We start from the raw sequence: 115343 nt of genomic DNA, 5'->3' as shown, positions 1-115343 counted from the left end.
GCGACTATTCCGGGCTTGGACGTCGATCTGAAGGCCGTTCAGAGCAACATCGTCAACGTCGATGTCAAGGCGCTCGGTATCGATGCCGCGACGTTCGCGATGCACTTGCGCGAGCAGGACGTGCGCGGTCTGCCCGGAATGGGGTCGGTCGTGCGCTTCGTCACGTATCGCGGCATTACGCGTCCGGATATCGAGCGCGCGATCGAGGCGGTGCGGTTGACTGTCGCCGCGCGGCCATGGGCCGCGGCGGCGGAGTAGGTCTTCCGTCACCCCGGCATCGGCGTCAGATCTCGACACCCGTCAGGACCACCCGTGACACGGAGATTTCGAACAGCTGCGCGCCGGGCGGGACGGGCATGCCCCGGACGGCTCGCGTCGTGATTCTGATCTTCCCGCTCGCTCCGGTATCTTCGGACAGCTTCGACGCGATGTTGACCGGGTCGCCCGCGATCCCGCTCGGGCCGCGGGGGTTGGAGAAGAAGAGCACGGGCCCCCGGTCGATCCCGATCTTCACCGCGACGCCGTTCTCCGCGAACTGAGCGCGGACCGCCTGTGCAAATTCCAGCGCCTCGGCGGGCGTGTCGAACGTCAGAATCGCCAGTCCGCCGCCGAGGCCGGCGACGTGGTCTTCGGCCCGCATGGCCACTTTGATGATCGTGTCCACGAGCGCGTTGTTCACGAACTCGTCGAGCATCTCCGGGAGGTTGTGCGACGAGTGCGGCTCGTGCGCCTTCGAGACGAACACAACGACCCGCTCGCGAAGGTACGCGTCGTAGATGCGCTTCCGGATCTGGCCGGCGTCGGCTGCCTGCCCGAGCCCGCTCAGCAGCGAGAAGAATTCCTCGGGATAGGGGTGGGGGTACTGCGTGTCGTCGGCGCGCAGCTCGGCCATGCGTCCCGGCCGCACCAGGGCGTACACGCCGGCCGCATACACCGCGCTCAGTTCCGGACGCCGAGCAAACGGCGATTCGGTGGCCTCGCCGAGCCGATCCGTCACCGCGCGTGTGAGCAGGATTTCGCCCGGCCCGGCACAGGCTTCTGCCAGATGCTCGACGGTTTCGGCGTCGCCGCCGTACAAACCGCCGCCGACTTCGTAAAACTCGCCGCTGTGCACGCACATGCCGATTCCGACGGCCGCCTTCGAGGCGATGCGCACCTGCGCTTCGGCCATCGCGCCGACGATCAAGGCTGGGTCGACCGGCGACGGGTAGTACATCTCCGTGTTGTCGGCGACCCACACGCCGATGGCCCGGCCGCCGATCGCCGCGCCGAGCCCATGAAGAATGCGCTTCGGCTCCGACACGATCGCGAGCACGTCGAGCAGATCGCGCTCTTCGGTCAATCGGCTCAAGCCGGAGGTGTCGGAGGCGACCACCGTGCCCTCAATCCGGTACACGTCCAGCAGGCGTTCGGCGTCGGCAGCGCTCTGGCCGCCCGCCGCCCAGGTCTGCAGTAATTCGACCGGGAGCGGGCCGGCGATATCCTGTGTGAGATCTGCAAGGGCGGGAATGATTCTCGGCAGGGCCACAGCGATACTATGCCAGAATCGCCGGGTAGTCGGTAGGGATCGCCGCCGAGCCCGATCGGTTGCGATGATTCCAGCGGAGCATGTCGAGGAAGCGAGGATCTGGGATGCGTATCTACCTGGCGTGTACCGTTCGAGGAGATCGCGGAGCCGTGGCAGCGGCGCGGCACATCAACGACAAGCTGGTGCATCTCGGGCACGAGGTCCTGACGTCGCACCTGCTCAGGGATGACGTCGACGAGTTAGAGAGCCACGTCACCGCGGCGCACGTGTTCGCGCGGGACGTCGAGTGGCTCGAGAGCGCCGACGTCCTGGTGGCGGAGGCGTCTGGCTCGAGCTTCGGCGTGGGATTCGAAGTTGGTTACATCCTCGGCCGCGCCGCGCAATCGGGGCAGCGCGCCTACGTGCTCTATCACGCCAACCGGCAGGGCGCGATCTCGCGCATGATCAGCGGACTGTCCCACCAGCACGCGAACTCGCTCGCTTACAACACGCTCGCTGACATTGACGCGTTCCTCGACGCGCACCTCGCGCCGACGCGGAAGTAGCGGGGGATTCTGGTTTGGGTCGTCCACTCGGTGTCTGATCCGGCAGAATCCCTTTGAGTGCCCCCCGGGGAGAGGTCCAGATGCGAATCACCGGCACCCTTGCACCGCTCACCGTGGCCGCTTTGTGCATAACGATTCTTACGCTTGGTGCCTCTCAGGCACCGGCGCCTGTCGCGGCCGCGGCCGCGGCGGCAGGCAACACACGGACGACTTCCCAAAGCAGCGAGCCGCGCAGCGGGCCCGGCTGCATGCCGGCGGGGGATGCCGTCACCGATCCGGCTGTTCTTCCCCCGGTCTCGAAGACCCCGCCGATGTCGATGGCGAGCCCTCTTGGCGTCGGCTTCGAGCGGCTGCCCGACTACGTTCCGCCGCACAACTCGCGAGTGCGTATGCGCGTCAGGGTCAGCGAAGCGGGTGTGGTCACCTCGGCGTGTGCGGTTGACCCGATCGACGACCGTCTCGCAGAGCGGATCGTGAAAGCGATGGCCGACTTCTGGCGTTACGCCCCGGCGACGCTTCGCGGTCGCCCGGTCCCTACCGTGCAGGACGCTCAGGTCGATCTCACCGTCGCGATGCCTCTCGAGGACGTGCTGGCGGCGCGCCGCCCCGCCGGCGCGTTCGCTGCGGAGCGCGCGATCTACGAGTCGACCGACGTCGCCTGGCTCGAACGCCTCGCGGCGTCGGAGCAGGCCGCGGTCGAAGAAAGCCGCAAGAGCCGCGGGCGGATGCCAAAGGCGTTGCGCACGACCGCGCTGGCGCGTCTCGGCGAGATCGGAAGTCCGGCCAGTCTGGCCGCCTATGACCGGATCACAGGAGCCGCAAGCGCCATCTACCCTGCGCGAGACCAGTTCCTGGCGACCGTCTGGCCGCATCCAGCCTGGCACTTCGGCGACGCGTCGTTCGTCCCGCTTGCCGGAACCTCCGCGCCCGACGGCATCTCTTACGTCGTCGCCTCGGCCGACTTGTATGGGCGGCTCGATCTGTTTCTCCTGTCCTCCAAGACGCCCAAGGATCGTTCATCGTGGACGCGGCCCCGCCTGATGCCGATCGATTTCTTTCGCGGTGCCCGCAACGGCACGCTCCAGTGGCACGACGGCGTGCTCGAGCTGGCCTACGATCAGCAGGAAGCGCCAACGCCCGGCGTGATGGAGTTTCGACCCGAGGGCGATATGCTCGCGCCGCTGACCGGTCATCAGACACGCCGCATCAATGTGGCTGAAGTCTGGCAGGACTCGGACGGCGACGGACTGACCGACATCGAAGAACTGCGACTCGGCCTCGATCCGAAGAACAATGACTCGGACGGCGACGGTATCCCAGACGGCCAGGATGTGTGCCCGAACTATGCGCCACCTGCGGGAAGCGAGTCCAGTGAGTCACAGCAGATTCTCCAAGCTGCCTTCTTCGCGACGTTCGGGCTGACCGGATCGCGCGCGATGCTGATGCCCGATCAGGCGTCGGAACGAGTGCAGTTTGTCGGCTACGCGGGTCCCGTGATCTATGGGCGACCCGGGCCCGGCAGTCGGCCCGGCGGGCCGTTTGCAGGCTTCGGCGGCGTGTTCGTCAGCTGGGATATCGTCAATCGCACGACTGGCGAGGCGACGGTGCTTGCCAGCGATTACGAGGGGCCGCTGGCCGCCGGCGGCCAGAATGTCTATCTCAGAAAGCTGCGCGGGCGGTGGTACGTGGTGGCGCAGACAACCACCTGGGTCAGCTAGCCGCCGGCCGAGGGATCGAGCGGTCGGGTCAGTCTCGCGTCGACCAGAAAATAGCGCGGGCGACAGCGTTGCTGCCTCGTCGACCTCTTCACGTCCAATCCAAGGCGAGACTAGATGGCGATCCGTCCTTCGGCCATGCGGGGGAAGGGGTACACCTCGTGGATGTCTTTGAGCCCCAGAATCGCATATGTCAGGCGCTCCACCCCAAAACCCGCGCCGGCACACGCAATCCTTCCCCCGCCGCCATCGAGGGATGCGAACAAATCGAAGAAGGGCGCGAAATAGGCCATGGGGTAATCGAGATCGATCATCCGGCGCTCGAGATCCTCGATCGACCGCGTCCGTTCGGCGCCCGACAGACATTCGATGGGATGTGGATTCTCGCCCGCGGGCGGCAGGACCACGTCGTAATTGAGAAAGCGCCCCTGCTCGGGCTCGAAGCAGTCGTAGGCCTCCCGCCTCAGGTTCGAGAGAATGAAGGGCTGGCCCTGCGCCCGCGACGACGCCCAGCGCTCAACGGCGTCATCGTCTTCCAGGTTCTCCCGCTGCTTGACGTCCTGGACGTCAATGACGGCAAGCGGGTCCGTCAACGCGGGCAGGGCTGAACCGCGAAAACGCTGAATGATGTCGCCGTGGGTGTCGGCAAGGCGCCGATAGAGACCCCGCATCAGATCGGAGATGAGCGCGAGCATTTCCTCGTAGGTTCCGTCACGTTTCTCGAAGTCCACCTGCATGAACTCGGAAGTGTACTTGTACTCCTTCCGCCCGATGCGCATCTCCATGCGGATGTTCGGAGAAGCCCAGAAGACCTGCCGGGCGTTGGAGAGCATGACGATGAGGATCTTCTGGAGGATGAGCGACTGGGTGACCGATACCTCCTCGCCGTAGTAGTTGACCCTGGCGGGGTAGGTCCAGTGGTTCAAGGGATCCGTGCAGCCCGCCAGCATGTAGACCGGCGGGTGCACGTACCCACGACCGACCAGTTCGCCGCAGAGATAGTGCTGGATGGTGGTCCGCACCGCGAGAATCTCCTGGAGCCTGGGGTTGGACATCGCCCTCCGGGCCTGTTCAAGGGATCCGAGGACCATCGGATCCCGCAGGTCCACCGGCTCGATCCGCTGAATGCCGAGGGCGAGGGATGAATCTCTTCGAGGTGCCGCCACGACGTCCTCCTTGAATTCCCGAGTCGTGCCCGCCAAGCGTGACGGGCGGGCCTTGGCCGCCTGAGCGTAGCCGCTGAATGATAGCGAATAACGCAAATGCCTACCAGCACATCCACAGTAATCGTCACAGACGTGATAAATTGATACTATTAGTGGTAATATTATGAAGATTCGTTTCCTACGACTGAGGGGGGACTCGTGAAACACGCCATCGATGATCTGGACCGTTCCATCCTGCGCACCCTGGTCAAGGATGCCCGCAGACCATTCCTCGAGATCGCGCGCGCATTGGGCGTCTCTGGCGGCGCCATTCACCAGCGTGTCGGCGGACTTCGGGAGGCTGGCGTCATCAAGGGTTCGAGAGCGGTGTTGGATTATGCGGGGTTGGGATTCGGCGTTTCGGCCTTCGTTGGCATCACGCTGACCAAAGCGGGCCTGAGCGCGCAGACCCAGGAACGGCTCAAGGCGATTCCAGAAATCGTCGAGGTGCACTACACGACGGGCACCTACAGTCTCCTGGCCAAGGTCGTGATCCGGGGAATCCCTGAACTCTATGCGTTTCTCTCGGAGCGTCTGCAGCGCATCAAAGAGATCCAGTCCACGGAGACCTTCGTCATCCTGCAGACCTCGGTCGAGCGGGATCCGGTGATCTGAGGCCCGCGCTCAGCGTGAGCGACGCCGAGATGAGGATCCGGCGGGCAGATGATCCCGGTGGCAATACGTCGCGACATCATCAACGATCATCGCCGCTGGGGCACTCGGGCAGACAGGCATGGCCGGCCCTGGCCATCGGGCGGGGATCGGTACTTCCGCCGGTTCATAGAATCCCAGTACATTGAACTTCAATGTGTGGTCCGGCAGTCGGGCGAAGGTCCGCGCCACGTGCGCCACGTCGTCGGCGCCCAGAAAATCCAGCAGGAACGCTAACGCGCCGGGATCGCGGCGCAACGGCCGCGACTCGATGCGGGTCAAGTTCAGTCCTTCGTCGGCAAAGACGCGGAGTACGTCGAGCAACGATCCGGATCGATGCGCCGCCGTGAAGACCAGAGAGCACTTGCGTCCGCTCCGACCTCCGGTTCGTGAGAGGACAAGGAATCGCGTCGTATTGGCGGCGTGATCCTCGATGCCTTCCTTGACCACTTCGAGGCCGTAGAGATCGGCAGCCAGGGCGCCGGCCACGACTGCCGCCGCCCGCGGCCGCTCGGCTGCAAGCCATCGCGCCGCGCCGGCTGTGTCGTAGAAGGGACGGGGTTCGAGACCGTGCCGGGCGACGAAGGATCGGCATTGTCCCAGCGCCTGCGGGTGGGAGTAGACGGACTTGATCTCGCTGTGTTCGGTGCCGGGCAGCGCGAGGAGGCAGTGGTGAATCGGCACCTGGACCTCCGCGATCAGCCGAAGATCCGTCTCCGCCAGCAGGTCGTTCACTTCGCCGACGGGGCCCTCGATCGAATTCTCGACCGGCACAACTCCCAGGTCCATGGCCCCGCTGTCCACGGCCAGGAAGACGTCGCGGAACTCCCGACAGGGCATCGCCACGAGGCTCGAGTCGTGGTGCCGCACCGCCAGTTCGCTCCAGGCGCCGAGTTCTCCCTGGAACCCCGCGAGGCGGAACCTCCGCTCCTGCAGCGCCCGCGACTCGTCCAGAATTCCCCGAAACAGGGGCCTCAGGAATGATGGGTCGAGCAGGCCGTAGCGCCGGGCGCCGATCCGGGCGAGAGGACGGCGTCTTCACGCACGGGATCGCCCACCACGTCCTTCAGGCGGCCGGCCCGCACGGCCAACTGCATGCGCTCGTCGAGCAGTCGCAGCAGCTTCAGATCCGCATCGTCGATGAGTGCACGGAGCGTCGCGAGATCCACGAGGCCGGCCTCCTGTTCAGCTGGTGTGTCTGCGGCGTGTGCCGGACCGTCGCCGGGCACAGCCGCCGGTGTCCGTGTGGTCGGGCCTAGGTCCACCGAGTCTTCGTCGTTTGTCGTGGCCACTGCTTCATCACCTTTCTCAAAGAAGTCCAGAAACACGAGAGGCCATCACCCGACTCGCGGGTGATGGCCTCTCGTGGTACCCGGCGTTCTCGTCTCAAACCGTGGCTACATCACCGGTCGCTCCCACCCAGCACGACCGTGCTGGTAAACGTAAAGACGGCCGGATTGCCGTAACCGGCAAGACGGAGCGCGAGCGCGTTGTGCCGCGCGGCGCACGGGGCGGGGCGCGATCCAGCCTTCTCAGTCTTCAACATCGAGTGTCCGGCGGGTGAAGATCCACTTGCAACGTGAGAACAGTACGCAATATCGCCGGGCGGGTCAACCGGAGGCCCGGTGGAACAAGGGGTCAGTGCGGGTGTGACGGATCTCGATGAGCCCTGCGCCGATGGTCAGTACACGAGGCCGCCGCTGAGGAAGCTGCTCGTTCGCGGGTCGGACGGCGAATCGAACACCGTGGCGGTCTGGCCCACCTCGATCATGCGTCCGTCCAGCAGGACCAGTGTGCGCGACGCCAGGCGACGGGCTTCGTGCGTGTTGTGCGTGACGAGCACCAGTGTCGTGCCCAGCCCCTGCAGTTCCTTGATCATCGTTTCGACGATCGCGACGTTTCGGGGGTCGAGGTTCGCCGCCGGTTCGTCGAGCAGCAGGACGTCGGCGCAGGTCGCCATGGCGCGGGCGAGCGCCACGCGTTGCATCTCGCCGCCCGAGAGCGACCTCGCCGGCGCGCTGACCAAGTGCTTCAGCGCCAAGCGCCCCAGCAGGGCGTCGACATCGGCGAGTTCCCGGCGGCCGCGGAGACGGCGCCCGAAGGCGACATTGGCGCGGACTGATCGGTCCAGCATGAGCGACCGCTGGAACACCGTGGTGACGGTCCGGCTGATCTCGATCGGCATCGGATAAGCAACTGGCGCTCCGGCATACTCAATCCGGCCCACCGTCGGGGGTTCGAGAAACTGCAGCAGGCGCAGCAGCGTGGACTTGCCCGCGCCGCTCGGGCCAATGACGGCCAGCGTCTCGCCGCGCGCGATGTCGAGCGCCGGCACATCGAGCACAATGCGGTCGCCGTAGCAGTGGCGCAACCCGGTGATGCGGTAGGCGAGTGCGGCACCACTCATCGCGACCGTCCCTGGAGTTGGAGCAGGACGACGTTGGCCACGAGTGCAAGCGCGATAAGGATGATGCCGAGTGCCATAGCAAGGGCGAAATCACCCTGGCGCGCATAGAGCACAATCGCCGTCGTCAGCACTCGCGTCTGGCCCTCGATGTTTCCGCCGACCAGCATCACGGCACCCACTTCGGAAATGATGCCGCCGAACGCGGCGACAATCGCCGCCGTGACGCCGATGCGAGCCTCCCGAAGAACAGTCCACGCCAGTTGCCAGCGGGTCGCGCCGAGCGCCCGGACCTGCAGGCGCAGATCCCGATCGACGCCGTCCACCGCGCTCATCGTGAGCGCCGCGACCAGCGGAAACGCGATGATGGTTTGCGCTGCGATCATGGCGGCGGGCGTAAACAGCCATCCGAGATCGCCAAACGGGCCGCTTCTTGAGACCACCATGTAGACGAACAGCCCGACGACGACCGGCGGCAGGCCCATGCCGGTGTAGAGCACGAGCGTCACGAGGCGGCGGCCCGGAAAGCGCGCGAGACCCAGGGCGGCGCCCACGGGCACGCCGATGACGGCCGCCAGCAGCAGTGCGATGCCGGTCACGCGGAAGGTGAGGGCCACCACCGCGATCAGCGCCGGCTCTCCGAGTGCCCGCAGGATGCTATCGATAGCGCACCGTGATTGATGTCACCCAGTGCGAGTAACGCGATGCGAACTCGTCGCTGGCGACGACCAGTTGAATGAGGCCGTCGCGCCCGGTCATCGGCCGGCCGTCGCGTTGGTAGGCCAGCACGACGACGCGAGACGCGGGGCTGGCGTCGGTCCCAGCCTGCCGCAGCGGGGTCGCCGGATTCTTCAACCACCCGAGCATCGCCGCCACGTCCTGGTCTGTGAGATTCGCCGTCGTAAAGACGCCGATTCCCGCATGCCGAGCCGGATCGCGGATCGCGGCTGCCGCCATCTTCGCATCGAAGGCGCGCCGGGCCAATGCCGGTGCTGGCCGCTTGCCGGCCGGGGCCGTGCCCTCCCCATTCGCGCCATGGCACTCGTTGCAGCCTTTCGCGAGATAGACCCGCTCGCCTTTCGAGACCAGACCAAACAGCTCCGTCCACCTCAACGTCACGGTGTAGCCGTCGCTGCTCGTCAGCACGATGTGCTCAGCGCCGTGCTTCGTGTCCGCAACGGTGGGATCGACTGAGCGGAGGACGTCAACCAGCGAGGCGCCGGCCCAGGAGGTCGGCCCGATCTTGCCGCGTCGGACACCGGTGATCTCGTGGTTCGGCAGCGTCACCTTCGGCAGCGCCTTGAGTTGGTCAATCGTGAAGGTGCGCGACAGCGGTCCCACCTGGACTCGCAGCAAGGTCGCGGCCTTCAGTTCTTCAGAATTCGGATAGAACAGCGGCTGGCCCACACGGTCGACGCCAAATGCGCCGATGCGGGCCTGGGTCGGCTTCGAGAGAACCCACTCGACGAAGCGCCCGGCGAGCGCCGCCTGAACCGACGGGTGTTTCGCAGGACTAATGGCGATCACGCCGTAGTCGTTGTGCAGATCGCGGTCGGGGTTGGCCTTGAGCGTCTCACCGCCAAACAACAACCGAAGCCCGGTCAGTTTGCTGCGCATGGCGAGCCACGTGGCGCGATCGCTCAGCGTGTACGCCTGACGCTCGTCGGCGAACGTCAAGGTTTCGCCCATGCCCTGGCCGACCGATAGGTACCAGGCCACCTCCCTGGTGGGTGCGAGACCGGCTGACTTCCAGAGCGCGAGTTCCTTGATCTGTGTCCCCGACTTGTCTCCGCGGCTCGCAAACGGCGCCTTCGCCCCGGCAATCGCCTTGAATGCGTCGACGGCCAGCTTCGTCTTGCCGATCCCGGCCGGATCCGCCCCTGGGCCGACGATGACGAAGTCGTTGTACATCACATCGTCGCGACGCGTGGCGTGGCCTTCGGCGACAAACGCATCCTCGGCCTCACGCGCGTGTACCAGCAGGACATCCACGTCACCGCGCCGGCCGAGTTCCAGCGCTTGACCCGTTCCGACGGCCACGACGTCGACGCGACAACCGCACTGGCGCTCGAAATCAGGCAGCAGCGCGCTCAGCAGGCCGCTGTCCGCCGTGCTCGTTGTAGTCGCCAGCCGCAGAACGGCGTTCGTTGCGCCGCCCTGCAAAGCGGTCCCGATGGCCACCGGCACCGACTTCACGGCGAGTACGAATCCCACCACCGCTAACACGAGAAGATGACGATTCATCCGCATGAGTGATCCAATCCTGTGGTGTCACGCCGCCGGGACCCTAGGCCGGGCTGGAGCCCGGCGATCCGAGGGGTGTCACGCCGCCCACTTGTCCGATCCCTCGCGAGCCTGGGATCGCCACGCTCCAGCGTGGCCTTCCCTTGTGTCGGGCTCGTTCTCGGCGGTTCGAGGAGCAACCTCGTGAGGATCTTATCCGAATCGCGATCCGCGCTCGATGACATCCTCGACACGGGCGATCTCGGCCTCGGTCGTGTGCTGATCGGCGAGCGCATAGAAGGCCCATCGGTCCAGCACCAGCCCCATCGCGACCGCGAGCAGGGCGAAGCCGGCGGCATGCCAGATCAGGAACAGGGACGGAAGCACATTGAAGAGGAACGGGCGTGCATCTGAGAGCTTGAGGAACCGGTTGGCGTCGGTACCCTGCTCGGTGAGCGGAAAAGCACTTCGGGCCAGCGACCACCTCCGGACGACGAAGACCGCGGCATCGGCCGCAATGGCCCACATCGCCACACTGATTCCCCTCAATGCCGCGCTGCCAATCGCCAGCAGAAACACCTCGCCACATACCAGTCCGGTCGTCAGTGGCAGCAGCACGGTCGCGCCGTGCCACGTCCGCTGGCCACCCAGCCGATACACCAGTCCGATCGACAGGAGGAACAGGACCGCAGTGGCGGCCGCGGCGAATTTGAGCCAAGCAACCGGGTGGCCTTGCCAGTGCATCACCAGGAGCGCGATGCTCGCGCCGAGGGTTGCTCCGGCCAACAGGACTTCGCGGCTGAGCTCGCTCCGGCCAACGCCGCGCGCGACAAGCGGGGCGCGCGTCTTCCGGCCGAGATGGAGTGTCGAGACGATCAGGGCGGCGCCCAGCGCAACTGCGCCCGCCGCCAACGCAACCGCCTGCGACGGGAGATCAGTCCGCATGTGCCATGCTGCTGCGGCGATGATGCCGGCCCCGCCGATGGCGAGGCTGGTGAACCATACGAGTGGTGCGTGGTTTGACATCTTCCGACCCGAGGATCGTGACGAACGCGGCAAGTGAATGTCGTGCGCTGGCAGGGGAGCCACGGACGAATCGTCGGCGGTGTGAACCGGAGTCCTGCTGCGCGATTGACTCATCGCCGCATCGCCTCCTCGAGCGCGTTGAACAACGCCGTACGGCGCGCGCCTCCCGGCGCAACAAACCGGATGTTCGGCCTGCACCCCGCCGGATCAACGAATCCCGGCACACCGGCACGCGAGTCACCGTCCGCGCCGGTGCCAGGTCCTTGGTACCGCAGCGCTCCCGTCGGACACGCGGCGACGCATGCCGGTGCGAGCCCCTGCTCGATCCGGTGCGCGCAGAGATGGCACTTGGAGACGACGCCCTGGTGCTCATCGTACTTCGGCGTGCCGAACGGGCAGGTCATCTCGCAGTACCGGCAGCCCACGCACCGGTCTTCGTGATGCACGACGACGCCGTCCGCGCGCTTCTCGTAGGCGCGTGAGGGGCATCCTCGCAGGCACGCGGGATCGTCGCAGTGGTGGCACGCGACCGACAGGAAATACGTCGGGCCGGCAGCGTGCCGCCGCAGGTTCAGCGGCAGCACGCGCCGCCACGCCAGTTCCTCGGCTCGGCCGTTCTCGATCCGGCACGCGAGTACGCACGAACCGCATCCGACGCACCGATGCAGATTAACGAGGAATCCCGCGCGGCTCATATGCGCTCCACGTCGACGAGGCACTCGTAGAACGTCGCGCCGTGGTTCATGTCGGTGATCCCTTCGGCCGTGAGCGCGTTCACATCGGGATCGCCCGCGTGACTCCAGCCTTCGAGGATGTGTACAACGCCAGCCCTGATGCCCGCTGTCACCCGCGCCGTGACCTCGATGCGGCCGCGATCATTCCACACGGCGACGCGGCCGCCGTCCGTGATGCGGCGCGCCGATGCGTCGTGCGGATTGATGTCGAGCACGTGCGACCGCTCGACCTCGCGCACCCAGTCGAGGTTGCCGAACTGCGAGTGAATCCGATCGCGCGTCTTGCAGGAAAGGAGTTGCAAGGGGAGACGGCTCGCCAGCGCCGAGGCGTGGCCCTCGTCCAGGGGGGCGTATGCCGGGACGGCCTCAACGCCCCAACGCTCCGTGGCCTCGTCTGCGGCGAACTGTACCTTTCCCGATGGCGTCGGAAAACGCCGATCGGCGAACGCGACGTCACCGCCTCCGGACAGATCCAGCGGCCGCTCCATCAGACCCTCGAGCGCCAACTCGTAGCCCGCCGGGAGCAACGCACGCAGATACGCGATCCGGTCAGTTGGGAACCACGTGGTCTCGTACCCGAATCGCTCGCACAGCAGCCGCCAGATCTCGCTTTCCGGTTTCACCTCGCCTGGCGGATCGAGAATCTTTGCGCGCCATTGCACGTATGGATGCCAATACGCGGTAACCAGATCCTCTTCTTCGAACAGTGTCTTGGCCGGCAACACGAAGTCGGCGCACTCGGCGGTCGGCGTCATGAACTGATCGACCACGACCACCAGGTCGAGCGATCCGAGGCCAGCCCGTACTCGTGGCGCGGCGGGGTTCTGGCTGCACGGATTACCCCGCTCAATCCACGCGGCCCGAATCGGAGGATCGGTGAGCGTTTCCAGATGACGCGCCACCTGCGACACGGGAATAGCACGAAGCCCGGCCGGCTCCGGCGGCAGCGGCAACGCGCGCAGACAGTGACTGGCCAGATTGGCATACTGCCATCCGCCGCCCGCCGCGCCCACATTTCCCGTGACGGCCGGCAACAGCGCGACGGCCCTCATCGTCTGGCCGGCCCGATGGTGGCGCTGCAACCCGAAGCCGGCGATGAGCAACGCCGGACGCGTACGGCCATAGGCCAGTGCGAGGTCGCGAATCGCCGTGGGGTCGAGGCCCGTGATCTCGGCCACGCGTTCGACGGGATACTCGGCCAGGCGCGCGCGGTACTGCTCGAAGCCCGACGCGTGGGCGTCGAGGAACGCCGTGTCGTGCAGACCGGCATCCACGATGATGCGGGCGAGCCCCATCGCCAGTGCCGCGTCGGTCCCCGGGCGCGGCTGCACGTGGACGTCGGCGGCATCCGTCGTGTCGGTGCTGCGCGGATCGACGACCGCCACGATCGCGCCGCGGGCTTGCGCATCCAGGATCAGCCGCCACTGATGGACGTTGGTCTCCGCCGGGTTGTGGCCCCAGATCAGAATGAAGCGGCTCTCTCGCGTGAGACGAGGGTGATTGTGGATGTTCGCGCCGTAGGTCAGCCGCGTCGCTTCGAGGCCGGCGGGCCAGCACAGGTCTCCGTATGTCGTCGTGCACCCGCCGAACTGCCTCCAGAAGGCCATCGACAGCCCATTGAGCGCGCCATGCGATCCGGAGCCTTCGTAGCACAGCACGCTCGATGGCCCATGACTCCCGCGGATGCGCGTCAGCGCGTCGGCAATCTCAGAGAGCGCCTCCTCCCACGTGATCTGATCGAATCCCTCTCCGTCGCGGCGCCGGCGCATGGGCGCGAGCAGCCGGTCGCGGTAGCCGACTCGGCGGGCGTAGCTCAATCCCTTGAGGCAGACGTGACCGTCGGTGGCCGGATTGGCCGGATCGCCCTCAATCCGCACGATCCCGTCATGCTCGTCGAGCGTGACGAGCATCCCGCACGTGCAATAGCAGTTGCGCGGGCACACGGTGCGAATCGTTCGCAGTGCGGCCATGGGCCGGAAGTGTAACGGAATGGCCCGGGGAAACGCGAGGAGGACCGTGTCAAGCGCGAACCGCCATGCCGGCGGGAGGACACGGCTTCGGTAGCGGCCCCTCGAACCAAGAAGAACAGTTGGCGGCTGGTGGCGAGACAAACGCGGCCAGCGCTGCCGAGGCGATCAGCCGGACGATCAGGTAATGACGGCTCATCCAGGCGATGGGACCGGTCTACTCGAAGACCTTCTCGAGCTTCTGGTACTCCGCGTGCATCAATTCGATGGCGTCTCTGATCTTCAACTCGTCCTTGCTTGCCAGCGTGCCGGCAAGGGCCGTCAGCGCTCGAGCGAGACGGTCGCGCTGCGCCGTGAACTCCGCCGTCCTGGCCTTGAGACGGTCGGGCAGCGTCGTCTGGTTCAGGACGGCCATCTTCACCGTGAGCGTGTCGACCGACGCGGTCACCTTCGCCACGACGAGCGGATTCGTCTGGTTGTGGTAGAGCACGTAGAGGGTGCCGTGGAAATCATCCAGCTCAGGCAGTACCGGCTTGATCACGCGCACCAGTTTCTCGTACTGCATGTGGAGCGCTTCGGCGGCCTTGAGCAGATCCTCGTTCTTGTCGGCTGCGACGGCCGCCTTGTAGTCGGCGCCGGCCTTGTTGAGTTCGGCGACACCAGCGGTCCACACCGGGTTCTTTTCACGAAGAATGCCAGGCAGTTCCGCCCTGCTGACCGCGGCGAGGTGCTTCTCGAGATTCGGCAGTATGGCGGCGAGCGCCTTGTAGTCCTTGTTGGGCCAGGCGTCGTGCCACATCGGCAGCATGATCTCGTGCATCGCGTCGAGCGCGGGCACGGCCGCTGTCGTTTCGGCGGGTCGTGCAGGCTGCGCGGCAGACTTGGGGGCCTGCGCCGGCGTCTTGGCGGTCTGCGCGGCGGCGAAAGGCGCGGAGACGAGGTAGAGGCCTGTCAGGACGAGACCGGTCAAACGGAGAGAACGTAGCATGGAATTGACTCCTCCGGGAGCTGGTTGCCCGCCTGATCGTAGCACGGTGACGCGGAATCCGGCGGGCGCGCCGGCGGGAGGATTCCCTTGTGATGCCGGCGCGATTGCGCTACAACTGGCACGGCGTCATCCGCCGCAAGGAGGTTCTGTCGTGCCGATCGGAATTCGCAGTTCCATCCGCGTGTCTGCGCTAGTCGTGCTGTTCTCCTTTCTGGCGCTCGCGGCCGGGCCAGTGGCCCAGGCACCCGTGCGCGTCGATCCAGCCACGCTGGTTGTTCACAACGGCAAGATCGTCACGGTTGACGAGGCCAAGCCCGTGGTGGAGGCGCTGGCGGTCCGGGACGACCGCATCGTCGCGGTCGGGACGGAAGCCGAAATCAAGCCTTACATCGCGGCATCGACCAGGATCATTGACCTCAAGGGCGCGCTCGCCGTGCCGGGCATCATTGAGAGCCACGGCCACTTTACCGGCGTCGGACAGGCCAAGCTGCAACTCAACCTGACGAAGACCACGAGCTGGGAACAGATTGTCGCGATGGTGGCCGACGCGGCGAAGACGGCCAAACCCGGCGAATGGATCTCGGGCCGGGGCTGGCACCAGGAGAAGTGGACGAAGCGCCCGCAACCCAACGTCGAGGGATTTCCGATCCATGCCTCGCTGAGCATGGTGTCGCCGAACAATCCGGTCGTGCTCGAGCACGCGAGTGGCCACGCGACGTTCGCCAACGCGAAGGCCATGGAACTGGCGGGCATCACGAAGGCCACGCCCAATCCACCTGGCGGCGAGATTCTGAAGGACGCCACGGGCACCCCGATCGGCGTGTTTCGCGAGACGGCCCAGGGGCTGTTCAGCCGCGCGGAGCGGGCTGCCCGCGAGAAGATGACCGTCCAGCAACGTGACGCCGACGCCCGCCGCATCGTGCAGTTGGCCGCCGAGGAATGCCTGTCGAAAGGCGTGACCACGTTCCATGACGCCGGCGAACCGTTCTCGACCATCGACCTGTTCAAGCAGATGGCCCAGGAAGGGAAGCTCGGGATCCGGATCTACGTGATGGTGCGCGAGAGCAACGCCCGTCTCGTCGAGAACCTCGCCAAGTACAAGACGATTGGGTTTGCCAACAACCACGTCACGCTGCGCACCATCAAGGTTACTCTCGACGGCGCCCTCGGATCGCGCGGCGCATGGTTCCTGGAGCCTTACACGGACCTGCCCGGCCACACCGGCCTGAATACGACGCCGGTCGACTCGGTCCGCGAGACGGCCAAGCTGGCGATAGCGAACGGGTATCAGCTCGCCATCCATGCGATTGGCGACCGCGCGAACCGCGAGGTGCTGAACATCTATGAGGAAGCGTTCAAGGCGAATCCGGATAAGAAGGACCTGCGGTGGCGCGATGAACACGCGCAACACCTCAATCCGGCCGACATCCAGCGGTTTGGCAAACTGGGCGTGATTGCGGCGATGCAGGGCATTCACTGCACCTCTGATGCCCCGTACGTGCTCGCCCGGCTCGGCGCGAAGCGAGCCGAGGAAGGGGCGTACGTCTGGCAGAAGCTGATGAGGTCGGGCGCCACCATCTCCAACGGCACCGATGCGCCAGTCGAGGATGTCGATCCGATTGCCAACTACTACGCGACAGTCAGCCGGCGGTTGAAGGACGGGTCGGTGTTCTACGGCGATCAACGGATGACGAGGATGGAGGCGCTGAAGTCGTACACGATCAACGGCGCGTTCGCCGCGTTCGAGGAGAAGATCAAGGGGTCGCTCACCGTCGGCAAGCTCGGCGATGTGACGATCCTGTCGAAGGACATCCTGACGATCCCCGAGGATCAGATTCCGTCGGCCAAGGTGCTGTACACGGTGGTGGGCGGGAAGGTGCTGTACCAAGCCAGGTAGGGGCACGGCATGCCGTGCCCGCCGTTCACGCCAGATTCGGGGCCAGCCAGCGTTCGGCTTCCTCCAGCGTCATCTTCCTGCGCGCGGCGTAAGAGATCAGCTGATCGCGGCCGATCCGCCCGAGGGTGAAGTACTTCGCGCGCGGGCTCGCGAAGTAGAGCCCGCTGACGCTCGCCGCCGGCAGCATCGCACAGTTCTCCGTCAGCGTGATGCCGACCGCAGGCGCGTCGAGCAGGTCGAAGAGGGCTCTTTTCGAGCTGTGATCGGGGCAGGCCGGATACCCGAATGCGGGCCTGATGCCCCGATAGCGCCCGGCGGTCAGATCCGCGGCCGGCAGTTCGCCGGTTTCGTAGCCCCACTCGCGTCTCACCCTCGCGTGCAGGTACTCCGCGAACGCTTCAGCCAGCCGATCCGCGAGCGCCTTGACCATGATCGCGTGGTAGTCGTCGTGTCGTGCGGCGGCGCCCGAGGCCAGCGCCTCCGCGCCAATGCCGGCGGTCACGGCAAACGCGCCGAGATAGTCGGCGCGCCGGCTCGCGAGTGGGGCGATGAAGTCGGCCAGCGACAGTTGCGCACGGCCTTCTTCGACCACCTCCTGCTGGCGCAGCATCGGAAACCGTGCCACCTCCCGCTGGAGCGTTTCGTCGCCGAAGCAGACCAGATCGTCGCCATCGGCGGCCGCCGCCCAGATGCCATAGACGCCGCGAGCCCGTAACGTGCCATCGGCAGCAAGCCCGCCCAGAGCCTCCTGCGCCTGGGCGTAGAGATCGCGGGCGGCCGCGCCGTACTCGGCGTGTTGGAGAAGAGCGGGGAAGCGACCCTTCAGCCCCCACGCCGCGAAGAAGAATGTCCAGTCGATCCACGGCATCAGCCTGCCGAGATCGACATCCACAACGGTTCGCTGGCCGGCTGCCGCCGGGATCGCGATCGATTCGACGGCCCAGTCAATGCCCGGCCGCCGCGCCAGCGCCTCGTCATACGCCAGCAGCACCCGCGCCTGGCGGTTCTTGTGCCGCTCTCGCAGCTGCGCCTGCGCCTGCCGATTCTCCGCGTCGAACGACGCGTGCCGCGCCTCGCTCAGCAGGTTCGACACGACGTCAGTGACCCGGGACGCATCCGGCACGTAGACCGCCGTTCCGCCGTATTCGGGCGCGATCTTGACCGCCGTGTGCTGGCGGCTGGTGGTCGCGCCTCCGATCAGGAGCGGCAGCCTCAGGCCGCGCCGCTCCATCTCGCGCGCCACCTGCACCATCTCATCGAGCGACGGCGTGATGAGGCCGCTCAGGCCGATCATGTCGGCCCGCTCCTCGACCACCGTGCGCAGAATCACGTCTGTCGGCACCATCACGCCCAAATCGACGACCCTGTAGTTGTTGCAGCCAAGGACCACGCCCACGATGTTCTTCCCGATGTCGTGGACGTCGCCCTTTACGGTGGCGAGCACGATCGTGCCTCGCTGGCGGTGCTCGGCGCCGCCTTGCCGCTTCTCCTCCTCCATGAACGGCTCGAGGTGCGCGACCGCGCGCTTCATCGCACGGGCGCTCTTGACCACCTGCGGAAGGAACATCTTGCCCGCGCCGAACAACTCGCCGACCGTCTTCATCCCGTCCATCAGCGGGCCTTCGATGACGGCAATCGGCCGCTCGTACTTCTGCCGCGCCTCCTCGACATCCAGATCGATGAAATCGAGCACGCCGTGGACGAGTGCGTGCGAGAGACGCGCCTCCACCGTGCCCTCCCGCCACGACAGATCGGCGCCCCGAACCTGCGCGGCGCCGGTGACCGTCGTGGCCAGCTGCACGAGACGCTCGGTGGCGTCGGGCCGCCGGTTGAAGATCAGGTCTTCGACGTGCTCCCGCAGATTCGCCGGCACATCCTCGTAGACGGCGAGCTGGCCCGCATTGACAATGCCCATGTCGAGGCCGGCGCGGATCGCGTGGTAGAGAAACACCGCGTGAATCGCCTCCCGGACGCGATCGCTGCCGCGAAACGCAAACGACAGGTTCGAAATGCCGCCGCTCACCTTTGCGCCGGGGCACGTCGCCTTGAGCATCCGCGTGGCCTCGAGGAAGTCCAGGGCATAGGTGGCGTGCTCCTCGAGCCCCGTGCCGATGGCCAGCACGTTCGGATCGAACACGATGTCGAGCGGATCGATGCCTGCCTCTCGAGTGAGCAGAGCGTAGGCACGCTGGAGCACCTGCACGCGCCGCTCGACGGTGTCGGCCTGGCCCCGTTCGTCAAACGCCATGACGACCACGGCGGCGCCGTACCGGCGGAGGAGCCGCGCCTTGTGAAGGAACTCCGCCTCGCCCTCCTTCAGGCTGATCGAATTGACGACGGGCTTGCCCTGGATCGCCTGGAGACCGGCTTCGATGACCGACCACTTCGAACTGTCGATCATGATGGGGAGGCGGGCGATCTCGGGCTCAGTCGCAATCAGGTGCAGGAACTCCGTCATCGACCATTCGGCGTCGAGCAGCCCTTCGTCCATGTTGATGTCGAGCAGGTTGGCGCCGCCCCGCACCTGGACGAGCGCCACCTCGGCGGCCTCGGCGAACTTCCGCTCCTTGATGAGCCGGCGGAAACGTGCCGAGCCGGCCACGTTGGTCCGCTCGCCGATCATGATGAAATTGCTGTCCGGGCGAATTGTCAGCGGCTCGAGGCCGGCGTACTGGGTGAAGCCTGTGGCAGGGGATTGGGGATCAGGGACCAGGGATTGGGATCGCTGGATTCGGGCGGTGCGCGGGCGGAGGCTGGCCACGGCCTGGGCGATCACGCGGATGTGATCGGGCGTCGTGCCGCAGCAGCCGCCCACGATGTCGACCAATCCCGCGTCGGCGAATTCTCCGACAATCCGCGCGGTCTCGGATGGCGTCTCGTCGTAGTGGCCGAAAGCGTTGGGCAGCCCGGCATTGGGGTAACAGCTGATGTGGCAGGTGGCCACGCGCTCGAGATCGACCAGGTGCGGCCGCATCTCGCGCGCGCCGAGCGCGCAGTTGAGCCCGACGCTGAACGGACGCGCGTGCGCCACCGACAGCCAGAAGGCTTCGATCGTCTGGCCTGATAGCGTCCGGCCGCTGCGGTCGGACACGGTCAGCGAGATCATGACCGGCACACGGGACTGACGCGCGTCGAAAACGTCTTCGATGGCCACCAGGGCCGCCTTGGCGTTCAGCGTGTCGAACACGGTCTCCACCAGCAGGCAGTGGCACCCGCCATCGAGCAGCCCTCGCGCCTGCTCGGCATACGCATCGCGAAGCTGCGCGAAGGTGACGGCCCGGAACGACGGGTTGTTCACATCCGGCGAGAGCGACAGCGTCTTGTTGGTAGGGCCTATGGCGCCCGCGACAAATCGGGGTTTGCCCGGCGTGCGGGCCGTCCATTCGGCGGCGGCTCTGCTGGCCAGCTTCGCGGCTTCGACGTTGATCTGATAGACGTACGGCTCGAGCCCGTAGTCCGCCTGCGCGATGGCCGTCCCGTTGAACGTGTCGGTTTCAATCAGATCCGCCCCGGCCTCCAGATACGCATGATGGATACCGGCGATGATGTCCGGTCGCGTCAGCGCGAGCACGTCGTTGTTGCCCCTGAGATCGCGATCGTGGGAGGCGAACCGGTCGCCGCGATAATCCGCCTCGGCCAGGTTGTGTCGCTGGACCATCGTGCCCATGGCACCGTCGAGGATCAGGATGCGCGTCTCGAGGATCCCGGCGAGGATGGTTGCGGTGTCGGTCGTGACCATGGTGACTCCCACGTCCTGAGGAAATACGTTCGTCGCCGAGCGTATGAATCGAACGACTACCGTGATGGCGTGCGGACGCGCCGGGCGCGCCGCGCAGGTTCACGTTTGCATCCGCAGGCGATGGTGACCGCGAACGGGCCGCCGGCCCCGCGCGCTCCCAGCTGGACGCTCACATCGACGAGCCCGGCTGTTCGCAGCAGGCGCGCAATCGCATCGTCGGCGAAGCCGAGCCACTGGTCGCCGAGCCGCTGCTTGACCCACGTCTGGTCGTGAGGCCGCAGCTCCAGCACCAGCAGCCGGCCGCCTGGCCGAAGGATGCGAACGGCCTCCGCGACCGCCCGGGCCGGGTCCCCGGCCTGGTGCAGGGCCTGCGACAACAACGCCACGTCGACGCTGGCCGAATCGAGCGGCAGCCGTTCGATATCGCCACGTCTCCAGATGATATTGGTGACGCCGCGCCTGCGGGCGAGCGCGCGGGCTTTGCGCAGCACCTCCGGGTCCCGATCGACCGCAATCACGTGGCGCGCCCACCTGGCCGCTTCGAGCGTGAGGTAGCCTTCGCCACATCCGAGGTCGGCGACCTCGACCGGCGGCAGCAGGCAGGCGAGCGCGCGGGACCAGGCGGCCCAGCTCCGGCCTGGCACCAGCCGGCCCGCATCTGAGGCGTGCGGGTCGAAGTTCTCGCGCCTCACGCGGAGCACTTCCTGGAGGCGTGCCTCGTCTCCGCGGACGAGCGGACTGCCACCCATGCCGGCTGCGTCGCTGTCGAGGTGCGCCCAGAGGCTGGCGAGCGGCCCGCTGGTGAGGGCAGGGCTCAGCCCGTAGTAGGTGAATCCTCCGGCGGGTTCCTCGTCGACCAGGCCCGCGTCCTTGAGCAGCCCGAGATGACGCGACACGCCGGATTGCGCCACGCCGAGCACGGCCGTCAATTCGGTCACGTTCAGGCGCTCGCGCAGCAGCACCCGCAGCAGCCGCAGCCGCACCTCGTCGCCGAGCAGCCGGTAGATGACAGCAGCCTTAACCATATCCATAAATCTACATGATGTGATGTGATATGCGCAACCCCCTGGGCCTCCCCCCGTCGGGCTACAATGCGGGGCGATGATCCGTATTCTGGTCACCGGCGGCACCTTCGACAAACAGTACGACGAAATTCGCGGGCGGCTGGACTTCGCCGAATCCCACCTGCCCGAGATGCTCCGCTTGGGGAGGTGCAAGCTCGACGTCACGATCAGGACCGTGATGCTGGTCGACAGCCTCGAGATGACCGAGGCCGACCGGGAACTGGTCGCGCAGAACTGTCGCCAGGCGCCCGAAACCCAGATCGTGATCACGCATGGCACCGACACGATGGTCGAGACGGCGCGCACGGTCGCGCAGTCGGTCTCGGACAAGACGGTCGTGCTGACCGGGGCCATGGTACCGTACGCGTTCGGCAGCTCTGACGGCCTGTTCAATCTGGGCAGCGCCCTGTCGTTCGTGCAGACGTTGCCGCCAGGTGTCTATGTGGCGATGAACGGCCGCTGCTTTCCGTGGGACCGGGTGCGGAAGAACCGCAAGACCGGGGTGTTCGAGGAAGCGATCTGATGGCTGCCTCTTGAGGACAACATGACAAAACGACTTGCATGCATTCTGACCGGGGTTCTGCTGGTGGCCGCGCTTGGCGCGGGTCTTCTCGCTCAGGCGACCAGGCTCCCCGTCGTGTCGCCGGTCGTCAGCGTGCCGGCGCTGCTCGGGCACGTCAAAGTGCTGTCGTCCGACCAGTTCGAGGGCCGGGCGCCAGGCACCCGCGGCGAAGATCTGACGGTGGCGTACATCGAAGACCAGTTCAGGAAGGTTGGCCTCAAGCCCGGCAACCCTGACGGCAGCTACATCCAGAAAGTGCCGCTGGTCGGCATCACCCCGGATCCCTCGACCTCGCTGACCTTCACCAGAGGCACCACGACCCGCACCTTGAAGTTCAAGGACGACATCGTCGCCTGGACAAAGCGCGTGCAGCCGCGCGTCAGCATCGACGCGTCTGACGTGGTCTTCGTGGGGTACGGCGTGCAGGCGCCGGAGTACGGGTGGGACGACTACAAGGGCGCCAATCTCTCCGGCAAGACCGTGATCATGCTCGTGGGCGATCCGCCGGGGCCCGATCCGAAGGATCCGGCGAAGCTCGATCCCAAGGTCTTCGGCGGGCGGGCGATGACGTACTACGGGCGGTGGACCTACAAGTACGAGATGGGTGCCGAGAAGAAGGCGGCGGCGGTGCTGATCGTGCACGAGACCGGGCCGGCGGGGTATCCGTTCTCCGTCGTGCAGGGCAAGATCAAGGAGCAGTTCGACCTGGTGATGCCCGACAAAGGGACGGGAAGAGCGGCCATCGAAGGCTGGATCACACTCGACCAGGCCAAGGCCCTCTGTGTGCTCGCCGGCCGGGACTTCGCGGCGCTCAAGCGACAGGCCCTCACCCGGGAGTTCAAGCCGGTGCCGCTTGGGGTCACCGCCTCGATGACGATCGCCAATACGATTCGCACGATCAATTCGCGCAACGTGGCCGGAAAGGTCGCGGGCAGCGATCCGAAGCTCAAGAATGAGTTCGTCGTCTTTACGGCGCACTGGGATCACTTCGGCATCGGGGCGCCCGTCAACGGCGACAAGATCTACCACGGGGCGGTCGACAACGCGACGGGCATCGGCGGGATGATCGAGATCGCCCGCGCGTACGCCGCGCTGCCCGTTGCCCCGAAGCGCTCGCTGCTGTTTCTCGCGGTGACCGCCGAGGAGCAGGGGTTGCTGGGATCCGACTACTACGCGCGCAACCCGCTCTATCCGCTCTCGAAGACCCTGGCCGCCATCAACATCGACGGCCTGAACATCCACGGCAAGACACGCGACCTGTCCGTGGTGGGGTTAGGCAACTCCGATCTCGACGACTACGCGCGCGATGCCGCAGCCGGGCAGGGGCGGCACCTCGTTCCCGACCCGAAACCGGAAGACGGCGGCTACTTCCGGTCGGACCATTTCCCGTTCGCGAAACAGGGCGTGCCGGCCATCAACGCCGGCGGTGGCGAAGAGGTGATCGGAAAGCCAGCGGGTTGGGCCCGCAAGGCCCAGGACGCGTACACGGCGCAGCACTACCACCAGCCGTCCGACATCATGCGCCCGGACTGGGACATGGGCGGCGCCGTCCAGGATCTGCAGATCTACTACGTGATGGGATACCGCCTGGCGCAGGCCGCCACATTTCCCGAGTGGAAGCCCGGCACGGAGTTCAAAGCCCGGCGAGACAAGATGATGGGGAAGGGGAAGTAGTCGGTGGAGAGTAGTCGGTAGTCAGTAGTCGGTAGGGAACCGTAGGGGCACGGCATGCCGTGCCCGCGCTGAATGAGGAGGGGCAACCGCGGTGGGTTGCCCCCATGGAGCGTGCTACCGCTTCTTTGTGGTCTTCTTCACTGCGGCCTTCTTTCCGGTTCCGCATCCTCCACACTTGGCCATGATGTCCTTCTCCATGATGACGCTGTTGTCAGTACGGGGGCGTTGACGCGACGATTCTATACCGCCGATTCGTTCACAGCACACAACAATCATCGACGTCGAGAAGGGAAATGGGGTCCGGCCGGTGCATGTGCTAGGCTCGTCGACGGTGGATCTGCAGGACCTCGGCTGGGACGCGTACTTCGAGCAGCACTTTGAGGAACATGGCCGGCGCGGCCTGGTGGCAGCGCGCGTGACCCTCGAGCACCAGCACATCTACACGGTCCAGTCCACCAATGGCGAGTCGCTCGCGACGGTGGCCGGGGGCCTGCGCCATCGCGCCGCCGGGCGCCACGCGTTTCCCGTCGTCGGCGACTGGGTGGCCTTGGCATCAGTCGCACCGGGCCGCCGCGCCGTCATCCAGGCCATCCTGCCCCGCAGGAGCAAGTTCTCGCGCAAGGTGGCCGGGCGCGAAACGACCGAGCAGGTGGTGGCCGCCAACATCGACACGGTGTTCCTGATGATGGGCCTCGACGCCGACTACAACCTGCGGCGCATCGAGCGCTATCTCATCACGGCCAGAGACGGTGGCGCAGCGCCCGTCATCGTCCTGAACAAGGCCGATCTCTGTGACGCCGTCGATCGTCGAGTGCGTGAAGTCCAGTCGGTCGCTCAATCGGCCCCGGTGCACGCCGTCAGTACGAAGGCGGACGGACCCCTCGATGTCCTGGATCCGTACCTGCTGCCCGGACGGACCATCGCGCTGCTCGGATCCTCCGGCGTCGGCAAGTCCACGTTGGTCAACCGCCTGGTCGGGCACCACATGCAGGCGACGCAGGAAGTCCGCGTCCGCGATCAACGCGGCCGCCACACGACGACGCGGCGCGAGCTCATCGTCGTGACGGGAGGCGCGCTGCTCATCGACACGCCGGGTCTGCGCGAGCTGCAGTTGTGGGACGGGGCCGGCGGGATGGACGCGACGTTCGATGATGTCGAGGTGCTCGGGGCGGGTTGCCGGTTCCGCGATTGCCGGCACGACGCCGAGCCCGGGTGCGCGGTGAAGGCCGCAGTCGACGCGGGCCAACTCGACCTGAGCCGGCTCGACAGCTATCGTCAACTGCGGCGGGAGCGGGCCGTGCTGCTCGGCCAGCAGGACGAACGGGCCGCGCAGGAACGCAAGCGCCAGTCGCGGACGATCTCGAAGATCATCCGCGACTTCAAACCCCGGGAATGATTTACTGCGCGGCCGCCAGGTAGATGGCGTTGAACAGGAGCGGGAACGTCGCCTGCGTCTGGGCCCGGTGTTGCGGCCGCAGGCCGAACAGCACGATGTGCCCGGGGGCCAGATCGATCGACACCACCGCCGCCCGCCCGGTCATCAACTCCTCGCCCTTGAGCCAGCCCGAGGCGACCAGATCCGCATTCGGGTACCGCACCACGACCGACGTCTTTTGTGACGCGAACCCTTCGGTCAAGGCGAAGAACGGGCTGTTGATGTAGAAACCGTACGTGCTCGCGTCCATCCCGGCTCCCATCGGATGAGCCGTGTCGACCTGGATGCGCATGATCGTGCCCGGCGCGAACTGCTGATCGCGGCTCAAACCGCGCTTCAGGTTCTTGACCGGCAGCGGGAACTGATCGATCGCGAAGTCGCAGGCGTTGCCGAGCATCACCAGTGTGCCGCCCTGGGCGACGAACGCCTTCAGCGCCTTGATCCCCTCGTCACCGATGCCACCTCGGTACTCGGGCCGCACGCTCATCGCCTCGGTGCCCCTCACGATGCTCGATGGCTGCTGATCCGCGAACAGAATCACATCAAACTTGTCGCGCAACTTGCCCGCTTTGATGTCGGCGTTGTGCAGCGACGTGTACGGGAACTCGTGCTGTTCGATCACCCAGCGCGTCCAGCCCTCATCCATGTTGCCGGACCACGGTTGGTACATCGCGAGACGCGGCGCCTTGAGCGCCAGAGATCGGCCGGTTCCTGCCGTCACCGGCTTGTCATCGGCGCGAATCTTCAGGCCGAGCGACGTGGCAATCGCCTGCATGGCCTTCGGAGCCGCGCCGGTCACCTCGATGCGCGACACCGGGCCCGACGCGTCCTGCGCCTGGACCAGCGAAACGCGCGCGCCGTCTTTGAGCAACCGGTTGATCGCGATGGCCGCATCCGGCCCGGTGTAGTCGAACACGAAATGCTTGCCGGATCCGGCTACTCCGCCGGCGATCGTCGGCGAGTCGCCCACCTTGGTCAGGCGCACGGCCTCACCGATCGGCTTCTTGACGAACGTCACGTCCACGCCGAGCAGCATGCCGAGCGACCACGACGTGACGTCGTAGGGCGGTTCGGGCGGCGAGTTGGGGCCGCCGCGGCGCACCTCCGGGTACGTCTGTTTCTCGAGCATGTCCTTGGCGTACCGCGCGAACACCTGTGTCATCGGGATGACAAACGTGCCGGCGGGGTAGTCCTTGTCGTCAGCCTTGAACGGCGCGTCCGCCTGGTACACGTCGACGCCGCCCATCTGGAGGCGCGACACGAGCCGGTACGCCGCAGCCGGATCGTGCTGCGTCGATGGCGTCACGACGATGGCGGACGGATCGCCCTTCCGGCCGGCGTCCATCGTCGCGCGATTGACCTCGTAGATCTGCCGCAGCAGCGTCTCCCGCTGATCCGCCGCCAATTCGAGCGTGGCCATTGTCGCGATCAACTCGTAGTCGACGATGTCGTGGAGTGTCCAATGGCCGCCGAGCCAGGGCCGCGGATACTCCGTCCGCGGCATGACGTCGGTCGGCGGCGGCATCACGCCGCCCGCCTCGCCCTGTCCGCCTCGTCCACCGCCGCCACGCCCGCCACCTTCGCCAGCGGCCGGGGCCGGGGCCGGGGGTCTTCCCATCTCGGCCCGCCGTTGCTCAGTCGGCGAGGCGACGCGCACCGACGCCACCTCGGTCAGCAGCCCGACCTGGTTGTGCCACCATCCGCTCCACGCCATCGCGCCCTGCCAGAAGTTCGTGTAAGTGGCGTTGTAGATGATGCCGTCCTTGCCGGCGGCTTCGAGCGCCGCGCCCTGCGTCTGGCCGAACAGTCCGTTCCATCGGTAGATGAGTGGATGCACGTTCGGATTGATGGGGTCGGTGGCCGGCATCACGAAGATGCGTGCGCCGCTGGTTCCCTGCTGGTGCTCGTCGAGCCAGACAGCCGGGTACCAGTCCTGCCACAGGAGCTTCGCCGTCAACTGGCTCTCTTTCTGGGTGAACATGTACATGTCGCGGTTGTTGTCGTGGCCGACGTACTGGTGATACAGCCACGGCATCTGCGACGGCTCGAACTCGGTTCCCAGGTTCTTGTTGTACCAGTCGACCACCATGATCTGGCCGTCCGGATTGAGGCTCGGCACGAGCAGCAGAATCACATTGTCGAGCACGTGCTGGATGCGCGGCGAGCGGTCGGTGGCGAGCCGGTACACCAGATCGAGCACCATCTGCGATGAGCCGATCTCGGTCGAGTGGATGTTGCACGTCACCACGACGACCGCCTTGCCCGCCTGGAAGATTTCGTCGCGCTGCGCCTCGGTCGGCGTGCCGTCGCGGAAGTAGAGACGGCGTTCGAGCCCGCGGTAGTACTCGAGCTTCTTCAGGTTCTCGGCGGCGCTGATTTCGAGCGCGATAAACGGATTGCCCTGCGTCGTCTTGCCCAGTTCCCGAAACCGGACGCGGTCTGATGAGGCGGCGACCAGCCGCATGTACTCGACGATCTTGTCCCAGCGGGCCAGTTTCGTGTCGGCACCGACACGGAAACCCAGGAACTTCTCGGGCGTTTGCATCGCTGGAGCCTGCTGGGCAGAGGCCACCAGCCTCGCCGTCGAACTCGATGTCACCAGCAGGGACAGTCCAAGACCAATCGCCACTGCGAGGCGTGAAGCGCGCATGTGTCAGAACCCTCCTCGTGATCGAACAGCCGTTCGCGGTGGACGTCGCGTCCACGAAGGCGCGGCTGTACGGTTGGCTTCGGGCGAAACGCACGCTAAGTCCTTCGATTCGTCAGTCCGGCGGCAAGGGCAATCGCTCGGGACTTAGTGCTGAGCGAGCATTATTCACCCGATCGCCTCAAAAATACGCAACCGCAATTGCGAGCCGGCGCGCTATTGTATTTCTGTGCATCGGGCATGAGCGCATGGTGTGGCCTGATGCTCAGGCTCAGGTCTGTCATCTTCCCGCGAAACGAGCGTAGGATCGGCGCAGTCGTCTGTCGGAGGGGGGAATCTATGACACGTGCTCGGACATCCTGGTGTGTCGCCGCCCTGGTGCTGACGACGACTCTCGTTGGGGTTGCACAAACCTCCGGGATGTCCAATCGGGAGTGGCAGGCCTGGGTGGATGATGTGCGGCCGTTCTTCTTGGCGTCGGAAGCGGCTGCGGCGAAGAACGTGCCAGCCGCCGACCGCTCAGCGTTCCGCGACGAGTTCTGGAAGCGCAGGACCGACGCGACGGCTGAAGCCGGCACTGCCGTTCGTGCAACACTCGAAGCCCGCATCCGCGCAGCTGACAAGCGCTACCGAGTGAACGACAAGGGGGCGTGGAACGACTGCGGGCGGACCTATGTGCTGCTGGGGACACCCGATTGGGTGCGCAGCATGGTTCTCGGCGCGCACTTCAACGGCGGCGACGCGGCTGCCAACTTCCGCGATCAGGATGATCAACTGGCCGAGGTCTGGATTTACCGTGCGCACCCTCGGTTGCCGCCGTCGCCCAACGGCGTGTCGTTCGGCTTCACCACGAAGTGCGAGGCCATCGGCAGCCCCCAGTTCCAACGCCTGCTCGATCAGGCGGCAGCAAGCTACCTGGTCGCTGCGGCGCGATGATCTGAGCGAGCGTGGTCACGCTCGCAAGCGATGCCGTCAGCCCGGGTTCTGGGCTATGGTATTCCTGTGCATCCGCCAAGCGCTCCCTGATTCGCCGCGCCGTGGCGTTTGGCGACCGCCCCGCCATCTTCGACACCGACGGCACGTGGAGCTACGCGGACCTGCTCACGCGATCGGCAGCTGTTGCGTCTGTGCTGCTCGACGGCCGTGCCGACCGTCTACCGGCGACTGATTGCGGGATGGCAGGCTGCGCCGGCCGATCTTCGGCAGCACTGGTCGGCGGCCGCCAGGCGCCTTCGCCTGATGGTGTCGGGATCCGCTGCCCTGCCGGTCGGCGTGCTCCAGGCCTGGCGCGACATCACGGGCCACACGCTGCTCGAGCGGTACGGCATGACCGAGATCGGGATGGCGCTGTCGAACCCGCTGGTCGGGGAACGCCGGGCGGGTTTCGTCGGAACGCCGCTGCCCGGCATCGACGTGCGGCTGTTGGACGAACCGGGCCGCGATGTCGCCGAGGGCACTCCTGGCGAGATCCACGTGCGCGGTGCCGGCGTGTTTCGTCAATACTGGAACAGGGAAGATGCCACGGCTGAGGCGTTTCGCGACGGAGGCTGGTTTCGTACCGGAGACGTCGCGGTGGTGCAGGAAGGGATCTACCGAATTCTGGGACGGCTGTCGGTGGACATCATCAAGTCCGGCGGCGAGAAAGTATCAGCCCTCGAGATCGAAGACGCACTGCGCGGGCACCCTGCCATCGCCGATTGTGCTGTCGTGGGGACGCCGGACGCGGCATGGGGCGAGTGCGTGAGTGTGGCCCTGGTGCCCAAGGGCGACGCTCGAGTTGACCTGGACGAGCTTCGAACGTGGGCGCGCGCGACGCTCGGCGGTCCAAAGCTCCCGTGCCGCCTGATCATCGTTGACGATCCCCCGCGCAACGCCATGGGGAAGATCTCGAAGCGCGACGTGATCCAATTGTTTGAACAGACCTGATCCGGGTTCGGCTGGAGTGAAGTGCCCGGCTTGCGGTACACTTGTCTGTTCCCCGGACCACTCCGGGGGGTGGGCGCGCCGGGATCTTCTCGAGACTGCTGCATGGGCATTCTGACATCGTTGTTCGTCGCACTGGTCCTCACCACTGCGCCGCAAGATCCGCAGGCGCTCGAGCAGGAGGCCAAGCAGATCGAGGCGATGCTGATTGCGCCGTGCTGCTGGAGTCAGCAGGTTTCGCTCCATCAGTCGCCTGCGGCCGACGACATCAAAGCCAACATCCGGCGATTGCTGGCGCAGAACAAGACGCGCCAGCAGATTCTCGACGCGTACGTCTCGGAGTATGGCGATCGGATTCTGGCCGAGCCGCCAGCGCGCGGTTTCAGTGCGGCGTTGTACGTGCTCCCCTGGGTGTTTCTGGCGGGCAGCGTCGGCCTCGTCGTGGCAGTGGTGCGCCGCCTGCGTGCCGGTGCCTCGCCTCCGCCTCCGGCGACGCCGTCCACGCCCGCGACCGAGAGTGACGCTGAAACGGATCGCCTCGATGAAGAACTTCGAAACCTGGATTGACACCTGGTGATCTCGCGATGGGACTGATCGACCGACTGCGATCGCAGCCACGATGGAAGCACCCGGATGCGGATGTGCGTCTCGCGGCGGCGCGCGAGATGACGGCCGACGATCGCGACACACTCGCCAAGTTGGCGGTGGCAGACGAAGACGCCCGGGTGAGGAAGACCGCCGTCACCCGGCTTGACCACGTGGAGACGCTCGGCTCTGTGGCGTCAGGGGACGTTGATGCCGGTGTGCGGACAGAAGCCGCCGCCCGGCTCGCCAGCCTCGCCGGCGATGCCACGGACGAAGCGGCGGGACGGGCCGCCCTCGATGCCCTGGGAAGCGGGGCCGATGCGCGGATCTACCTCACACTCGCGAAGGCAGCCTCCTTGGACGCGGTGGGCCGTGCCGCCGTCGACGCCCTTCGCGATTCCAAGGCCCTGAGTGCTGTGGCGCGCCAGTCGCGCCACGAGTTAGTGGCACGAGCCGCGCTCGACCGCCTGGACGATCCCGCCGAACTGGCGCAGGTCGCCCTCCGGAGCGAACATCGCGATGTCGCGCTGGCGGCTCTCGATCGGATGTCCGATTGGGAGGCGATCGACCAGGTAGCGAGCCGTGCCAAACACAAAGCCGTGGTTCACCGGGCCCGCGCGTTGTTGCGCCAGCGCGGTGAATCTGATCCGCCAGTCGACCAGGCCGGACACACGTTGAAGTCCGATCCGGTTGATGAGGCGTCCGAGACACCCGTGGCCACACAACACGATGATCAGCAGCTGCCATCCTCAGACGTTCTGACGCTCTCGCCCGCTTCTGTCGGGGAGGCCGCAGTTGAGAGTCCGTTGTCGGAGGCGCCGGAAGCGGCGGTCGCTCCGGCGTCCGAGCTCATCGCGACAGCCGACTCCCCGGGGGCGCCCGAGCCTGAGGAAATCCCTCAGCCTGTGGAGACGCCCGGGCCTGTGGCGTCGTCAGTGCCTGTGGAGCCGCCAGTGCCTGTGGAGCCGCCAGTGCCTGTGGAGCCGCCAGTGCCTGTGGAGCCGCCAGCGCCTGCGGAGTCGCCGGTTCATGCCGTAGCCGCGGACACGCCCGCGCAGCGGGCCGAGAGAGTTGCCCACCTGGTGCAACTGCTCGAGGGTGCCGAACAAGTTCTTGCGGCCACGGATTTTCCCGACGCCCGGACGCGGTGGAACGCGCTCCGGCGAGACTGGTCATCGATGCTGCCGAACCTGGAACTCGACGACGAGACCGCTGCCAGGGTGAAGCGGCTTGAGACGCAGATTGACGAGCGCGAATTGGCGCTGCGTGAATCCCGTTCGAAACAGCAGCACGAGAACCTGCTTCGGCTGCAACACCTCAGCGAGCAGCTTGAAAAAGTGGCCCAGGGCGAACGGCTGACGCTGCGTGACGCCGAACGCGTGCTGCGGGAGGCTCGCGCCGCGCTCGATGCGCCGGGGCCGCTGCCGTCCCGCCAGGATCAGCAACTGATCGTCGCGCGTCTGAAATCGATTCAGTCACTGGTGTTTCCACGGGTCCAGGATCTGCGCGAAGCGGACGAATGGGAGCGCTGGGCGAACGCCGGCGTGCAGGAATCACTCATCCGCCGGCTCGAGGCCCTGCGCGAGGAGCCTGATCAGGCGAACGTCGCCAGGCAACTGCGCCAGATTCATGACGAGTGGCACAAGGTCCGAACCGTCCCGCGCGAGAAGGGCCGCGACCTCTGGGAGCGCTACAAGACGGTCGAATCCGAGATTCGCGATCGGTGTGAGTCGTTCTTCGAACACGTCGCCACGGAGCGTGACGCGAACCTCAAGGCCAAGATGGCGCTCTGCGAACAGGTCGAGGCGCTGGCCGAGTCCACGGACTGGATCCGCACCGCCGAGACCATCAAGGGGCTGCAGGCGCAATGGAAGACGATTGGACCTGTCACGCCGGGCCATGAAAAGGCCATCTGGGAGCGGTTCCGGGCCGCCTGCGATCACTTCTTCACCCGTCGCAAGCAGGACCTGACGGAACGCAAGACGGTGTGGACCGTCAACCTGCAGAAGAAGGAGCAGATCTGCGCGGCGCTCGAGGCGCTCGCGGCGACCACCGACTGGGATCAGGCGCTCTCCGAGGTCAAGCGGCTGCAGGCGGACTGGCGCACGGTCGGTCCGGTCAAACGCAGCCGCGCCGAGTCGCTGCTCTTGCGGTTTCGAAGCGCGAGCGAGCGGTTCTTCGACAGCTACGCGCACCGCAACGATCAGGAAGTGGCCCGTCAGGCGGCCGTGCGTGAACAGGTGTGCCAGACGCTCGAGGCGCTGCTGCCGACCGGCGACGAACCGGCCACCGTGCCCGAGGACGGGATCCTGAAGCACGTCCTGACCCTCAAGCGTCAGTGGGATTCGGCTCCGACCCTTCCGCGGGCCGAAGGTGAGCCGCTCGCCGCGCGCTTCGCGCAGGCGATGAACCGGCTCGCCGAGTTGCACGCCGACGCGTTCAAGGGCAGCGAAATGGATCCGGAGACCACGCGGCAGCGCCTTGAGCACCTGTGTGAGCTGGTCGAAGGCCTCGCTGGCGAGGATCGATCGTCCGAGCCGCTGTCGCCGGCGGCGATTCTTGCGACACAGTGGCGCGAGGCGCTCGCGGCCAACACGATCGGCGGGCGGGCAGACGACGAGGCGAAGTGGCGCAACGCGGCAGAGGAAATCCGAAAGGCCCAGGCCGCATGGCGGCGGATCGGTCCACTCCCCGACGCCTCGGCCCGCGAGTTGACTGATCGGTTCCAGCGGGCGTGCAACCGGTTCTTCCGCCAGCGCGAGCGGCGCAATCCCACCGCGCCTCCGGCGCGTTGACCTCGCGGGGAGGACCTTTCTGAGACCGCAAACCCGTGACCGTGCGGCGATCCCGGACAGCGTCAAGTGGGATCTGCGGCCAATCTTCGCTTCGTGGGAAGACTGGCAGGAGGCTTACGCGCGCCTCGAGGGTGACGTCGACGCGTTCGCTCAGCGTCGAGGATCGCTCGGAGTGGGGGCCGCGTCGCTGATGGCCGCGTACCGGTCCGTTGATGCCCTCGGCACGCTGGCGTACCGCGTCTCGTCGTTTCCCGCCCTTCGCCACGACGAGGATCAGCGCGACAACCAGGTCAGCGCCCGCCACCAGCAGGTTCAGATCCTCATGTCGAAGTGGCAGCAGGCCACGTCGTGGTTCAGTCCCGAACTGCTGGCCATCCCCATCGAGACCGTGCGGGGGTGGATGGAGACCGACGCCGATCTGGCGCGCTACCGCTTCGCGATCGAGAACGTGTACCGGCAGCAGGAGCACGTGCTCGACGAAGGCGGCGAGCGACTGCTGTCGCTGGCCGGGAGGCTCGAAGGCGCGCCGTCCGACGCATACTCGGCGCTGTCGACCGCGGACGCGAGGTTCCCCGACATCACGCTCGATGACGGCCGCACGGTGACGGTGTCGTACGGCGAGTATCGATCGATTCTCGAGACGTCCCGGGTGCAGGCCGATCGGGCCGCGGCGTTCACGGCCTACCTCGGCACGTTCCATGCGGCGCGCAATACCTACGCCGCGCTGTACAACGGCGTCTGCCAGCGGGACTGGTTCCAGGCGCGGGCGCGCGGCTATCGGTCGACACTGGAGGCGGCGCTCCACGGCAACAACATTCCGCCCGCAGTGGTGAACACCTTGATCACCGTTGCGCGGGAGCACACGCAGGGGTTGCGCCGGTACCACCGCCTGCGCAAGCGCACACTCGGACTCGACCGGTACTTCACCTACGACACCACCGTGCCGCTCGTCGCATTTGCGCGCGCCTACGACTACGACGAAGCACGGGCCTGGGTCGTCGGGGCGGTCGCGCCGCTCGGTGAGGCCTACCAGGACGAAGTGCGGCGCAGCTTCGACGCGCGCTGCATAGATGTCTACGAGAACGAGGGCAAGCGCAGCGGGGCGTACTCGGCGCCGGTCTACGGCGTGCATCCGTACATGCTGTTGAACCACAACGACACCCTCGATGCCGTCTTCACGCTGGCGCACGAGATGGGACACAGCATCCACACCGTGCTCGCGCATCGGCACCAGCCGTTCGTCTACTCGGACTACACGATATTCGTCGCCGAGGTGCCGTCCACGCTGAACGAGGCGCTGCTGCTGGAGTACCTCCTGGCGCGAAGCGCGGACCCGAGCGAGCGCGTCGTGCTGCTGCAGCACGCCATCGACAGCATCGCCGGGACCTTCTTCATGCAGGCGCTGTTCGCGGACTACGAACTCCGCGCGCACGCCCTGGTGGAGCAGGACCATCCGATCACGGCCGATGTCCTCTGCGACATCTACAGCCACTTGATGACCGACTACTTCGGCGACACGTTCGATGACGAGCCGCTGGTCCAGGCGACCTGGGCCCGCGTCCCGCACTTTTTCGGCAGCCCGTACTACGTCTACCAGTACGCCACCTGCTTCGCCTCGGCGGCGCACCTGGTGCAGGGCATCGTCGGCGGCGAGGGCGCTCGCCGCGAGGCGGCCGTCGCGCGCTATCTCGACCTGCTCAAGGCCGGCGGCAGCGGCTACCCGATGGATCAACTGCGCGAGGCGGGCGTCGACCTGAGCCGGCCGGAAACCGTCAGAGCCGTGATCGTCCAGTTCGAGCACCTGGTGGACCGGCTCGAGCGCGAACTCGCGGCGCTCGATCGGATCAACTGATCGGGCCATGATGTGGACGACCTGAGGCGAACCCCGTATCGTCCGGGCCTCCCAACCCGCATGATGATCTCGGCTGCGCTCACACTTGTGTGCTGGTGCGGCCCAGGTCGTGCGCTCGCCCGGCCCCCGGCGGGGGATGCCGGGTGGTCCCGCCTCCGCGTGCCCGGTGGCACGGCGGCGCTGCTGCGGGTCGCAGGCCTGGATCCGCACACTCCTCGTTCGCTGAGCTTGCCGCGGCTCATTCGCGCCGTCTTCTCGACACCTGTCGGTGTCGATCGGGCCATCGACGCGCGCCGGGCTCGAATCGCCGAGTACCTGCAGACTCTGTCCGACTACGAGCGCGCCAGAGCCGCGCTCCCCTCCACCGGGATTTCGCTGACGCAGACGTCAATCTCGAGGAACGCACTGAACGATTTCGCCGACTCCGCCGGAGGGCGGATCGAACGGGACAGAACGCGACTCACGTTTGTCCTGGTATCCGACGACCGCGAGGCTCGACGCCGCAGGTGGCTGAAAGAGGCGGGTCTCGATGTTGAGAATCTCGGTGTCGAGTTGAACGCCGGCCGCGTCGTCGGCGCGCTTCTCGCGGCCGAAGAGGTTCCGTCACCACTCGGTGATGACAGGTGGCGCGCCCTGCTGGACGTGAAGCCGGGTCCGGCTGGAGTCCTGTTTGCAGCCATCTTGACGGATCGCCGGGCATCGCTGCTGTGGTGCGGTCTCCTGTCGGCGGGCGAGAGCGTCCGTAACCTGGTGAATGCGCGCCCGGACATGTTCGACGAGATCTATCGATCGGATCGGGCCGCGGTGCTCGCCTCGGTCGGGCGCAGTGTGAAGATAACGGGCGGGCGCGTCGATGTGCCGGGGGGACCGGCTGCGCTTCCGCTATGGGAATCGCTGGTCGACGAGCGGGTCGCACGGCCGGACAGGTTTCTCCTGAAGCTGCTGGACCGGGACGACGGGCGGATGGCCGCGTTCTACGACGCGATCGCGCACTTCGACGCGCCTCGGCAGGCCTTTGCCCTCGGCGCTGATGCCTCGAGCCGCGGAGACCGACTCGATCGGTTTCGTGCCTTGTACGCGGCAACGCTGAGGACGAACCAGGGCGTCAATCCAACCGATCGTCCGTTCTCGCTCAATCTGTACGACATGGCGCATCTGTTCTTGCTGACCCGCTTTGATGCCAACGGCCACCTGCAGGGGCCAGCCTGGCGGACATTCTGGGACACGGTGCTGGCCAGCGACGAGATCCCCGAGTGGCCGGCACGAGAGGTCAGAGATATCGAACGCGACGGCGTCCTTGATGCCACTGACCTTGTTGAATTGATCAGTGTCGCCAACACGTCCGGCCGGCGGCAGCGTGCCGAGACGTGGTTGTTTGCCCAGCGCGTGTTCGCCAACGCGCAGCCGGCCGACCTGCCCGACATCCTGACGGCGTTGCGCGGATTTCAACGATTCAACGCGCTGGTTCTCACGATCGAACGCATGGGCGTCACCGATCCCGCCGTCTACGCGGACGCCGTGATCCGAGCCAGGAATGTGACCGGCGCCAATGCGCTCGCCCTGTTTCAAGGCTCCGTCGCCATGCTCGATCGCGCCAGGCGCGGCCAGGCGATCAGCGCCGTCACGGCAGGCAAACTGTTGACATCGCTGTCGAACGTGCAACTGGCTCCTGACGGCAGAGCGCTCGGTGCGGTCGCCAGGTGGATTGCGCACGACTGGCTGCCCGTGCTGGGTCCGCCGCCCACCACCATGGCGATAGCGCCGGCGGGCGACGACGCGCCCATCGAGCACCAGGTACTGCGCGCGTTTGCCGGGCAGATCAGCACGCGAGCATCCGGCCCCGCCCCCGTCGTCGAAATCGAAGGGCTTCGGTACAGCGTCGACCCCGCCGCGGCCGAAGAGAGGCGCCTGGTGGCGATCCGCAAGGCCCAGGGAGGTCCGACGCTTGATCAGATCCTGGCCTTCTCGCGCGAAGTGGACGCGCTCGAGGCAGGCGTTGCGACACCGGCGCTCCTGATCGAGAGAATGTCCGCGTTTGCGGCGGCTGCCAGGCTCCTTCCGATCGAGCGCCCAGCCCGGCCCACAGCGGCTGGCGAGCCTCCCAGGGTTCGCGAACAGGTGGCGGACGCGTTACAGCGTCTCGAGAAGATCCAGAAATCCCGGAAGCTTAAGGACGTCCCCGGCGTCGTGCGGCGGCTTCAGCCCGCAGTCGACTACTTCCTCGCCCAGGTGCTGATCGCGTTGGCTTACGCACCGAATCTGGATGAGGCAACAGGCCGGGCGCTTCGGGGAGGCGATCCGTCGCTGCATCACGACTGGATGGCCGCTGAGTCGCTCGAACGAGACAGAATTCTGGGGCCCTGGCGTCTTCCGCTCAGCTCACACGACGGGGCTGGGACGTGGCGCGTGTCAGGAGCGCTGCTTGGGCTGGACCACGGGTTACGCGATCTGGAGTTGCGTCGGGTGAGCACCGAGTCGTTGCCGGAGCCTCCGACGATCACGAACAACGACCGAGCCGCGTTCACCGAGGTGGCCAGTCTGTCCAACCCGCTCGACTACGTGGACAAGGATCGGGATCAGATTGCGTCGGCCTTGCGTCGAGGGCGGGACATTCTCGCCTCGATTGCGGCGGATCCGGGACGACTGGCAGGCGCGATCACGGCTGCCGGCATCAGCGACGCGAGGCGGGAAGTGCTGCCGTGGGCGCTCGCGAACGAGCCGGATCGGCTGCCCGACCTGTTCACCCTTGCCGAACTGCTTCGCCTGGGCCGGCTGGAGATCGCGTCGATCGAGCGGTTCGATGCGTGGGGCACGTCCGGCTACTCGGCGGAGGGTTGCCTGTGCCTGAAGTTCCCTCAGTCTGGCGAGTGGCTGACCGGGTCGGCCCGCTTCGGCAAGGGTGTGGCCGCTTCGCTGATGCCCGACCTGACCCTGGTCGTTGGTGAGTGGCTTGCCGAACACCAGTTGCCTGCCGCGTTGACGCCGTCTATCCTCGCGGTGGCCACTCAGGATTTCGAGGACGATCTGCGTCTGGCCTTCGATGATGACTGGCTCGCGATGTCATGGCAGGCGCGGAAGACCGTGCAGCCGAGAATGGATGACTATGTCGCTTCGCTTACAGTCCGGGGCCCGTTGGTGGCAATCCGGTAGCGTCCGGCGGCACGTTATTCACGGAGTTGCCGTGCTGGCAGGGGTGCCTGTGGCGCTCGGCGCCGGCGTGTCTGGTCACCAGACTCCGGCTGCTCCGCCAGCCGAACCCGTCATCGTGTTTGAGTCTCCCCAGGACAACGGCTATGCGAGTGGCACGAGCCCGCTGCGGATTCGAGTGGAGCCGCGGGCGACCGACGTCAAGTCGGTCAGTCTATTTGCAGACGGCCAACTGGTCTGCACGCTCGTGCGGCCGCCGTTCGAATGCTCGTGGGACGCGGGCACTCAGGTGTCCGAACATACGCTTCGTGCCACCGTGCAACTGGCGAGCGGCCGGCGGATCGCGCGGAGCATCCGCACGAAGGGGGAAGCCTACACCGAAACGGTGGATGTCGACGTCGTGCAGGTGACTGCCACGGTGACCGACGATGAGGGACGCTTTGTGCGCGGACTGAAGCGGGATGCCTTCGCCGTCTACGAGGATAGCGTCCAGCAGACCATCACCAGCTTCCAGGCGGAGAACATCCCGCTGGAGATCATCGTCGGTGTCGACGTGAGCGGCAGCATGGTCGCGGCGATGCCGACGGTGAAATCAGCCGTCAAGAAGTTTCTGTCGGCCCTGAGGCCCGCGGATCGGGTGACGGTGCTTGGCTTCAACGACAATGTGTTCACGCTGGCCAGACCGACCGTCGACCTGGCGACACGTATGAAGGCCATCGACCGCCTGGCGCCGTGGGGCGGAACCGCGCTGTACGACGTGGTGGTGCAGGCAATCGACCAGCTCGGCAAACAGACCGGGCGCCGCGCGCTGGTCGTCTTTACCGACGGCGAGGATCTCAACAGCCACACACCGCTGGAGGTCGCCGAACGGCGGCTCGAGGCGAGCGACGTGACGCTCTACCCGATCGGTCAGGGCCGAGCGCCGAAGATGCAGGAACTGCGAACGGTGCTCGAGCAACTCGCGAGGAAGAGCGGCGGCCGGGCGTTCTTCAAGAATCTCGATCAGCTCGACGACGTGTTCTCGGCGATTGTGGATGAACTGTCAAATCAGTACCTCCTGGGCTTCGTCCCGAAGATCGGCGCCCGCGATGGCCGGTGGCGCGCGCTGAGGGTGGAGGTGCCGAAGCGCGACGTCAAGATTCGCACCCGGCAGGGTTATCGAATGGTGGCCAAGTGAGCAATCAGGCGCACGTACCGCGGCGGTCCACGACCAGGCGAATCGCACTTTCTGTAGCAGTCGCGCTCGTCCTGGCCGGTGCCCAGGCACAGGGGACCGGCGGGCAGAAGCCGATCGACCCCCAGGCGCCGGTCTTCAGGTCGGGCGTGGAACTGGTGACGGTCGATGTGACCGTCGTCGACCGCGACGGCAATCCGGTCAAGGGCCTGAGGCCAGGTCAGTTCGAGGTGACGCTCGACGGCAAGGCTCGCCGCGTCGTGTCGGCTGAACTGCTCGAGTTCGTGACGTCTGCCAAGCCGTCCGGACCTGGGCCGACGTTGCCAGCCCGGCCGTTGTTCAGCTCGAACGAGAATCCCCCGGAGCCGGCAGTGCCGGGACGGTTGATCTTCATTGCGGTCGACCAGGGCAGCTTTCGCACCTTCGCTGCACATGGCGCGATGGAGGCGGCCCGGAAGTTCATCGATCGACTACGGCCGTCAGATCGGGTTGGTCTCATCGCGTTCCCGCCGCCAGGTCCACTGGTCGAGGCGTCCGAGAACCACTCCGCCACGCGCGCCGCGACAGAGAAGATCATGGGGATGGCCGACCCGTTGAGATCGATGAGCGGATCGGTCCAGGTCAGTCTGTCCGAAGCGATTGACATCCGCGGGAGCGACGACTTCGCGCTCAGAAACGTGATGGCGAGGGAGTGCGCCCTGCTGACCGGATCAGCACTCGCGCAGTGCAAGCAGCAAATCATGACGGAGGCGGCCGGCATCGGCATGGCGGCGGAGCTGCAGTCGAGCAGGAGCATCGGAGGTTTGCAGGGAGTGATCCGAGCGCTCGCTCAGATCCGCGAGCGGAAAATTCTCGTCCTGGTCAGCGGTGGCCTCCCGGTCTCGGATCGGATCGGCGGTGACATCCAGAACGCTGGTGCGATCTCCACGCTTGGGCGCGAGGCAGCAGCGGCCAACCTCAGCCTCTACGTGCTGCATATGGACTCGACATTTCTCGACGCGTTCTCTGCGTCGAATGGGCGTGCGGCCGGGGTTGACGGGAGTCTGTGGCGTGAGATGGGCATGATGAGCATCGGCCTCGAGATCGTCGCCGGGTCCGGCGGCGGATCGCTGCACCGAGTGGTGGGGGGCGCGGACGTCGCGTTTGACCGGGTGCTGCGAGAAACTGCGGCCGCGTATGTGCTGGGCGTGGAGCCGGCCGAAAGCGATCGCGACGGGAAGTCCCATCGCATCAAAGTCAAGGTCAATGCGCCTGGCGTCGAGGTGCACAGCCGAACCGAAGTGCTGCTGCCGCGGGTGGCCGCCAGCGCCGCCACGCCCGACGACGCGCTCGGCGAGATCCTGCGTGCGCGGCGGCTGGCGACGGGGCTGCCTGTCCGCGTGACCACGCACACGATGGCGCAGGAATCCGGTGCTGGCCTTCGGGTGTTCATCAGTGCCGAGATTGGCGAAGGGCTCAGCGGGCCTGTCGATATGCACGTCGCGTACGTCGTCACGGATGCGACCGGGCGAAGTTCGAGCGTGATTGCGCAGAAGTCCCCGCTCACACCGCGGGCGACGAGCAGAATCGGATCGGCGTCGTTCTTCGCTGATGCCGTGTTCAAGCCGGGCTACTACGTGCTTCGCCTTGCGGCGGTCGATCCGGCGGGGCGGGCGGGGAGCGTTGATCATCCCTTCACGGTCGGTCTGACCGAGGGCGACGGCGTGCGCATCGGGGACCTGCTGCTGTTGGATCCGCTGCGGACCAAGGAAGAGGGCGTCGCGGTGGTGACCGACGGCCAGCTCTGGGGACAGAGTGTGGAAGCGTACGTCGAGTTTGTCCCCAAATCCGGCCAACTGGCACCGAGCAGTGTCACATTTGGCATTGCCGATCGGCCCGGTGCCCAGCCCCTCGTGTCGTTCGTGGTTCCCGCTTCGAAGAAGGACCCGTCATCGCCATGGAGCGCCGGCGGCCACCTCGATCTGAGCATCCTGCCGCCGGGAGACTACACCGCGGTCGCGACGATCACCGACGGGACGCGCCGGCTTGGCAGTATCGAACATCCGCTTCGGATAGAGCCTCGCGCCCCCGTGCCGGCGGTCTCTGGAGGTGCCGGCGCTCTGGCGCCCAGAGTGCGCTTCTCGGCCGGCGAATCCGGAAGCCTGGTTCGGGCGTTCGCACGCGCGGACGTTCTGCGGGGGGAGGCGCTCGGCTTCTTCCTGTCACGTCTGCGCGCTGCCGATGCGTCCGCGGCCGGGTCTGCCGCCGTCGAGGCGGCGTCGGCCGCGCTTCGGGAAGGGAAGTTCGATGAGGCGCTATCGGCCCTGGCCGGCGCCGACCAGTCCAGGCTATCCGCGTCGTTTCTGAGGGGACTCGCCCTGTTTGGCAACGGCGAGCTCGAGCCGGCGGCCGCCCAGTTCCGCGCGTCGATGCGGCTCTCGCCCGACTTCCTGCCAGCCGCGTTCTACCTGGGAGCCTGCTACGCGGCAGGCGGGCACGATCGCGAAGCGGTCGGCGCGTGGCAGACAGCGCTCATCACCGAGGCGGACGCGCGCATCGTCTACGACGTGCTGGCCGACGCGCTGTTGCGGTTGCGCGAGGGCGAGCAGGCGACGAGCATCCTGACGGAGGCTCGCGAGAAGTGGGCCGACGACGACTCGCTCGTGCCGAGGCTCGCGGTTTCGCAGGTCTTGCTCGACCGCGGACGGGAGGCGCTCGCGCTGATCGAACCCTACATCGAGCGCCACGGGACGGACGTCGACGCGATCTTCCTCGCCATTCGTTTGATGTACGACGTCCACTCCGCCGGAGGCCAGATCAAGACGCCCGCCGAAGACGCGGCCGCCGCGCGGAAGTACGCCACGCTGTACGCGGCAGCTGGCGGCGCGAACGCCCCGCTCGTCAATCGATGGGTACAGTTCATCGCGAGAACCCGGTGAGCGACGCCGGACGGTTTGGCAATCCGAAAGGCGCCCGGCTACAATTGATTGCTTGGGCGAGGCCGCCGATGCCGGCGCGTTCATCGCGCCCGCCCTCGGCGGCGGTGACGGGATGTGGGCGCAATTGATTGCGCCCCTACCCGAGGATGCATGATGGAGCCCGAGTGGTGTGGGCGGTGAAGGAGAAGGATTCATGAGTGTGGCCGTTGAAAAGACTCATCCATTCGCCGCGGCAGTGAAGGCGGGCAGGCCGGCCTTCAAGGTGGCCGATCTCAATCTGGCCGAATGGGGCCGGAAGGAAATCCGGCTGGCTGAGCAGGAGATGCCCGGCCTGATGAAGGTCCGTGAGCGCTACCAGGGGCGGAAGCCGCTGGCCGGTTCGCGCATCACCGGCAGCTTGCACATGACGATTCAGACGGCGGTGCTGATCGAGACGCTCGCCGAGCTCGGCGCGGACGTGCGTTGGGCGTCGTGCAACATCTTTTCGACGCAGGACCACGCGGCGGCGGCGGTGGCCGTTGGACGGCCGGAGACGGGCGGCACGGCGGCCGACCCGAAGGGCATCCCGGTGTTTGCGTGGAAGGGTGAATCGCTCGACCAGTACTGGTGGTGCACGCGAGAGGCGCTGCTCTGGCCTGATGGCAGCGGCCCGACGCAGATTGTAGACGATGGCGGCGATGCGACACTGCTGGTGCACAAGGCGGCCGAGTTCGAGAAGGCCGGCGCGGTTCCCGCGTTCAAGCCGCACGAGGATCCCGAGGAGTGGGGCGTCATCCTGAAGCTCATCCGCGAGGAACTGAGTCAGGCCAAGGGGCGATGGACGGCGGTTGCGGCCGGTATCCGCGGCGTGAGTGAGGAGACCACCACCGGGGTGCACCGGCTGTACCAGATGGTGGAGGCCGGCACGCTGTTGTTCCCGGCGATCAACGTGAACGACTCGGTGACCAAGAGCAAGTTCGACAACATCTACGGGTGCCGGCATTCGCTGCCCGATGGCCTGATGCGCGCAAGCGACGTCATGCTCGGCGGCAAGCTGGCCGTGGTTTGCGGCTATGGGGAAGTGGGCAAGGGCTGCGCCCAGGCCCTGCGCGGCCAGGGCGCGCGCGTGATCGTGACCGAGATCGATCCGATCTGCGCGCTGCAGGCGGCGATGGAGGGCTACCAGATCGCCACCGTCGAGGATGTCGTCGGCAAGGCCGACATCTTCATTACGGCGACTGGCAACTACAACGTCCTGACCGCCGAGCACATGTCGCAGATGAAGGACAAGGCGATTGTCGGCAACATCGGCCACTTCGACAATGAAATCGACATGGCGGGGCTGAAGAAGATCCCCGGCATCGCGTGCATCAACATCAAGCCGCAGTACGACGAGTGGCGCTTCCCGGATGGGCACAGCGTAATGGTGCTGGCCGAGGGGCGGCTGCTGAACCTCGGCTGCGCCACCGGCCATCCGAGCTTCGTCATGTCGGCGTCGTTCTCGAACCAGGTGCTCGCGCAGCTCGAGCTGCACCTGCACAACGAGCAGTATGAGAAGAAGGTCTACATGCTGCCGAAGCACCTGGACGAAGAGGTCGCGCGGTTGCACCTGCCGCATCTGGGTGTCCACCTCACGGAACTGACCAGGGAGCAGTCGGAGTACCTTGGCGTGCCGGTCGATGGGCCGTACAAGCCGGCGCACTATCGGTACTGACACGCTGCGAGATGCGGCACAGGATCGCCCCGTGCGAACCTGAACGTGAGAAGCACACCTCGTGAGTACCCAGGCGTCCGCGTTCACCGCGCTCAAGCATCGCAATTTCCGGTTGCTGTGGATCGGGCAGGTCATTTCCCTGTCCGGTTCGATGATGCAGACGGCGGCCATTCTCTGGCACGTCTCGCTGCTGGCGCCGGCCGGTCACAAGGGGCTGGCGCTCGGCATGGTCGGGCTGGTCCGGTTCCTGCCGATCGTGCTGTTCTCGATGGTGAGCGGCGTCGTGGCCGACGTCTACGATCGGCGCCGCGTCATGCTGATCACCCAGAGCGTGATGGCGGTGCTCGCGTTCGTCCTCGGCCTCCTGGCCTGGACCGGGCTCCAGAGCCTCTGGCCGATCTACCTGCTGGCCGGCCTGACGGCGATTGCGGGGTCGTTCGACAGCCCGTCGCGACAGGCGCTGGTGCCGAACCTCGTGCCTCGCGGCGATCTGCCGAACGCGATCAGCCTGAATACGATCATGTTCCAGATTGCGGCGGTCGCCGGCGGCCCCGCGTTTGCCGGCGCCATGCTCCTCGGGGACATCGCGTGGGCGTACTGGCTGAACGCGATCTCGTTTCTCTTTGTCATGGCCGCGCTGCTGATGATGCGCGAGGTCCAGGGCCGCGGCACGCGCGACAGATTGGAGCGGCCGGAGTTGACCGTGCGGGCGGCGATGGACGGTCTCCGATTCGTCTTCGCGCAACCGCTCATTCGGTCGTCGATGCTGCTGGACTTCTTCGCCACCTTTTTCGCATCGGCCAACTCCCTGCTGCCGATCTTCGCGCAGGACATCCTGGTCGTCGGGGCACACGGCTACGGCTGGCTCTATGCCGCCCAGTCGGTGGGGGCGCTCGTCGCGAGTGCGGCCATGGTCCCGCTGGTCGACCGGATCGATCGGCGCGGCAGCGTGATGTTGTGGTCGGTGGCGGCCTTCGGGATGGCGACCGTCGCCTTCGGGCTGACGCGGTCCTTCTGGGTGATGTTCGCCTGCCTCGCCCTGTCCGGCGTCGCCGACACGGTGAGCATGGTGTTCCGGAATGTGATCCGACAGATGGAGACGCCCGACTACATGCGCGGCCGGATGGTCGGGGTCAACATGGTGTTCTTCATGGGCGGCCCGCAGCTCGGCGAGGTCGAGGCCGGCGTCGTCGCCAACCTGTTCAGTGCACCCTTCTCAGTGGTCACCGGTGGCATCGGGTGCGTGGTGGCGACGGCGTGGATAGCGGCGCGGACACCATCGCTGCGCCGCTACCGGCGCGGGCCCGCGCGAACGGCGTGATTCGCGGCAGGCCCCGCCATTCGCCGGCTCGGCCTGGGGTAGAATCACCCGCATCGACAACGGAGGCGTGAATGGCAAGGTCACATGCGCGGCGCGTACTGCAGATCGGCGTCCTGGGATTCGTCGTCGGTGGGGCATCGCTCGTCCTGTCGGGCCAGGCGCCGGATTACGTCCGGGCCAACTACACCAAGCGCGAGGTCCAGATCCCGATGCGAGACGGCGCGAAGCTGTTCACCTCGATCTACGCGCCGAAGGACCAGCAACATTCGTATCCAATCATGCTCAGCCGGACGCCCTACAGCGTGGCGCCATACGGTCCTGACGCGTACAAAACCGCCATCGGGCCGTCGGACCTCTTCGCGCGCGACGGGTACATCTTCGTGTACCAGGATGTGCGGGGACGCATGATGTCGGAAGGGGAGTTTGTCGACATGCGGCCCCAGCTCGACGTGAAGAGCGGGCCGAAGGACGTCGACGAGAGCTCCGATACGTATGACACGATTGACTGGCTGCTGAAGAACGTGGCGGGGCATAACGGCCGCGTGGGGATGTACGGGATCTCGTACCCGGGATTCTACACGGCCGCCGGGATGATTGATGCGCATCCGGCCCTCAAGGCCGCCTCGCCCCAGGCGCCGATTACCGACTGGTTCATCGGCGACGATTTTCATCACAACGGCGCGTTCTACCTGCCCCACGCGTTCGGCTTCTTCTCAGGGTTCGGCTGGCCCCGGCCGGCGCCGACCACCGCGTCTGGGCCGCGTTTCGATTTCGGCACCCAGGATGGCTACGACTTCTACAAGAAGCTGGGGCCGATGCCCAACGCCAACGCGAAGTACTTCAAGGGCGAGATCGCGTTCTGGAACGACCTGATGGCGCACGAGACGTACGACGCGTTCTGGCGGGCCCGCAACCTGAGGCCGCACCTCAAGAACATCAAACCGGCCGTGATGACCGTGGGCGGCTGGTTCGACGCCGAGGACCTGTTCGGGGCGCTCGAGACCTACAAGAACGTGGAGCGCCAGAGTCCTGGCGCGTCCAACATGCTGGTGATGGGGCCCTGGGTGCATGGTGGCTGGTCGCGCGGCGACGGGGACGCGCTCGGCGCGGTCAAGTTCGGCGCGAAGACCGGGGTGTTCTTCCGCGAGCAGATCGAGTTGCCGTTCTTCGCACACTACCTCAAGGACACACCCGATCCGAAGTTGCCCGAAGCCTACGTGTTCGAGACCGGCAGCAACCAGTGGCGCCGCCTCGAGGCATGGCCGCCGAAACAGGCCGTCACCCGAACCCTGTACCTGGCGGCGGGCGGGCGGCTGACGTGGACCGCGCCGGCCGGTGAGGCGGCCGCGTACGACGAGTACGTGAGCGATCCGGCCAGTCCGGTGCCGTACATCAACAACATCGCCATCGGTATGACACGGGAGCACATGATCGACGATCAGCGGTTCGCCGCCCGGCGGCCCGACGTGCTCACCTATATGACCGATGCGCTCGACGGGGACGTGACCGTCGCCGGCCCGATTTCGCCCAGTCTCCAGGTGTCGACCAGCGGCACGGATTCCGACTGGATCGTCAAACTGATTGATGTGTATCCGGATAATTACCGGGAGCCGGGTTCGCCTTCCGACGCCGCCGCGCTTCAGTCGCCGTCCGTGATGGGCGGGTATGAGCAACTGGTGCGAGGCGAGGCCATGCGCGGGAAGTTCCGCAACAGCTTCGAGAAGCCGGAGCCGTTCGTGCCAGGCCAGGTGACCAGGGTCGAGTACGTGATGCCGGACGTGTTCCACACGTTCCAGCGCGGTCATCGCATCATGGTCCAGATTCAGAGCAGCTGGTTCCCGCTGGTGAATTTGAACCCGCAGAAGTTCTGCAATATCAACGCCGCCACCAACGCCGACTTCCAGAAGGCGACCGAGCGGGTTTACCGCTCGCTGGCCGCCGCCTCGGCCATCAGGTTGAGCGTGGTGGACGCGCGCTGAAGGGCTGGGAGGGTTCCTGGACGCGGAGACTGTTCGCGCACACTTAGCCACAAACGCCCCCTGGATTACCGTTTGACAGGATTGCCAGCGAGTCTATACTCTCAGCCGTCTGGGACTCAGCGGATGCGCCGCGTGCACCGTGTGCTTTGACTCACTGGGGCCCCCGCCGCGTGTCCTTCCGCTCATCGCCGTTGTCATGTCTTCCATCCTGAGGGGGAGTGCGTAGCCATGCAAAACAAGCGTTTACGACGTCGGCCGTGGTGGGTTGCGGCCCTGGTTGCCGGGGCCGTCGCCCTTGCAGCGCCAGCCATGGCCCAGACCGTTACGGGCACGGTGCAGGGGACGGTGACCGATGCGAGCGGGGCGGTGCTCCCCGGCGTCGCCGTCACGATCCGAAATGCCGACACCGGCGGCGTGCGCGAGGCCGTCACCAACGCGGTGGGCTTCTATTCGGCCACGTTTCTGGCAAGCGGCCGCTACACGATTACGTCAAAGCTCGATGGCTTCCAGACCGTCGTGCGGGAGGCCATCCCGATCTCGGTCAACGACACGCGCGTGGTGGACTTCCAGATGAAGCCGGCCAACGTGGCCGAGACGGTGATCGTGACCGCCGCCGCGCCGACGATCAACTCGACGAACGCGGAGGTGAAGTCCGTGCTCACCTCCGAGCAGATCATCGACAAGCCGTCGATGAGCCCGGGCAGCTTCCTCAACCTTGCCGAAGTGTTCGCGGGTTACCAGGAAAACCCGACATCGGGCCAGAACAACCCGACGGCTTCTTCGGGTTCGTCGATCAACTTCAACGGCACCGGATCGCGCGGCGCGACCTTCCAGATTAATGGCGTCAACAACGACGACTCGTCCGAAAACCAGAACCGCCAGGGGGCGGCGCTGTCGACGATCAAGGAATTCCAGGTCATCAGCAACACGTTTAGCGCCGAGTTCGGCCGCGGCTACGGCGCCGTCGTCCTCGTGCAGACCAAGTCGGGCACCAACTCCTGGCATGGAGACCTCTATGAGTATTTCCAGGACAGCCAGAAGCTGAGGGCCCTTGCGAAGTGGGCGACCGTCAAGCCCAAGAACCAGCGCCACGAGTACGGCGGGACGCTCGGCTTCCCGGTTCTGGAGAACAAGCTATTCGCCTTCGTCAGTGTCGATCGCACGAAGTACGACGGCACGCTCAACTACGCGCGCGACTTGTTTCTGCCCTCGGAGCTGGCGACCCCTCGTCTGACGAAAGGGAACGACACGCCGGAGAATCGCGCCTGGATTGCGGGGATCCTCGCGCGCTTTCCGAAGGACGCGGTCGCCAATGATCCCCGCAGCAACCGCACCTACGCGACGACCATCCCGTTCAAGTATCCGGACCAGGACTACTCGGCCAGGCTCGATTGGCAGCTGGGCCAGGACACCCTGATCGCGAGGTACCAGTACACGCATCAGCTTCGTGAGACCGAGGACATCATCCAGGGCGAGCAGGCCAGGCAGAACAACGGGCAGCAGAACCTCGGCGTGACGTGGACGAAGATTCTCAGCAATGCCATGGTCGGAGAGTTCCGCTACGGTCTCGGCTGGCGCAATACGCAGGTGGATATCGCCGCGGGCAACGACACGCCGATCGTCCGCTTCACGTCATCTCCTGTGTCAGGCACGATCCTCGGCAATAGCGGAGCATTTCCCATCCACCGCAAGCAGATCGACCACCAGTTCGTCTACAACCTGTCGTGGGGAATCACGTCGGGCCTCACGCTGAAGGCTGGATTCGATGTCAGGCGCCAGCAACTGGATGACCTGGCCGACAACTTCTCCCGGGGCTACTGGACGTTCAACCGCTCGTGCGGAGGCGTGACCTACAACACACCGTACGAGGCGATGCTCGATGGATGCGTCCAGAGATACGAGAAGGCCTGGGGCCCGTTCTACCTCGAGAACCGGCTCAACGAATCGAACTTCTACGTCGAGGATCAGTGGCGTCCGTGGTCCAGCCTGACGCTGAGCCTCGGGCTGCGGTACGAGTACGTGGGGGCACCCAAGGAGATCAAGAACCGCATCGACTACGGGTTCAAGGCCGACAAGAACAACATCGAGCCCCGCGTGGCGCTGGCGTGGTCGCTTCCGGCCCGGACCGGTCTCCTTGGCCTGGTGACCGGAACCAGGTCGGGGACGGCTTCGCTGCGGGGCGGATACGGCCGGATCGATGGCCGCATCTTCCAGTCGTCGTTTTCGCAGAACGGTGCGAGCGTGCGGACCAATCCGCCCAATGCGATCGACCTGGTGTTTACGACGACGCCGGGCATCCTCAGCATCTCGGATCCGTCGATGGGTTACCAGTTTGTGCCGGGCCCGCAGACGGTTCGATACTCGGTGTACCTGCCGGCCAGCGACCTGCAGATGCCGTACACGAAACAATGGAGCGCGAGCTACGAGCGACAATTGCCGTGGAAGTCGGCTATCAGGCTTAGCTACAACGGCAATCACGTCATCGGGACGCTCCGCTACATGCCCACGAACCTGCCGCAGTCACCGCTGAACGGACGCGTGCTGGTGGTGGATCATCCGAACAACGCGCCGGCAACCGGGTACCCCGATCTGCGAGGCACGTACATCACGGCTATTGCCGCCGATGTAACGTGTGCCGGCACGGGGTATTTTGGTATCACGTTCACGACAGCCTGCCCGGTGGCCGTGCCGATCGCCAACAACGAGATCAGCCTCCGCGTGCCCCGTACGAACGAGCGGCGGCCGGATCCGCGCTACGGCACCAACACTCTAATCGCCAACGACGCCGAGTCGTGGTACAACGGCCTGCAGGTGGAGTGGGCCAAGCAGTTCAGTCAGGGGCTGTCCTTCACGGCAAACTACACGTACAGCGTGGCGAAGGACACCAACTCGGAACTCACCTACGTGGGCGCTGGCGACTCCAATTCGCTCGGGCCCAACAGCAAGTACGCCAAGGGGTACTCGCGCTTCCACACGCCACACCGGTTCACATTCAACGGCAGCTACCTCGTGCCGTTCTTCAAGAATCGCAGCGACCTGCTTGGACTGGTGCTGGGCGGCTGGCAGCTGTCGGCAACAGTGAAGCTCGCCTCCGGCACGCCATTCACGGTCACGCAGACCGGCGTCGATCTGAACTTTGACGGGTTCGCCGAGGGCCGCCCCGTCCTTCTGGATCCCTCAGTCCTCGGGCGGGTGGTGGACAATCCCGACACGTCGACGACGCAGTTGCCGGCGAGTGCGTTCCGTGCGGCGACGATCTACGACACGATTGACATGCTGGTGGGCCGCAACACGTTTTTCACCGACCACACGGCCAACGTGGACGCTGGCCTCTACAAGTCGTTCCGCCTGGGCGGCGGCAAGAACCTGACCGTCCGAGGGCAGCTCTTCAATGTGTTCAACAGGGTGCAGTACGGCTTCCCAGCCAGCAGCATCAGCAGTACGACTTTCGGGACGCTCACATCGACCGCCAACAGCTACATTCCGCGGACGGCACAGATCAACGTGGGGCTGCAGTTCTAAGAGAGTCCTACGAGAGACGGCGCGCCTGACACCTGCCTTGGGCAGGGTCAGGCGCGGCCTGTACGGCTGAAGAGGCACGCAGAATGGCGATAACAACACGCTTCCCATGCTGGATTGCGACTGGTGTGGTCGTGGGCATGATGGCCGGAGGTGCCGCGCCCGTCGCGCAGCAAGTGCCAGTAAAGGTGGAGCCGCAGGCACCGCCACCCGTGGCGGCTGCGATTCCCTCCCCGGATCGCGAGTTCCGTGCGGCCTGGGTCGCCACGGTCGCCAATATCGACTGGCCGTCGAAACCTGGGCTCTCGACTGAGGCGCAGAAGGCCGAAGCCGTCGCCATCCTCGACCGGCTCGTCGAACTCAACATGAACGCGGTCGTGTTCCAGGTGCGCCCGCAGGCGGACGCCCTCTACAAGTCCACTCTCGAACCGTGGTCGGCCTACCTGACCGGCAAACAGGGCCAGGCCCCGAACCCGTACTACGATCCGCTCGAGTTCTGGGTCGCCGAGTCGCACAAGCGGGGCATCGAATTCAACACGTGGTACAACCCCTATCGCGCCAATCACCCGTCCCATCCGGGAGGCGTCGAGGGCCTGGCGCCGAACTCGCTGGTCAGAGCCCACCCCGAGATGGTGGTAAAGCTCGGCGACAAGGGCTACTACTGGATGGACCCGGCGCTCAAGAGCGTGCAGGATCATTCCATCGCGGTGGTCATGGACGTCGTCCGCCGCTACGACATCGACGGCGTGCACTTCGACGACTACTTCTATCCCTACTGGGATTACAACGACGGCAAGGACTTTCCCGACGATAAGAGCTTCGCGGCGTACCGGGCTACGGGCGGGACCCTTGCGCGGAACGACTGGCGGCGCGAGGCCGTCAATCGCTTCATCCAGAGGCTCTACTTCGAGATCAAGGCGACGAAACCGCATTGCAAGTTCGGCATCAGCCCGTTCGGGATCTGGCGACCGGGGATCCCAGTCTCGATCCAGGGGTACGACCAGTTCGACAAGCTCTACGCCGACGCGCGCCTGTGGCTCGCGGAAGGGTGGGTGGACTACTTCACGCCGCAACTCTACTGGCAGATCGGTCGTGTGTCCCAGAGCTATCCGGTGCTGCTCGGCTGGTGGAAAGAGCAGAACACGCGCGCCAGGCATCTGTGGCCGGGCCTGACGATTGGCCAGGGACGCAGCCAAGAGGGCGCGCGGGAGATCATCAACCAGATCATGATTACGCGCGGCATGGTGCCTGATGCGCCGGGCAACGTGTTCTTCAGCATGAAAGCGCTGCAGGGCACGGACACCGCGCTGCCCGGAGGGCTGCTGAAGGGCGTGCTCGAAGGCACGGGCCAGTACTTCACCGGACCCTACGCCAGGCAGGCGCTGGTTCCGGCGAGTCCGTGGCTCGACGCCACACCGCCCGCCTCGCCCGAGGTGCGCGCGAAGACGGGCGCGAGCGGCCTCGACGTCTCGTGGACGCCGCGGGGGGAGGAAGCTGCGTTCCTGTGGGTCGTGTATCAGCAGCGCGATGGCGTGTGGACCCACCAGATCGTGCCCGGTGTCCGAACGAGCGTGACGCTCGAGGCGGGGGCGACGCCGATCACGGCTGTCGCGGTGAGCGCCGTGGATCGCACCGGGAACGAAAGCTCCCGGACGGTGCTCATGGTTAAGGCCCCGCCGCCAGGAGTGACGGATCAGAAATCATGAAGGCGCCAGTGCGAGTCGAAACCAGTCGACTCGCGTTCTCGCCGCCGACCGCGAGCGACGCCGGCGACGTATTCAATCGGTACGCCGGCGATGTCGAGGTGACACGCTACCTCGGGTGGCCCACTCATCGCTCCGTCACTGACACGGAGGCGTTCATCGCGTTCAGTGCGGACCAGTGGGAGCGCGACGGGGCTGGGCCGTACCTCATTCGGGCGCTGGATGATGGCCGGCTGATTGGAAGTACGGGCCTCGCATTGGAAGCCGGCGGTGCGGCGATGACCGGATATGTCCTGGCGAAGGACGCGTGGGGGAAGGGCTACGCGACCGAGGCGCTGAGAGCGATGGTGGAGGTGGCCAGCGGCATCAGTGTCGTGCGGATCTACGCTCTCTGTCATCCACAACATCGAGCATCCTGGCACGTGCTCGAGAAGTGCGGCTTCCAGCGCGACGCCGGCCGGACAGCGCACATGGAGTTCCCGAATCTCGCCCGGGGCGTCCCTCAAGACGTGCTCTCTTATGCCCGGAGGCTTCGGCCGGAAATCGGCGGTTAGCCCGCCGACCGCGCGTCACTACTTCGGCTCGACAGTCATGTGGAGGACGATCTCGATCCGGGTTCCGTCGAGCCGGACCGATCCGTACTTCTTCTCGAAATCCCGGAACACGAGTCCCGAGTTCGTCGAGCGCGTGGGCTTCAGATACGAATCGAGCCGCGCCTTGATACTGCGGAGTGCCGCGGCTGCGGCCGCCGGCGTAGGGTAGCTGGCGACGATCTTCGTGACCGAACCGAGTCCGGCAATCCTGTAGTCGCCTGCTGCCGCCGCCAGCGTGCCGCCTAACTGGAGCACGTCGCCGTCGCCGAGCGTATAGATCGCCTGCAGTCCGAACGCCCCCCGCATGATGCGCTCCGAACCCGCCACCAGGTTCCGCTTGTCGAGCAGGTTCAACACCGCGACGGCGCCGTCTGCAGGCATCTTCGCCGCCAGCGCGCCGCCGAACTTCAGCAGCGCCGGTTGCGTCGCGGCGTTGCCCGAAGTGTTCCCGACAATCACGAAGTAGCGATCGCGCTGGAACATCAACTGGTAACGATTGATCGTGTGACGCTCGCGGAACGTCGGCTCGCGCTTCTCGGCGCCGCACTTCGACAGGTAGATGCCGCGGGCGGCGGTCGCGTCGCTCATGCGATAGACCTCGGCGACGATCTCGGGTCCGCCAGGAGCGGCACGATAGGCCTGGACGAGCAACTGGTCGAACCCAATCTCGAGAAACACTTCGGCGCCGCCGTCGATGCGCCCGTAGAGATCGGCCTTCGTGAAGACTCGGGATCCACCCGACCTGCTCCAACCCTCGAAGAACCGATCGGCAGGCAGCAGGCCGGCGTCAAGCGGCACCGCCTGGGCCGCCATCGCCGCATCAGCTGCGAGCGCCTGAACCGCCATCGTAGACAGCGCGAGAGTCAGGATCGTCCCAACCACGCAGGCAAAGAACCAACCGCGGCGCATTACGCGACGACCCGAACGTGGTTGATCTTGCCATCCGCCACCATCCCCAGGCCCAGCTTCTCGGCGTAACGGAGGTACTCGGTGAATCGCGGATTCTCGTTGACGGCAATCCCCATCTCTTTTCTCTTCGCGATGATCTGCTTGTGACAGACCATGTCGAGCGCAAACGGATCGGTCGCGAAATACAACGTGTGGTTGTTGTAGACGAACTGCGCGTTCTTGTCGGGGCCGCCCTCGTACTGCGCCCGGAGGGCATCGGTCACGTTCAACACAAGCTTGTCGCGGACCACAGGCGCCGCCAGCACCTCCGTGCAGACGTTGAAGAAGAGCGGAGCGTGCAGCCGGCCGGTGTTGCAGGCCGATCCATAGCCCAGGTTCTTGGTTGCCATCGAGATTCCGTGCCCGGTGTTCTTGAACGCCGCCAGATTCACGATCTTGGTCAGCCTCGTCGTCAGCAGCTTGCCAAAATACGAGTATTCCCCGTTGAACACGTGCTGGTTCAGGTAGAACTCATCGTCCTTGTAGCCCTTGACGCCTTTGCCGACGACGCCCTTCGCGAAATAGAACACGTTACGATCGAAGTTATTGATGCTGACGTGGTTGCCAGATGCGTCCCGCCACTTGTTGCCTTCTTCATCCATCGTCTGCAGACCCTCGATCGTCACGCCGGCGGGGAACTTGTCCGGCGTGTAGCCCGCATCTTTCAACATGTAGTCGAAGCGATCCCAGATGACGATGTGGTCGGCGGGCACCTTGTTGTCCATGAGCCAGCGCACCACCGCCTGGGTCAACTCGACCTTCGTGTGGATGAGCGGCGGCCCGACCGGGTTCACCTTGATTCCGACGACATCACCCGGTTCGAACAGGAGGTCGAAGCTCTGCTTCATGTCCTTGCCGGTCAGGGTTCGGACGCCTCGTTCGAACATCTCGCCAACCACCTTCCCGTCCGGCTTGTCGTCGACCAGGGCCCGCGTGTTCCTGACTTCGACCACCTTGCCCGGAAACGGGCCAGGCAGTGCGTGCTTGCCCCGCGGAACCCTCATGAAGTCGTCGATGTTGGTCGTCGGAGGCGCGGGCGCGGGTGCTTGGGCGTCGCTGGCGCTCGGCACGCCGAGCACGATCGTGCCAGCCGTGGCGGAGCACACGCCGACGGTCTTGACGAATTCGCGCCGTGTGACCGTCGTCGAGGTGTCCATTGAGCGATATGAGCGGGATTTCCTCATTACGTCCTCTGCAGGGGCTGGTTCTCTGGCAACAGGAACTGGTTGGCTTTGGAACGGCTCTCGCCGGCGCTGGTGACGTACACCGCCGGCCGGCCCTTGATCGGGCAGGCAAACTCACACGCGCCGCAGCCGGTGCAGCGCTTGGGTTCCACAAACGGCTGACGCACGGTCCTGGGCTGGCCCGTCGCATCCGTTACCTGGGCCGGCACCAAGTAGATGGCCTTCGGCGACGTCGGGCACCATTCTTCGCACACGATGCACTCGATACCCATCGCCCATGGCAGACACCGGCCATGATCGTAGAACGCGGTGCCGATGCGGTTCGGTTCCCGTCCAGGTTGCCGCACCGTCCCGTCGGGCGCGAGCTTGGCCGGACTGCCGATCTTCTCGGCGACGGTCATTTCCCAGATTGCGCCGGTCGGGCACACCTGCGTGCACAACGTGCAGTTCGGCTCGCAGTAGCCAATTCGCGGCACGAGCACCGGCGACCACAGGCCTTCGACGCCGGCTTCGAACAACGCAGGATGCAGCGCGTTGTTCGGGCAGACCTTCATGCAGTCTCCGCACCGAATGCAACGTTCGAGAAAGTGCTCCTCGGGGACCGATGCCGGAGGCCGGATCAACAGCGGATCGCCCGCGGCTTTGACGCCCGGTCCCGTGCGCAGCAGCGGAAGTCCGACGGCGCCCGCGACGAGGCTCGTGACAACGGCGCGCCGCTGGAGTTGCGGTGTCTCGCGTGTCTGCCTGCCGGGCCGGCCAGACCACGCAAACGACAGCCCGCCTTCCGGGCAGTCCCCGAGGCAGTTCATGCACAGGTGGCATTCGGCCTTCCGCCACATGGCGCCCGGAATCGGATCATCGCCTCCCTGACAGTGCAGCTCACACCGCTTGCAGTCGTTGCACTTCGCGTCGTGCTTCTGCAACTGGACAAACGACCAGCGCGAGACCACGCCCAGCATGGCGCCCAGCGGGCAGATTGCCCGGCACCAGAACCGCGTAATGCGCAGGTTGAGCGCGAGGACCAGCGTGAACAACAGCCCGATGGCGAACGCCTGATGGAAGTGCGGCTGGCGGAAGCTGAGCACGGTCGCGTTGAGCATCATCGAGACGCCGGTCACGCCGATCGCGGCAGGACCGAGGGGTAACTGTTGCGCCCAATCCAGCGAGGCTCGAAGGCCGTAGTTCAGGACCGGCAGTACGGCGGTGGTCACGGACCGGACGAGAAACGACAGCGGGTCGAGCAGCAGGCCCGTCACCGAGCCGAAGAGCGCCATCACGAGCACGATCGTCAATACGTAGTACTTGGCGCTGTGCCACCGCTTGTACCGATTCGACTCGAGCAGCTTCAGTCCGCGCTTCTTCTCCGACTTCATGCTGGAGACGGCGTGGTGCAGCGTGCCGAGCGGGCACATCCAGCCGCAGAAGGCCCGCCCGACGACGAGCGCCAGCAGGACGAACGGCACGGCCCAGAGCAGATGCCGATAGAGCGTGCCGGTGGAGAGGGCTGTCGCGAGTGCGACAAGCGGATCGGTCTCGAGAAACACGGCCACCGGGTAGGGCACGCGCACATCCGCGCCCGCCGACCGCACCGATCCCGGGAACTCGGTCCGCAGCAGCAGGAAGACGAAGATCAGGAGGAACGTGACTTGTGACGTGAGGCGCAGCCGGCGCCATGTGGGTCCGGTCATCGTTCTATGCCTGCAGCACGTGCGTCCGGAGCGACGCGAAGTCGGTGGTCCCGAGGCCACGCTCTTCGGCCAGTCGCAGGAACCGAAGCCGCGAGATGTCGAGATTCCACCACGCCTTGGCGGCATACGCGTCGACGGCGACCTGGTCGGTGCTCACAATCACGGTATTGCGCTGCTCGACGTTGTCGACGCCGCCGCCGGTCGGGCCGTTCCGCATCAGCACCCGGTTGGCGTCGAGGACGGTGAGCGTGGGGCGCGCGAAGGCGGCCAGATCGACGATGCTCTCGTGAATGCGCTGGTGGAGGCGGCTGCGATTGCCGCCGATGATGCCGTACCAGTTCTTCATACCGAGCGTAACGCCGGTCAGACTGTGGTGTTTGGCAATCGGCACGTTGATCACCCTGGTGGCCTCGAGAAATGGCTCGAGCACCGGCCACACTCCAAGCGTGCCGCCTTTCAGATCCACCTCCCGCATGTGCCGGCTGTCGGGCAGCACCACGTCGGCACCCGCCCGCCGCGCGGCGTCGGCGATGCCGCTGCGCGCAAAGCAGCTCTCCGCATCATTGCAGGAGACGTCGGTGACGATGACAGAACGTGCACCCGCGCCCAGGCACAGCCGCACCAGTTCGGCGACGACCTCTGGATTGGTAGTGGCGGCCTCCTCGGCCGAGCGGTCCCACGCGATGTTGGGTTTGATCAACACGGTGTCGGCCGCCGACACAAAGCGCGACATGCCCCCGATGTCTTCAATCGCCTTCTGGACGAGCAGGCGCGGCGACGGCCCCTGCGCGACCACCATCTGCGGCAGGGCCGCGTTGGCCGCGACGGCGTGATCGCGGCCGAGTCCGCTGGCGGCCCCTTCCTCCGGCCGCCGGCTCCGGCCGCCCAGGTACGCGCCCAGTCCAATCGTGCCGGCGCTGGCGGCGCCCAGTCGGAGCACGCGCAACAGGAACTGACGGCGGGCGTCGTCGGGGGCAGGCGGGTTCATCGACACGCTCCTCACGATTGGCAACGCAGGCGGGCAGCGAAAAGGGGTGCCTGGAGGCCGACCACCGCCCTATCATAGCGTGACCGGGACAAGGATAGGCAGAGCAGGCCGCTGCCTCTTGCGGTAGACTTCGTGCGCGCCCGCCGATGGGGTCTGACCCCATTTCTCCGGCGCGACCTCGACAATGGGGTCTGACCCCATTCAGCTGGAGGATACATGTCCACGCCCGTTGTCGCGCCAGAAACGAGCGCGCTTCCCGCCAACGCCTACAAGCCACTCAACCCGGGCGAGACCTATCAGCCCGTTGTGCCGGCCAACTCCGCGATGGCCGAAACGACGTGGCGGTCGGTGCTTTGGGGCCTGGGCTTCTGCGTGATCTTCACTCTGGCGTCGGCCTACTCCGGGCTCAAGGTGGGCCAGGTGATGGAAGCGGCGATCCCGATCTCGATTCTGGCGATTGGCCTGGCCCGTTTCTACCGCCGCCGTTCGACGCTGCTCGAGAATGTCATCATCACGGGCATCGGGGGCACGTCAGGCGCGGTAGTCGCGGGAGCCATTTTCACGCTGCCCGCGCTCTACATCCTGAACCTCAACCCGCATCCGGTGCAGACCATCTTCATCTGCCTGGCGGGCGGATGCCTGGGACTGCTGTTCCTGATCCCGCTGCGGCGCTATTTCGTGCGCGAGATGCACGGTCAGTTTCCCTATCCTGAGGCCACGGCGATCACCGAGGTGCTGATCACCGGAGAAAAGGGAGGCTCGCAGGCCAAATTGCTCGTGCAGGCGACGGTCATCGCCGGCATCTACGATTTCTTCGTGACGACGTTCCAGCCGTGGAAGGAGTACGTCGATTTCCATTTCGTCCCCGTCGTCAAGTCACTCGCCGACAAGGCCAAGATCGCGACGAGTTTCGACGCGGTCGCCTTTATCCTCGGCCTCGGCTACGTGATGGGACTGCGGTCGTCGATGCTGCTCGTCGCGGGCGGCGTGCTCGCCAACTTCGTTCTGGTGCCGCTCATCTGGATGATCGGCCAGAACTTTCCGAACGGGATCGTGTTGCCCGGGGCGATCCCCATCGCCGACATGACCGCGACGCAGATCTTCCGCGGCTACGTCCGTTTCGTCGGCGTCGGGGCCATCGCGACAGCCGGCCTGTTCGGCATCATCAAGTCGCTGCGCATCGTGGCCGGGTCGTTCGGCATCGCGTTCAAGGCGTTTCGCGCCGGCAAAGCCGCCACCGAGGAGCGTACCGATCGCGACCTGCCGCTGATGGGCATGTTGCTGGGCGTCGTGGTGTCGGCGCTCGGCATCGCCGTCTTCTTCGGCCAGCTCGCGCCGTCGTTGACGGTGCTCCTGGTCGGCCTGGCCATGACGCTGGTCTTCTCGTTCTTCTTCGCGTCGGTGGCCGCCAACGCGATTGCCACGGTGGCCCGAAACCCGGTATCGGGCATGACGATGCTGACGATCATCTTCTCGTCGGTGGTCCTGCTGGAATTCGGCGTGTCGGGTCAGACCGGGATGTTCTTTGTGATGGCGATTGCCGGCATGGTGTGCACGGCGCTCTCGGTGTCGGGACAGATGATTACCGACCTGAAGACGGGATACTGGCTCGGATCGACGCCCGCCGCCCAACAGCGCGTCAAACTGCTCGGCGTCGTCGCCTCCGCGTTGGCCGCCGGACTGGCCATCGTCATGCTCGCCCAGGGCTACCAGTTCGGTGAAGCCGTCGCCGGCAGCACCAAGCAGGTGCTGGCTGCGCCGCAGGCGTCGATCATGAAAGCGCTGGTCGAAGGATTCATGAGCCACCAGCCGGTCGCGTACCTGCTGTTTGCCTCGGGCGCCATGATCGCGGTGACGATGGAGATGCTGAGCGTGCCGGCCCTGACCTTCGCGCTCGGGATGTATCTGCCGCTTGAATTGAACCTGCCGGCCCTGGTGGGCGGCGTGCTGGCGCACTACCTTGACAAACGATCGGTGGCCGCCGGAGGCCAACGCGGTCAGTTGATGCGCGAGCGCGGCGTGATCATTGCGTCGGGGTTCATGGCCGGCGGCGCCCTCGGTGGCGTAATCGGCGCGGCGCTGCGGCTGATTCCCTGTGACGGCTGGTATCCGTCGTTCGGAAGCCTCCACGTGTGCTACGCGGAGAACTTCATCAAGACGCCGTTTTTCGACTTCGCCCCGGCGTCGCAACTGGTCTCGGCGGGGATGTTTGCGGCCATCTGTGTGTATCTCTGGTGGGACTCGACCAGGAAAGTCAGCTGACATCGACATGAACAACATCGCTCCAGGCGTCCCGCGAACTCGAGTGCAGGCGACATTCCCGGATGGACGCATCTTCGAAGCCCCTCCCGGTGCGCCTGTCGGGGACGTTCTGCGCGCCGCCTACGGGGAACCCGACGTGCCTATCGTGGCCGCCATTGTCAATGGACGGCTTCGCGAGCTCACCTGGCTGCTGTCACACGACTCGGACGTCGCGCCGCTCTCCTCCGGCAGCGCCGACGGGGCGCGCATTTACCGCCGGTCGCTGGTGTTCTTGATGGTCGCCGCGAACGCCGACGTCTTCCCGGATGCCGACGTCCACATCGAACACTCGGCCACTACCACCGCCGGGTACTTCTGCGAGGCACGAGCACGGACGACGTTCACGCAGGACGATCTGGCGGCCATCGAGCGCCGAATGCGGGAGATCGTGGCAGAGGACGCGCCGATTACGCGGGAAACCGTTCCCGTTGCCGATGCCGTTGAGTTGTTCAACGCGCGAGGCGAGACCGATACCGCCCGGCTGCTGGCCCACCACGAACGGCCGACCATCGAGCTGTATTCGCTCAAGGGCCGGCGCGATTACTTCCAGGGATACATCGTGCCGTCGACAGGCTGCCTGCGGTATTTCGCCCTGCAGGCCATGCCACCGGGGTTCATGCTGCAGTTCCCGCACCAGCAGGCTCCCACCGTGGTGAGACCAACCACCCCGTACCCGAAGCTGTTCGCCGTCTTCGAGCAGGCCGGTCACTGGCATGACCGCCTGGGCATCAGTAATGTCGGCGCACTGAACGACTCGATTGTTGCGGGCCGCTTGCCCGAGATCTCGCTGGTGTCGGAAGCGCTGCACGAGGCTGGTCTGGCCCGCATCGCTGACGAGATCGCGTCCTCGAGCCGCCGGATTCGCGTCGTGCTCATCGCGGGACCCAGTTCGTCAGGCAAGACGACGTTCTCCAAACGGCTCGCCGTCCAGTTGCTGGCCAACGGTCTGCGGCCGATGCCGCTCGGGCTGGACGATTACTTTGTGGAGCGCGCACAGACGCCGCGGGACGCGAACGGGGAGTACGACTACGAGACCATCCGGGCGCTCGATCTGGATCTGTTCAACGCGAATCTCCGATCGCTGATCGATGGCCGGCCGACGACGCTGCCTCGCTACAACTTCATGACGGGCACCCGCGAAACCGGGTCGACCGTCACGCTCGACACCGATCACCTGATCATCGTCGAGGGCATCCACGGATTGAATCCGGAACTGGCGACCGCCATTCCGCCGGAATCTGTCTTCCGCATCTATGTCTCCGCGTTGACGCAGTTGAACCTGGACCGTCACAACCGCGTCAGCACGTCCGATTGCCGGCTGATTCGGAGAACCGTGCGCGATGCCGCGACGCGCGGCTACCGCGCCGCCGACACGCTGCACCGGTGGCCTGCGGTCGTGCAGGGCGAGAAGCAGCATATCTTCTGCTTTCAGGAGAATGCCGACGCCGTCTTCAATTCGTCACTGACGTATGAGATGGCCGTGCTCCGCCCCCTTGCCGAGCCGCTCCTGCTGCAGGTGCGGCCGTTCACGCCCGAGTTCCTCGAAGCAAACCGGCTGCTGTCATTCCTGCAATGGTTCCGCCCTGCACACACCGATGTCGTGCCCGAGAACTCGATTCTGAGGGAATTCGTTGGCGGTTCCGTCCTGAGCCAGTTTCAGATCTGGCGCACACCCTCTTAGATTTTCCCAAGGGCCTGACAGAACAAGGCCAGTTCTCGCTCCAACACGCTCCAGAGTCCGTCCGCGCGCTCCCACGTCTTCTGGGCGCCGACCGCCTCCAGGTCTGCCGCGGCATCGGCCGCGCGGCGAGCGCTGAAATTGGCGATCGAGCCCTTGAGCGTGTGCGCCGCGTTCCGCAGGGCGTTTGCGTCCTGGGCGTCGACGGCCCGTCGAATCTCCGCCATCAGCGGTGGACTCGTTTCAAGGAAGAGCCCGGCCAGTTCCTTGAGGAGAGGCAGATCGCCGCCGGCTCTGGCCAGGGCCGCGTCCCGGTCCATGACCGAATTTGACGACACGGGTTTGGCCGCCGTGTCAGCGGACGGCTGCGCCCCGGTCGCCAGGCCTTCGAGCGTTGTCCGCAACTCGCCGGGCGCGATGGGCTTGGAGATATAGTCGTCCATCCCCGCCGCCAGGCACCTCTCCCGATCGCCCTTGAGGGCGTGGGCGGTCACGGCAATGATCGGAAGGTGCCGACCCGTTCCGCGTTCGCGGACGCGGATGGCATCTGTGGCCTCGAACCCGTTGAGTTCTGGCATCTGCACGTCCATGAGCACGACGTCAAAGTCGCGCCCGTCCACCAAGGACAGCACCTCCAACCCGTTGTTGGCCACCGTGACTCTGTGCCCCAGCTTCTCCAGGAGTTTGACCGCGAGACGCTGGTTGACCGGATGGTCCTCGGCCACGAGGATATCGAGGCTGCGGGTGTGGGGCGCAGGAGCCGAGGTCAACGGCGTCGGCGGAGCGGTCCCAACGATTTGACCGAGCGCTTTCAGGATGGCACCGCGCAATTCCGACTGCCGAACCGGCTTGGTCAGCAGCGCGCCGACACCCAGACGCCGGCAGAGGTCGCCCTCTCCGGACCCGGCGGCGGAGGTCAGCATCACAATGGTCGTGGAGACCAGCTTCGGATTCTGTCGAATGCGTTCCGCCACGGCGTAGCCGTCCAGTCCCGGCATGTGCCCGTCGAGCAGCACAAGCGGAAACGGCTGACCGGCCTGAGCCGCGCGAACCAGCGCGGCAAGCGCCGCAGGGCCGCTCTCGACGGTCAGGGGCTTCAGGCCCCATTGCACCAGCATCTCGTGCACGATCCGCCGGTTTGTGGCGTTGTCATCGACCACAAGCGCCGGCAGATCCAGCAGCGATGCGGGGTCGGCCTCGGACACCGCCGGCAGAACCTCGTCCGCGGCCGCGACCGGCACGCTGAAATGGAACGTGCTTCCCTGGCCCACCGAGCTCTCCACCCAGATTCGGCCGCCCATCAGCCTGACCAGCCGCGACGAGATCGTCAACCCCAATCCGGTGCCGCCGTACTTGCGGGTTGTCGAGCCATCCACCTGCGAGAAGGCCTCGAAGATCAGAGTCTGCTTCTCCGGCGGAATTCCGATGCCGGTGTCGTGCACCTTGAAGTGGAGCACGATGTGCGTGTCGGTCTCAGATTCGACACTCACGTCGATCAACACTTCTCCGTGCTCGGTGAACTTCAGAGCATTGCCGACCAGGTTCGTGAGAACCTGGTGCAGTCGAAGCGGATCACCAATGAAGTCGTCGGGCGTCTCCGGGGACACATGACACATCAGCTCGATCTCGCGCTGGTTGGCCCGGACGGCCAGAGGCTTGGCGGCATCGGCCACCAGATCGCGAAGGCTGAACGCCGTCGACTCCAGATCCAGCCGGCCCGCTTCGATCTTCGAGAAGTCGAGCACGTCGTTGATGATCGCGAGCAGCGAGTCGGCCGAGAACTTGACGGTTTCCACGTAGTCCCGCTGTTCGGGACTCAACGGGGTGTCGAGCACCAGATCGGTCATGCCGATGATGCCGTTCATCGGCGTCCGGATTTCGTGGCTCATGTTGGCCAGAAATTCGCTCTTCGCGCGGTTGGCCGCGTCGGCTACGTCCCTGGCCCGTTCCAGCTCTCTCTGTGTCTGTTCCCGCTCCCTGACCTCCTGCTGAAGGGCTGCCGTGCGCTCGTCCACCAGGTGCCTGAGGTCGCGCTCTCGAGCCTTGATCTGACCCAGCCTCAGCCGGACTATCCCTGCGACGAGCCCGAGGAGGCTCAACCCCGTGAGGGCGAAGAACCAGGCTGATTCGTAAAAGTGCGGCCGGAGGCGGATCTCGATTGACTCGGGTTTCGCGTTCCACGCATCTCCGCCCGTGCTGGCGGTCACCAGAAACTGGTAACTCCCGGCCGGGATGTTGGTGTAGAAGGCCTCGCGGCGCGCGCCGGCCTGCACCCAGTTCGTGTCGTAGCCCACCAGCTTGTACCTGAAGATCTGCTTGTCGGGCATCGTCAGGCTCAGGCCGGCGTAATGAAATTCCAGATGACCCTTGCCGCGAGTGACGTCCAGCGGCTGTCTCGGGTCATAGGTCTGTCCGTTGACGACAACCTCTTCGAGCTCGATCGGCGGTGCCCGGTGAAGCGCGACGGCATCGGCCGGATTGACGATCGCCACACCCTTGATCGTCGCAAACCACAATCGACCGTCACGCGTTCTCAGCCCCGCCGGCGAGCCCGAATTGCATTCCGCCGCCTTCATGCCGTCCGCCACGCCGTACACCGTCGACGTGACGTGGTTCACTTTTCCATCGGCGAAGTCGTTCAGTTCCCGCTTGGCAACTCGGAAGATCCCCTTGTTGCACGTCATCCAGAGATTTCCCCGATCGTCCTCCACGATGACGTACGCGACGTCGTCGAAGAGGCCGTCACGAGTCGTGATGGTCGAGAGGCGGCCGTCCTTCCGTCGACTGAGGCCGTTCCCGAAGGTGCCAATCCAGAGCACCCCGTCGGAATCCTCCCGGAAACTCCGGATGGCATCGATCGGGATCGTGGGAGTGGACTTGATGTTCTGGAGGGTCCCTGGTCTGAATGCGATAAGCCCCCGGCTTCCGCCGACCCACACGGATCCTTCGTGGTCTTCCGCCACGGCTGCGACCACGCCGCTGGCGACGCCGGTATCCTCGCTTGGGTGCGAAAACTGCCCGTTCGAAAACTGAATCAACCCCTGCCCGTCGGTGCCAATCCACAGGGCGCCGGTACGGTCGACGTACAGAGTCCGCACCCTGCCGATCTCTCCACGCGCCGTTCTCGCATAGTTGGTGAACCGGCCGTCCCGAATCCGGCTCAGCCCCCCGTCGGTTCCCACCCAGATGTTGCCCTGCAAATCTTCAACAACCGCGCGGATCATGGACTGAATGAGGCCGTTCCGCGTGGTGTAGTTGGTGAACACTCCGCTCTTCAGCCGGGACAGACCGCCGTTTGTGCCTATCCAGATGCTGCTGTCGCGACTTTCATAGATCGTCCGCACCTGATCGTGGGCCAATCCCTCACTCATCGTGTATCCGGAGACCACACCACTCGAGAGGCAGACCAATCCAGCGTCGTTCATTCCGACCCAGAGGCCGTTGTCGCGGTCCGCGAACAGGCTCCAAACCGAATCGCCTGGCAGTCCGTTCTCGCGTCTGTATTGGCTGACCTGATCACCGACAATCCGGTGGAGGCCGTCGGTTTCAGTCCCGATCCACAACTCGCCTGCCTGGCTCTCGAGCAGAGCACGAACGGCAGTGTCCACTGATCCGTTCTGACCTCGGAAGTGGACGAACCGGCCATCCTGCAGCCGATCGAGCCCTTCGGCGGTTCCGGCCCAGAGGGTTCCTGCCGAATCCTCGAAGACCGCGTTGACTCGGTCGCTCGACAGGCCGTCCGCAGTGGTGTACCTGAGCGCCGTACCACCCCGAAGACGGTACAGGCCCACCGACGCGCCACCGTTGGTGGCGATCCAGAGCGTGCCGTCTCGACCTTCGGAGATCGCCTGCACGCGCCCTTGGCTCAACGACCGCTGGCCGGCCGGGGCCGAGAACCGGCCGTCTTTGTAGGCCATGACGCCCGAGCCGATGGTGCCAATCCACAGCGTGCCGTCTCGGGCCTCGAGGAGCGACTGGATGTTCTCCTCGACGAGCCCGTCGGCCTTCCCATATTTTGTGAATGCACCGTTCTTGTATCGCAGCAGGCCTCCGCCCGTGCCGGCCCAGAGCGAACCATCGCGGGTTGCCGCCAGCGCGTAGATGGCATTCTGCCTGACGGCCGGAGTATTGGACTTGTCGAAGACGACGAAGCGGCCACCGTCGAAGCGGACGAGCCCCTCCTGCGTGCCAAGCCAGAGATAGCCATCGGATGTTTGCGCAATGGCCAGTACGGAATGCTGAGGCAGGCCGGCTTCAGCCTGCCAGTTTCGCTGGTTGTATTGCGTAATCGCCTTGACCGGCCCGGCGGCGAGCGCCGGCTGGCATGTGAGCGCGATGCTCAACAACGCGGCACCAGGCAGGTGCGCCAGCGCCGGTCTTCGACACTTTGCCATCATGGTTCTACTCCACGACTCCACGACGAACACCGATTGGCTTCGGGCCGGAATATCCAGCGATGCCGGCGGGGCGTCGTTGACGCGCGACCGGTCTGCCCCGTTCGGCGACACCCCGAGACCGCAACAGGAAAGCGTCAATCACGACCATGGCCGCCGACCTCGGGCAACGTGCCCGATTCGGGCGGATCGTCAGTTCCCGGGCCGCCGGCGGCGGTCATCGGCGCCGCCACCACGCGGTTTCGCCCTCCGCGTTTCGCTTCAAACAGCGCCTCATCGGCCGCCCGAAGTACCTCAGTCGCGCTCGCAGGAGAGTTCACCGAACTCGTGGAGAGCCCCACACTGATAGTGACGACGCGAGCGGGCTGGTTGCCGGGATGGGGAATACGCGCGTCGGCCACGGCTCGATGCAGACGAGTGGCGGCCGCGCGGGCCCCGTCGGCATCCGTCTCGGGAAACAGGCAGACGAACTCCTCGCCACCATAGCGGAACAGGAGATCGGAGGGACGGCCGCTGGCCTTGAGCAACTGGGCCACCGTCCGCAGGACCGTGTCGCCGGCGGCGTGACCGAACTGGTCGTTGTAGGACTTGAAGAAGTCGATGTCGATCATCGCCATGCTGTAGGCGTGGCCGTAGCGGCGGGCGTGATCGTGGAATTGATCCAGCGTCTCGTCGAAGAACCGTCGATTGCCGATGTTTGTCAGGCCGTCCATCCTGGCCATCTGGGCCATCTGCCGGCTCTTCTCGGCCAGTTCACGTTCGAGGTCGATGATCCGCCGCCCGCAGTTGACGCGGACCGTCAGCTCGGCCCGATCGAAGGGCTTGATGATGTAATCGTCCGCGCCAGCCTCCAGCCCCATGACCACATCCTGTTTCTCCGCGCGCGACGTCAACAGGATGAAGTAGACGTAGTGGTCGAATTCGCACGCCCTGATGCGCCGCACGAGTTCCAGGCCATCCGTGCCCGCCATCATCCAGTCGGCAACGACCAGGCTGAACTCTTCTCGCTGAAGCACGTCCCACGCCGCCTGCCCGTCCGAGGTGGCCACCACCTCGTGGCCCATCTGGCCGAGTGCGGCGGCGAGCATGCGACGGGAAATTAGTTCGTCGTCGGCGATCAAGATTCGCATGGTGGTCCTGCGGTGAGGGTATCAGAGAAATGGCTCGTTCGCCGAAGCTGTGAGCAACAATTCTGCGTCCGGCTGGGATAGGGGCGCCCGGTTCTGACACGTCGTGATCGAGGCTCGTTCATGGCCGTTGGGGGCGAATCCAGGGCCATCAAGCCCGATCGAGATCCTCGCGACCGGTCTTGACGTTCCAGCCGAGCAGTTCGTATTGCGCCACACCGGCCAACCAGTACGGGTCGTGGTCTCTGATGCGGTCCATCGCTTCTTGCGCCGTGGCATCGGGCACGCGCAACAGAAGTGCTCCGCCGAAACGCGGCTCCAGCGGACCTGATGCCACGAGCACCCCCTCCTTCTTCAGCTGCTGCAGATAGGCACGATGGGCGTCGTAGTGAGCGAGGACTTCCTCAATGGGCCGGCGATACCGAACGATGGCGAGCGCGTACATGGCACCTCCGAAGTGCGAACCAGCGTCTTGTACCGCCTACGATACACGCAAGACGGGTTTCGGCCAGATTCTTCTGTTGACGCTGCCTTCGTGTCCGGGTCGGCTGCTATAATCGCGAACCACGCCATCTTCAGACGCGAGGTCATCATGAAACGTGCGCTCGTGGTTGCGTTGGCTCTGCTGGTGACGGTCGGGCTCGGCTCGTGGGCCGCCCAGCCGCCATCGCCATCGTACGACCTCGTGATCCGGGGCGGCCGCGTCCTTGATGGGGCAGGGAACCCGTGGGTGGCCGCCGATGTCGCCGTCACCGGCGACAGCATCGTCGCGATTGGCCCGGCTCTCGCCGGCAAGGGCAGGCGCGAAATCGACGCCCGCGGCCTGGTCGTGTCGCCCGGCTTCATTGACATCCATACTCACTCGCGGCGGGGGATCTTCGAAGTTCCGACGGCCGACAACTACGTCCGGCAGGGTGTCACCACGCTGTTTGAAGGACCGGACGGAGGATCTCCCGTTCCGCTGAAGCCGTTCCTCGATCGGATTGCCGCCACGAAGATCACACCCAACTGGGCCATGTTCATCGGACAGGGCTCGGTGCGAGAGGCGGTCATGGGGCGCGTCAACCGTCCCGCCACTCCCGACGAGATGGAGAAGATGAAAGGTCTCGTGCGGGCCGGGATGAAGGACGGCGCATTCGGCCTGAGCTCGGGCCTGGTCTATGTGCCCGGCGTCTTCACGCCCCCGGAGGAAATCGAGGCGCTGGCGGCGGTCGCGGGAGCGATGGGCGGCATGTATCAGTCGCACATGCGCAACGAGGCGGCCGGCGTGGTCGACAGCGTCCGGGAGACGATTGCCGTCGGCGAAAAGGGCCATATGCCGACGCAGGTGACGCACCACAAGATCATCGGCACCCCGAATTGGGGCAAGAGCACCGAGACGCTGCGGCTCGTGGCCGACGCGCGCGCCCGTGGCGTCGATGTGACGATCGACCAGTACCCGTACACCGCGTCGGCAACCAGCATCAGCGTGCTGCTGCCGCCCTGGGCGCTCGAAGGCACGAATGCCCAGGTCGTGGCGCGGATCAAGGACCCTGTGCTGCGAGCGAAGATGAAGCCGGTCATCGTCGAATCGATGCGGCTCGAGCGCGGCGGGGGAGACGCGAAGAACATCGCCGTGTCGTCGTGTTCGTGGGATCCGAAACTGGCCGGCAGGAACCTTGCGGAGATCACGCGTGCGCGGGGCGCCGAGCCGACGCTGGAGAACGCGGCCGACTCGGTCCTGTGGATCGTGGAGCAGGGCGGGGCACAGGGAATCTTCCACGCCATTGACGAAGGCGATCTCGAGCGGATTCTCCAGGCACCAGAGACGATGATCGGATCGGATGGGGAAGTGCCGGTCTTCGGCCAGGCGTCGCCGCATCCGCGCAGTTACGGCACGTTTGTGCGCGTGCTGGGGCGGTATGTGCGCGAGCGCCATGTCATCACGCTGGCCGATGCCGTGCGGCGGATGACATCATTCCCCGCCTGGCGCGCTGGCCTGCACGATCGCGGTCTGCTGCGGCCTGGAATGAAGGCCGACATCGCGATCTGGGATGCCGATCGAATTGCCGACACGGCGACGTACGAGCGGCCGCACCAGTATGCTGTTGGTGTCAGCCGGGTGATCGTCAATGGAGCAGTTGTGTTCGAGGACGGGCACATGACCGCCGCCAGGCCAGGCCGCGTGCTGTACGGCCCGGCTTACGTGGCCCAGAAAGCCCGGAAGTAGGATCGAAGGAGAGGGACGCCGATGAAATCTCGTCTGCTGATTGTTCTGCTGCTGGTCGTGGCGGCCGTCGGGCCCGCCACGACCGCCTCAGTGCCAACCCGCGCCCCGCACGGCATGGTGGTTTCCCAGAACGCCATCGCCTCGAAGGCCGGCGTCGATGTGCTGAGGGAGGGCGGCACGGCGATCGACGCCGCCATCGCCACCGCGTTCGCGCTGGCGGTCGTGCATCCGACCGCCGGCAACATTGGCGGCGGCGGGTTCATCGTCTACCGGCCAGCCACCGGCAACCCGGTCGCGTACGACTTCCGCGAGATGGCGCCGGCGGGATCGTCGCCGACGATGTTCCTCAAGGACGGCAAGTACGATTCGACGATCCATCACCAGGGATATCTGTCGGTCGGCGTGCCAGGCACGGTGGCGGGCCTGCACGCGGCGTGGAAACAGCACGGCAAGCTGCCGTGGAAGCGGCTGGTCGAACCCGCCGTGGCGCTGGCGCGCGACGGCTTCGTGCTCTCCGGGGGGCTGTCCCGCTCGCTTAGAGGCGTGTTGTCGGAGATGAAGAAGTACCCGGCGTCGATCGCGCAGTTCTCGAGGGCCGGCGTGCCGTACGAGGCCGGCGAGACGTTCAAGCAACCCGATCTGGGGCGCACGCTCGCGCGAATTGCCGAACAGGGCCCGGCCGGCTTCTACGAGGGTGAGACCGCGATGCTCATCGAGAAGGAGATGAAGGCCAACGGCGGCCTCATCACGCGGGCCGACTTGAAGGCGTACAAACCCGAGCAACGCACACCCATCACGGGCTCGTACCGGGGCTACGACGTGCTGTCCATGCCGCCCATCAGTTCGGGTGGAACCGCCCTGATCGAAATGCTGAACGTGCTCGAAGGGTACGACCTCGCGGCAAGCGGCTTCGGTTCGGCACAGTCGGTGCACGTGATGACCGAGGCCATGCGCCGCGCGTACGCGGACCGCGCCAGGTACCTGGGAGACCCGGCGTTCAATCCGCAGATGCCGATCGCACGGCTGATCTCCAAGCCGTACGCCGCAGACCTGCGAAAAGGCATCAAGCCCAACCGCGCGTCCGTATCGGCGCCGACCAGTTTCGAATGGCCGATCGAGCCCGACCAGACCACGCAGCTGTCGGTGGTGGACGACGCGCGCAACGCCGTGTCGCTGACCTACACGCTCGAGGGCGGCTACGGTTCGATGATCGTCGTGCCCGGCGCGGGTTTCCTGCTGAACAACGAGATGGGCGATTTCAACGCGGGCCCAGGTCTGACGACGGCAGCGGGGCTGATCGGCACCGAACCGAACATGGCGGCGCCAGGCAAGCGCATGTTGTCGAGCATGACGCCGACCATCGTGACCAAGGACGGACAGTTGTTCATGGTCACAGGCAGCCCGGGCGGGCGCACGATCATCAATACCGTCCTTGAAACGGTTCTGAACGTGATCGATTTCGGGATGAATGCGCAGGAAGCGGTTGACGCTGCGCGGTTCCACCATCAGTGGCTGCCGGATCGCATCACGTACGAGCGCAACGGATTTTCGCCCGACACCCTCGCGATTCTGAAGGCCCTGGGACACCAGCTCCAGCCCGGCGGCGCGCAGGGTGTGGCTCAGGTCATCGTGCTCAATGCGCGTGACAAGAAGCTCGAGGGCGGTTGCGATCGCCGCGCACCGGACGGCGGAGCGCTTGGATACTGAACCGGGACGCAAGATGCACACGATACAACCCGCGGTCTTGAAGCCCGGGGTGACCGTTGAGCAGGCGCCAGCTGAGAATGTCAGGAGCGCTCGGTCGGCAGGGCGTCTGCACGGCAAGGCCCTCATCTTCTGGGATCCGAACGTGCCCGGGAGGAAGCTGGATGCCATCGATACCGACCAGATCACCCCGGCCGCCGATTGCGTGTCCGAAAGCCTCGAGACGCTCGACGAAAAGTGGAAGGCCGGTTCGTTCCGGTACCTGATGCCGGACTTCCGCGCCCGTGTGCATCGCGGCGAGACCTTTCTGGTTGCCGGCGAGCGCTTTGCCATCGGATCCTCGCGTGAGATGAGTCCAGCCGGGCTGAAGGGTATCGCCGACGAAGCGGGCCTGGAGATGGTGGTGGTCTGCAGCCACAACATGGGCGACATTTTCCGGCGCAACGCGCTGAATCTCGGTCTGCACGTGGTGCAGTGTCCCGAGGCCGTTCAGGAGGCCCGGGACGGCGACGAGTTGAGCTTCGATCCTGCCACCCGGGACCTTCGCAACGAGACGCGGCATACCTCGTACACACCGATCGCGCTGACCCCCAAGGAAGACGAGATCCGCCAGACCGGCGGCATCTTCTCGGTCGGGCGGCGCGAGCTTCGCCGTTCAATCGAGGTCCGGCCATCCATCGTGTGGCCGGACGCCGACACGGCTCGGCGACTGACGACGACCGAACAGATCGTCTGGGCGCATCGCGTCGACAAGCAGGCCGAGGTGCGCCCGGGTGCAACGTTGAGGGTCTATGCGGACCTGCTGCCGGCATCGGACGGCACGGCGCCGTTTGCCATCCACACCTTCAATCAGATCACCGGCGGCGGCCTCATCGCTCCCCGACAGGCGGCCGTGGCCAACGACCACTTCGTCTTCACCGGAGTGGAGGCCGACTCACACCAGACCGCCATCGGTCAGGCGTTTGCCCGCCTGCACGGGCTCGATCGCCCCTACTATGCGAATGCGGGCGACGGCATCTTCCATTTCTACTTTCCCGAGCAGGGGCTCGTGATGCCGGGACAGTTCATTCCGGGCGCCGATTCCCACAGCCGGGCGTACGGTGCGTACGGCGCCATCGGATTCGGCGTCGGATCGACGACGCTCGGCTTCGGCTGGGCGACGGGGTACGTGTACTTCACGCTCGCCCGCCACCGGCGCGTGCGATTCACGGGTGCGCTCCAGCCCTGGGTGAGCGGCAAGGACATCGTGCTCGAACTGCTTCGGCGGTGGGGCGCGAAGCAGGCGCAGGGCATGTCGGTCGAGTTCGTGGACGCCGCGCGCCAGTTGCCAATTCCGTATCGCAACACGATTGCGAACATGATGGCGGAGGCCGAGGCGCTCAACGGCATCTTCGCTGCCGACGAGACCACCGACGCGTGGTACCGGGCCAAGGGCATGTTGACGCTGCCGTACCCAACCGTGCGGCCAGGTGACGAAGCGGTGTACGCAATCGACGAACTCTTTGAGCTGGGCGCGGTCACGCCGATGATTGCCAAGCCCTTCAGCCCGGGGAACGCGTATCCGGCGGAGGAAGTGGCCAGCGAGCGCATCACGTTTGACAAGGCGATGATCGGATCCTGCACGAACGGCTCGTATGACGACTTGCTCAGCGCGGCCCGAGTGATCCGCGCGGCGCGCAGGCTCGGGCTGCTGCGTGCGGTGACGACACTGGTTGTGTTCCCCGGTTCGATTGGCGTCGCGGAGCAGATCAGGCGGCCCGATCCCCGGCTTGGCGGCGAGTCAATTGCCGACGTCTTCGAGGGCGCGGGCGGACAGATCCGCCGGTCGTGGTGCGGTCCCTGCTTCGGGCAGGGGCCTGATGCGCTGACGCGGGGCCAGCGCGCCATCACGTCGTTCAATCGAAACTGGCAGAATCGCATGGGGCTCGGCGGCGAAGGGTATCTCGCGAGCCCGGCGGTGGTGGCCGCCTCGGCGCTGGCGGGCTACATGGCGCCTCCAAGCGTCCTTGGTCTGCAGTGGGACGCGGAAACCTTCGGCGGTTGAGCGTCGATGCTGATATAGAATAGTGGACGGCTCGGGCATTCCAACCACCCCCGAGTGCCCCGGGCGCCCGCCCCCGGCTCTGCCCCCCTTGATCCACCACACTGGACTCGAGCGCTGAGCCTCGGACGGATGGGGAACCGATAACAGGAGGATCCATATGAACATTGGTGTGCCACGCGAACGGCGTGCGGACGAACACCGCGTCGGGCTGGCGCCTGCCGCCGCCGAAATGCTGACTGCGGCCGGGCATGTCTGCTGGATCGAAAAGGACGCCGGCCGCGGCGCAGGTTTTCCGGACGTCGACTACGAGAAAGCGGGCGCGAAGATCGTGTACTCGGGTGAGGAGGCTTACGGCCGGGCCGACCTGGTCGTGAAGGTCTCGAAACCCACCGAGCCCGAGATTCCCTGGCTGAACGAAGGCTCCATCCTGATGGGATTTCTGCATCTGGCCGCGCGGCGCCGTAACTGCGCGGATGGGCTCGTGGCCAAAAAGGTGACGGCGATCGCCTATGAGACCATCCAGTGCGATGACGGGACGCTGCCGGTGCTGGTCCCGTTCAGCCACATGAGCGGCCTGATGATGCCGCAGGTGGCCGGCTCGCTGCTCCAGAACGATCACGGCGGCAAAGGCATCCTGATTTCGGGCCTGGCGGGCGTTCCTCCCGCCGAGGTCGCCATCCTGGGGGCGGGGACGTTCGGGAGCGCCGCGGCACGAGCGTTTCTCGGGCTTGGATCGAGTGTCTACATTCTCGACCAGGATCTTGGCAGGCTGCAGGCGCTCGACAACAGGCTCGGCATCGGCCGGCACGTCGTGTCGATGGTGGCGCATCCCGCGAATATCAGGAAAGTCGTCGCCTTCGCTGACGTCCTCGTGGGCGCCATCCACGTTCCCGGTGTCCGCACTCCCATCATCGTGACGCGAGATATGGTCCGCTCGATGAAACCGCGGTCGGTCATCATCGACGTATCCATCGACCAGGGCGGGTGCGTCGAGACCAGTCGGCCGACCACGATCCGGGATTCCACGTTTGTCGCGGAGAACGTCACGCACTTCTGCGTACCGAACCTGACGTCAGTCGTCGCCCGGTCTGCGACGTACGCGCTGGGCAATGCGGCCTGGCCGTATATCTCGGCCGTGGCCAACCAAGGATTCGAACCCGCGCTGGCCAGCCTGCCAGCCCTCAGGCGCGGCGTCGCAACGCACCAGGGTCACGTCGTCGATGCGCGGCTGGCATCGCACCTGGGCTTGCCGGAGGTGACGCTGTGAGCTTCATGGATACGTATCGCAAACGGGTCGTGACGGCGGACGTCGCGGTCAGCCACATCAAGTCCGGCCAGCGCGTGTTCATGACCGGCAACTGCTCGGTGCCGCAGGAGGTCATCGGGGCCCTGGTCCGGCGAGCGCCGGAACTGAAAGACGTCGAACTGGTACAGGTGCTGACATTTGGCAAAGCGGCGTACGCCGCACCGGAATTGAGCGGCCATATACGCATTAATACGTTCTTCATCAGCGATACCCAGCGAGCGGCCGTCCACGAAGGACGCGGCGACTTTACGCCGTGCTTCCTTTCCGAAATTCCACTGCTGTTCAAGAACGGCAATCTGCCGATCGATGTCGCGCTCATTCACGTGAGCCCGCCTGACGAGCACGGGTTCTGCTCGTTCGGCGTCGAAATCAGTGTCACCAAGACGGCGGCGCAGTCGGCGCGATACGTGATTGCCGAAGTCAATCCGAAGATGCCGAGGACACTGGGCGACTCCTTCATCCACGTGTCGAAGCTGGACCACGTCGTCGAGGTGGACTACGAGTTGCCGGAAGTCAACATGGCCGCCACCTCGGATCTGTCGATCCGGATCGCCAGCAAGGTCGCCGAGCTGATTCCGGACGGGGCGACCCTGCAGACAGGTATCGGCGCGATCCCCGATGCCGTGCTGAAGCAATTGACGGATCGGAAACACCTGGGCGTACACACCGAGCTGTTCTCGGATGGCATCGTCGACCTGGTTGAGAAGGGAGTCATCGACGGTGAGCGGAAGTCGCTCCACCCCGGCAAGGTCATCGCTGGCTTCATGATCGGGAGCAAGCGGCTCTACAACTTCGTCAACGACAACGCCATCATCGAGATGCACCCGACCGAGTATGTCAATGACCCGTTCATCGTCGCGCAGAACGACCTGATGGTCGCCATCAATTCGGCGATCGAGGTGGATCTGACCGGGCAGGTGTGTGCCGACAGCATCGGACCGCGCATCTACAGCGGTGTGGGCGGACAGGTGGACATGATCTACGGCGCGTCGCGCAGCAAGGGCGGACTGCCGATTATCGCGTTGCCGTCAACCGCGACGGTGAAAGGGCAGAACCTCAGCAAGATCGTGGCGATGCTCAAGCACGGCGCCGGCGTGGTGACCACTCGCAATCACGTGCACTACGTCGTGACCGAGTACGGCGTCGCCGACCTGTACGGCAAGACGATCCGGCAGCGAGCCAGGGCGCTGATTGACGTCGCGGCGCCTGAGTTCCGTGCGGACCTCGAACAGAAGGCCATTGAGCTGAAGTACTTGTAGCCGCCCTCGTCCTATCCCCGCCCCCGATTCATCAGCAGGCCCCCGGTTCCAAGTGCGAGGAAGATGATCGCCTGGACGGCCGACTTGTACTGGATCGGATCGGCGGTGAAGGCCGAATAGCAGAACCACGCGCCAATCAGGAGCACGAAGCCGTAGACGCCGTACATGACCGTCCGGGCCAGGCTCCGGGTCCGGGCCGTGTCAGCGCTGAAGGTGCGGTTGAACCAGATGAGGCCGGCCGCCGCGACGACGTCGAGCGCCGCAAAGATCAACCAGAAATTCCGCGCAGTCTCCGCGGCCGTCGGCAGCCCCATCGTCGGCTTCAGCATCGTTGCGTACAGGTACCCGCCGAAACTGGATCCCAGCAGCGACCCGATGACGCCGTAGAGGAACGCAAATCCCATGTAGACCGCCTTCCGATCGGCAGGGGCGACCAGCCCGACAAAGCTGTAGTACTTCGGGTGCGCCGTCATCTCGCCGATCGAGAAGACGGCGATGCCGAGGATGAAGATCCACGGGTTCTGCGACGAGGCCAGCAGCAGGAACCCGACCGCCCCGATGGCCATGCCCGACACCATCGTCGGCAGCGCCGGCGTGTTCTTGACCAGCCGGCTGACGAACACCTGGAGCAGGATGATCGTGCCGGCGTTGATTGACGTGACGTGTTCAGCGTCGAAGGTGAAGGCGACATGGAGGCCGAGCGTGCCCAGCATCGAGGTGACCGCCGCGCTCACGGGAGCCTTGTCTATGAAGTCGCGGAGGTACCAGAGCACCGACCCGAAATTCTGGAAGTAGAGGATCCAGAATCCCGAGTAGACCACGATCATCAGCATGAAGCGAGCGTCTCCGAGCACTTCGGCCGCGCCGACGAGCACCTGCTTGAACGTCTTTGTGTTGTCGGGCTTCGGCGGATCCGTGTACACCAGAAGCGTAGGAAGCAGCATCAGGGCGCAGTAAAGCGCCGAGGCGGTAAAGACGTATTGCCAGGAGAACCCCTTGAGCCAGCTGACCACCAGCGGAGCCAGGAACGCCCCCAGGTTGATCATCCAGTAGTAGATGCCAAAACCGAACGCCGAGTTGCTGTCGTCGGTCGTGCGGGCGATCGTGCCTGAGATGATGGGTTTAAAGAGGCCCGACCCCGTGGCCATCAGGAGAAGTGCCAGAAAGACCAGCGCATAGCTCGACATGAAACCGGCGGCGAAGTACCCCGTGGCCAGCAGCGAGAACGCCACCATCAGCATCCGCCGATAGCCGTACCGGTCGGCGAGCGCACCTCCGAGGATGGGCAGCACGTACGTGAGTGCGTAGACGATGCTCTGCAGGAAACCGACCGACTGCTCGTCGAACCCCAGACCGCCCGATGCCGCAGTGCCGCTGAGATAGACCGCCAGCACGGAGTTCATGCCGTAGTAGGCCGCCCGCTCGAACAACTCCATGACGTTGGCGGTCCAGAAGGTGCGCGGAAAACTCTTGCGGGGCTCTGACTCGGCCACAGGGACGCTCCTCCTGACCCGTCGATGCTGGAAGCGGGAATGTTGATTCTGGTGCTGCGAGACTCCGTGGGGCCTGACTAGGCTGAAGCGTACTTCAGGGTGGCAGTAGAATGGTAGGACTATGTCATCGACTGCGCCCGCCGGAAGGCCCGAGGTCGAAAAGGCCCATCGCATCGGCATTCCGGTCGCCAGGCGCCACATCTTTCTCTGTTGCGACCAGACCATTCCGAAGTGCTGCGACAGGGAGCGATCGCTGGTCGCGTGGGAGTACTTGAAGACCCGCCTGAGCGAACTCGGATTGTCCGGGCAGGGCGGTGTGGCTCGCACCAAGGCGAACTGCCTGCGCATCTGCACGGCGGGCCCCATCGCGGTGGTCTACCCTGAGGGCGCGTGGTACGCGCACTGCGACCCGCCCGTGCTCGAACGCATCATTCAGGAGCACCTGATTGGCGGCCGCACCGTCGCCGACGCGTTGATCGTGGAACGACCCCTCGGGGACGGCTGAACGACCGGCGGGACATTCATGGGAGCGACGCTGCTCAAGAAGGTCTGGGATTTGCACACCGTCCGCCGCCTGCCGACCGGTCTGCCCTACATCGCCGGCTTCTAGCCGGTCATTTCGGTCGCCACGGCGAGAAACGCCCGGGCCGCGTGGGGCCGATCGCCAGCGCCGGACGGACCACCACAGCACCCCATGCACTCCGCTGACCCTTGCAGCGCCCAAGGCGTGGATCGACCATATACTAAGCAATCGACATCAGGGGAGATGGGCATGACGGCAGAGAAGCTCCGGTACTTTGCGGGCGGCGAATGGAAGCCATCGAAGACCGCGACGTGGATGGACGTCTACGATCCTTCCACCGGCAGGGTGATGGCCCAGGCGCCGCAGTGCACGGAGGCCGAGGTCGAAGAGGCGGTTGTGGCTGCCCGGGAGGCGTTTCCGGCGTGGGCCGACACTCCCGCCAGCAAGCGCGTGCAGGTGCTCTTCAGGATGAAGGCGCTGCTGGATCGACATCTGGAAGAACTGACACACCTGTGTGCGGAGGAAAACGGCAAGGTGTGGGACGAGGCCATGGGCGACGTCCTCAAGGTGGTCGAGGTGGTGGAGTTCGCCTGTGGCATCCCGCACCTGATGAAGGGGCCGGCGCTCATGAACTGCACGCCGGGATACGACACCGCGCAGTTCGTGGAACCGATGGGCGTCTTTGTGGGCATCGCGCCGTGGAACTTCCCGGGCATGATCCCCATGGGCTGGATGGCACCCCTTTGCATCGCCACAGGCAACACCTTCGTGCTCAAGGCCGCGAGCTTTACGCCCCGAACCTCGATGCGCATCGCCGAGTTGTGGCAGGAAGCCGGGCTGCCGAAAGGCGTCATCAACGTCGTGACCTGCTCGCGCCGCGAGGCCGAGATCCTGTTGACGCATCCGGACGTGAAAGGGATCACCTTTGTGGGCTCCACGTCGGTGGGCCGGCACATCTACGCCACCGCCGCGGCGGCAGGCAAGCGCGTGCAGGCGCTCACGGAAGCCAAGAACCACGCGCTGGTACTGAAGGACGCTGCGTTGGAGCGGACGGCGCGCGGCATCGTGAATTCCGCGTGCGGGTGCGCCGGGGAGCGCTGCATGGCGCTGCCGGCCGTCGTCGCCGAGGAGGCCATCGCCGACGAACTGGTCGCGTGGCTCGTGAAGCTGATGCGGGAACTGAAGATGGGCCCGGCGTACGACAGGACGAGCCAGCTCGGGCCGATGGTGAACGCCGACCACCGCCAGTCCGTTGTCGCGTGGATTGAGAAGGGTGTCACTGAGGGCGCGACGCTGGTGCTGGATGGTCGTGGGGCCACCGTGCCCGGCTACGAAGGGGGATTCTATCTGGGGCCGACGCTGTTCGACCACGTCCAGCCGGCCATGACGATTGGCGACCGAGAGATCTTCGGGCCGGTGCTCTGCATCAAGCGAGTGCCGGACTTCGAGACCGGGCTGGCGCTGATGAATGCCAATGAGTTCGCCAACGGCTCGGTGATCTACACCGGGAGCGGTTACTACGCACGGGAGTTCGCTCACCGGACGCACGGCGGGATGGTGGGCATCAACGTGGGCATTCCGGTGCCGCTGGGTGTGTTTGGCTTCACGGGCCACAAGAACTCGTTCTTCGGCGACTTGCACACGATGGGCACGGATGGCGTGCGGTTCTTCACGCGGCTGAAGAGCGTGACGGCGCATTGGTTCTCCGACGAGGAGGCGCGCGCGGGGAAGGTGGTCAACTCCTGGGATGGCATGATCTCCATGCCCGACGGGCGGTGACCAGCAATTGTCCTGCGGCACAGCTTCAACCTGGAGGCGGAGGCCGTCGCAACCGAACGGGCAGTGGGAGCTGTTCTCGACGCGGGCGCCAGAACCGGGGACTTGCTGGAAAGGCCGGACGGTCCCCGCGTGGCGGGGTCTGAGATGGCCCGCCTGGTCGCCGACGCCGTCATAAGGCGGCCCCCCACCCGAATCCCGAATCCTTAAGGCCGAACCCCGAGTCCCGTTCCCGAACTCCGCTCACGACGGCGATTCGGCAGATCGTCGGATTTCCGCAAGCGACCGTCTTCGCCGAAGTGGGCGCCGTTAGAAAATTCAGCGAAATCCGGGGAAATGGCGAATCTGGCCTGTTGGCACCGCAATTGCGAATAGAACTGACAGCAGCCCGCCGCTCGGGCTCTGAGGTGAATGATGGGGGCCAGGATCCTTGGGGTACGGGCGACGGGCTACTGTCTTGTACAGAGTTGGGGACGGGTCAGTTTTCCTCAGGTACGCCGATTTCGCGCGGCTGTGGAAAACTAACCCGTCCCCAGACTCTATTAGTAGCCTCTGTCCTCGCGTCGTCTTCCAGCCAGCGCAAACGACCTCAGAGACAGCGAACCGTACCGGAATCCCTCATATACGTCCATCACTGTATCGCCTGAGATGGCGGTTCCCATGATGAACAACAGCGGATCGTAGTGCTCCGACGTGGGCACTGCAGCCGCCGCGTGCGGCGCCAGGCGCTGGTAGTCCACAAGCCCCGCCGTGTTCATCTTGCCGGCCTGTTCCCTCGCCCACGTGTCGAACTCAGCGGCCCACGCGTCGGCGATGTCGTCGGGTGTGTCGTCCTGCAGCCTCGCGAGGTTGTGCACCAGGCCGCCCGAGCCGACGAGCAGCACGTTCTCCGACCGGAGCGACGCCAGCGATCGACCCATCGCGAGCAGCGTCTCCGGCCGTGAGGGGCTCGGCAGCGAGATCTGCACAACGGGAATGTCCGCCTCGGGAAAGGCGATGCTCAGCGGCACCCACACACCGTGATCGAGCCCGCGCTCGGGATCGAGCCTGGCATCGACGCCCCCGCGCTGCAGCCTGAGCGCGACGGTCTGCGCCATGGCCCGATCGCCCCGAGCGGTGTACGAAAAACTGTAGAGCCAGCTCGGAAAGCCGACGAAGTCGTACACGAGGTGCGGGGCAGGATGGCTCGAAACGTGGATCTGTCCCGTGGTCTGCCAGTGGGCAGAAACGATGATGATGGCACGCAGGTTCTTCTGGCGTGACCCGAACTTGCGCAACGTGCTCGCGTAGTCCGCGTCGACCACCGTCAGCGGGGATCCGTGCGAGACAAACAAACTGGGCACGCGCCGGATGCGCGGCGTTCGGCGTTCTCGAGTTGGATCAGGTGGGATCATCGACGTCCATCCTGTCGCAAGAGCGTATCATGACCGCGGCGCTCTGCGCCTCGCCTTTGTTCCGCCCGAATCCCGAACCGTGTCCATCCGGGGCTTGACAAACCTTATACTACATACTAAGGTATTAGTACATATGAGACCGAAGGCCGCGATCCTCACCCCGCTCGAACTCGAGATCATGAAGGTGGTCTGGCAGAAGCAGGAGGCGACCGTCCGCGACGTCTACGAGGTGCTCCGCGAGCGCCGCAAAGTCGCCTACACCACCGTCATGACGATGATGGGCGTGCTGGAAGGGAAGGGGCACGTCAAACGCCGGCGCGACGACCGGGCCTATGTCTACCGGCCAACCAGACCCGAATCGGCCGCTGTCCGATCGATGGTACGCGAGTTCGTCGACCGCGTCTTTGACGGCGCAGCCCAGCCTCTCCTGGTGCAACTTGTCAAAGATCGGCGTCTAACCCGGAAGGAACTCGAGACATTGGCCAGGGAGATCGAGGAGGTCTAAGGATGTTCCAGTGGTCGTTGGCGAACCTTCTGGCCTGGGCCGTCCAGGTGACTGCCATCGTGGCGGCTGGCGGGCTGCTGCTGGTATGGCTGCGGGTACGGGAACCCGGCGCCAGGCTGATCTTCCTCCGCACCTTGCTCCTCGTATGTGTGGCGCTGCCGCTGCTCCAGCCGTGGGCGGTCGCGCCGGCGGGCTCCCTGGCGTCGGTCGACGCCCGGCCTCCCGCTGCGGCGTCGAGCCCTGTCGACGCTCGGGCTGAGCTGCCCTCGGTGGCAATCTCAGGGTATACGGCTGCGGGGCCGGCTCCGTCATCGTCGGCTCCGTGGCGGCCGATCGCCATCGGGGTGCTCGCAATAGGCGTCGTCTGCCGCACCGGCTGGCTGGGACTGGGTCTGATTTCGCTGATGAGGCTTCGGCGCTCATCCAAGGCGCTTGAGCCCCAGCCGGCGGCCGTCGGGGTGGCCGAGTCCGTCGTGGGGGCCACCGCATCGTTCCGCGTATCGCCCCGAGTCCAGAGGCCCGTCACCTTTGGTCTGCGCCAGCCCGTGGTCCTGGTTCCCGATGGGTTCCTGGAGTATGCGCCGGCCGAACAGTCTGCCATCGCCTGTCATGAGTTGCTGCACGTGCGGCGACGCGACTGGTTGCGCGCGCTGGCCGAAGAATTTGTGTGCGCGGTTCTGTGGTTCCATCCGGCGATCTGGTGGCTGACCGACCAGATTCACCTCACCGCCGAACAGGTGATCGACCGCGAGGTCGTACGGTTGATCGGAGATCGCCGGTCGTACTTGCACGCGCTGTTGAGGCTGGCCGCCACCGGACCGGCGCCGATGCTTCAACCGGCCGCCCTGTTTCTGAAACACGGCCACCTGCGTCAACGGGTGGCGATGCTCATCAAGGAGACGCCGATGTCACGCTTTCGTCTCGCTGCGTCGTTTGCCGTCGTGCTGATCTTGCTCGCGTGCGGAGGTTGGCTGATTGTGCAGGCCTTTCCGCTCTGGGCTGACGGCGCTCAACCGCCAGTCGTCGGGGAGGTTCAGGCGTATTCCGCGCCGGCGACCACGCCGGCTGCCCTGAAGCGGCCAGACGCTCCGTCCGCATCCGCGACGGCCAAGCCTCAGAGCAAACCGACCGCGGGGCCGAACTCGCAGGCACCGCGGCCCGGAATGATGACCGGGCCGGCTGGCCCGGCCTGGCCCGAGATTACCCGGCTGGGGACCGTGATCTATCCGCCCGACGCGCTGGAGGCGGGATGGAGCGGGACGGTCACTGTGGCGGCGGGCATCGACGCGTCAGGTAACGTCATCACTGCCCAGGCTACGAGCTTTGCGATCCACGCAAACAAGATTGCGTTCGAGGCGAAGTCACGCGCCGATGGCATGGCCGCGCGGCTGTTCGATCCGTTTCGAGACGCCGCCCTTGAGGCAGTGCGCCAGACGAAGTTCAAGCCCCTCGGTAGGGCGTTCGCCAACTTCACCATCGGGTGCGAATTCGACTCGGACCGAGCCACCGCCAGGCTCGTGCCAGGTCTGCCACCGAGTCAGCAGACAGGCACGATGAATGAGCAGCATCAGTGGGCCGAGATTCCGCCAAACGCGGTGAGGGTCGGAGGCCACATCGCTCCCCCGAAGAAGCTCAAGGACGTGAAGCCGGTTTATCCGGCCGTCGCACTCAACGCCCGCGTGCAGGGCGTGGTCATCGTCGAAGCGGTCATCGGCGAAGAGGGCAGAGTGAGCACCGTGCGCGTACTGCGCTCGATTCCGCTGCTCGATCAGGCCGCGCTTGACGCCGTCCGCCAGTGGGAGTTTGTCCCGACGCTGCTGAACGGTGCGCCTATTCCCGTGATCGCGACGATGACCGTCAACTTCACGCTCAGCGCGTCTGGCTCTGGAACGGGCGTGGGCGCCGGTAGCGGCTTCGGGACGGGCGTCGGCGGCGGAGTAGGGGGAGGCGTACCAGGCGGTATCGCAGGAGGAGTGACGGGAGGCGTGCCAGGGGGCGTCACCGGCGGTGTCGTTTCAGGAGGCACTGCGTATCCTCCGCCACCGCCACTTCCTCCCGACACGGTCCGCGTAGGCGGCGGCATCCGGCCGCCGACCAAGGTCGTCGACGTAAAGGCGGTGTATCCAGCGGAGGCAAAAGACGCCGGTGTCCAGGGCGTCGTCATTCTCGAAGTGGTGATCGGCAAAGACGGGAAAGTGATCGATGCCAAGGTGCTGCGGTCGATTCCGTTGCTTGACCAGGCGGCGCTTGATGCCGTCCGTCAGTGGGAATTTACGCCTACACAGGTCAACGACGTCCCGCTGAATGTCGTGATGACGGTGACGGTCAATTTCACGCTGATGTAGGGGCTTCTGCGCGTTCTTGCCGAACCGCGAACCCCGCCTTGCGGGTGCTGCTCACTGTCGGCGTCCTCGGTACCGTACGGCCCCGTTTAGAGATATTCTACGGGGCACCCGAGGGAGGCGACCGCCATGAGCGTCATGCGGAGCGTGCTGCTGGCGATATCCGAGAACCGATGGATGCGCAGCCACGGCCAGAGCCTGTGGTTCGTGAAGCGGGCCGCCCGGCGATTCATGCCCGGCGAGAACTTCGAAGACATGCTCGCCGCGGCAGAGGTGCTGAGGCCTCAAGGCATCTACGCGACGTTCACGCGCCTCGGCGAGAACGTGAGCGACTGGGCCGAAGCGGAGTACGTCACTGGGCACTACCTCGGCGCGATCGATCGGATCAAGGCGGCCGGCATCCCCTGCGAACCCTCGGTCAAGCCAACGCAGCTCGGTCTCGACCTCGACCCAGAACGGTGCTTCGAGAATCTCCGTTCGCTGGCTGCTCGCGCGAAGGCGGCGGGCAGCTACCTGTGGATCGACATGGAACAGTCCCAGTACGTCGAGGCGACGCTCGACCTGACGCGGCGGCTGGGCGCGCAATTCGACAACGTGGGCGTGTGCCTGCAGGCCTACCTCCATCGGTCCATGAACGACCTGAAGGCGCTGCGTGAGCAGGGGATCGGGGTGCGACTTGTCAAAGGCGCCTACAAGGAGCCGGCGACGGTCGCGATGGCGAAGAAGGCAGACGTCGACAAGCACTACTTCGCGCTGGCGGCGGCGATGCTTGAGCCGTCTGGGCGCAAAGCGAGCTTCCGCCCCGTCTTCGGCACGCACGACGTGCCGCTGATCGCTCGCATCCAGGCGCACGCCGAACGGGCCGGCGTCCCGGCGCGCGGCGTCGAGGTGCACATGCTGTACGGCATCCAGCGCGACGAACAGTTGCGCCTCGTCAAGGATGGCGCCAGCGTGCGCGTGCTCATCGCGTATGGCACGTTCTGGTTTCCCTGGTACATGCGACGGCTGGCCGAACGCCCCGCCAATGTCTGGTTCGTCCTCAAGAGCCTCTTCACCTGAGGTTTGAGACGGCGGCGATCAGGCGATCGACGTGGGTCTCATCGTTGCACGCGTGGAAAGACGCGCGCACGGCGTCGAGCCCGCCCTCTTTGACGCTCCGCGCGCGAAGCCGCTGGCCCATCAGCGACGAGGCCACGGAGCCGTTGTCCCGACCCCCGACACGAAACGTGAGAATCGCGGTGCGGCTGTCGGCGTCTGCCGGCGACAGGATCTCGACATCTTTGAGTCCTTGGAGTCCCGCCCGGCAGCGTTCAGCGAGGGCCCTGTTGCGCTGCCACAACGCCTCCATGCCAAGCCCCGAGACGTAGTCCACGGCGGCCTCGAGGCCGTAGATCAGGGCGTTGTTCTGTGTCCCGTACTCGAAGCGCTGCGCGTTGGGCCTGAGCGTCAGCGTCCGCGCGAACAGGTTGCTGCTTTCGTCTGAATAGGCGCCGACCACAGTGGGTACGGCCGCCGCCTGGCGGTCGGGGTGCACGTAGAGCAGGCCCGTCCGCTTCGGTCCCATCACCCACTTGTGGCCGCTCGCCGCGTAGTAATCGGCGAACGTGCGGCTGACGTCGAACGGGACGTGGCCCAGCGATTGCGCGCCATCGAGCGCGAATGTGATGCCCCGGTCACGCGCGAATCGGCCAATCTCCGCAACTGGCATGAGCTGGCCGGTGGTGCACGTCACATGGCTGATGAAGATCAGGCGCGTTCGCGCAGTCGTGACGGCCGCAATGCGGTCGGTATTGCCCCGCGCACGAACGAGATCCGGTTCGAACGTCCGCACCACGCAGCCGGTGGTCCGCATCTTGTGCAGCAATGGAATGACCAGCCCGGCGTGCTCGTGGGTCGATGTGACGATCTCGTCACCCTGCCCGAGCGGAACCGTATTGAGGATGGCGTTGATGCCCTCGGTGGCCGTCGATAGAAACGCGATGTCTTGGCCGCGACACTCCGAACCCAGGAGCGCCGCGCACTTTCCCCTGATGCGCCGCCAGTCGTCTTCGTTGTGCCCGGGAGCGGGATTCTCCTCTTCGCGGTCCATGCGCGCCTTCACCGTGTCGATGACGACGACCGGCGATGCGCCGAGTCCGGCGGTGTTCAAGTACGCGGTGTCGCGGGGCAGTCGGAACTGTGATCTGATGAGCGACCAGTTTGGAGTCTGACTGGCTTGGGTCGAAACGATCGGCGCGAGCGCCGCCGCATCAGCGGTTCCGGACCGCAGCATCAGTGCGCCAGCCGCGCCGCCCAGTCCTTCGAGAAACAGTCGACGTCTCATGCGGCCCTCCTCCATCGAGCAATGCGGCGCCCTACCGAGCAGCGTAGCGTCAACCGCACGGGGATTCAATCGCGGAGTACTCTCGGGGCGCGATCAGTCCCGCACGAGGTGCGTCGTGTAGCCCCTGGCGACCAATTCCTCCCACGCCTCCCACACGTGATCCGGCATCGGCTGAGCAATCTGGAATCCGCGATCCGCATAGACCCGAATCCGCTGCACGTCGCCAACCAGGATGTTGATCACGAGAGCTTTGGGGAGCTCCACGGTGGGGTAGTGGTCGAAGTCGATTGGCGGCGACGATACGAGGACATCGGTGCCTGGCCACCGTTGCCGGAAGGTCGCCAACGCGCGTCGCTCCATATACGGCTTCTGAACGAGGATGACGCGTTGCGGATCGACGCCTCGCTGTTTCAACAGGGCACGGGAGAACGTGATGTTGTCGCCGGTGTTGGTCGAGCGCGCTTCGAGCAGAATGGCAGAGCGTGAAACTCCCCGGGCGGCCGCGACGTCGGCGAACAGCTCGGCTTCGCTTCGATGAAATCGCCCCGAGGTGAGGCGGCCGAGGTGGCCCGAGCAGACAAGCAACGGCGCCAACCCCCGCAGGAACAGATCGGCCGCGTGCTCGGCGACGCGCAGATCGTTGCTGCCAAGCGCCACGATGACGTCGCTCTCGACCAGCGTCTGGCGCAGGAGCATGTAGTTCCACAGTGTGCGGGCGAGAGCGTCGGTGGATGGCGCGTGGGTCATGGCGTGGGCCATATTCTACGTCGCAACGTCACCCCCAGAATTCCGACCGTTTGGCCAGCTTGATCGTCATATACTCACGAGCAGAGAGTTCGAGGAAAGGACGCGCGACGTGGGCACAGAGGTAGCATTCGGGTCCAGACTGATTGAAAGGGTCGCTCGTGTCGATCAAAACGCTCTTCACCATTGGCGCCGTTATTACGGGACTCCTCGGCGTGGCGTGGCTCTTCGCTCCATCGTTCATGTTGGCTGACTGGGGTCTCCCGGACGACGCGGCAACTGTCTACATGGCGCGGCGGTGCGGCGCGATGTTCTTCGGTTACTCCACGATCCTGTGGGTCGCCCGCGGCGCATCAGCCTCGCCCGCGCGCCGTGCCATTGTGACGGGCGGGTTGGTCTTGACGCTGGTCTTGACGGCGGTCACGCTGGTCGGTGTGCTCGGCGGCACGATCGGCCCGAGGGCCTGGATCGTCGTGGTGATTGAAGCGCTCCTTGCCGCCGGCTTCGGGTATCACCTGACCACCGACAGGTCGTAGCAGTGACGACTCGGAATCCACCGACCGAGGTCTGGATCGGCCCCCCCCCGGCTGCCTGTGTCATTCTTCGGCCGCGCCCCCGCTTTCGCTCGCATCGATGGGCAAGTTCTCCGCGGTCTTGGCGCGCGGTGAGCGGCAATGCGGCCTGTGACATTTCTGCGATTATGCCGAGACTCCGTACGTTCTCCGTCCCGGCCACTATATGCTGCTCCCAGAGGTAGCTGATGTCCCTGAATGGCATTCGTGTCCTGCGCCGTCTGATCCTGTCGCCGTCTCTCGTCGCTGGCTTCGTGCTCGCCTTCGGTGTGGCGGCCCCGTCGGCACAGACTGCGCCAGCCCCGAAAACACCACCGGCACCGAATCTCGCCGCTGAGCGGGCCCTTGCCGCGACCGTCTCCGAGCAGCGGATGGTGGAGACGGTGCGTCGTCTCGTGGGAATCGGCACACGCATGTACGGGACGCCGTCGAATCACGAGTCGGCCGCGTGGCTGGCGGCGGCGTTCAAGGAAGCAGGACTCGAGGTGGTGATCCGGCAGGACACGCCGCGCGACTGGTATCAACCGGTGTCGTGGGACATTCGTGCCCTCAGCGACTCTACGCCAGCCGGACGCCCGGCTGCGGCTCCGCTGGTGCTGAAGACGACATGGCCCAACTTCGGAGCGCCGTCAGGAAAGGGCGAGGGGCTGCTCTCGGTGGAGGCCGCGCCAGGAGCCGTGTGCCTGGTCTCCAGCAATCCCACGCCCACCACCACCAGCGGGTGCGTGGCGGTGCTCTTCGACGGCCGCGTCTCCTCATCCGGCTGGCCAAACATCGGGCGGTCGCGCGGTACGTGGACGATTCCGGTGTTCGTTCTGTCGCCTCGTGAAGCAAACCCGATCCGCGAGCGCGTAGCCGCAGGCGAGAAGGTCCGCATTACGTTTGCGCTCGACGCCAAGTCGGGCAACGCGCCCGGAGAGACGGTCGTGGCGACGCTTCCGGGCAAGGATCGTACGAAGTACGTCCTGTTCTGCGCGCACGGCGATTCCGACTCGGGCGGCCCTGGTGCCGACGACAACGCGTCGGGTGTCGCGACGATCCTCGAGATCGCGCGGACCGCCGCCGCGGCCATCAAGGCGGGCAGGCTGGCGCATCCCGCGTGGGACATCCGCTTTGCGGCGTGGGGGGGCGAGATGTCGTCCACGCGCGAGTACTACGCGGCGATGGACAGGGACGCGTCCAAGCTGCAAGCCGTGTTCAACTACGACCAGGCGGGCTTCGGATCGACCAGAAACGCGCTCTACGTGGAGCCAGACGACGTCGCGGTGAACACGGCCGTCATCACGCTGGCGCGGGCCGTGATGAAGGACCATCTCAGCACGCGCGGGTTTCCTGAGCATGCCGCCAGCATCAAGTCACAGGGCGGCACCGACTCCTACGTGTTCCAGAATACGAGGACGCCGGGAGCGACGCTCTATCCGTCAGTCACGCTCTACACCTCGGCATGGGACAAGCCCAACGAAGTGGCGCTCACTGAGGGGTTCCCGCCGCTCAACTGGTACCCCGATGAGAAGCCGGGCAAGATCACGGTGGATGGCGACCCGTTCTACCACTCGGTGGGCGACACGCCGGCCAACACCACCGATACTGAGCCGTCCGATATGGGCTGGTGCGCGCGCGTCGGGCTGCTGAGTGCGTTGCGCCTGATGACGGGCCGTTAGGCGGAGTTCAGGGGTCGAGACGAATGATCGACGGAGTCTCGAGCCAATGACGAGTCCGTAGGTTGCAACCCACGATTACAATTCTGTAAGCTCTCCGAGACTCTACACATAATTTGACCCGACCCCTGAAGGAGATCGCCCGTGTACCAGGTTGCCACGAGATTCGGGATGTACCGCCGACCAGTTGGTCTGGCACTCGCGTTCGTCATCGTGCTGCGCCTTCTGTACGCCTGGCCTGCCGCACAGGCAGCGACCCAGACGCCGACCCCAGCCCAGGCGCAGGCGCCGGCCGCGGGCAAGAAGGCCCTCACCGTCGACGATTACACGAAATGGCGGAGCATCTCTGGCCAGGAGATCTCGGGCGACGGCAATTGGGTGGCTTACGGTCTCTCGTTGACCAACACCCCCACGGCCGATGCCAAGCCGGTTCAGCACGTGCTGAATCTCACGACGAATCAGGACATCGAGATTCCGAACGCCACGGGCGCGAAGTTCTCCGCCGATTCGAAGTGGATCGCGTACTCGGTTGATCCGAGCGGCGGCCGCGGCGGCAGGGGAGGGCGTGGGGGACGCGGTGGAGAGACCGGCGCGACGCCAGCGGGCGGTGACACCCAGGAGGTCGGACAGGGCAGTCCGGCCGGTCGTGGTGCTGCGGCCCCACCACCGCCGCCTCCGCAGCATGTCGACCTGCGCAGTCTGGCCACCGGCGCGATCCAGTCGTGGCAGGACGTCGAGTCGTTCACCTTCTCGGCGGATGCGAATTATCTGCTGCTGCGGCGGCGCGCGGCCGGCGCAGCTGGCGCCGCAGGCGGTCGCGGCGGCGCGGGCAGCGACCCGGGCGGTGCCCCTGACGGCACCCCACCGGCGGCCACGTCTGGCGTGGGAGGCGCGAATGCCACGGCGCCCCGTGGTGTCGATGCCACGCTCTACAGCCTGAAGACCGGGCGCGGTCAACACATCGGCAGCGTCGGCGACATCAGTTTCAACAAGGAGGGCACCCTCCTCGCGTACACAGTCGATGCCGTCCAGAAGGACGGCAACGGACTCTTCCTGATCGACCTGCGCACCGGCCGCGTCCAGCCGCTGGACAACGCGGCGCGCAGCTACAATCGCCTCGCATGGAGCGAAGACGGTGCGGCGCTCGCCGTGCTGAAGGGCGTGGCGGTCGACAAGATGAGCGAGCGCGACAACCTGCTCGTCGCGTTCCCGAATGTGCAGGCGGCGCTCGACGCGGAGCCAGCCGCGGTGACGCTCGATCCCGCCAAGGCGGAAGGCTTTCCGAAGGGCTGGGTGGTCAGCGATCGCGCGACGCTCTCCTGGAGTGATGACAAGAAGCGTGTCTTCTTCGGTATCAAGGAGCAGGTGGCGGCTCCCGACACGACCCGCCGCCGCGGTACCGACGAGGCCGCCGACGTGGACGTCTGGAACACGGGCGACGAGCGCATCCAGTCGATGCAGATGATTCGCGCCGAGCAGGATCGCAACTTCACGTTCCGCCAGGCGTTCGACGTGTCTGGCGCGAAGTTCGTCAAGCTCGCCGATTCGACGATGCGCGACCTCGACGTCGCGCCTGATGGCCGCTGGGCCGTCGGCCGCGACACCCGGGGCTATGTGTCCGACTACAAGCGTGCGGCCGCCGATATCTATCGCGTCAACACCACGACGGGCGAACGCACGTTGATGCTGAAGAGCCAGCTCATCAACACGTCAACTGGCAGCCACACGTTCGGCATTTCGCCCGATGGCCATCACTTCCTCTACTGGAAGGACAACAACTACCAGGACTACGATCTCGACGCGGGGACGTCGCGCACGCTCGGCGGGACGACGGCGGCGAAGTTCACCGACATGGAATTCGACCACCCCGGCCCGCGGCCTTCCTACGGCATCGCCGGGTACGCCAGTGACGGCAAAGGAGTCATCGTCCAGCACCGGTACGACCTGTGGCTGCTTCCGCTCGACGGATCGGCTGCGCGCAATCTCACCAACGGCGTCGGCGCCAAGCAGGAGATCCGGTTCCGCTATGTCCGGACCGAACCGCTCGATCCGCAACTCGGAGGCCAGCCGGGCCCGGGGGGCCCAGGCGGTGGACGCGGCGGTGGCGCCGGAATGCGTGCCACGATTGACCTCACGAAGCCGATCACACTCTCGGCGTACGGCGAATACACCAAGAAGGCCGGCTTCTACGAGCTGGCTGCCGGCCAACTGAAGGAAGTTGTGTACGAGGACGCGGCGTTCAGCAATCCTGTGAAGGCTGCCAAGGCGGACAAGTTCCTGTTCACTCGTCAGACGTATGTCGAGTTCCCGGACCTGCGCGTTTCGGATTCGAACTTCAAGGATGCCAGGAAGATCACCAATGCCAACCCGCAGCAGGCCGAGTACCTGTGGGGTCATCGGCTCCTGTTCGACTTCAAGAACAAGGACGGCGTGCGGTTGCAGGGGATTCTCTCGATTCCCGACGACTACACGCCCGGCGAGAAGCGCCCGATGCTGGTGAACTTCTACGAGAAGAATTCCCAGAACCTCAACCGCTACAACGCGCCGAGCTACCTCAGCAGCATGGGCTCGTCGCCCATCCAGGCGGTGAGCGAGGGCTACGTGACGATGATGCCGGACATCTACTTCCGGACCGGCGCGTCGCACAGCGACATGCTCGAGTGTGTTGAGGCGGCCGTGCGGAAGGTGATCGAGATGGGCTACGTCGATCCGAAGCGCATCGGGATCAACGGGCACAGTTACGGCGGCGAAGGCGCGGCCTTCATCGGCACACGGTCGAGGCTGTTTGCCGCGGTCGGAATGGGCGCGGGCGTGACCGACCTGACCGTGGACTTCAACCAGAACTGGGGCTGGTCGTACCAGGTGAGCGGCGGCAGCGGCGCCAACGGACACGACTACTATCTCTTTAGTCAAGGGCGCGAGGGCGTGTCACCGTGGGACAAGCCGGAGATGTACCGGTTCGAGTCGGCGCTCACGCACGTGCCTGAAGTGACGGCGCCATTCCTGATCATGCACGGCACGGCCGACCCCACCGTGTCGTTCACGAACGGGCTCGGCTTCTACAACGCGCTTCGTTACAACAACAAGAAGGCCGTTCTGCTGGCCTATCCGGGTGAGGGGCACGGCCTGCGAGGCATGGCCAACCGCAAGGACCTGACGATTCGCTACTTTCAGTTCTTCAATCACTATTTGAAGGGTGCCCCGGCGCCGAAGTGGTTTGCCGAGGGCGTGCCCTTCCTTGAGAAGGACGCGAACCGAGACCCGCGAACGGTCAAGTAGCGGTCCGGCTATACTGAAGGGATATGTTCAGACACTCCTGCCGCGTTGCGTCGGTCGTTGCTCTGCCGTTGTTGCTGGCCGCGTGTTCGTCTTCCGGCAGCCGCGCCGACGGATCGTCGGCTGGCAGCCAGTCTGGCCGGGCCGGTGGACGTGGAGCTGCCGGCCCTGTGCCCGTCGTCACCGCGCGCGTCGAGCAGCGGGCCGTGCCGGTGACGCTCCAGGTTGTCGGGACGGTCGAGGCGATGTCCAGCGTGCAGATTCGATCCCAGGTGACGGGCCAGTTGAGCGCCGTTCACTTCGCGGAGGGCCAGGAGGTAGCCATCGGCCAGCCGCTCTTCAGTCTCGATTCCCGGCCGTTTCTGGCGACCGTGCAGCAGGCTGAAGCCGTTCTTGCGCGCGACACGGCGACGCTGCAGAACGCGCGGGCCCAACAGGCGCGAACCGAGACGCTGTTCAAGCGCGGGCTGATTCCGCGCGATCAAAACGACACTCAACTCGCCGGCGTCGAGTCCTCGGCTGCCACCGTCGCGGCTGACAAGGCCGCACTCGAAGGTGCGCGGCTGAACCTTCAGTATACGGACATCAAGTCCCCGATCAACGGACGGACCGGAACACTCGGTGCGCACGTTGGAGACCTGATCCGGGCCAACGACACGACGGCGCTCGTCGTCATCAACCAACTGTCGCCCGTCTACGTGACCTTCGCCGTCCCCGGCCGCTACCTGACCGACATCCGTCGCTACCAGGCGCAGAAGCCGCTTCCGGTCACCACGGCCGGGCCCGCGCCATCGGACCCGATCGCGCCGGCCGAGGGTGACGCGAGCGCTACGCCTCCAGGGACTAGCGGCTCAACCGGGGAGGCGTCATCGCCAGGCGCCCCCACGGTCTCTGCCCGGGGCGTCCTCAGTTTCATCGACAACATGGTCGATTCGACGACCGGGACGATCCGTTTGAAGGGGACGTTCCCGAACAGCGATCGCCAGTTGTGGCCGGGCGCGTTCGTGCAGGTGACACTTCAACTGACCACCGAGGCCAACGCGCTGCTCGTGCCCGCAACCGCCGTTCAGATGTCCCAGGACGGCCAGTTCATCTACGTCGTGAAGCCGGATCGCACGGTCGAAATGCGGCCGGTCAGGGTCGACCGGCAGCAGGGTGACGCCGTCGTTGTGGCCGAGGGACTCTCCGCCGGAGAGGTGGTGGTGACCGACGGGCAGCTTCGCCTCACGCCTGGCGCGAGCGTGTCGGAACGGACCGACGCCAACGCGGGCCGCGGGCCGGGAGGCCGCCCGGGCGGAACCCAGACGACCGGCAACGGCGGCCGGCAGGGCAGCCGGTAACCTGAGGACATCATGAACGTTGCGGAACCCTTCATCCGTCGCCCCGTGGCGACGACGCTGCTGGTCTTTTCGATCCTGATCTTCGGAGTGATGGGCTACCGGCTGCTGCCGGTGAACGATCTGCCGACCGTCGATTTTCCGACGATCCAGGTGAACGCGAATCTGCCGGGTGCCAGTCCCGAGACGATGGCGGCCTCGGTCGCGACGCCACTCGAAAAGCAGTTCTCGACCATTGCGGGCGTCAGTTCCATCAGTTCCAGCAACACGCAAGGCGGCACCAATATCACGATTCAGTTCGACCTGAGCCGGTCGATCGACGCGGCGGCCCAGGACGTCCAGTCGATGATTGCGCGGGCACAGCGACAGCTGCCGCCGGGGATGCCCTCGCCACCGTCGTTCCAGAAGGTCAATCCCGCAGACTCACCGGTGCTGTTCCTGACGCTGAGTTCGTCCACGCTGCCACTCTCGCAGCTCGATCGGTATGCACAGAACCTCCTCGCGCAGCGCCTCTCGATGATCACGGGCGTGGCGCAGGTCAATGTGTTCGGGTCGCAGAAGTATGCCGTGCGCGTCGATGTCGATCCTCAGCAGCTCGCGTCCAGGCAGATCGGCATCGACCAGGTGGCGCAGTCGATTGCCTCGTCGAACGTCAACCGCCCGACCGGGACGCTGTACGGGCCCGACCGCAACTACGTCATCCAGGCCGCAGGACAGCTGCTGAACGCCGAAGGATACGCCTCGATCGTGGTCGCGTATCGGAACGGGAGCGCGGTCCGTCTGGACGAACTGGCGCACGTCTACGACGGCGTCGAGAACGAGCGCAACGCCGGCTGGTACAACGGGTCCCGGACGATTTACCTCGCGATCCAGCGGCAGCCTGGCACCAACACTGTCGAAGTCGTCGAGCGCATCAAGGCGCTGCTTCCTCAACTCGAGCAGCAGCTTCCCGCATCGGTCCAGCTGAGGGTCCGGAGCGATCGGTCGGTGCCGATCCGCAACTCGGTCGACGACGTGAAGTTCACGCTGCTGCTGACCGTGTGCCTCGTCGTCCTCGTCATTTTTCTGTTTCTGCGGAACGTGTCGGCGACGATCATTCCCAGTCTCGCGCTGCCGTTCTCGATCGTCGGCACCTTCGCGGTGATGTACGTCTTCGGCTACAGCCTCGACAATCTGTCGCTGATGGCGCTGACGCTCTCGGTCGGGTTCGTCGTCGACGACGCCATCGTCATGCTGGAGAACATTGTCCGGCACATGGAGATGGGGAAGCCGCGGCTGCAAGCCGCGCTCGACGGCTCGAAGGAGATCGCGTTCACGATCATCTCGATGACGCTCTCGCTGGCCGCCGTCTTCATTCCGGTGCTGTTCATGGGCGGCGTCGTCGGCCGGCTGATGCACGAGTTCGCGGTGACGATCGGTGCGGCCATTCTCGTGTCCGGGCTCGTGTCGCTGACGCTGACGCCGATGCTCTGCAGCCGGTTCCTGAAGGCGCCCCACGCGATTCGGCATGGGCGTTTCTACAACGTGATGGAGCGGATGTTCGACGGGTGGCTGAGGGGCTACTCGTGGTCGCTGCGGCAGACCATCCGATTCAAGGGCACCACCATGGTGGTGCTGGGGTTCGTGCTCGCCGGCACCGTGTATCTGTTCACGATCATCCCGATGGGGTTCATTCCCAGCGTGGACACCGGCCAGCTGAGCGGCCAGATTGAGACCGCGCAGGGACTCGGGTTCGAGGCCAGCGTCGCCCGCGTCAAGGACGTGATGAACGTCCTGGCAGGCGATGACAACGTCGCCGGTTACACCGCGAATGTGTTCGGGTCCGGCGGCCGCCTGAACGTGGACCTCAAGCCTCGCGCCGAGCGATCGCTCGACGCCGACCGGGTGATCGAGGCATTGCGGCCGAAGTTCGCCCGCATCCCGGGCATCAGGGTGTTTCTGACCAATCCGCCGGCGATTCGCATCGGCGGCATGATGACGCGCAGCCAGTATCAGTACACGCTGCAGGATCCGGACACCGAGGAACTGTATCGCTCGGCGCCGCGGTTCGAAGGCGCGCTGCGATCCATCGACGGTATCGAAGACGTGACGTCCGATCTGCAGATCCGCAACCCGCAGATCACCGTCGATCTGGACCGCGACCGGATTGCGACGCTCGGCCTCACGGTGGACCAGGTCGAGTTGGCGCTGACCTCGGCGTACGGATCGCGGCAGGTGTCGCAGATCTTCGCGCCCGACGATCAATACCAGGTCATCCTGCAGGTCGCGCCACGGTATCAGCGCGATCCCGCCGCCTTGTCCATGCTGTACGTGCAGACGGCCGCCGGCAAGCTCATACCGCTCTCGACCATCGTTTCCACGCGTCAGACCGTTGGACCGCTGTCGGTCAACCACACCGGCCAGCTCCCGTCGGTGACACTGTCATTCAATCTACGGCCGGGCGTCGCGCTGGGCGACGCGGTGGCGCGTGTGCAGGCCGTCGCTCGCGACACGCTGCCGGCCACCGTGGCGGGCAGCTTCCAGGGCACGGCGCAGGCGTTTCAGGATTCGATGACCGGCCTGGGGTGGGTACTCGCGCTCGCGATCTTCGTCATCTACGTGGTGCTCGGCATCCTCTACGAGAGCTTCATCCACCCGCTCACCATTTTGTCGGGCCTTCCCGCGGCGGGCTTCGGGGCGCTGCTGACGTTGCTGCTGTTCAAGCACGATCTGAACATCTACGCCTTCGTCGGCGTCATCATGCTGGTGGGGCTGGTGAAGAAGAACGGCATCATCATGATCGACTTCGCGATTGAGGCGCGGCGCCGGGACAACCTGAGCGCCAGCGAGGCCATCTACGAAGCGTGCCGCGTCCGCTTCCGGCCGATCATGATGACCACGGGGGCGGCGCTGATGGGCACCTTGCCGATCGCGCTCGGCTGGGGCGCCGGTTCCGAAGCGCGGCGGCCGCTGGGCCTCGCGGTGGTGGGCGGCCTGATTGTGTCGCAGACGCTGACCCTTTTCGTGACGCCGATCTTTTACATCTACATGGAGCGGTTTCAGACGTGGCTGGATCATCGGAAATCCGTGAAAGCGTCGGCGCTCCCGGCACTCGGCGTCTCCGCCGATGGTCCCGCAAGCGGAGTCTGAGGACGCCAACCCCGCGATGCCCGAGGTGTGAAGCAGGTGACACGGTTCCTCCGCGGGTTGTCGGTTGCCGCCGTGTTTGCCATTGCCACCGTCATCATGGCAGGGCCGTTCTGTAACTTCTCCGAGCTGAGTTCGGCCGTTTATCCTGGCGACGCGAGACTTGGCGCGTGGGTGCTGGCGTGGGACAATCACGCCCTGCTCCACGGGCTGCCGTTGTTTCAGGCGAACTACTACTACCCGACTGTCCAGAGCCTCGCCTACAACGAGCACCTGTTTGGCCTGTCCCTGTTCACGCTGCCCATCTTTGCCACGACCGGCAACGCCGTGCTCGGATTCAATATCGTGTTGCTGGTGTCGTGGTTCGCCAACGGCCTGGCCGCCTATGCGCTGATCTACCGCCACGTCCGTGACAGACTGGCCGCGGTGGCCGGCGGGCTGATCTACGCATTCTCGTACTACCGGATGCTGCACGGGCATTCCCATGCGCACCTGGTCTGGGCCTTCCTGATTCCGCTCTCGCTCATTGCGCTCGAGCGGTGGTTCATTCGCCCGACATGGCCTCGCCTGGTCACACTGACGGCGGCCATCCTGTGCGAGGTGCTGACTTCCTGGTACATGGCCGTCATGGTTCTGCTGGCGAACGCCCTGTACTTTCTATGCTTGTGGATTGGCGCCACGTGGGGAGGGAGGCGCGGGCAGGCGAACGCCGGGGCTCCCAGCCGGCGCTTGCTGAAGCTGGCAGGCCAGTCCCTGGTGGCCGTCGTCGCGACGCTGCCCATTGTTGCTTACTTCGCCAGACCCTACTCGGCCTTGCCCGCCGTGGGATTCGGAGAGGCAGCCAGGTACTCGGCCAATCTGACGGCGCTGCTGTATCCACCGCTGAACACGTGGATGGGACGTTGGCTGGTCAGCCTCGGGGATGGCCGCCCGCGCTGGATCTGGGGCGAGACGACCCTGTACCTCGGCGCCGTCGCAGTGCTGTTGGCTGGCATCGGCATCGGCGTGCTCGCCATTCCTTCGATCCGGCGACGGAGCCTGCCTGGAGTCACGCCGGTTGTCGCCGTGTTTTCGGTGGCGTTGGGTGCGGTGGCGCTCCTGCTGGCTCTCGGGCCGTCTTCCGCGTTCGTAGAAGGACGCGGAGGTTGGTACCCATTCGATCTATTCGCCAGGGTGCCGTCTATGGCATCGTTCAGGTGCCCAGCCCGCTTTACCGAATTACTCTTGTTGTCGATGGCCTTGCTGGGCGGTGCCGGCGCCACCGTGCTGCACCACAGGTTCGGATGGAAGGGCCGTCTCGCGACCATCCTGCTGATCCCGGTGATGTTGTCGGAATGGTACGTCGTGGATTTCCCGCTGGGCAAACCGAAGCCTGAGCCGATACCGCCCGTCTATCTCTATCTGGCCACGCTCGACGCACATGCAGTCGTGTCGCTTCCTACCCACCGCGACCGGCGCGAAGAGTGGACGCTGCCAGCCGACTATCTCCTGTACTCGACGGTGCACTGGCACCCAATCGTGAATGGGTTCGGCCGCGCGGAGCCCCCGGGGTATTCTCGCGTGATCAGTCACATGGCGGCGTTTCCCGGCCCCAACGGCACGCAGACCTTTCGTGCACTGGGCGTCGACTATGTCGTGCTGCACAGCGCCCGGTATCCTGACCTGGCGGCGGGGATCATTGCTGAGGCGCTGGCAAGCCCCGATTGGGAACTGGTCACCAGATCGGACGCGGACTACCTGTTCCACCTTCGGCCTGCACCCATCGCGCAGGGACGGTGAACGGATCGGGTCTGGCCCCACCCCGACCGGCCTGCAAGATTTCGGAGCGACATCGTTCTCTATGCAGGAGGACGATATGTTGCACCGCATTCCGCTCGCCTTGGCGCTGGTTCTTGGGATCCTGGCTTCCGGTCGGCTCACCGCAGACTCTCGGCCGTTCGTGCCGGCCGCCCGCATCGACATCCTGGTTGACGGGGCGCCTCGCCCCCAGTACACGGCTCGGGGAACCTCGTACATCGAGGCGCTCAAGGGACGGCCCTACGCCATCCGCGTGACCAATCCGTATCCCGTCCGGGTGGCCGTCGCGCTCTCGGTCGATGGCCTCAACACGATCGACGCGCGCCACACGACGGCCGCCGCCGCCCGCAAGTGGGTGATCGAGCCGTACGGAACCGTCGTGATCAGCGGATGGCAGACCAGCCTGTCGGATGCGCGGCGCTTCGAGTTCACCACCGAAGCGCGCTCCTACGGCGCGAGCCTGGGCAGGATTGAGGACCTCGGCGTCATCTCGGCGGTGTATTTCCGCGAGCGGCTGCCGAAGCCGATGCCAGTCACTGCGTGGGACTCGCGGTCGCGGGAGGGCGCGGCGCCCTCTGGAGCGTCGCGCAACGCGGAAGGAGCCGGTGCCGCCGGCTCCGCTGACGCAGCCGCGGCGCGGCGTGGATCGGAGGCGGCGAAGGCGGCACCGGGTGCAGCGCCATCTGTGGCGGCCCAGTCGGCCGAGTACGCCGCGACCGGTATGGGCCGGTCGATCGACCACGCGGTGACCGCCATCTCGCTCGACCTGGAGGACACGCCGGCCGCATCGCTGACCCTCCGCTATGAGTACCGCACAGTGCTCGTGCGTCTGGGCGTCCTGCCGGCGGTCCAGCCTGGTGATGAGGTCCTTGATCGCCGCGAACGGGCCCGTGGGTTTGCGCCGGGGTTCTGCCCGGAGCCGAAGCGGTAGACGGTTCAGGATCGGCTGCCGATCATCAGACCTGTCGGGCCGACGAGACGGATCCGGCTCACATCCCGGAGGCCCGCTTCGATCATCCACGCCCGGTACTCATCCTCGGAGTAACTCGCGCCTGCCTCTGTTCCGACGAGCATGTTCAGCGAGAAGAGGGCAGCCGCCTTGGGTGCCGTCTTCGTCGAGTCGAGAATGAAGTCCTGCACGACGACGCGGCCTCCGCTACGCAGGGCGGCGAAGCAGCGCTTGAGCAGGTCGCGGTTCTCGTCGGGGCCGAGCATGTGGCAGATCGCCGAGAGCAGCACCAAATCGAAGTCCTCGCCGAACGCGTCGCGGCGAAGGTCGCCGAGGCGGGTGGTCACGCGCGATTCCACACCGGCTTCGGCGATGTAGCTGCGGGCGAGCGGCAGGACCGGATCGAGATCGAACACCTCGGCGTGCAGGGCATTGCTCGCCTTCGCGAATGCGATCGAGTACGCGCCCGATCCGCCTCCGACGTCGAGCATGCGCGCGACGCCGGTGGTGCCCACGGCCTCGACGACCGCGCGGGACCGTTCCGACGCGTTCCGATGCATGGCGGCAATGAACCAGCGCGTCCAGTCGGCTTCGCGATCGGCCTTGGCACCTGTTCCGGAACGCACCGCCCCGGTCAGCGTCGACCAGCGTTGCCACAGGCCGATGTAGTGCATCATCGCGGCTCGGGCGTCGTTCTGCCCGCCGGCGGTGAGAAACCGCTTCGATGCGGGAGTTACACTGAACACCCCGTCCTTCTTGACGAGCAGGCAAAGCGCCGTGAGCGCGTTGAGGAGCATCTCCGTCGCACGTTCATCGGCGCCGATCGTCTTCGCGACCTGCGCGGCGGTTGCCCGGTCTCCGACAGCGGAGAAGACGTCGAGTTCAATCGCGCTCAGCACGACGCGGCTGTCCTGGAAGCCGCGGATCGTCTGCATCAGGTCATCGGGCATGACGCCGGCGGCATCGCGCGCCCGCAGGCCGGCGAAGTACTTGTCGCGATTGGTTCGAATCTCGTTCTCGAGCGCCGACGCGTCGCGGTTGACGAGCCGCTCCACGGGGCGGCCCTGCTGGAAATGGCTTTCCACAATCTCCGGGACGTCTTCCGGCTTCACGCCGGAGTACCAGATGCCATCGGGGTAGATGACCAGGTTCGGACCGCGCTCGCACAGCCCAAGTGATCCGCACGTGGTCAGCTGAACGTGGTTGACGAGACCGCGAGCCGCGATCTCTTTGCGGAGGGCGTCGATCATCACAGCCGAGCCGCGGGCCGCGCATCCCGGTACGCCTTCCGGCTTCTGCTGGTCGCACGCGTAGACGTGAAAGCGAAATGGTTCCATGAAGAGTAATTATGTGCGATTGGCCGACGCGGACTCAACCGGCACGTCCACACGTGGCGCAAGGTGCGGTCGTCCGTGAAGCGCCGGGAGGTCGCGTTGGGGCCCGCCTACGCCGCGCGGCGGGCGCGTCGCGCTCGGAATGCCAGGTAGGCGAACGAGACCGCGGCGAGCCAGATGCCGCCTGCCACCCATGCGATGCCCAGACCGACGAAGAAGCAGTCCACCAGGACCAGCAGGAGCGCGGCAATTCCGACAAGCGGCAGCCAGGGGTAGAAGGGCATGCGGACCCGGCCGGGTGGCAGTCCCTGCCTCGCTCGCGTTCGCCTGAACGCCAGCAGCGTCACCAGCACGGTGATCCACACCAGGATGCCCCCGAAGATCGCGATGCCGAACAGCCACTGATACGCGGAGCTGGCAAACTCCACCGCCAGCACCGCGGCCAGCGCCAGACCGACAGTCGAGGACAGAATCGCGTTTCTCGGCGAACCCTGCGGCGACAGGCGGCCGAATGCCGCCGGTGCGAATCCGCTGCGCGCCAATGAGAACAACATCCGGCCCGTGAGGTACAGGTTGGTGTTCATCGACGACAGAGCGGCTGTCAGGACGACGAAGTTCATGAGCCCGGCGGCGAAGGGCACCCCGAGCGATCGGAACACGGTCACAAACGGGCTCTCCGCCAGACCCGCCCGCTGCCACGGCACGATCGCCACCACGAGTGCGATCGCCACGATGTAGAACAGGCCGAGGCGGATGACGATGCTCCGGAGCGCGCGCGGCACCTCGCGTTCGGGGTCCATCGCCTCGCCTGCGGTCACCGCGATGATCTCGATCCCGTAGAAGGAGAACATGACGACGAGCATCGCCTTCATGATCCCCGCAGCCCCATTCGGCACGAATCCGCCGGTCGCCGGATTGAAGAGGTTGGTGAGCCCGACGGGCGCGACCGCACCGAACCCGGTGAACACATACGCGGTCCCGAGCACGACGAAGACGAGGATCGCCGAGACCTTGATCATCGCGAACCAGTATTCGACCTCGCCGAAGAGCCGGACCGCGGTCAGATTGACGAGAATGAGTGCGGCCGAGTACGCGACGACCCAGATCCAGAGCGACACGTCAGGGAACCAGAACTGCGTGTAGATGCCGGCGGCCGTCACCTCGCCCCCCACCGCCACGACCTGCGCGAACCAGTAGGTGTAGCGGACGGCGAACCCCGCCCAGGGGTTGAGGTAGATCTCGGCATAGACGCCGAAGGAACCGGCTGTCGGATGGACCACCGCCATCTCGGCCAGCGCATACATCATGATCAGGCAGAGCCCGACACCCAGCACGTAGGAGACGATCACCGCCGGGCCGGCCTGTCCGACGGCCATCCCGCTGCCGAGGAACAGTCCGGTGCCAATCGCGCCGCCCATCGCGATCATCGTCATGTGGCGCCGGGTGAGTTGCCGCTGAAGACCGCCCTCGCGCTCGACCAGTCGATCGCCTGGTGACGTCATGGTTCGTGCAGCCGGTAGTACTCGTCGAGCATCCTGGGCAGATCGACCACCGAGCCGCGCGTAGGACCTTCGGTCAATGGTTCAGAGAGGAATCGATCGGGGAGGGTATCGTCCGCCTTCGTGACGCCGAAACGCCGGTTCAGCCGCAAGTCGCGTTCCACCGCCTCGCCGAAATGCGCCTCGAGCCGGTCGGGCGTGTACCGCACGCCGGTTGCCGCCGCCAGCAGCGATGAGGCGCTCTCGAGGTTGATCACGTCCATGCAGAGGCCGACGTTCTTGCACATCGTGAGCGAGTCGGTGAGCAGCGCGATCTTCTCCGAGTAGGTGACCAGCGCCGCTTTGCCCTCCTCGGCCAGACGGTCGGCAGCCTTTTCGGTTCCGAATCTCTGCCGCGCCACCTCCCATCGCTCCGTCAGCTCGAAATACGGCTCGGCCCGCAGGTGGTCGGCGCCCCGCGACGCCACCGCATAGGTCAGGCCGTAGGCCTTGATGCCCCGGGGATCGCCGCAGATGATGTCCAGGCCCTTGACCTGCATCACCAGTTTCTGCGCGGCTTCGGAGAAGCGCCTGGAGAATCGCGTCGCGCCCTCAGCCAGCGCGTCGCCGATCCCGCGCCGGTGCGCGATCAGCTCAACCAGCCGGCGCACCACGTCGCAATCGCCCCACGAGATCCGCATGCCGTCCACGTCGTCTGGCGTCACCAGGCCCTTCTCCTGGCACTCCATCAGCCAGCCGACGATTTCACACACGGCCAGCGAATCCATCCCGTACTGGTTCAGGGTCCGGTTCATCTCCAACGCGAACGGCAGGCTGCGGCTGCCGATGCGCGACGTGAAGCCGCACAGCGTCTCGAACTCCGGCCCTTCGGCCTCGACCCCCTCGCAGACGTAGTACCGCGAGCAATGGACGTGACAGTTGTAGCAGCTCTTGTTCTTGACCTTGAAGGTGGATGCCAGCGTCTCGCCCGACACCTCGTTGACGTACGAGCAAAGGCCCTCTTGAAAATGCCGCGTCGGCAAGATCCCGACGCGGTTGAGATCCTGCATCAGCATCGTCGTCCCGAGACGCCGGCGCTTCTCGTACTCAGGATGATCGAGGATCGCGCGGTGGACCTTGCGCACCTCGTCGAGGAACCGGAGCGGGTCGTGGAGACGCACAGGGCGCGTGCCGCGCACCGCGATCGCCTTGATGTTCTTCGACCCCATCACCGCGCCCATCCCGGCGCGGCCGTTCACGCGATTGCCGCTCGATACGAGCGCGGCGAAGCGTACGCGGTTCTCTCCGGCGACGCCGATCGCCGCCACCTGGATGTCCCAGTCGCCATGGGCCTGACGGATGGCGGCCGTCGTCTCGACGACGTTGCGGCCGGCCAGTTCGGGGCACGGGACGAACTTCACGCCGTCTTCGGTGACGAGCAGGTACGACAGGGCATCGGCGCACCCGGTGATGACGATCTGATCGAAACCCGTCAACTTGAGTTCAGGGCCGAAGTGGCCGCCCGCGGCCGAGTCGCCCAGGATCCCGGTCAGAGGCGACCGCGCCGTGACCGTGTAGTACGCCGACGCCGGCAGCAGCGTGCCCGTGAGCGGGCCGATCCCGAAGATGAGGACATTGTCGGGGCCCATCGGATCGGACGCCGGATCGAGATCTTCGGCAAGCCGCTTCGTGTTGGCGGCGCGCCCGCCGATGACGTCTTTGATCCACCGCGGATCCAGACGTTCGATCTCGAACCGGCGCGAGGTCACGTCCACGCGGAGGATCCGGCCCCCGTAGCCGCACGTACCGTCAGCCACGGGTCACGCCCCAGGTTTCGCGTACCGACAGGCCGAGCGCCCGGACGAAGATTGCCCGCTTGTGACTCGGCGCCAGCCGCTCGCTGTCTACCTTGAACGAGGCGAGAACCGTCTTGCCGCCCGCCCCTGGCGCGAAAACGATCGCGCCCTGCGTGCACGCGTCGACGCATCGGGGTTGTCCGCCGCACAGGTCGCAGACGTACGCGATGCCGTCCACCGGTTCTATCGCGCCTATCGGGCACGACCGGGTGCAGGCACCGCATTCCGAGCACAACGTGGGCGAGACGATGACCTGGCCGAGCGGACCAAGCGTGAGCGCGTCGTCCGGGCACGCGAGGCAGTAACGCTCCGCGCACTGCGGGCAGACGACGGGCGCGTCCACGCCGAGCTCATAGAGATTGACGACCCGGATGCGAGAGAGAAGCCGGCCGCCGCTGCCGGTATGGTGAAACGCGCACGCTGCCTCGCAACAGCGACAGCCAGTGCATTTGCTGGCGTCAATCCGAATCATCAGCCAGCCTCTCCAGCCGGAACACGACCTGGCCTTTCGGATCCGGGCAGGTGAAGTGGCTGACGGCATGGACCCAATGGCTGGGCTCCAGCCGGTCCTGAACGTTCATGATGGGGAAGACAGGCATCATGGTTTGCAGCGCCCACATGCAGACGAACTTCCCATCGGGAACCGACAGCTTCGACCCGTCGAGGTAGAAACAATCGCCGACCATCATCGGCAGATTACAGCAGCCGCCGACACGTTCGACCGACACCTTGATCCTGGCCATCCCGTTTCCTCTTGGTCGCTGCGAAACGGTTATCATACTCGACGGAGAGTCATCGGAGAAGGAGGCGTCGAATGCGCAGATTGCTTGTCGCGTCGATCGTAGCGGCGTCGCTGGCCTGGCTGAAGCAGCTGTCAAAAGGGCTGATTGGCTCTTCCGCACCGCTGTTCGAGGCTTTTCGGGCTGCGGTCGTTCAGGCGTGCTCTGGGATGCGGTGTGCCCGGTCGTGACCCCAGGGTCTCGCGATGGACCGGCATCCGGTTGATTTCGACGCTAGAAGCGATGCAGATACGACGCCTTGATGAAGAGCCCGCGGCTGGTGGTGAGGTACGAACCCTCGCCCGGGATCCACGCCTGCTCGCGGTAGTCACGCTTCTCGAACAGGGTTCCATATCCCGCGTAGAACACGGTCCCCGGCCTCACCTCGTACGATGACATGAAGTCGCCAAGGACCCGCCTGTCCCCGCTGTCGTACTGCACGATTCCACGGACGGCGAACCGGGCTGAGAACTGGTACGTGGTCTTCGTGTTGACGACGCGGGCGTCATAGACGCGGCCGGCACCGCCGGGTCGATCCAGCGTCACGCGTTGAACAGAGACGTTTTGTGCGAAGCGCGCGCTTGGCTGCAGCAGAACAGTGACGGACTGCATGGCCGAGGGACCGACAAAGGGGGCGACCGGATCGTAGTAGAGGCCGTTGCCGGCCCTGACCTGGCCGCTGAGGTACAGCCAGTTAGTCATCTGCAGGTTGCCCTGGAGGCGGAACGAGCGCTGGTCGAACTCCCGATGCGCCCAGGCTTCCTGTATGTGGATGACGTCGGCTCGCAGGCTCCCGTTGCGGGTGAAGTTCGACCGGATGGCAAAGACCTGCAGATTGTCGTGCCCCGCCTGCACACGATCGCGCACGTATTGCAGGAACACAAATGGATTGATCTTCTTTAGCCATGGCGTGCGGGTCTTGTCCGGGTAGAAGTTCAGGCCGCCGTACATCCAGCCGCCCGTGATCCCCGTGCGGTTGTAGAAGGCGGTATCCATCTGAAAGTCCCGATCGTAGTGTTCGACTTGCGTGGCAAATCCCACTCGCTTCGAGTCGTACGCGTAGCTCGCCTGGGCCATCGCCCCAGTCCGGGACGAGGCCCCGGCCCCGGGATCGGTTGATGAGGACCGCAGCACCGTCGCGTTGATTTGCTGATGGGACCCAATCCGAAGCGACATGTCGCCGCCGGCGACCCGGTTGTTGCCGCCCGCGAAGTCGGTCTCCGTGACGATGGCGCCGAGGTAGCTGCTCGGCGCCAAACTGTAGGTCGCGCGCACGATGTTGAACAGTTTGCGCTTCCCCTCGAACTGCGGATCGAGCCGGCCCGCCGCGTCGTCAGAGGCACTGATCGTGCCGAATGTCACCCGGCCGACCGTGCCGGACAGCTTCACGCCGAACAGCGGATCCGCGATGCGCCGGGTATGGACGGCGGTCGCCATGTTGCCGTCACCGCCGGTGCCGGAGACTTCGAAGACGCCCATCCCTTCCATGAAGAACGGCCGCTTCTCGCTGAAGAACACCGGGTATCGCTGGTTGACCTGGACCTGGAAGCTGTCGCTTTCGACCTGACTGAAGTCCGGATTGATGGTGCCGTCGAGCGTCACCGCCGACGTGATGCCGAGCTTCGCGCTGACACCGATGTTGGTCGTCCCATCGGCAGCCGACCACTGATCGGGCGCGGTACGGGTCTGGTTGACCGACTCGGTGACGGCCGGCATCACTTCGCGCACACCCGGCCACGCCAAGTCGTGCACCATCATCGTCGCCTCTCGCTCGAAGGCGGACTTGCCAGGGGGAAGGTCGGGCCACGATACCGACATGCCGAGCCGGCTGATCCGGCGCCAGAACAGGACGCGCATCGGTACGTCGGCTCCGCTCTTGAACCGAAGGCTCTGCACCGGCACTCGAATCTCTACCGTGTAGCCGTCTGGCGTCAGCTTCGCCGCGCTGTCCCAGATCCAATCCACAGACGAGTTCTCGCCCTTCGCCGCGCTGGTCAGGATATCGCCCTGCACGCCACTGGGATTCACGAACATGTCGTAGGAGGTCTGACCGTTTCCCATGGCGTCCAGCTTGAGACCGACCCAGTCGTCGTTGAACATGTTGTCGCGGCGAGCGATGGTCGTCTTGATCTTTGACGGATCGGGATCGGAGCAGCGAAAGGCGAAGTAGAAGTACCGTTTGTCGTACCCGACCCACACCGTGGTCTGGTGGGGCAGGCGTTCGCCGTAGAGAGGGTTGTAGGAGACCCATTCGCCTGTTGGCAGAGGCTCAGCGGGCCACTCGCCGGCGTCCAGGCGGCCATCGATCTTCGGGGGGTTGTCGAGAAAGCGCAACACCATCGTCGGGGGCGGCGAATCGGCGGCGGCGACGGCGCCGGGGACGGCCAGCGTGAAGATGGCGACGAGAGCAGGCACAAGCTGGTGCAGATCACGGGACATGTATGGTTGGACGGAACTTCGACGCCGGAAGTTTACCAGTGGCCGGCGACTCCGGACCGTCCGGCTGGATCAGCGCGTCGATATCGACCAGATCCTGGGGACGTCCGACCGCCTGCGCTTTTCGGACGAGGTCGCTGCGGGCGAGACAGGCCACCGGTTTGGCGCCGAACTTGACGTTCTCACCCAACCCCGGTAGCTTCTTCACCACGCCACGCCGCCGCGCGGGCGGTCTGGCCGACCTGAATCGAAGGGCGCTGATGTCTGTGACCGCCCGGCTCGTGCTGTCCCGTTACCGTATCGTGTCCCCGCTCGGCGAAGGCGGTATGGGAGCCGTGTATCGCGCGCGCGACACGAAGCTGGAGCGCGAGGTCGCGATCAAGATCTTGTCCGAGGCGCTCGCGACGGACCCGGCCGCTCTCGCACGGTTCGAGCGGGAGGCGCAGGCCGTCGCCACGCTTTCGCATCCCAATATTCTCGGCATCCACGATTTCGGGGTTGAGCGGGGCACGCCCTATGCGGTGATGGAGCTGCTGGAAGGGCAGACCCTCCGGGAACTGATGGGCGGCGCGGCCGTGCCACCCCGCAAGGCCGTCGAGTACGCGCTGCAGATTGCCGCGGGCCTGGCGGCGGCGCACGCGGGCGGGATCACGCATCGCGATATCAAACCCGAGAACGTGTTCGTTACGCGGGACGGGCACGTGAAGATCCTGGATTTCGGACTCGCGAAGCAGCGTCAGGCCGCGCCAGCGGATGCAACCGTGGTGACCACGAGGAACATGTCGACCGAACCGGGGATGGTCATGGGCACGGTCGGGTACATGGCGCCAGAGCAGATCCGCGGTCAGCCGATCGATCACCGCGTGGACATCTTCGCGTTCGGGGCGGTGCTCTACGAACTGCTGGCCGGGCGGCGCGCGTTCCAGGGCGCGACGCCGGCCGACACGGCGAGCGCGGTGCTGAAAGAGGACCCTCCGGAATTGGCGACGACGGCCGCCGCTCACATCCCGCCCTCGCTCGATCGCATCGTGCGGAGGTGCCTGGAGAAGAACCCCGACGAGCGCTTCCAGTCGGCGCGCGATGTCGCCTTCGCCCTCGAGGCGATGTCGGGCTCGAGTGTGGCGACCGGGCCGTCAGCGGCCGTGACCCAGCGCAAGAGGCGGCCATGGATGGCCATTGCGGCCGTTCTGGCCGTCGCCGCCGCGCTGGCGGCCGCGTTCGTCGTCGGCCGATCGAGCGGGCCATCCGGTCCTTCCAGGATCACGCGTCTCACGTACCGACACGGTCAGGTTGACGCGGCGCGCTTCGCCCCCGACGGCCAGACCATCGTCTACAGCGCCTCGTGGAACGGGAGCCCGTACGAGGTCTTTTCGACGCGGCTCGACAGCACAGAGTCGCGCGCCCTCGGTTTCCCCGGCACGGTGCTGGCGGCCGTGTCCGCCACGGGCGACATGGCGCTGCTGCGCAATGCTGTTCCGTTCATCGCCACGCAACCGACCGCCCAGGAGGGGATGCTCGCGAGGGCGCCTCTTGCAGGCGGGTCGGCACGTGACCTCGCCGAGGCCGTCCAGTTTGCAGAATGGTCTCCGGACGGCAAGCAGCTCGCCGTCGTCCGCTTCCTCGACGGAAAGTCCAGGCTCGAGTGTCCGATCGGTCGCGTCCTGTACGAAACGGGGGGGCTGATCGCCAATCCTCGTTTCTCGCCGCGCGGAGACAGGATCGCGTTCTTGGACATCCTGTCGGTTGGCTTCTTCAAGAGCGCCGTTTCGATCGTCGATCTCAGCGGCCAGCGGACCGTCCTCGCCACGTCACTCACGATGACCAACGGCCTAGCCTGGTCGCCAAGTGGGGAGGAGGTCTGGTTCGCCGGCGGACGCAATGGCCTGGCAAAGGACCTTTACGCCGTGACGCTTTCTGGCCGGGAGCGGATCGTCTTCCGGACACTGACGGGCATTCATCTGTTCGACATCGGGGCGGACGGCCGTGTTCTTCTGGCGCAGGAGCTGCGCCGCCGAGAGCTGTGGGGGCGCGCGCCGGGGGCCGTCGAGGACCGTGACTTGTCCTGGATGGACACCTCGGCTCCCGCACAGCTGGCGACCGATGGGAAAAGGCTGGTCTTCAACGAACAGGGAGAGGGAGGCGGCAGCGAGTACAGCGTGTACCTCCGTGCGATGGACGGTTCAGTGCCCGTACGGATCGGCAGCGGCAGCGCCTTCGACTTGTCGGCGGACGGCAAGTGGATCCTGACCATCGCGCACTACGGAACGCCAAGCCAGCGCATCGTCCTGCTGCCCACCGGGGCTGGTCAGCCGAGAGAGTTGCCGACCGAACCCCTCACGTACCAGGCCCTGTATTTCGGCCCGGGTGGCCGGACGATCATCTTCAGCGCCATGAAGCCCGGCGAAGCGCCGAAGATGTACATGCAGGACATCAACGCCGGCGGGACGCCGAGGGCATTCGGAGAGGGAATGCTGACCGGCATTTCGGACGCGGGATTGACGCTGGCTGAAGAACGGATCGTCGTCAGAGACTCTTCAGGACAACCGTTTCTGCAGTCCTTGACGGAGGGCAATCCAAAACCGATCCACGGCATCTCACCGAACGAGACGTCCTTCGGACGGAGCAAGGACGGCTGGCTCTACGTCTTTGCGCGGTCGGGAGGACCCAGAACCCGAGTATTTCTCGTGGACCCGGCGACCGGACGGCGGGAATTCTGGAAAGAGATCGGCCCCGCGGACGCGACGGGTGTCTGGCCTCCCGACAGCCACTATGTGACGCCCGACGGCGAGGCTTACATCTACAGTTTTGCTCGGCGTCTCTCAGATCTCTATGTGGTTGAGGGCCTGAGGTGACGCGGCGCTTCCGGAGCCAGATGTTCGCGCGGCAATGACTGGCTGATCCGGCGGCTGTGTGGCAACGCGGGGACCAGCCGCGAGGCTATCGGGTTCGAGGTCAGGTGGTTCGGCGGTCGGGTAGCGCCGGGCTGCGGATCGAGTTCCGCACGGAAGGGCGAAACAGCGGTACGCGGGCCATAATTGGCGCGAACGATTCGGATGACGGTTCAGTGGAGGAATATCGGAGCAAAGAGACGATGGAGCGTTTACTCCAGATCTTCAATATCGCCCAGATCCTTGGCGCGACCGGTTGCTCTCTTGTTTCGAATAAAGGAGTCGCGGCCGAGGACGGGGACGCTCATGTCGCCCAGTGTCTGATGAACTCGGTCCGGCCAGGCTTCGGCGAACGTGATGCCAGTCAGGCTGGTCAGGACGTCGATACGTCCAGGCGGCACTCCCATCTGGTAGACCACGCCAGGAACAGCAAAGTCAGCCTCGGAAATCTCTCCAAGCGGCGCGCCGAATTCGGCCAGCGCCGACATGGTCCGGGCAGCATTCTGAGGGGTCGCGTCGATCCAGACGTCGATGTCGCCGGTCGCCCGCGGCCGACCATGGACCGCAAGCGCGTAGGCGCCCACGACCATGAAACGAACGTCATGGGCGATGAACGACTGCAAGAGATCGACAAAGTCCTGGTTCATTCGGACGCTCGCCCCGCCACTGCCATACATCGACGCTCAGTCGCCAGACCTGGAGAAACCGCTCCGACGCAGGCTGTGTGAGCCAGTATTCAGCGTCGTGTCGCTCGGCGTCCGCGGTGGACGCGAACCGGCGAACCGTGACCCGGGCGCGCCGAGCGGCGGCACGGCTGGCATCCATCCCCGTATTGTACCGGAATGTCAGGGCCAGCAAGAGGTTGAATGCGGCCGCGAGATCCTGCGGGCGTCCGACAGCCTGTTTGTTCCGGATGAACTCGTCGCGACGGAGGTAAAAGACGGGCTCGGCGCCGAAGTGTCCGGCAACCCGATGATGATGGCGTTAACGCTCCGGGCGTTCAAGCACCGAAACCCTAAGCAAATTGAGCGCCGCCCCAGAATTTCGCGCGGCAATGACTGGCTGATCCAGCGGCTGGCTGGCAACGCAGAGACCAGCCGCGAGGCCGTCGGGTTCGAGGTCAGGCGGTTCGGCAGCCGGGTAGCGCAGGGCTGCGGATCGAGTTCCGCACGGAAGTACGAAACAGCGGTACGCGGGCTATAATTGGCGCGAAGGTCGCCCATGGACATCGCAAGCTTGAGCGAGATTGCCAGTCGCCACCGCGTGCGCCTGCTGGTGCAACATGGTTCGACCGTGTCTGGACGCGCCCATGCGAACAGCGATCTCGACATCGCCGCGTTGTTCGAGGACGATCACGAATTGCTGGCGCGAGTGGCCGCGCTCAGCGTCGATCTCCAGGGTCTCTACCGCGGGCAGGAGCTTGATGTCGCCGTCATCAACCACGCCGACCCGCTGTTCCTGAAGAAGATAGTCGAGCGATGCCAGCTGCTGTATGGCTCGCCCCGCGTGCTGGCCGAACTGAAGATGTATGCGTTCAGACGTTACCAGGATCACCGGCGTTTCCTGGCTGCCGAGCGATCCTATGTCAGACGTTCTCTCCAGCGAATGGCCGCGCGATGATCGACACTGAGTTGGTCACCAGGAAGATCCTCCTGATTACGAAGGACGTCGAGGCTCTGCAGGGGCTCGCCGACATGACGCCCGACGTGTTCCTCGAGTCCTCGATCAACGCGGTCATCGCCGAACGATACATCGAGCGAGCGGTGGGCAGAATGATCGACATCAACTACCACTTGCTCACCGAATCGGGGCAGGCACCGCCGCCCGATTACTATCAGTCATTCATCCAGTTGTCTGCGTTGGGCGTCTACCCCAGCGAGTGTGGCCAGCGGATTGCCGCTTGCGCGGGCCTCAGAAACCGAATAGCCCACGAGTACGACGACATCGACCCACAGAAACTGTTCGAGGCGGTTCGTCAGGCCGTGCACGACGTCCCTGAGTACCTTCGCGGCGTCGACACCTGGCTGTCCCGGTAGCGTAGTCAGACGTTCCGGGGTTGTGGACGTTCACGCGGCAATGACGGGATGGTCCAGCCGCTTGCTGGCACAAACTGCAGACAGGCCGCAACGTCCCCCGGCTGGAGATCAGGCAGCTCGTCAAGCACATGTTCGCGGTTCAGGCCGGCGGCCAGAAGATCCAGCACGTCGCTGAACAGTACGGTCACGTCGCGCCACGCGATTTCGGACCTGCCGCCACGCGAATTCGCTGGATGATGCGCGACATGTCGAATGGACTCGCGTGGTGATGCGGTGCTCAGCGGTGCCAAGTGGTGCCCGTTAGTGCGGAGTTCCCCACCGATGTGCCTACCACTGCGTCGTCCGCTACTTCGGCACATCGGGAGTGCCGCATCGCCGAGTACGACAATCGCCGTTGACATACGACATGTGTCGTAGTATGTTCCCGTGCATATGGCACCTGAACCTCGAATCCCCACTCCGACCGACGCCGAAATAGAACTCCTCAACGTGCTGTGGAGACTGGGGCCCAGCACGGTGAAGGAGGTGTTCGAGGCGCTCCAGCCGACTAAGACCGTCGGCTACACAACGGTGCTCAAGCAATTGCAGGTCATGCACCGCAAGAGACTCGTCCGGCGTTCGGAGCGATTCCGCGCCCACGTCTACGAACCCAACGAATCCAGAGAGCGAACCCGGCGGCACATCGTGCGGTCGCTGGTAAATCAGGTCTTCGACGGATCTGCCCAGAGCCTCATCCAGAGCGCATTGGCTGGAAGACGAATTCGTGCGGAGGAGCTTGCCGAGATTCGTGGAATCCTCGACGACGTCGAAAAGGGGAAGAAGTGAACTGGCCTCCGTTCATCGACATTGTCGGCCGCATTGACGCGCTCGGCTGGGCGCTGCTGCTGGCGGTGTGCAACACCACGCTCCTGTCGCTGGGGATGTGGATCTTCCTGCACACCCGCAGCGGAAGGTCCCCGGCGCCGCGTCACGCCATCGCGCTCGGGGCGCTGGTCGCATCCGTGCTGCTCTTCGGGGCGACATGGTGGGGACTCGAGCGTGTGCCCCCTTCAACGACTGCTGCAGCGACGACGTCCGCGCCGGTGGCGCACGGCGCGACGACTTCTCTGGTTGCTACTGACGCGGCCTCGTCCGGACGTCCACGATTCAATGTCACGCGATCCGCCGTGGCCATCCTGAGTCCGGCTCTGCGTTGGGTGAGCGCGGGCTGGCTGATCGGCGTGGCCTTGCTGGCCATTCGACTGGTCGGCGGCGTCCTGATCGGCTGGCGAATCAGACAGAGGGCGACGCCTGTGACGTCGGGACCAGTTGTCGAGGCCGTCGGAAGACTGGCGAGGTTGAGAGAACTGGAACAGCCCATCGTTGTTGCCCTGTCTGATGAGGTCAACGCTCCGTCCGTCGCCGGGTGGAGACGCCCGGTGCTGCTGTTGCCCCGCGACGTCGATGCCAGCCTGGCGCAGAAGCAACTTGAATCAGTCGTGGTTCACGAGTTGGAGCACGTGCGACGTGGTGACCCGTGGCTGGCGGTCATCCAGGCCGCATCGAGCGCCATCCTGTTCTTCTGTCCGGGCACCCACTGGCTTTCCAGGCAGGCGTTGGAGGCGCGTGAGCAACGCTGTGACGACGCAGCGATTCAGGTGTGCGGGGATCCCAAGGCCTACGCGAGCGCGCTGGGCGTGCTGGCGAGTCGAAGTTCCGGAACATGGTTGGCGGCAGCGATGGGCCAGCAGGCCCCGAGTCTTGCCGCCAGAATCAGGCGCGTCGTGAAAGGAGACGTCATGCCAGTGATCACTCCAGGCAAGTTCGTGGCGGTGGCTTCGGGAGTCGTCTTGACGATCGCCACCGGGGCGATTGTGCTTGCGGCGTCGCTCGAACAGGTGACGTCGGTCGATGCCCACCGGCAGCCGTCCCTGCGTCGGCAGGCCGTACAGTCGGCTGCGCAGTCAGGCCAGGTAGCGGGTCCGCGCGGCGTGTCCTTTGGATTCGCAGAATCGCAACCCGGCTCACCTGTGAAACTGATCTCGGTGACGTCGAACCTGGACTACGCGTTTGCCCGCGTCCGTTTCCGGAACGTCTCGGAACATCATTTGACCGCCGTGACCTTCCTGGCTGTCGTGGAATGCCGGCCGGAGGCCGGACCAGCGATTCTGACCCCAAGTGAAGCCATTCCCGTGACGCTGGCACCTGGGGAGTCCGGCGAAGTGGAGACCAAATTCCTTCGAATCGGTGAACTCCTGGACTGGCAGCGCACGCTCAACGCGGGCAAGATGGCGTTGCTTGGAGTGGTCCGGGTCTCATTCGCGGATGGGGATACATGGGCGATCAAGCCGCCCACCGGGCTTGCCCACCCCCAGTTTCCGTTGAGGCGCGTTTGGCTGCGTGGTGGGACCGCGGTTGAGGGCCGGTCGGCGTCCGTATCCACGGAGATGGTGGTGTGCTGTGACGCGGGGCGCCGGACCCGGTCGACACCCCCAGCGGAAGGGGTGCGTGTTGGCGGGGCGCTACGCGCGGGCGAGGCGGTCGTCGAGGGTGGGCGGCGGAGGCCGAAGCACGGGCAGGCCACGCGCGAGCCGATCGATCAGCCGGCGCAGACCGGTGAGGGCGCGGTGTCGCCACCGGGGGTGCGCCAGCGTCTGCATGGCGAGCGATAGGACGCTGAGCGTACGCCGCGTGCCGTGTCGAGGG

At 65.6% G+C, this 115343-nt stretch carries 84 protein-coding genes (1 of these 84 running past the window's edge); 49 read left to right on the top strand and 35 right to left on the bottom strand.

The genetic code is table 11. The features are described from left to right. Positions 1–258, top strand: the 3' end of a protein-coding gene (locus NTV05_06110) for a beta-eliminating lyase-related protein (GenBank protein MCX6543973.1). The gene continues 801 nt to the left of window position 1, outside the view; 258 of the gene's 1059 nt are visible here — the last part of the coding sequence; its start codon lies off the left edge, out of view; it ends in the stop codon at positions 256–258. Between the two features lie 25 nt (positions 259–283). Here the strand turns inward: NTV05_06110 and NTV05_06105 are convergent, their stop codons facing one another. Continuing rightward, a complete protein-coding gene (locus NTV05_06105) occupies positions 284–1528 on the bottom strand; it encodes a hypothetical protein (GenBank protein MCX6543972.1) in 1245 nt (414 codons plus the stop codon). Positions 1529–1632: 104 nt separating this feature from the next. Here NTV05_06105 and NTV05_06100 point away from each other — a divergent pair, with 104 nt between their 5' ends. Together NTV05_06100 and NTV05_06095 are read left to right on the top strand one after the other, a co-directional pair. Next, on the top strand, positions 1633–2073 hold the full coding sequence (locus tag NTV05_06100) for a nucleoside 2-deoxyribosyltransferase (GenBank protein ID MCX6543971.1): 441 nt from the start codon (positions 1633–1635) through the stop codon (positions 2071–2073). An 80-nt stretch (positions 2074–2153) separates the two neighbouring features. Then, positions 2154–3791 carry a thrombospondin type 3 repeat-containing protein gene (locus tag NTV05_06095; protein MCX6543970.1) on the top strand — a complete coding sequence of 546 codons (1638 nt, stop codon included), beginning with the start codon at positions 2154–2156 and terminating at the stop codon, positions 3789–3791. A gap of 110 nt (positions 3792–3901) precedes the next feature. On the opposite strand, the gene NTV05_06090 is transcribed toward NTV05_06095, so the two are convergent. Further along, positions 3902–4954 carry a hypothetical protein gene (locus tag NTV05_06090; GenBank protein MCX6543969.1) on the bottom strand — a complete coding sequence of 351 codons (1053 nt, stop codon included), beginning with the start codon at positions 4952–4954 and terminating at the stop codon, positions 3902–3904. Positions 4955–5152: 198 nt separating this feature from the next. Between NTV05_06090 and NTV05_06085 the strand changes: the two genes are divergently transcribed. Then, entirely contained in the window at positions 5153–5608 is a 456-nt protein-coding gene (locus tag NTV05_06085; GenBank protein ID MCX6543968.1) for an Lrp/AsnC ligand binding domain-containing protein, read from the top strand. Between the two features lie 9 nt (positions 5609–5617). Here NTV05_06085 and NTV05_06080 read toward each other — a convergent pair whose 3' ends face one another. From NTV05_06080 to NTV05_06035, 10 genes are all read right to left on the bottom strand, one after another. Next, positions 5618–6514 (bottom strand): ACT domain-containing protein, encoded by an 897-nt coding sequence (locus tag NTV05_06080; GenBank protein MCX6543967.1) that lies wholly within the window; start codon positions 6512–6514, stop codon positions 5618–5620. 104 nt (positions 6515–6618) lie between these two features. Then, positions 6619–6936, bottom strand: coding sequence for a chorismate mutase (locus tag NTV05_06075; GenBank protein ID MCX6543966.1), 318 nt, complete (start codon positions 6934–6936; stop codon positions 6619–6621). 110 nt (positions 6937–7046) lie between these two features. Beyond that, positions 7047–7190 carry a hypothetical protein gene (locus NTV05_06070; GenBank protein MCX6543965.1) on the bottom strand — a complete coding sequence of 48 codons (144 nt, stop codon included), beginning with the start codon at positions 7188–7190 and terminating at the stop codon, positions 7047–7049. Positions 7191–7325: 135 nt separating this feature from the next. Beyond that, positions 7326–8051, bottom strand: a complete 726-nt coding sequence (locus NTV05_06065; protein MCX6543964.1) for an ATP-binding cassette domain-containing protein — start codon at positions 8049–8051, stop codon at positions 7326–7328. Further along, complete coding sequence (locus NTV05_06060) at positions 8048–8665, bottom strand: ABC transporter permease (GenBank protein MCX6543963.1); 618 nt, start codon at positions 8663–8665, stop codon at positions 8048–8050. Before NTV05_06060 ends, NTV05_06065 begins: the two co-directional genes overlap by 4 nt. 40 nt (positions 8666–8705) lie before the next feature. After that, complete coding sequence (locus NTV05_06055; GenBank protein MCX6543962.1) at positions 8706–10292, bottom strand: substrate-binding domain-containing protein; 1587 nt, start codon at positions 10290–10292, stop codon at positions 8706–8708. A gap of 192 nt (positions 10293–10484) precedes the next feature. Further along, positions 10485–11297 carry a dimethyl sulfoxide reductase anchor subunit gene (locus NTV05_06050; GenBank protein ID MCX6543961.1) on the bottom strand — a complete coding sequence of 271 codons (813 nt, stop codon included), beginning with the start codon at positions 11295–11297 and terminating at the stop codon, positions 10485–10487. Positions 11298–11407: 110 nt separating this feature from the next. After that, the gene (locus NTV05_06045; GenBank protein MCX6543960.1) at positions 11408–11992 is read right to left on the bottom strand and encodes a 4Fe-4S dicluster domain-containing protein; all 585 of its coding nucleotides are present in this window, start codon (positions 11990–11992) and stop codon (positions 11408–11410) included. Further along, positions 11989–14001, bottom strand: a complete 2013-nt coding sequence (locus NTV05_06040) for a molybdopterin-dependent oxidoreductase (protein MCX6543959.1) — start codon at positions 13999–14001, stop codon at positions 11989–11991. The genes NTV05_06045 and NTV05_06040 overlap by 4 nt, the downstream gene beginning before the upstream one ends. Before the next feature lie 214 nt (positions 14002–14215). After that, a complete protein-coding gene (locus NTV05_06035) occupies positions 14216–14986 on the bottom strand; it encodes a hypothetical protein (protein ID MCX6543958.1) in 771 nt (256 codons plus the stop codon). A 151-nt stretch (positions 14987–15137) separates the two neighbouring features. Here NTV05_06035 and NTV05_06030 point away from each other — a divergent pair, with 151 nt between their 5' ends. After that, positions 15138–16883 (top strand): amidohydrolase family protein, encoded by a 1746-nt coding sequence (locus NTV05_06030; protein ID MCX6543957.1) that lies wholly within the window; start codon positions 15138–15140, stop codon positions 16881–16883. 25 nt (positions 16884–16908) lie between these two features. Here the strand turns inward: NTV05_06030 and metH are convergent, their stop codons facing one another. Further along, a complete protein-coding gene (metH, locus tag NTV05_06025) occupies positions 16909–20622 on the bottom strand; it encodes a methionine synthase (GenBank protein MCX6543956.1) in 3714 nt (1237 codons plus the stop codon). 56 nt (positions 20623–20678) lie between these two features. Further along, on the bottom strand, positions 20679–21647 hold the full coding sequence (locus NTV05_06020; protein MCX6543955.1) for a metalloregulator ArsR/SmtB family transcription factor: 969 nt from the start codon (positions 21645–21647) through the stop codon (positions 20679–20681). Between the two features lie 76 nt (positions 21648–21723). Between NTV05_06020 and NTV05_06015 the strand changes: the two genes are divergently transcribed. The 3 genes from NTV05_06015 (at position 21724) to rsgA (ending at position 25318) form a co-directional block, all read left to right on the top strand. Next, positions 21724–22209 carry an asparaginase domain-containing protein gene (locus NTV05_06015; protein MCX6543954.1) on the top strand — a complete coding sequence of 162 codons (486 nt, stop codon included), beginning with the start codon at positions 21724–21726 and terminating at the stop codon, positions 22207–22209. Between the two features lie 21 nt (positions 22210–22230). Then, positions 22231–23922, top strand: coding sequence for a M28 family peptidase (locus NTV05_06010; GenBank protein ID MCX6543953.1), 1692 nt, complete (start codon positions 22231–22233; stop codon positions 23920–23922). Between the two features lie 307 nt (positions 23923–24229). After that, complete coding sequence (gene rsgA, locus NTV05_06005; protein MCX6543952.1) at positions 24230–25318, top strand: ribosome small subunit-dependent GTPase A; 1089 nt, start codon at positions 24230–24232, stop codon at positions 25316–25318. 1 nt (position 25319) lies between these two features. Here rsgA and NTV05_06000 read toward each other — a convergent pair whose 3' ends face one another. Continuing rightward, positions 25320–28007, bottom strand: a complete 2688-nt coding sequence (locus tag NTV05_06000) for a M14 family metallopeptidase (protein MCX6543951.1) — start codon at positions 28005–28007, stop codon at positions 25320–25322. A gap of 336 nt (positions 28008–28343) precedes the next feature. On the opposite strand from NTV05_06000, the gene NTV05_05995 reads away from it, so the two are divergent. The 14 genes from NTV05_05995 (at position 28344) to NTV05_05930 (ending at position 53167) form a co-directional block, all read left to right on the top strand. Continuing rightward, positions 28344–28940: a GWxTD domain-containing protein gene (locus NTV05_05995; GenBank protein ID MCX6543950.1), complete on the top strand. Its 597-nt coding sequence runs from the start codon at positions 28344–28346 to the stop codon at positions 28938–28940. A gap of 183 nt (positions 28941–29123) precedes the next feature. After that, positions 29124–29930: an AMP-binding protein gene (locus NTV05_05990; GenBank protein ID MCX6543949.1), complete on the top strand. Its 807-nt coding sequence runs from the start codon at positions 29124–29126 to the stop codon at positions 29928–29930. Positions 29931–30032: 102 nt separating this feature from the next. Next, on the top strand, positions 30033–30494 hold the full coding sequence (locus NTV05_05985; GenBank protein MCX6543948.1) for a cytochrome c-type biogenesis protein CcmH: 462 nt from the start codon (positions 30033–30035) through the stop codon (positions 30492–30494). 17 nt (positions 30495–30511) lie between these two features. Further along, positions 30512–33307, top strand: coding sequence for a DUF349 domain-containing protein (locus NTV05_05980; protein MCX6543947.1), 2796 nt, complete (start codon positions 30512–30514; stop codon positions 33305–33307). 19 nt (positions 33308–33326) lie between these two features. Then, positions 33327–35159, top strand: coding sequence for an oligoendopeptidase F (gene pepF, locus NTV05_05975; protein ID MCX6543946.1), 1833 nt, complete (start codon positions 33327–33329; stop codon positions 35157–35159). A 159-nt stretch (positions 35160–35318) separates the two neighbouring features. Further along, positions 35319–38309, top strand: a complete 2991-nt coding sequence (locus NTV05_05970) for a hypothetical protein (protein ID MCX6543945.1) — start codon at positions 35319–35321, stop codon at positions 38307–38309. A 31-nt stretch (positions 38310–38340) separates the two neighbouring features. Next, positions 38341–39483, top strand: coding sequence for a VWA domain-containing protein (locus NTV05_05965; GenBank protein ID MCX6543944.1), 1143 nt, complete (start codon positions 38341–38343; stop codon positions 39481–39483). Then, positions 39480–42398 (top strand): VWA domain-containing protein, encoded by a 2919-nt coding sequence (locus NTV05_05960; GenBank protein ID MCX6543943.1) that lies wholly within the window; start codon positions 39480–39482, stop codon positions 42396–42398. Before NTV05_05965 ends, NTV05_05960 begins: the two co-directional genes overlap by 4 nt. A gap of 193 nt (positions 42399–42591) precedes the next feature. Further along, a complete protein-coding gene (gene ahcY / locus NTV05_05955) occupies positions 42592–44091 on the top strand; it encodes an adenosylhomocysteinase (GenBank protein ID MCX6543942.1) in 1500 nt (499 codons plus the stop codon). A 61-nt stretch (positions 44092–44152) separates the two neighbouring features. After that, positions 44153–45412: an MFS transporter gene (locus NTV05_05950; GenBank protein ID MCX6543941.1), complete on the top strand. Its 1260-nt coding sequence runs from the start codon at positions 44153–44155 to the stop codon at positions 45410–45412. A gap of 71 nt (positions 45413–45483) precedes the next feature. After that, positions 45484–47391 carry a CocE/NonD family hydrolase gene (locus NTV05_05945; protein MCX6543940.1) on the top strand — a complete coding sequence of 636 codons (1908 nt, stop codon included), beginning with the start codon at positions 45484–45486 and terminating at the stop codon, positions 47389–47391. Positions 47392–47700: 309 nt separating this feature from the next. Then, on the top strand, positions 47701–50913 hold the full coding sequence (locus tag NTV05_05940) for a carboxypeptidase regulatory-like domain-containing protein (protein ID MCX6543939.1): 3213 nt from the start codon (positions 47701–47703) through the stop codon (positions 50911–50913). 83 nt (positions 50914–50996) lie between these two features. Then, the gene (locus NTV05_05935; GenBank protein MCX6543938.1) at positions 50997–52616 is read left to right on the top strand and encodes a family 10 glycosylhydrolase; all 1620 of its coding nucleotides are present in this window, start codon (positions 50997–50999) and stop codon (positions 52614–52616) included. Further along, positions 52613–53167, top strand: a complete 555-nt coding sequence (locus tag NTV05_05930; protein MCX6543937.1) for a GNAT family protein — start codon at positions 52613–52615, stop codon at positions 53165–53167. Before NTV05_05935 ends, NTV05_05930 begins: the two co-directional genes overlap by 4 nt. An 18-nt stretch (positions 53168–53185) precedes the next feature. On the opposite strand, the gene NTV05_05925 is transcribed toward NTV05_05930, so the two are convergent. Genes NTV05_05925 through NTV05_05910 form a run of 4 tightly spaced genes read right to left on the bottom strand, consistent with a single transcriptional unit; the run spans position 53186 to position 58014 of the window. Next, positions 53186–54115: a hypothetical protein gene (locus tag NTV05_05925; GenBank protein ID MCX6543936.1), complete on the bottom strand. Its 930-nt coding sequence runs from the start codon at positions 54113–54115 to the stop codon at positions 53186–53188. Then, the gene (locus NTV05_05920; GenBank protein MCX6543935.1) at positions 54115–55311 is read right to left on the bottom strand and encodes a DUF362 domain-containing protein; all 1197 of its coding nucleotides are present in this window, start codon (positions 55309–55311) and stop codon (positions 54115–54117) included. Before NTV05_05920 ends, NTV05_05925 begins: the two co-directional genes overlap by 1 nt. Positions 55312–55337: 26 nt before the next feature. Next, positions 55338–57026 (bottom strand): 4Fe-4S binding protein, encoded by a 1689-nt coding sequence (locus NTV05_05915; GenBank protein ID MCX6543934.1) that lies wholly within the window; start codon positions 57024–57026, stop codon positions 55338–55340. Positions 57027–57030: 4 nt separating this feature from the next. Continuing rightward, the gene (locus NTV05_05910; protein ID MCX6543933.1) at positions 57031–58014 is read right to left on the bottom strand and encodes a DUF362 domain-containing protein; all 984 of its coding nucleotides are present in this window, start codon (positions 58012–58014) and stop codon (positions 57031–57033) included. Between the two features lie 216 nt (positions 58015–58230). On the opposite strand from NTV05_05910, the gene NTV05_05905 reads away from it, so the two are divergent. Both NTV05_05905 and NTV05_05900 read left to right on the top strand, forming a co-directional pair. After that, positions 58231–60276 (top strand): oligopeptide transporter, OPT family, encoded by a 2046-nt coding sequence (locus tag NTV05_05905; GenBank protein MCX6543932.1) that lies wholly within the window; start codon positions 58231–58233, stop codon positions 60274–60276. Positions 60277–60283: 7 nt separating this feature from the next. Then, a complete protein-coding gene (locus NTV05_05900; protein MCX6543931.1) occupies positions 60284–61996 on the top strand; it encodes a nucleoside kinase in 1713 nt (570 codons plus the stop codon). Here NTV05_05900 and NTV05_05895 read toward each other — a convergent pair. From NTV05_05895 to NTV05_05885, 3 genes are all read right to left on the bottom strand, one after another. Then, on the bottom strand, positions 61993–66390 hold the full coding sequence (locus NTV05_05895; protein ID MCX6543930.1) for a response regulator: 4398 nt from the start codon (positions 66388–66390) through the stop codon (positions 61993–61995). The two genes, NTV05_05900 and NTV05_05895, sit on opposite strands and share 4 nt — an antisense overlap. Before the next feature lie 134 nt (positions 66391–66524). After that, positions 66525–67517, bottom strand: coding sequence for a diguanylate cyclase (locus tag NTV05_05890; protein MCX6543929.1), 993 nt, complete (start codon positions 67515–67517; stop codon positions 66525–66527). 148 nt (positions 67518–67665) lie between these two features. Beyond that, positions 67666–67959 (bottom strand): YciI family protein, encoded by a 294-nt coding sequence (locus NTV05_05885; protein MCX6543928.1) that lies wholly within the window; start codon positions 67957–67959, stop codon positions 67666–67668. 147 nt (positions 67960–68106) lie between these two features. Between NTV05_05885 and NTV05_05880 the strand changes: the two genes are divergently transcribed. From NTV05_05880 to NTV05_05860, 5 genes are all read left to right on the top strand, one after another. Continuing rightward, positions 68107–69723, top strand: a complete 1617-nt coding sequence (locus tag NTV05_05880) for a D-aminoacylase (protein ID MCX6543927.1) — start codon at positions 68107–68109, stop codon at positions 69721–69723. A 21-nt stretch (positions 69724–69744) separates the two neighbouring features. Continuing rightward, positions 69745–71430: a gamma-glutamyltransferase gene (gene ggt / locus NTV05_05875; protein MCX6543926.1), complete on the top strand. Its 1686-nt coding sequence runs from the start codon at positions 69745–69747 to the stop codon at positions 71428–71430. A 13-nt stretch (positions 71431–71443) separates the two neighbouring features. Then, a complete protein-coding gene (locus NTV05_05870; protein MCX6543925.1) occupies positions 71444–73471 on the top strand; it encodes an aconitase family protein in 2028 nt (675 codons plus the stop codon). Positions 73472–73628: 157 nt separating this feature from the next. Continuing rightward, positions 73629–74738, top strand: a complete 1110-nt coding sequence (locus NTV05_05865; GenBank protein ID MCX6543924.1) for an alanine dehydrogenase — start codon at positions 73629–73631, stop codon at positions 74736–74738. A gap of 5 nt (positions 74739–74743) precedes the next feature. Beyond that, a complete protein-coding gene (locus tag NTV05_05860) occupies positions 74744–76036 on the top strand; it encodes a 4-hydroxybutyrate CoA-transferase (protein ID MCX6543923.1) in 1293 nt (430 codons plus the stop codon). Positions 76037–76047: 11 nt separating this feature from the next. Here NTV05_05860 and NTV05_05855 read toward each other — a convergent pair whose 3' ends face one another. Further along, positions 76048–77529, bottom strand: coding sequence for an MFS transporter (locus NTV05_05855; GenBank protein ID MCX6543922.1), 1482 nt, complete (start codon positions 77527–77529; stop codon positions 76048–76050). Between the two features lie 121 nt (positions 77530–77650). On the opposite strand from NTV05_05855, the gene NTV05_05850 reads away from it, so the two are divergent. The 3 genes from NTV05_05850 (at position 77651) to NTV05_05840 (ending at position 80038) form a co-directional block, all read left to right on the top strand. Next, the gene (locus tag NTV05_05850) at positions 77651–78034 is read left to right on the top strand and encodes a (2Fe-2S) ferredoxin domain-containing protein (protein ID MCX6543921.1); all 384 of its coding nucleotides are present in this window, start codon (positions 77651–77653) and stop codon (positions 78032–78034) included. 267 nt (positions 78035–78301) lie between these two features. Then, entirely contained in the window at positions 78302–79831 is a 1530-nt protein-coding gene (locus NTV05_05845; GenBank protein ID MCX6543920.1) for a CoA-acylating methylmalonate-semialdehyde dehydrogenase, read from the top strand. Between the two features lie 12 nt (positions 79832–79843). Then, positions 79844–80038, top strand: a complete 195-nt coding sequence (locus NTV05_05840; protein MCX6543919.1) for a hypothetical protein — start codon at positions 79844–79846, stop codon at positions 80036–80038. Positions 80039–80370: 332 nt separating this feature from the next. Here NTV05_05840 and NTV05_05835 read toward each other — a convergent pair whose 3' ends face one another. Continuing rightward, positions 80371–81222 carry a class III extradiol ring-cleavage dioxygenase gene (locus tag NTV05_05835; GenBank protein ID MCX6543918.1) on the bottom strand — a complete coding sequence of 284 codons (852 nt, stop codon included), beginning with the start codon at positions 81220–81222 and terminating at the stop codon, positions 80371–80373. Between the two features lie 133 nt (positions 81223–81355). Here NTV05_05835 and NTV05_05830 point away from each other — a divergent pair, with 133 nt between their 5' ends. The 3 genes from NTV05_05830 to NTV05_05820 all read left to right on the top strand — a co-directional run bounded on the left by NTV05_05830 (position 81356) and on the right by NTV05_05820 (position 85128). After that, positions 81356–81727 carry a BlaI/MecI/CopY family transcriptional regulator gene (locus NTV05_05830; GenBank protein MCX6543917.1) on the top strand — a complete coding sequence of 124 codons (372 nt, stop codon included), beginning with the start codon at positions 81356–81358 and terminating at the stop codon, positions 81725–81727. 2 nt (positions 81728–81729) lie between these two features. Next, entirely contained in the window at positions 81730–84072 is a 2343-nt protein-coding gene (locus tag NTV05_05825) for a M56 family metallopeptidase (protein MCX6543916.1), read from the top strand. 126 nt (positions 84073–84198) lie between these two features. Continuing rightward, entirely contained in the window at positions 84199–85128 is a 930-nt protein-coding gene (locus NTV05_05820) for a proline dehydrogenase family protein (GenBank protein MCX6543915.1), read from the top strand. Here the strand turns inward: NTV05_05820 and NTV05_05815 are convergent. Continuing rightward, positions 85121–86392 carry an aminotransferase class V-fold PLP-dependent enzyme gene (locus tag NTV05_05815; protein MCX6543914.1) on the bottom strand — a complete coding sequence of 424 codons (1272 nt, stop codon included), beginning with the start codon at positions 86390–86392 and terminating at the stop codon, positions 85121–85123. The genes NTV05_05820 and NTV05_05815 overlap by 8 nt on opposite strands. A gap of 93 nt (positions 86393–86485) precedes the next feature. After that, on the bottom strand, positions 86486–87139 hold the full coding sequence (locus tag NTV05_05810; protein MCX6543913.1) for a YdcF family protein: 654 nt from the start codon (positions 87137–87139) through the stop codon (positions 86486–86488). A gap of 158 nt (positions 87140–87297) precedes the next feature. Between NTV05_05810 and NTV05_05805 the strand changes: the two genes are divergently transcribed. The 7 genes from NTV05_05805 to NTV05_05775 all read left to right on the top strand — a co-directional run bounded on the left by NTV05_05805 (position 87298) and on the right by NTV05_05775 (position 99833). Continuing rightward, entirely contained in the window at positions 87298–87672 is a 375-nt protein-coding gene (locus NTV05_05805; GenBank protein MCX6543912.1) for a hypothetical protein, read from the top strand. 224 nt (positions 87673–87896) lie between these two features. Beyond that, positions 87897–89369 (top strand): M28 family peptidase, encoded by a 1473-nt coding sequence (locus NTV05_05800; protein ID MCX6543911.1) that lies wholly within the window; start codon positions 87897–87899, stop codon positions 89367–89369. Positions 89370–89537: 168 nt separating this feature from the next. Continuing rightward, positions 89538–92645, top strand: a complete 3108-nt coding sequence (locus tag NTV05_05795) for a prolyl oligopeptidase family serine peptidase (GenBank protein MCX6543910.1) — start codon at positions 89538–89540, stop codon at positions 92643–92645. Positions 92646–92668: 23 nt separating this feature from the next. Further along, positions 92669–93982: an efflux RND transporter periplasmic adaptor subunit gene (locus NTV05_05790; GenBank protein MCX6543909.1), complete on the top strand. Its 1314-nt coding sequence runs from the start codon at positions 92669–92671 to the stop codon at positions 93980–93982. Positions 93983–93994: 12 nt separating this feature from the next. After that, complete coding sequence (locus tag NTV05_05785) at positions 93995–97108, top strand: efflux RND transporter permease subunit (GenBank protein ID MCX6543908.1); 3114 nt, start codon at positions 93995–93997, stop codon at positions 97106–97108. 27 nt (positions 97109–97135) lie between these two features. Next, complete coding sequence (locus NTV05_05780; GenBank protein MCX6543907.1) at positions 97136–98884, top strand: YfhO family protein; 1749 nt, start codon at positions 97136–97138, stop codon at positions 98882–98884. A gap of 76 nt (positions 98885–98960) precedes the next feature. Then, entirely contained in the window at positions 98961–99833 is an 873-nt protein-coding gene (locus tag NTV05_05775; GenBank protein ID MCX6543906.1) for a hypothetical protein, read from the top strand. A 5-nt stretch (positions 99834–99838) separates the two neighbouring features. Here NTV05_05775 and NTV05_05770 read toward each other — a convergent pair whose 3' ends face one another. The 5 genes from NTV05_05770 to NTV05_05750 form a co-directional block, all read right to left on the bottom strand. Continuing rightward, the gene (locus NTV05_05770; GenBank protein MCX6543905.1) at positions 99839–101188 is read right to left on the bottom strand and encodes a methyltransferase; all 1350 of its coding nucleotides are present in this window, start codon (positions 101186–101188) and stop codon (positions 99839–99841) included. A gap of 107 nt (positions 101189–101295) precedes the next feature. Then, positions 101296–102687 (bottom strand): amino acid permease, encoded by a 1392-nt coding sequence (locus tag NTV05_05765; GenBank protein MCX6543904.1) that lies wholly within the window; start codon positions 102685–102687, stop codon positions 101296–101298. Continuing rightward, a complete protein-coding gene (locus NTV05_05760) occupies positions 102684–104480 on the bottom strand; it encodes an aldehyde ferredoxin oxidoreductase family protein (GenBank protein MCX6543903.1) in 1797 nt (598 codons plus the stop codon). The genes NTV05_05765 and NTV05_05760 overlap by 4 nt, the downstream gene beginning before the upstream one ends. Then, positions 104473–104991 (bottom strand): 4Fe-4S dicluster domain-containing protein, encoded by a 519-nt coding sequence (locus NTV05_05755; GenBank protein MCX6543902.1) that lies wholly within the window; start codon positions 104989–104991, stop codon positions 104473–104475. The genes NTV05_05760 and NTV05_05755 overlap by 8 nt, the downstream gene beginning before the upstream one ends. Next, the gene (locus NTV05_05750) at positions 104978–105262 is read right to left on the bottom strand and encodes a TIGR04076 family protein (GenBank protein ID MCX6543901.1); all 285 of its coding nucleotides are present in this window, start codon (positions 105260–105262) and stop codon (positions 104978–104980) included. Before NTV05_05750 ends, NTV05_05755 begins: the two co-directional genes overlap by 14 nt. A gap of 71 nt (positions 105263–105333) precedes the next feature. Here NTV05_05750 and NTV05_05745 point away from each other — a divergent pair, with 71 nt between their 5' ends. Next, positions 105334–105489 (top strand): hypothetical protein, encoded by a 156-nt coding sequence (locus NTV05_05745; protein ID MCX6543900.1) that lies wholly within the window; start codon positions 105334–105336, stop codon positions 105487–105489. A gap of 43 nt (positions 105490–105532) precedes the next feature. On the opposite strand, the gene NTV05_05740 is transcribed toward NTV05_05745, so the two are convergent. Further along, positions 105533–107737: a DUF5916 domain-containing protein gene (locus NTV05_05740; protein MCX6543899.1), complete on the bottom strand. Its 2205-nt coding sequence runs from the start codon at positions 107735–107737 to the stop codon at positions 105533–105535. Beyond that, positions 107727–107942 carry a hypothetical protein gene (locus NTV05_05735; protein MCX6543898.1) on the bottom strand — a complete coding sequence of 72 codons (216 nt, stop codon included), beginning with the start codon at positions 107940–107942 and terminating at the stop codon, positions 107727–107729. The genes NTV05_05740 and NTV05_05735 overlap by 11 nt, the downstream gene beginning before the upstream one ends. Positions 107943–107994: 52 nt before the next feature. Here NTV05_05735 and NTV05_05730 point away from each other — a divergent pair, with 52 nt between their 5' ends. Further along, positions 107995–110586, top strand: coding sequence for a protein kinase (locus tag NTV05_05730; GenBank protein MCX6543897.1), 2592 nt, complete (start codon positions 107995–107997; stop codon positions 110584–110586). 248 nt (positions 110587–110834) lie between these two features. Here NTV05_05730 and NTV05_05725 read toward each other — a convergent pair whose 3' ends face one another. Beyond that, positions 110835–111212 carry a hypothetical protein gene (locus NTV05_05725; protein MCX6543896.1) on the bottom strand — a complete coding sequence of 126 codons (378 nt, stop codon included), beginning with the start codon at positions 111210–111212 and terminating at the stop codon, positions 110835–110837. A gap of 154 nt (positions 111213–111366) precedes the next feature. On the opposite strand from NTV05_05725, the gene NTV05_05720 reads away from it, so the two are divergent. Genes NTV05_05720 through NTV05_05710 form a run of 3 tightly spaced genes read left to right on the top strand, consistent with a single transcriptional unit; the run spans position 111367 to position 112658 of the window. After that, positions 111367–111825: a hypothetical protein gene (locus tag NTV05_05720; protein MCX6543895.1), complete on the top strand. Its 459-nt coding sequence runs from the start codon at positions 111367–111369 to the stop codon at positions 111823–111825. A gap of 18 nt (positions 111826–111843) precedes the next feature. After that, positions 111844–112242, top strand: a complete 399-nt coding sequence (locus tag NTV05_05715; protein MCX6543894.1) for a nucleotidyltransferase domain-containing protein — start codon at positions 111844–111846, stop codon at positions 112240–112242. Further along, on the top strand, positions 112239–112658 hold the full coding sequence (locus tag NTV05_05710; protein ID MCX6543893.1) for a DUF86 domain-containing protein: 420 nt from the start codon (positions 112239–112241) through the stop codon (positions 112656–112658). Before NTV05_05715 ends, NTV05_05710 begins: the two co-directional genes overlap by 4 nt. 5 nt (positions 112659–112663) lie before the next feature. Here NTV05_05710 and NTV05_05705 read toward each other — a convergent pair whose 3' ends face one another. Next, a complete protein-coding gene (locus NTV05_05705; protein MCX6543892.1) occupies positions 112664–113017 on the bottom strand; it encodes a DUF433 domain-containing protein in 354 nt (117 codons plus the stop codon). A gap of 73 nt (positions 113018–113090) precedes the next feature. Here NTV05_05705 and NTV05_05700 point away from each other — a divergent pair, with 73 nt between their 5' ends. Next, positions 113091–113483 (top strand): BlaI/MecI/CopY family transcriptional regulator, encoded by a 393-nt coding sequence (locus tag NTV05_05700; protein ID MCX6543891.1) that lies wholly within the window; start codon positions 113091–113093, stop codon positions 113481–113483. Beyond that, on the top strand, positions 113480–115309 hold the full coding sequence (locus NTV05_05695) for a M56 family metallopeptidase (protein ID MCX6543890.1): 1830 nt from the start codon (positions 113480–113482) through the stop codon (positions 115307–115309). The genes NTV05_05700 and NTV05_05695 overlap by 4 nt, the downstream gene beginning before the upstream one ends. Positions 115310–115343: the final 34 nt, after the last annotated feature.

It is taken from the genome of Acidobacteriota bacterium (assembly GCA_026393755.1).
Lineage (GTDB): Bacteria > Acidobacteriota > Vicinamibacteria > Vicinamibacterales > JAKQTR01 > JBAXOX01.
This window is presented reverse-complemented; position numbering and strand designations above follow the sequence as displayed.

Coding starts and splice junctions, on each gene's coding strand:
- NTV05_06095 (MCX6543970.1), top strand. CDS start 2,154: ATGCGAATCACCGGCACCCTTGCACCGCTCACCGTGGCCGCTTTGTGC.
- NTV05_06015 (MCX6543954.1), top strand. CDS start 21,724: ATGATCCGTATTCTGGTCACCGGCGGCACCTTCGACAAACAGTACGAC.
- NTV05_05880 (MCX6543927.1), top strand. CDS start 68,107: ATGAAACGTGCGCTCGTGGTTGCGTTGGCTCTGCTGGTGACGGTCGGG.
- NTV05_05775 (MCX6543906.1), top strand. CDS start 98,961: ATGTTGCACCGCATTCCGCTCGCCTTGGCGCTGGTTCTTGGGATCCTG.
- NTV05_06070 (MCX6543965.1), bottom strand. CDS start 7,190: ATGTTGAAGACTGAGAAGGCTGGATCGCGCCCCGCCCCGTGCGCCGCG.
- ahcY (MCX6543942.1), top strand. CDS start 42,592: ATGAGTGTGGCCGTTGAAAAGACTCATCCATTCGCCGCGGCAGTGAAG.
- NTV05_05810 (MCX6543913.1), bottom strand. CDS start 87,139: ATGACCCACGCGCCATCCACCGACGCTCTCGCCCGCACACTGTGGAAC.
- NTV05_05710 (MCX6543893.1), top strand. CDS start 112,239: ATGATCGACACTGAGTTGGTCACCAGGAAGATCCTCCTGATTACGAAG.
- NTV05_05895 (MCX6543930.1), bottom strand. CDS start 66,390: ATGATGGCAAAGTGTCGAAGACCGGCGCTGGCGCACCTGCCTGGTGCC.
- NTV05_05715 (MCX6543894.1), top strand. CDS start 111,844: ATGGACATCGCAAGCTTGAGCGAGATTGCCAGTCGCCACCGCGTGCGC.
- NTV05_05930 (MCX6543937.1), top strand. CDS start 52,613: ATGAAGGCGCCAGTGCGAGTCGAAACCAGTCGACTCGCGTTCTCGCCG.
- NTV05_05815 (MCX6543914.1), bottom strand. CDS start 86,392: ATGAGACGTCGACTGTTTCTCGAAGGACTGGGCGGCGCGGCTGGCGCA.
- NTV05_05750 (MCX6543901.1), bottom strand. CDS start 105,262: ATGGCCAGGATCAAGGTGTCGGTCGAACGTGTCGGCGGCTGCTGTAAT.
- NTV05_05900 (MCX6543931.1), top strand. CDS start 60,284: ATGAACAACATCGCTCCAGGCGTCCCGCGAACTCGAGTGCAGGCGACA.
- NTV05_06020 (MCX6543955.1), bottom strand. CDS start 21,647: ATGGTTAAGGCTGCTGTCATCTACCGGCTGCTCGGCGACGAGGTGCGG.
- NTV05_05785 (MCX6543908.1), top strand. CDS start 93,995: ATGAACGTTGCGGAACCCTTCATCCGTCGCCCCGTGGCGACGACGCTG.
- NTV05_05885 (MCX6543928.1), bottom strand. CDS start 67,959: ATGTACGCGCTCGCCATCGTTCGGTATCGCCGGCCCATTGAGGAAGTC.
- NTV05_06065 (MCX6543964.1), bottom strand. CDS start 8,051: ATGAGTGGTGCCGCACTCGCCTACCGCATCACCGGGTTGCGCCACTGC.
- NTV05_05995 (MCX6543950.1), top strand. CDS start 28,344: ATGACACGTGCTCGGACATCCTGGTGTGTCGCCGCCCTGGTGCTGACG.
- NTV05_05910 (MCX6543933.1), bottom strand. CDS start 58,014: ATGAACCCGCCTGCCCCCGACGACGCCCGCCGTCAGTTCCTGTTGCGC.
- NTV05_06050 (MCX6543961.1), bottom strand. CDS start 11,297: ATGTCAAACCACGCACCACTCGTATGGTTCACCAGCCTCGCCATCGGC.
- NTV05_05825 (MCX6543916.1), top strand. CDS start 81,730: ATGTTCCAGTGGTCGTTGGCGAACCTTCTGGCCTGGGCCGTCCAGGTG.
- NTV05_06100 (MCX6543971.1), top strand. CDS start 1,633: ATGCGTATCTACCTGGCGTGTACCGTTCGAGGAGATCGCGGAGCCGTG.
- NTV05_05770 (MCX6543905.1), bottom strand. CDS start 101,188: ATGGAACCATTTCGCTTTCACGTCTACGCGTGCGACCAGCAGAAGCCG.
- NTV05_05925 (MCX6543936.1), bottom strand. CDS start 54,115: ATGCGCCGCGGTTGGTTCTTTGCCTGCGTGGTTGGGACGATCCTGACT.
- NTV05_05915 (MCX6543934.1), bottom strand. CDS start 57,026: ATGACCGGACCCACATGGCGCCGGCTGCGCCTCACGTCACAAGTCACG.
- NTV05_05755 (MCX6543902.1), bottom strand. CDS start 104,991: ATGATTCGGATTGACGCCAGCAAATGCACTGGCTGTCGCTGTTGCGAG.
- NTV05_05800 (MCX6543911.1), top strand. CDS start 87,897: ATGTCCCTGAATGGCATTCGTGTCCTGCGCCGTCTGATCCTGTCGCCG.
- NTV05_05940 (MCX6543939.1), top strand. CDS start 47,701: ATGGCCCAGACCGTTACGGGCACGGTGCAGGGGACGGTGACCGATGCG.
- NTV05_05850 (MCX6543921.1), top strand. CDS start 77,651: ATGTCATCGACTGCGCCCGCCGGAAGGCCCGAGGTCGAAAAGGCCCAT.
- NTV05_05945 (MCX6543940.1), top strand. CDS start 45,484: ATGGCAAGGTCACATGCGCGGCGCGTACTGCAGATCGGCGTCCTGGGA.
- NTV05_05700 (MCX6543891.1), top strand. CDS start 113,091: ATGGCACCTGAACCTCGAATCCCCACTCCGACCGACGCCGAAATAGAA.
- NTV05_05845 (MCX6543920.1), top strand. CDS start 78,302: ATGACGGCAGAGAAGCTCCGGTACTTTGCGGGCGGCGAATGGAAGCCA.
- NTV05_05830 (MCX6543917.1), top strand. CDS start 81,356: ATGAGACCGAAGGCCGCGATCCTCACCCCGCTCGAACTCGAGATCATG.
- NTV05_06035 (MCX6543958.1), bottom strand. CDS start 14,986: ATGCTACGTTCTCTCCGTTTGACCGGTCTCGTCCTGACAGGCCTCTAC.
- NTV05_06040 (MCX6543959.1), bottom strand. CDS start 14,001: ATGGCCGCACTGCGAACGATTCGCACCGTGTGCCCGCGCAACTGCTAT.
- NTV05_05765 (MCX6543904.1), bottom strand. CDS start 102,687: ATGACGTCACCAGGCGATCGACTGGTCGAGCGCGAGGGCGGTCTTCAG.
- NTV05_05705 (MCX6543892.1), bottom strand. CDS start 113,017: ATGTGCCGAAGTAGCGGACGACGCAGTGGTAGGCACATCGGTGGGGAA.
- ggt (MCX6543926.1), top strand. CDS start 69,745: ATGAAATCTCGTCTGCTGATTGTTCTGCTGCTGGTCGTGGCGGCCGTC.
- NTV05_05890 (MCX6543929.1), bottom strand. CDS start 67,517: ATGCGAATCTTGATCGCCGACGACGAACTAATTTCCCGTCGCATGCTC.
- NTV05_06045 (MCX6543960.1), bottom strand. CDS start 11,992: ATGAGCCGCGCGGGATTCCTCGTTAATCTGCATCGGTGCGTCGGATGC.
- NTV05_05740 (MCX6543899.1), bottom strand. CDS start 107,737: ATGTCCCGTGATCTGCACCAGCTTGTGCCTGCTCTCGTCGCCATCTTC.
- NTV05_05985 (MCX6543948.1), top strand. CDS start 30,033: ATGGGCATTCTGACATCGTTGTTCGTCGCACTGGTCCTCACCACTGCG.
- NTV05_05725 (MCX6543896.1), bottom strand. CDS start 111,212: ATGGTCGTGGGCGCCTACGCGCTTGCGGTCCATGGTCGGCCGCGGGCG.
- NTV05_05870 (MCX6543925.1), top strand. CDS start 71,444: ATGCACACGATACAACCCGCGGTCTTGAAGCCCGGGGTGACCGTTGAG.
- metH (MCX6543956.1), bottom strand. CDS start 20,622: ATGGTCACGACCGACACCGCAACCATCCTCGCCGGGATCCTCGAGACG.
- NTV05_05795 (MCX6543910.1), top strand. CDS start 89,538: ATGTACCGCCGACCAGTTGGTCTGGCACTCGCGTTCGTCATCGTGCTG.
- NTV05_05730 (MCX6543897.1), top strand. CDS start 107,995: ATGTCTGTGACCGCCCGGCTCGTGCTGTCCCGTTACCGTATCGTGTCC.
- NTV05_06010 (MCX6543953.1), top strand. CDS start 22,231: ATGACAAAACGACTTGCATGCATTCTGACCGGGGTTCTGCTGGTGGCC.
- NTV05_06000 (MCX6543951.1), bottom strand. CDS start 28,007: ATGCGCGCTTCACGCCTCGCAGTGGCGATTGGTCTTGGACTGTCCCTG.
- NTV05_05935 (MCX6543938.1), top strand. CDS start 50,997: ATGGCGATAACAACACGCTTCCCATGCTGGATTGCGACTGGTGTGGTC.
- NTV05_05980 (MCX6543947.1), top strand. CDS start 30,512: ATGGGACTGATCGACCGACTGCGATCGCAGCCACGATGGAAGCACCCG.
- NTV05_06055 (MCX6543962.1), bottom strand. CDS start 10,292: ATGAATCGTCATCTTCTCGTGTTAGCGGTGGTGGGATTCGTACTCGCC.
- NTV05_05920 (MCX6543935.1), bottom strand. CDS start 55,311: ATGGACACCTCGACGACGGTCACACGGCGCGAATTCGTCAAGACCGTC.
- NTV05_05905 (MCX6543932.1), top strand. CDS start 58,231: ATGTCCACGCCCGTTGTCGCGCCAGAAACGAGCGCGCTTCCCGCCAAC.
- NTV05_05820 (MCX6543915.1), top strand. CDS start 84,199: ATGAGCGTCATGCGGAGCGTGCTGCTGGCGATATCCGAGAACCGATGG.
- NTV05_05745 (MCX6543900.1), top strand. CDS start 105,334: ATGCGCAGATTGCTTGTCGCGTCGATCGTAGCGGCGTCGCTGGCCTGG.
- NTV05_05860 (MCX6543923.1), top strand. CDS start 74,744: ATGGATACGTATCGCAAACGGGTCGTGACGGCGGACGTCGCGGTCAGC.
- NTV05_05790 (MCX6543909.1), top strand. CDS start 92,669: ATGTTCAGACACTCCTGCCGCGTTGCGTCGGTCGTTGCTCTGCCGTTG.
- NTV05_05835 (MCX6543918.1), bottom strand. CDS start 81,222: ATGATCCCACCTGATCCAACTCGAGAACGCCGAACGCCGCGCATCCGG.
- NTV05_05865 (MCX6543924.1), top strand. CDS start 73,629: ATGAACATTGGTGTGCCACGCGAACGGCGTGCGGACGAACACCGCGTC.